The 113,053-nt window shown below is 62.6% G+C and carries 106 protein-coding genes and 1 tRNA gene (2 of these 107 running past the window's edge); 55 read left to right on the plus strand and 52 right to left on the minus strand.

What is annotated here, in order from left to right; all coding sequences use genetic code 11:
- The 5 genes from ACGYK2_RS00280 to lpxB all read left to right on the plus strand — a co-directional run.
- Positions 1-383: the 3' portion of an OmpH family outer membrane protein gene (locus ACGYK2_RS00280; RefSeq protein WP_271687456.1), read on the plus strand. It extends 202 nt beyond the left edge of the window; the window shows 383 of its 585 coding nt (coding positions 203-585); its start codon lies off the left edge, out of view; it ends in the stop codon at positions 381-383.
- Positions 384-464: 81 nt separating this feature from the next.
- A complete protein-coding gene (gene fabZ, locus ACGYK2_RS00285) occupies positions 465-935 on the plus strand; it encodes a 3-hydroxyacyl-ACP dehydratase FabZ (protein WP_271687454.1) in 471 nt (156 codons plus the stop codon).
- Positions 932-1,714, plus strand: coding sequence for an acyl-ACP--UDP-N-acetylglucosamine O-acyltransferase (gene lpxA, locus ACGYK2_RS00290; protein WP_271687453.1), 783 nt, complete (start codon positions 932-934; stop codon positions 1,712-1,714). Before fabZ ends, lpxA begins: the two co-directional genes overlap by 4 nt.
- Entirely contained in the window at positions 1,711-2,511 is an 801-nt protein-coding gene (locus ACGYK2_RS00295; protein ID WP_271687452.1) for an LpxI family protein, read from the plus strand. The genes lpxA and ACGYK2_RS00295 overlap by 4 nt, the downstream gene beginning before the upstream one ends.
- Positions 2,508-3,659 (plus strand): lipid-A-disaccharide synthase, encoded by a 1,152-nt coding sequence (lpxB, locus tag ACGYK2_RS00300; protein WP_271687451.1) that lies wholly within the window; start codon positions 2,508-2,510, stop codon positions 3,657-3,659. The genes ACGYK2_RS00295 and lpxB overlap by 4 nt, the downstream gene beginning before the upstream one ends.
- Positions 3,660-3,665: 6 nt before the next feature.
- On the opposite strand, the gene mnmA is transcribed toward lpxB, so the two are convergent.
- On the minus strand, positions 3,666-4,808 hold the full coding sequence (gene mnmA, locus ACGYK2_RS00305) for a tRNA 2-thiouridine(34) synthase MnmA (protein ID WP_067266051.1): 1,143 nt from the start codon (positions 4,806-4,808) through the stop codon (positions 3,666-3,668).
- A 120-nt stretch (positions 4,809-4,928) separates the two neighbouring features.
- Between mnmA and ACGYK2_RS00310 the strand changes: the two genes are divergently transcribed.
- The 5 genes from ACGYK2_RS00310 (at position 4,929) to ACGYK2_RS00330 (ending at position 10,546) form a co-directional block, all read left to right on the plus strand.
- Positions 4,929-5,207 carry a DUF1153 domain-containing protein gene (locus ACGYK2_RS00310; RefSeq protein WP_067266163.1) on the plus strand — a complete coding sequence of 93 codons (279 nt, stop codon included), beginning with the start codon at positions 4,929-4,931 and terminating at the stop codon, positions 5,205-5,207.
- A 94-nt stretch (positions 5,208-5,301) separates the two neighbouring features.
- Positions 5,302-6,009: a response regulator transcription factor CtrA gene (gene ctrA, locus ACGYK2_RS00315; protein WP_271687449.1), complete on the plus strand. Its 708-nt coding sequence runs from the start codon at positions 5,302-5,304 to the stop codon at positions 6,007-6,009.
- Between the two features lie 101 nt (positions 6,010-6,110).
- The gene (gene ligA / locus ACGYK2_RS00320; RefSeq protein ID WP_271687448.1) at positions 6,111-8,231 is read left to right on the plus strand and encodes an NAD-dependent DNA ligase LigA; all 2,121 of its coding nucleotides are present in this window, start codon (positions 6,111-6,113) and stop codon (positions 8,229-8,231) included.
- Positions 8,228-10,318, plus strand: coding sequence for an ATP-dependent DNA helicase RecG (recG, locus tag ACGYK2_RS00325; RefSeq protein ID WP_271687446.1), 2,091 nt, complete (start codon positions 8,228-8,230; stop codon positions 10,316-10,318). The genes ligA and recG overlap by 4 nt, the downstream gene beginning before the upstream one ends.
- A 99-nt stretch (positions 10,319-10,417) precedes the next feature.
- On the plus strand, positions 10,418-10,546 hold the full coding sequence (locus ACGYK2_RS00330; protein WP_269451604.1) for a hypothetical protein: 129 nt from the start codon (positions 10,418-10,420) through the stop codon (positions 10,544-10,546).
- 192 nt (positions 10,547-10,738) lie between these two features.
- Here ACGYK2_RS00330 and ACGYK2_RS00335 read toward each other — a convergent pair whose 3' ends face one another.
- Positions 10,739-11,200: an iron-sulfur cluster assembly scaffold protein gene (locus tag ACGYK2_RS00335; RefSeq protein WP_271687444.1), complete on the minus strand. Its 462-nt coding sequence runs from the start codon at positions 11,198-11,200 to the stop codon at positions 10,739-10,741.
- A 75-nt stretch (positions 11,201-11,275) separates the two neighbouring features.
- On the opposite strand from ACGYK2_RS00335, the gene hisI reads away from it, so the two are divergent.
- Positions 11,276-11,635, plus strand: a complete 360-nt coding sequence (gene hisI / locus ACGYK2_RS00340; RefSeq protein WP_271687442.1) for a phosphoribosyl-AMP cyclohydrolase — start codon at positions 11,276-11,278, stop codon at positions 11,633-11,635.
- A 9-nt stretch (positions 11,636-11,644) separates the two neighbouring features.
- Here the strand turns inward: hisI and gluQRS are convergent, their stop codons facing one another.
- The 4 genes from gluQRS to ACGYK2_RS00360 form a co-directional block, all read right to left on the minus strand.
- On the minus strand, positions 11,645-12,502 hold the full coding sequence (gene gluQRS / locus ACGYK2_RS00345) for a tRNA glutamyl-Q(34) synthetase GluQRS (RefSeq protein WP_271687440.1): 858 nt from the start codon (positions 12,500-12,502) through the stop codon (positions 11,645-11,647).
- Positions 12,499-13,113, minus strand: coding sequence for a class I SAM-dependent methyltransferase (locus tag ACGYK2_RS00350; RefSeq protein WP_271687438.1), 615 nt, complete (start codon positions 13,111-13,113; stop codon positions 12,499-12,501). Before ACGYK2_RS00350 ends, gluQRS begins: the two co-directional genes overlap by 4 nt.
- Before the next feature lie 53 nt (positions 13,114-13,166).
- Positions 13,167-14,507: a methylenetetrahydrofolate--tRNA-(uracil(54)-C(5))-methyltransferase (FADH(2)-oxidizing) TrmFO gene (gene trmFO / locus ACGYK2_RS00355; RefSeq protein ID WP_271687437.1), complete on the minus strand. Its 1,341-nt coding sequence runs from the start codon at positions 14,505-14,507 to the stop codon at positions 13,167-13,169.
- Positions 14,508-14,756: 249 nt separating this feature from the next.
- Entirely contained in the window at positions 14,757-15,542 is a 786-nt protein-coding gene (locus tag ACGYK2_RS00360; protein ID WP_271687436.1) for an enoyl-CoA hydratase, read from the minus strand.
- 58 nt (positions 15,543-15,600) lie between these two features.
- On the opposite strand from ACGYK2_RS00360, the gene ACGYK2_RS00365 reads away from it, so the two are divergent.
- Positions 15,601-16,029: a PaaI family thioesterase gene (locus ACGYK2_RS00365; RefSeq protein ID WP_271687434.1), complete on the plus strand. Its 429-nt coding sequence runs from the start codon at positions 15,601-15,603 to the stop codon at positions 16,027-16,029.
- Positions 16,030-16,282: 253 nt separating this feature from the next.
- Here the strand turns inward: ACGYK2_RS00365 and ACGYK2_RS00370 are convergent, their stop codons facing one another.
- Positions 16,283-16,513, minus strand: a complete 231-nt coding sequence (locus ACGYK2_RS00370; protein ID WP_271687433.1) for a DUF1127 domain-containing protein — start codon at positions 16,511-16,513, stop codon at positions 16,283-16,285.
- Between the two features lie 110 nt (positions 16,514-16,623).
- Between ACGYK2_RS00370 and ACGYK2_RS00375 the strand changes: the two genes are divergently transcribed.
- The 3 genes from ACGYK2_RS00375 to rpsI all read left to right on the plus strand — a co-directional run bounded on the left by ACGYK2_RS00375 (position 16,624) and on the right by rpsI (position 19,164).
- Positions 16,624-18,039, plus strand: a complete 1,416-nt coding sequence (locus tag ACGYK2_RS00375) for a PLP-dependent aminotransferase family protein (protein ID WP_271687431.1) — start codon at positions 16,624-16,626, stop codon at positions 18,037-18,039.
- A gap of 160 nt (positions 18,040-18,199) precedes the next feature.
- Complete coding sequence (gene rplM, locus ACGYK2_RS00380) at positions 18,200-18,661, plus strand: 50S ribosomal protein L13 (protein ID WP_067266879.1); 462 nt, start codon at positions 18,200-18,202, stop codon at positions 18,659-18,661.
- A gap of 2 nt (positions 18,662-18,663) precedes the next feature.
- Positions 18,664-19,164 carry a 30S ribosomal protein S9 gene (gene rpsI, locus ACGYK2_RS00385; protein WP_271687429.1) on the plus strand — a complete coding sequence of 167 codons (501 nt, stop codon included), beginning with the start codon at positions 18,664-18,666 and terminating at the stop codon, positions 19,162-19,164.
- A 147-nt stretch (positions 19,165-19,311) separates the two neighbouring features.
- Here the strand turns inward: rpsI and ACGYK2_RS00390 are convergent, their stop codons facing one another.
- Complete coding sequence (locus ACGYK2_RS00390; RefSeq protein ID WP_271687428.1) at positions 19,312-20,001, minus strand: hypothetical protein; 690 nt, start codon at positions 19,999-20,001, stop codon at positions 19,312-19,314.
- A 238-nt stretch (positions 20,002-20,239) separates the two neighbouring features.
- On the opposite strand from ACGYK2_RS00390, the gene ACGYK2_RS00395 reads away from it, so the two are divergent.
- On the plus strand, positions 20,240-21,235 hold the full coding sequence (locus tag ACGYK2_RS00395; protein WP_271687425.1) for an LLM class flavin-dependent oxidoreductase: 996 nt from the start codon (positions 20,240-20,242) through the stop codon (positions 21,233-21,235).
- Positions 21,236-21,247: 12 nt separating this feature from the next.
- On the opposite strand, the gene ACGYK2_RS00400 is transcribed toward ACGYK2_RS00395, so the two are convergent.
- From ACGYK2_RS00400 to guaA, 10 genes are all read right to left on the minus strand, one after another.
- Positions 21,248-21,865: a TetR/AcrR family transcriptional regulator gene (locus ACGYK2_RS00400; RefSeq protein WP_067266873.1), complete on the minus strand. Its 618-nt coding sequence runs from the start codon at positions 21,863-21,865 to the stop codon at positions 21,248-21,250.
- The gene (gene ppk2 / locus ACGYK2_RS00405; RefSeq protein WP_271687423.1) at positions 21,858-22,727 is read right to left on the minus strand and encodes a polyphosphate kinase 2; all 870 of its coding nucleotides are present in this window, start codon (positions 22,725-22,727) and stop codon (positions 21,858-21,860) included. The genes ACGYK2_RS00400 and ppk2 overlap by 8 nt, the downstream gene beginning before the upstream one ends.
- 40 nt (positions 22,728-22,767) lie before the next feature.
- Positions 22,768-23,757 carry an alpha/beta fold hydrolase gene (locus tag ACGYK2_RS00410; RefSeq protein ID WP_271687421.1) on the minus strand — a complete coding sequence of 330 codons (990 nt, stop codon included), beginning with the start codon at positions 23,755-23,757 and terminating at the stop codon, positions 22,768-22,770.
- Positions 23,741-24,658 (minus strand): homoserine O-succinyltransferase, encoded by a 918-nt coding sequence (metA, locus tag ACGYK2_RS00415; protein ID WP_271687420.1) that lies wholly within the window; start codon positions 24,656-24,658, stop codon positions 23,741-23,743. Before metA ends, ACGYK2_RS00410 begins: the two co-directional genes overlap by 17 nt.
- Before the next feature lie 56 nt (positions 24,659-24,714).
- Positions 24,715-25,575, minus strand: a complete 861-nt coding sequence (locus tag ACGYK2_RS00420) for an ATPase (RefSeq protein WP_271687418.1) — start codon at positions 25,573-25,575, stop codon at positions 24,715-24,717.
- A gap of 12 nt (positions 25,576-25,587) precedes the next feature.
- Positions 25,588-26,520, minus strand: coding sequence for a DMT family transporter (locus ACGYK2_RS00425; RefSeq protein ID WP_271687417.1), 933 nt, complete (start codon positions 26,518-26,520; stop codon positions 25,588-25,590).
- 110 nt (positions 26,521-26,630) lie between these two features.
- Positions 26,631-27,773, minus strand: a complete 1,143-nt coding sequence (locus ACGYK2_RS00430) for an OmpP1/FadL family transporter (RefSeq protein ID WP_271687415.1) — start codon at positions 27,771-27,773, stop codon at positions 26,631-26,633.
- Positions 27,774-27,894: 121 nt separating this feature from the next.
- Positions 27,895-28,764, minus strand: coding sequence for a DMT family transporter (locus ACGYK2_RS00435; protein WP_271687414.1), 870 nt, complete (start codon positions 28,762-28,764; stop codon positions 27,895-27,897).
- Positions 28,761-29,039: a putative quinol monooxygenase gene (locus ACGYK2_RS00440; RefSeq protein ID WP_271687413.1), complete on the minus strand. Its 279-nt coding sequence runs from the start codon at positions 29,037-29,039 to the stop codon at positions 28,761-28,763. Before ACGYK2_RS00440 ends, ACGYK2_RS00435 begins: the two co-directional genes overlap by 4 nt.
- A gap of 1 nt (position 29,040) precedes the next feature.
- Positions 29,041-30,603, minus strand: coding sequence for a glutamine-hydrolyzing GMP synthase (guaA, locus tag ACGYK2_RS00445; protein WP_168612961.1), 1,563 nt, complete (start codon positions 30,601-30,603; stop codon positions 29,041-29,043).
- A gap of 199 nt (positions 30,604-30,802) precedes the next feature.
- Between guaA and ACGYK2_RS00450 the strand changes: the two genes are divergently transcribed.
- Positions 30,803-32,341 carry a trimethylamine methyltransferase family protein gene (locus ACGYK2_RS00450; RefSeq protein WP_271687412.1) on the plus strand — a complete coding sequence of 513 codons (1,539 nt, stop codon included), beginning with the start codon at positions 30,803-30,805 and terminating at the stop codon, positions 32,339-32,341.
- 35 nt (positions 32,342-32,376) lie between these two features.
- On the opposite strand, the gene ACGYK2_RS00455 is transcribed toward ACGYK2_RS00450, so the two are convergent.
- Positions 32,377-32,673 (minus strand): DUF6477 family protein, encoded by a 297-nt coding sequence (locus tag ACGYK2_RS00455; RefSeq protein WP_271687411.1) that lies wholly within the window; start codon positions 32,671-32,673, stop codon positions 32,377-32,379.
- Between the two features lie 279 nt (positions 32,674-32,952).
- Here ACGYK2_RS00455 and ACGYK2_RS00460 point away from each other — a divergent pair, with 279 nt between their 5' ends.
- Complete coding sequence (locus ACGYK2_RS00460; protein ID WP_271689978.1) at positions 32,953-34,041, plus strand: DUF6456 domain-containing protein; 1,089 nt, start codon at positions 32,953-32,955, stop codon at positions 34,039-34,041.
- Positions 34,042-34,097: 56 nt separating this feature from the next.
- Here the strand turns inward: ACGYK2_RS00460 and ACGYK2_RS00465 are convergent, their stop codons facing one another.
- Positions 34,098-35,594, minus strand: a complete 1,497-nt coding sequence (locus tag ACGYK2_RS00465) for a catalase (RefSeq protein ID WP_168612958.1) — start codon at positions 35,592-35,594, stop codon at positions 34,098-34,100.
- A gap of 95 nt (positions 35,595-35,689) precedes the next feature.
- Here ACGYK2_RS00465 and ACGYK2_RS00470 point away from each other — a divergent pair, with 95 nt between their 5' ends.
- Positions 35,690-36,607, plus strand: a complete 918-nt coding sequence (locus ACGYK2_RS00470; protein WP_168612957.1) for a hydrogen peroxide-inducible genes activator — start codon at positions 35,690-35,692, stop codon at positions 36,605-36,607.
- 67 nt (positions 36,608-36,674) lie between these two features.
- On the opposite strand, the gene ACGYK2_RS00475 is transcribed toward ACGYK2_RS00470, so the two are convergent.
- Positions 36,675-37,223 (minus strand): peroxiredoxin, encoded by a 549-nt coding sequence (locus ACGYK2_RS00475; protein WP_168612956.1) that lies wholly within the window; start codon positions 37,221-37,223, stop codon positions 36,675-36,677.
- 242 nt (positions 37,224-37,465) lie between these two features.
- Between ACGYK2_RS00475 and lipA the strand changes: the two genes are divergently transcribed.
- Entirely contained in the window at positions 37,466-38,419 is a 954-nt protein-coding gene (lipA, locus tag ACGYK2_RS00480) for a lipoyl synthase (RefSeq protein ID WP_271687409.1), read from the plus strand.
- Positions 38,420-38,439: 20 nt separating this feature from the next.
- On the opposite strand, the gene ACGYK2_RS00485 is transcribed toward lipA, so the two are convergent.
- The 4 genes from ACGYK2_RS00485 to hpt form a co-directional block, all read right to left on the minus strand.
- Positions 38,440-39,327, minus strand: coding sequence for a cytochrome c (locus tag ACGYK2_RS00485; RefSeq protein WP_271687407.1), 888 nt, complete (start codon positions 39,325-39,327; stop codon positions 38,440-38,442).
- 3 nt (positions 39,328-39,330) lie between these two features.
- Entirely contained in the window at positions 39,331-39,810 is a 480-nt protein-coding gene (locus ACGYK2_RS00490; RefSeq protein WP_394374177.1) for a c-type cytochrome, read from the minus strand.
- A gap of 92 nt (positions 39,811-39,902) precedes the next feature.
- Complete coding sequence (locus ACGYK2_RS00495) at positions 39,903-40,079, minus strand: hypothetical protein (RefSeq protein WP_271687404.1); 177 nt, start codon at positions 40,077-40,079, stop codon at positions 39,903-39,905.
- A complete protein-coding gene (gene hpt / locus ACGYK2_RS00500) occupies positions 40,076-40,612 on the minus strand; it encodes a hypoxanthine phosphoribosyltransferase (RefSeq protein ID WP_067264049.1) in 537 nt (178 codons plus the stop codon). The genes ACGYK2_RS00495 and hpt overlap by 4 nt, the downstream gene beginning before the upstream one ends.
- Positions 40,613-40,681: 69 nt before the next feature.
- Between hpt and ACGYK2_RS00505 the strand changes: the two genes are divergently transcribed.
- Entirely contained in the window at positions 40,682-41,134 is a 453-nt protein-coding gene (locus ACGYK2_RS00505) for a type II toxin-antitoxin system RatA family toxin (RefSeq protein WP_168613460.1), read from the plus strand.
- On the opposite strand, the gene ACGYK2_RS00510 is transcribed toward ACGYK2_RS00505, so the two are convergent.
- Genes ACGYK2_RS00510 through ACGYK2_RS00520 form a run of 3 tightly spaced genes read right to left on the minus strand, consistent with a single transcriptional unit; the run spans position 41,131 to position 43,223 of the window.
- Positions 41,131-41,604: a CinA family protein gene (locus ACGYK2_RS00510; protein WP_271687403.1), complete on the minus strand. Its 474-nt coding sequence runs from the start codon at positions 41,602-41,604 to the stop codon at positions 41,131-41,133. The two genes, ACGYK2_RS00505 and ACGYK2_RS00510, sit on opposite strands and share 4 nt — an antisense overlap.
- Entirely contained in the window at positions 41,605-42,096 is a 492-nt protein-coding gene (locus tag ACGYK2_RS00515) for a phosphatidylglycerophosphatase A (RefSeq protein WP_067264054.1), read from the minus strand. It lies immediately after the preceding gene.
- On the minus strand, positions 42,093-43,223 hold the full coding sequence (locus tag ACGYK2_RS00520) for a bifunctional 2-C-methyl-D-erythritol 4-phosphate cytidylyltransferase/2-C-methyl-D-erythritol 2,4-cyclodiphosphate synthase (protein ID WP_271687401.1): 1,131 nt from the start codon (positions 43,221-43,223) through the stop codon (positions 42,093-42,095). The genes ACGYK2_RS00515 and ACGYK2_RS00520 overlap by 4 nt, the downstream gene beginning before the upstream one ends.
- A 184-nt stretch (positions 43,224-43,407) precedes the next feature.
- Between ACGYK2_RS00520 and dusB the strand changes: the two genes are divergently transcribed.
- The 5 genes from dusB (at position 43,408) to ACGYK2_RS00545 (ending at position 50,619) form a co-directional block, all read left to right on the plus strand.
- Positions 43,408-44,400: a tRNA dihydrouridine synthase DusB gene (dusB, locus tag ACGYK2_RS00525; protein ID WP_276154320.1), complete on the plus strand. Its 993-nt coding sequence runs from the start codon at positions 43,408-43,410 to the stop codon at positions 44,398-44,400.
- Positions 44,397-45,482, plus strand: coding sequence for a nitrogen regulation protein NR(II) (locus ACGYK2_RS00530; RefSeq protein ID WP_271687400.1), 1,086 nt, complete (start codon positions 44,397-44,399; stop codon positions 45,480-45,482). The genes dusB and ACGYK2_RS00530 overlap by 4 nt, the downstream gene beginning before the upstream one ends.
- Before the next feature lies 1 nt (position 45,483).
- A complete protein-coding gene (locus tag ACGYK2_RS00535; RefSeq protein ID WP_067264060.1) occupies positions 45,484-46,863 on the plus strand; it encodes a response regulator in 1,380 nt (459 codons plus the stop codon).
- Between the two features lie 95 nt (positions 46,864-46,958).
- A complete protein-coding gene (locus ACGYK2_RS00540; RefSeq protein ID WP_271687397.1) occupies positions 46,959-49,214 on the plus strand; it encodes a PAS domain-containing sensor histidine kinase in 2,256 nt (751 codons plus the stop codon).
- Complete coding sequence (locus tag ACGYK2_RS00545; protein WP_209218858.1) at positions 49,207-50,619, plus strand: sigma-54 dependent transcriptional regulator; 1,413 nt, start codon at positions 49,207-49,209, stop codon at positions 50,617-50,619. The genes ACGYK2_RS00540 and ACGYK2_RS00545 overlap by 8 nt, the downstream gene beginning before the upstream one ends.
- Positions 50,620-50,662: 43 nt before the next feature.
- On the opposite strand, the gene ACGYK2_RS00550 is transcribed toward ACGYK2_RS00545, so the two are convergent.
- On the minus strand, positions 50,663-51,157 hold the full coding sequence (locus tag ACGYK2_RS00550) for a hypothetical protein (RefSeq protein WP_271687394.1): 495 nt from the start codon (positions 51,155-51,157) through the stop codon (positions 50,663-50,665).
- 126 nt (positions 51,158-51,283) lie between these two features.
- On the opposite strand from ACGYK2_RS00550, the gene trkA reads away from it, so the two are divergent.
- From trkA to ACGYK2_RS00575, 5 genes are all read left to right on the plus strand, one after another.
- A complete protein-coding gene (trkA, locus tag ACGYK2_RS00555; RefSeq protein WP_271687392.1) occupies positions 51,284-52,660 on the plus strand; it encodes a Trk system potassium transporter TrkA in 1,377 nt (458 codons plus the stop codon).
- A 16-nt stretch (positions 52,661-52,676) separates the two neighbouring features.
- Positions 52,677-54,227, plus strand: coding sequence for a TrkH family potassium uptake protein (locus ACGYK2_RS00560; RefSeq protein ID WP_394374178.1), 1,551 nt, complete (start codon positions 52,677-52,679; stop codon positions 54,225-54,227).
- Between the two features lie 130 nt (positions 54,228-54,357).
- Positions 54,358-54,597, plus strand: coding sequence for an RNA chaperone Hfq (gene hfq / locus ACGYK2_RS00565; protein ID WP_007119530.1), 240 nt, complete (start codon positions 54,358-54,360; stop codon positions 54,595-54,597).
- A complete protein-coding gene (gene hflX / locus ACGYK2_RS00570) occupies positions 54,594-55,892 on the plus strand; it encodes a GTPase HflX (protein WP_271687378.1) in 1,299 nt (432 codons plus the stop codon). Before hfq ends, hflX begins: the two co-directional genes overlap by 4 nt.
- Before the next feature lie 97 nt (positions 55,893-55,989).
- Entirely contained in the window at positions 55,990-56,391 is a 402-nt protein-coding gene (locus tag ACGYK2_RS00575) for a DUF2177 family protein (protein WP_271687377.1), read from the plus strand.
- Here ACGYK2_RS00575 and ACGYK2_RS00580 read toward each other — a convergent pair.
- Together ACGYK2_RS00580 and ACGYK2_RS00585 are read right to left on the minus strand one after the other, a co-directional pair.
- Positions 56,388-56,954, minus strand: coding sequence for a pseudouridine synthase (locus ACGYK2_RS00580; protein WP_271687376.1), 567 nt, complete (start codon positions 56,952-56,954; stop codon positions 56,388-56,390). The genes ACGYK2_RS00575 and ACGYK2_RS00580 overlap by 4 nt on opposite strands.
- On the minus strand, positions 56,951-59,419 hold the full coding sequence (locus tag ACGYK2_RS00585) for a penicillin acylase family protein (RefSeq protein WP_271687374.1): 2,469 nt from the start codon (positions 59,417-59,419) through the stop codon (positions 56,951-56,953). Before ACGYK2_RS00585 ends, ACGYK2_RS00580 begins: the two co-directional genes overlap by 4 nt.
- A 96-nt stretch (positions 59,420-59,515) precedes the next feature.
- Here ACGYK2_RS00585 and ACGYK2_RS00590 point away from each other — a divergent pair, with 96 nt between their 5' ends.
- Positions 59,516-60,388, plus strand: a complete 873-nt coding sequence (locus tag ACGYK2_RS00590) for an NAD(P)-dependent oxidoreductase (RefSeq protein ID WP_271687373.1) — start codon at positions 59,516-59,518, stop codon at positions 60,386-60,388.
- Positions 60,389-60,475: 87 nt separating this feature from the next.
- Here ACGYK2_RS00590 and ACGYK2_RS00595 read toward each other — a convergent pair whose 3' ends face one another.
- Positions 60,476-61,042 (minus strand): YSC84-related protein, encoded by a 567-nt coding sequence (locus ACGYK2_RS00595; RefSeq protein ID WP_209218849.1) that lies wholly within the window; start codon positions 61,040-61,042, stop codon positions 60,476-60,478.
- Positions 61,043-61,168: 126 nt separating this feature from the next.
- Positions 61,169-62,173 carry a porphobilinogen synthase gene (gene hemB / locus ACGYK2_RS00600; RefSeq protein ID WP_271687372.1) on the minus strand — a complete coding sequence of 335 codons (1,005 nt, stop codon included), beginning with the start codon at positions 62,171-62,173 and terminating at the stop codon, positions 61,169-61,171.
- Positions 62,174-62,292: 119 nt separating this feature from the next.
- On the opposite strand from hemB, the gene ACGYK2_RS00605 reads away from it, so the two are divergent.
- Positions 62,293-62,820: a component of SufBCD complex gene (locus tag ACGYK2_RS00605; RefSeq protein WP_136720314.1), complete on the plus strand. Its 528-nt coding sequence runs from the start codon at positions 62,293-62,295 to the stop codon at positions 62,818-62,820.
- A 31-nt stretch (positions 62,821-62,851) separates the two neighbouring features.
- A complete protein-coding gene (gene mfd / locus ACGYK2_RS00610) occupies positions 62,852-66,322 on the plus strand; it encodes a transcription-repair coupling factor (RefSeq protein WP_271687371.1) in 3,471 nt (1,156 codons plus the stop codon).
- A 19-nt stretch (positions 66,323-66,341) separates the two neighbouring features.
- Here the strand turns inward: mfd and ACGYK2_RS00615 are convergent, their stop codons facing one another.
- Together ACGYK2_RS00615 and ACGYK2_RS00620 are read right to left on the minus strand one after the other, a co-directional pair.
- Positions 66,342-67,547: a multidrug effflux MFS transporter gene (locus tag ACGYK2_RS00615; protein WP_271689975.1), complete on the minus strand. Its 1,206-nt coding sequence runs from the start codon at positions 67,545-67,547 to the stop codon at positions 66,342-66,344.
- Positions 67,548-67,695: 148 nt separating this feature from the next.
- Positions 67,696-68,340 (minus strand): DsbA family oxidoreductase, encoded by a 645-nt coding sequence (locus ACGYK2_RS00620; RefSeq protein ID WP_271687370.1) that lies wholly within the window; start codon positions 68,338-68,340, stop codon positions 67,696-67,698.
- A 102-nt stretch (positions 68,341-68,442) separates the two neighbouring features.
- Between ACGYK2_RS00620 and ACGYK2_RS00625 the strand changes: the two genes are divergently transcribed.
- A complete protein-coding gene (locus ACGYK2_RS00625) occupies positions 68,443-69,066 on the plus strand; it encodes a helix-turn-helix domain-containing protein (protein ID WP_067262060.1) in 624 nt (207 codons plus the stop codon).
- On the opposite strand, the gene ACGYK2_RS00630 is transcribed toward ACGYK2_RS00625, so the two are convergent.
- Positions 69,055-70,785: an extracellular solute-binding protein gene (locus ACGYK2_RS00630; protein WP_271687369.1), complete on the minus strand. Its 1,731-nt coding sequence runs from the start codon at positions 70,783-70,785 to the stop codon at positions 69,055-69,057. The genes ACGYK2_RS00625 and ACGYK2_RS00630 overlap by 12 nt on opposite strands.
- A 394-nt stretch (positions 70,786-71,179) precedes the next feature.
- On the opposite strand from ACGYK2_RS00630, the gene ACGYK2_RS00635 reads away from it, so the two are divergent.
- Complete coding sequence (locus tag ACGYK2_RS00635; RefSeq protein ID WP_271687368.1) at positions 71,180-71,965, plus strand: 3-hydroxybutyrate dehydrogenase; 786 nt, start codon at positions 71,180-71,182, stop codon at positions 71,963-71,965.
- 8 nt (positions 71,966-71,973) lie between these two features.
- Positions 71,974-73,005 (plus strand): patatin-like phospholipase family protein, encoded by a 1,032-nt coding sequence (locus ACGYK2_RS00640; RefSeq protein ID WP_394374179.1) that lies wholly within the window; start codon positions 71,974-71,976, stop codon positions 73,003-73,005.
- Here ACGYK2_RS00640 and ACGYK2_RS00645 read toward each other — a convergent pair.
- From ACGYK2_RS00645 to ACGYK2_RS00660, 4 genes are all read right to left on the minus strand, one after another.
- A complete protein-coding gene (locus ACGYK2_RS00645) occupies positions 72,985-73,737 on the minus strand; it encodes a DUF502 domain-containing protein (RefSeq protein ID WP_067262054.1) in 753 nt (250 codons plus the stop codon). The two genes, ACGYK2_RS00640 and ACGYK2_RS00645, sit on opposite strands and share 21 nt — an antisense overlap.
- A gap of 84 nt (positions 73,738-73,821) precedes the next feature.
- Positions 73,822-74,754: a pseudouridine-5'-phosphate glycosidase gene (locus ACGYK2_RS00650; RefSeq protein WP_271687366.1), complete on the minus strand. Its 933-nt coding sequence runs from the start codon at positions 74,752-74,754 to the stop codon at positions 73,822-73,824.
- On the minus strand, positions 74,751-75,635 hold the full coding sequence (locus ACGYK2_RS00655; protein ID WP_271687365.1) for a PfkB family carbohydrate kinase: 885 nt from the start codon (positions 75,633-75,635) through the stop codon (positions 74,751-74,753). Before ACGYK2_RS00655 ends, ACGYK2_RS00650 begins: the two co-directional genes overlap by 4 nt.
- Positions 75,636-75,677: 42 nt before the next feature.
- On the minus strand, positions 75,678-76,520 hold the full coding sequence (locus tag ACGYK2_RS00660) for a DUF4198 domain-containing protein (protein WP_276154321.1): 843 nt from the start codon (positions 76,518-76,520) through the stop codon (positions 75,678-75,680).
- Here ACGYK2_RS00660 and ACGYK2_RS00665 point away from each other — a divergent pair.
- Entirely contained in the window at positions 76,504-77,649 is a 1,146-nt protein-coding gene (locus tag ACGYK2_RS00665) for a HupE/UreJ family protein (RefSeq protein ID WP_271687362.1), read from the plus strand. The two genes, ACGYK2_RS00660 and ACGYK2_RS00665, sit on opposite strands and share 17 nt — an antisense overlap.
- 40 nt (positions 77,650-77,689) lie before the next feature.
- Here the strand turns inward: ACGYK2_RS00665 and ACGYK2_RS00670 are convergent, their stop codons facing one another.
- Positions 77,690-78,313, minus strand: a complete 624-nt coding sequence (locus tag ACGYK2_RS00670; protein ID WP_067262045.1) for a thiamine phosphate synthase — start codon at positions 78,311-78,313, stop codon at positions 77,690-77,692.
- 122 nt (positions 78,314-78,435) lie between these two features.
- On the opposite strand from ACGYK2_RS00670, the gene ACGYK2_RS00675 reads away from it, so the two are divergent.
- The 4 genes from ACGYK2_RS00675 (at position 78,436) to ACGYK2_RS00690 (ending at position 82,589) form a co-directional block, all read left to right on the plus strand.
- Positions 78,436-79,200 (plus strand): RNA methyltransferase, encoded by a 765-nt coding sequence (locus ACGYK2_RS00675; RefSeq protein WP_271687361.1) that lies wholly within the window; start codon positions 78,436-78,438, stop codon positions 79,198-79,200.
- 263 nt (positions 79,201-79,463) lie between these two features.
- On the plus strand, positions 79,464-80,609 hold the full coding sequence (gene ctaA, locus ACGYK2_RS00680; protein WP_271687360.1) for a heme A synthase: 1,146 nt from the start codon (positions 79,464-79,466) through the stop codon (positions 80,607-80,609).
- A gap of 3 nt (positions 80,610-80,612) precedes the next feature.
- Complete coding sequence (locus tag ACGYK2_RS00685; RefSeq protein ID WP_276154838.1) at positions 80,613-82,094, plus strand: carboxypeptidase M32; 1,482 nt, start codon at positions 80,613-80,615, stop codon at positions 82,092-82,094.
- A gap of 162 nt (positions 82,095-82,256) precedes the next feature.
- Positions 82,257-82,589 (plus strand): hypothetical protein, encoded by a 333-nt coding sequence (locus ACGYK2_RS00690; RefSeq protein ID WP_394374180.1) that lies wholly within the window; start codon positions 82,257-82,259, stop codon positions 82,587-82,589.
- 126 nt (positions 82,590-82,715) lie between these two features.
- Here the strand turns inward: ACGYK2_RS00690 and gyrA are convergent, their stop codons facing one another.
- Complete coding sequence (gyrA, locus tag ACGYK2_RS00695) at positions 82,716-85,463, minus strand: DNA gyrase subunit A (protein ID WP_271687357.1); 2,748 nt, start codon at positions 85,461-85,463, stop codon at positions 82,716-82,718.
- A gap of 190 nt (positions 85,464-85,653) precedes the next feature.
- Here gyrA and ACGYK2_RS00700 point away from each other — a divergent pair, with 190 nt between their 5' ends.
- Positions 85,654-85,923: an usg protein gene (locus ACGYK2_RS00700; protein WP_271687355.1), complete on the plus strand. Its 270-nt coding sequence runs from the start codon at positions 85,654-85,656 to the stop codon at positions 85,921-85,923.
- A gap of 25 nt (positions 85,924-85,948) precedes the next feature.
- Here the strand turns inward: ACGYK2_RS00700 and ACGYK2_RS00705 are convergent, their stop codons facing one another.
- On the minus strand, positions 85,949-86,896 hold the full coding sequence (locus ACGYK2_RS00705; protein WP_271687354.1) for a radical SAM protein: 948 nt from the start codon (positions 86,894-86,896) through the stop codon (positions 85,949-85,951).
- A 155-nt stretch (positions 86,897-87,051) separates the two neighbouring features.
- Between ACGYK2_RS00705 and zwf the strand changes: the two genes are divergently transcribed.
- The 4 genes from zwf to ACGYK2_RS00725 all read left to right on the plus strand — a co-directional run bounded on the left by zwf (position 87,052) and on the right by ACGYK2_RS00725 (position 92,560).
- On the plus strand, positions 87,052-88,515 hold the full coding sequence (gene zwf, locus ACGYK2_RS00710; protein WP_271687353.1) for a glucose-6-phosphate dehydrogenase: 1,464 nt from the start codon (positions 87,052-87,054) through the stop codon (positions 88,513-88,515).
- The gene (gene pgl, locus ACGYK2_RS00715; RefSeq protein ID WP_271687352.1) at positions 88,512-89,183 is read left to right on the plus strand and encodes a 6-phosphogluconolactonase; all 672 of its coding nucleotides are present in this window, start codon (positions 88,512-88,514) and stop codon (positions 89,181-89,183) included. The genes zwf and pgl overlap by 4 nt, the downstream gene beginning before the upstream one ends.
- Positions 89,180-90,772 carry a glucose-6-phosphate isomerase gene (gene pgi, locus ACGYK2_RS00720; protein WP_394374181.1) on the plus strand — a complete coding sequence of 531 codons (1,593 nt, stop codon included), beginning with the start codon at positions 89,180-89,182 and terminating at the stop codon, positions 90,770-90,772. Before pgl ends, pgi begins: the two co-directional genes overlap by 4 nt.
- Positions 90,773-90,931: 159 nt before the next feature.
- Positions 90,932-92,560, plus strand: coding sequence for a long-chain fatty acid--CoA ligase (locus tag ACGYK2_RS00725; RefSeq protein WP_271687351.1), 1,629 nt, complete (start codon positions 90,932-90,934; stop codon positions 92,558-92,560).
- Positions 92,561-92,602: 42 nt separating this feature from the next.
- Here ACGYK2_RS00725 and ACGYK2_RS00730 read toward each other — a convergent pair whose 3' ends face one another.
- From ACGYK2_RS00730 to ACGYK2_RS00745, 4 genes are all read right to left on the minus strand, one after another.
- Positions 92,603-94,654, minus strand: a complete 2,052-nt coding sequence (locus ACGYK2_RS00730) for an ATP-binding protein (RefSeq protein ID WP_276154322.1) — start codon at positions 94,652-94,654, stop codon at positions 92,603-92,605.
- 200 nt (positions 94,655-94,854) lie between these two features.
- Positions 94,855-94,928 (minus strand) — tRNA-Gly (locus tag ACGYK2_RS00735).
- A 41-nt stretch (positions 94,929-94,969) separates the two neighbouring features.
- Positions 94,970-95,815: a trans-aconitate 2-methyltransferase gene (locus ACGYK2_RS00740; protein WP_276154839.1), complete on the minus strand. Its 846-nt coding sequence runs from the start codon at positions 95,813-95,815 to the stop codon at positions 94,970-94,972.
- A complete protein-coding gene (locus ACGYK2_RS00745; RefSeq protein ID WP_271687348.1) occupies positions 95,815-97,863 on the minus strand; it encodes an ASKHA domain-containing protein in 2,049 nt (682 codons plus the stop codon). Before ACGYK2_RS00745 ends, ACGYK2_RS00740 begins: the two co-directional genes overlap by 1 nt.
- 191 nt (positions 97,864-98,054) lie before the next feature.
- Here ACGYK2_RS00745 and guaB point away from each other — a divergent pair, with 191 nt between their 5' ends.
- The 3 genes from guaB to ACGYK2_RS00760 all read left to right on the plus strand — a co-directional run bounded on the left by guaB (position 98,055) and on the right by ACGYK2_RS00760 (position 103,122).
- Positions 98,055-99,503 carry an IMP dehydrogenase gene (gene guaB / locus ACGYK2_RS00750; protein ID WP_271687347.1) on the plus strand — a complete coding sequence of 483 codons (1,449 nt, stop codon included), beginning with the start codon at positions 98,055-98,057 and terminating at the stop codon, positions 99,501-99,503.
- 48 nt (positions 99,504-99,551) lie between these two features.
- Entirely contained in the window at positions 99,552-100,712 is a 1,161-nt protein-coding gene (locus tag ACGYK2_RS00755; RefSeq protein WP_271687345.1) for an RsmB/NOP family class I SAM-dependent RNA methyltransferase, read from the plus strand.
- A gap of 202 nt (positions 100,713-100,914) precedes the next feature.
- Complete coding sequence (locus ACGYK2_RS00760; RefSeq protein ID WP_271689973.1) at positions 100,915-103,122, plus strand: ATP-binding protein; 2,208 nt, start codon at positions 100,915-100,917, stop codon at positions 103,120-103,122.
- 18 nt (positions 103,123-103,140) lie between these two features.
- Here ACGYK2_RS00760 and ACGYK2_RS00765 read toward each other — a convergent pair whose 3' ends face one another.
- A complete protein-coding gene (locus ACGYK2_RS00765; protein WP_271687344.1) occupies positions 103,141-103,734 on the minus strand; it encodes a gamma-glutamyl kinase in 594 nt (197 codons plus the stop codon).
- Positions 103,735-103,937: 203 nt separating this feature from the next.
- On the opposite strand from ACGYK2_RS00765, the gene recA reads away from it, so the two are divergent.
- The 4 genes from recA (at position 103,938) to ACGYK2_RS00785 (ending at position 108,905) form a co-directional block, all read left to right on the plus strand.
- A complete protein-coding gene (gene recA, locus ACGYK2_RS00770; protein ID WP_067261794.1) occupies positions 103,938-105,008 on the plus strand; it encodes a recombinase RecA in 1,071 nt (356 codons plus the stop codon).
- 135 nt (positions 105,009-105,143) lie between these two features.
- Positions 105,144-107,801, plus strand: coding sequence for an alanine--tRNA ligase (gene alaS, locus ACGYK2_RS00775; protein WP_271687343.1), 2,658 nt, complete (start codon positions 105,144-105,146; stop codon positions 107,799-107,801).
- A 5-nt stretch (positions 107,802-107,806) separates the two neighbouring features.
- A complete protein-coding gene (locus tag ACGYK2_RS00780; RefSeq protein ID WP_093741992.1) occupies positions 107,807-108,094 on the plus strand; it encodes a DUF1330 domain-containing protein in 288 nt (95 codons plus the stop codon).
- A gap of 85 nt (positions 108,095-108,179) precedes the next feature.
- Positions 108,180-108,905, plus strand: coding sequence for a phosphatase PAP2 family protein (locus tag ACGYK2_RS00785; protein ID WP_067261800.1), 726 nt, complete (start codon positions 108,180-108,182; stop codon positions 108,903-108,905).
- An 85-nt stretch (positions 108,906-108,990) separates the two neighbouring features.
- Here ACGYK2_RS00785 and typA read toward each other — a convergent pair whose 3' ends face one another.
- The 3 genes from typA to ACGYK2_RS00800 form a co-directional block, all read right to left on the minus strand.
- A complete protein-coding gene (typA, locus tag ACGYK2_RS00790) occupies positions 108,991-110,808 on the minus strand; it encodes a translational GTPase TypA (RefSeq protein ID WP_209218798.1) in 1,818 nt (605 codons plus the stop codon).
- Positions 110,809-110,954: 146 nt separating this feature from the next.
- Positions 110,955-111,284 (minus strand): multidrug efflux SMR transporter, encoded by a 330-nt coding sequence (locus ACGYK2_RS00795; protein ID WP_067262978.1) that lies wholly within the window; start codon positions 111,282-111,284, stop codon positions 110,955-110,957.
- Between the two features lie 11 nt (positions 111,285-111,295).
- Positions 111,296-111,754 (minus strand): Lrp/AsnC family transcriptional regulator, encoded by a 459-nt coding sequence (locus ACGYK2_RS00800; protein WP_271687341.1) that lies wholly within the window; start codon positions 111,752-111,754, stop codon positions 111,296-111,298.
- Positions 111,755-111,868: 114 nt separating this feature from the next.
- Between ACGYK2_RS00800 and ACGYK2_RS00805 the strand changes: the two genes are divergently transcribed.
- Complete coding sequence (locus ACGYK2_RS00805; protein WP_067262973.1) at positions 111,869-112,075, plus strand: DUF6356 family protein; 207 nt, start codon at positions 111,869-111,871, stop codon at positions 112,073-112,075.
- Positions 112,076-112,387: 312 nt separating this feature from the next.
- On the opposite strand, the gene ACGYK2_RS00810 is transcribed toward ACGYK2_RS00805, so the two are convergent.
- On the minus strand, positions 112,388-113,053 hold the 3' portion of the coding sequence (locus ACGYK2_RS00810) for an NADP-dependent isocitrate dehydrogenase (protein ID WP_271687340.1). Its footprint extends 549 nt past the window's final position; 666 of the gene's 1,215 nt are visible here — the last part of the coding sequence; its start codon lies off the right edge, out of view — the gene reads right to left on this strand; the stop codon is at positions 112,388-112,390.

Below are 113,053 nucleotides of genomic sequence, written 5' to 3' on the forward strand. Positions count from 1 at the left end.
CCCAGAGCGAGGAGCTTGCCGCCGAGAACCGCGAGATCGAAGCGGCGCTTGAGGCGGAGGAACGCGAACTCACCGAAAAACGCTCTCAGCTGAAACCGGCGCAGTTCCGGCTTTTGGCCGATGCCTTTGACGAAAAGGTGCAGCGTACAAGGGCAGAGCAGGCGGCAAAGAACCGGGCGTTGAGCGAGGCGCTGGACCTTGAGCGCGAGCGGTTTCTGGCCGCTGCGGCCCCGGTGCTTGAGCAGTTGATGCGCAATTCCGACGCGGCGGTCATTCTGGAGCGGCGTCGGGTCTTTGTCTCGTCCTCCGCGATTGAGGTCACGGATGAGGCGATTGCGCTTTTGGACGAGACGATCGGCAGCGGGCTGACGGACGCCGAGTAAGCGCCGCAGCTGCCGGGATGCTTGCCCCCAGCCGCCCGAATTGGTAGCCCTTCAGCAACCTTCTGAGACAAAGGACAGTCCATGACCGAAGAGCTGCTGCGCGCCGATATCCAAATGATCCAGCGCATCCTGCCGCACCGCTATCCCTTCTTGCTGGTCGACAAGGTCGAAGAGATCGCGGGCACCCAGAGTGCTGTCGGCTACAAGAACGTCACCATGAACGAGCCGCATTTTCAGGGCCATTTCCCCGGCACGCCAATCATGCCGGGCGTCACCATCGTCGAGGCGATGGCCCAGACCGCGGGCGTGATGGTGGGCACGGCCCTTGGCATGCAGGACCGCGACATGCTGATCTATTTCATGTCCATCGACAAATGTAAGTTCCGCCGGAAGGTTGGCCCCGGTGATGTGCTGCGGATGGACCTCAAGACCCTGCGCGGCAAGCCGGGTGCGAAGATCTGGAAGTTCGGCGGCGTGGCCACTGTTGAGGGCGAAATGGCCGCCGAGGCCGAGTTCATGGCGATGTTGGATCTCCCGCAGGACGCGGCATGAGCAATATCCACCCGAGTGCCGTGATCGAAGAGGGCGCGCAGATTGACCCTTCGGCGCGCGTCGGGCCTTTCTGCGTGGTCGGGCCCGAAGTCGTGCTGAAGGCGGATGTGGAATTGAAATCCCATGTCGTCGTCACCGGCCGGACCGAGGTCGGCGCGGGCACGGTGATCTTCTCTTTCGCGGTGATCGGTGAGATTCCGCAGGATCTGAAGTTCAAGGGCGAAGCCAGCCGTCTGGTCATCGGGGAGCGGAACCGTATCCGCGAACATGTCACCATGAACTGCGGCACCGAAGGTGGCGGCGGGGTGACCCGCGTGGGGGATGACGGGCTCTTCATGGCCGGCTGTCACATCGCCCATGACGCTGTTGTTGGCAATCGCGTGATCGTGGTGAACAACGCCGCCGTCGCCGGGCATTGCGTGCTTGAAGATGACGTCATCATCGGCGGGCTGTCGGGCATTCACCAATGGGTACGGATCGGGCAAGGCGCGATCGTCGGCGCGGTGACCATGGTGACGAATGACGTGATCCCCTACGGCCTTGTACAAGCGCCGCGCGGTGATCTCGACGGGCTGAACCTCGTTGGCCTGAAACGCGCGGGCGTGGCGCGCAGCGACATCACGGCGCTCAGGGCCGCGTTCCAGATGCTGGCGCAGGGCGAGGGGACATTCTCGGACCGGGCGCGGCGTTTGGGGGACGAGACGCAAAGCGATTACGTCCGCCAGATCGTCGATTTCGTCATGGCCGACACGGGCCGCCATTTCCTGACGCCGAAATGAGCCTTGCGCTGATCGCCGGGCGCGGCGGCCTGCCCGCGCGGGTGGCGGCGGCGCAGGACGTGCCGCCTTTGGTCTGCGCCTATGAGGGCTGCGCGCCCGATGGGCTGAAGGCCGATTTGACCTTCCGGTTGGAGACTTTGGGCAGCCTGCTTGCGCATCTTCTGGGTCTTGGCATCCGCGAGGTTTGCCTCTGCGGTGCGATTGACCGGCCTACGCTCGATCCTGCCAAGCTCGACATGCGCACGGCGCCCTTGGTGCCGCAGTTCAAAGCCGCCCTTGCGGCGGGCGACAATGGCGCGCTTGAGGTGATCAAGACGATTTTCGAAGATCACGGCCTGCGGGTGGTTGGGGCCGATGAACTGGTCCCGGACCTGCTGGCCGACAGCGGTGTGCTGTCCCGCGAGCGGCCCGATGATCAGATACGCCGGGATGCGGCGCGCGGCACGGCGGTGCTGGACGGGTTGGCCAGCTTGGACATCGGGCAGGCCTGTGTGATCGGGCGCGAACAGGTCTATGGGGTCGAGACCATTGGGGGCACGGATCACCTGCTCGCGACCCTGCCAGAAGCGGTACAGGGCGCGCGCGCAGTGCTCTGCAAAGGCCCGAAAACTGGCCAAATCCGTGAGATCGACCTGCCCACCATCGGCCCCGACACGCTGCGCGCCGCCCATGCGGCGGGGCTGGCGGGCGTGGTGGTCAAGGCGGGCGGCGTGATGTTGCTGGAGCGTGACGCCTGCGTGGCGCTGGCCGATGAACTAGGATTGGTGCTTTGGGTCCGAGAGGGGGACGCGGGATGAAGGTGTTCATTCTGGCAGGCGAGCCTTCGGGCGACCGGTTGGGCGGCGCGCTCATGGCCGGGTTGAAAGAACTCTGCCCCGAGGTGACATTCGACGGCATCGGCGGGCCGCAGATGATGGCTGAGGGGCTGGAAAGCCGGTTCAATATGGACGAGCTCAGCGTTATGGGGCTGGCCGAGATCCTGCCCAAATACCGCGCCCTGATGGCCCGGATCAACGAGACGGCGCAGGCGGTGGTCGAGTTGAGGCCGGATGTGCTCATAACCATCGACAGTCCCGATTTTTCGCTTCGCGTGGCGCGCAAGGTGAAAGAGAAATCCGACATCAGAACAGTGCATTACGTGGCCCCGACCGTCTGGGCATGGCGCCCCGGCAGGGCCGAGAAAATGGCCCGTTCCGTCGATCACGTCCTCGCCCTGTTCCCCTTCGAGCCTCCCTATATGGAAGCGGCGGGCATGGCTTGTGATTTCGTCGGCCACCCGGTGGTGGCCGAGCCCGTGGCCGATGACGCCGCCGCCGCGTCGTTCCGCGCCGAACACCGTCTCGCCGATGCGCCCTTGTTGCTTGCCTTGCCCGGTTCGCGCCGGGGGGAGGTCTCGCGGCTGGCCCCGGTGTTCCAGCAGGTCGTCGCGCGCTTGGTCGAGGCCGAGCCGTCCTTGCGCGTCGTCGTCCCTGCGGCGGCCCCCGTGGCGGCCTTGGTCAAACAGGTCACGCGCAACTGGGCGGGCAGCCCGCTGGTGCTGGACCCGCGCGACCAAAGTGCCGAGGCTTTCACCGCCAGCAAACGCGCCGCCTTCCGCGCGGCGGATGTGGCGCTTGCGGCCTCGGGCACCGTGTCGCTGGAGCTTGCCGCGGTGAACACGCCGATGGTCATCGCTTATGACATGAATTGGATCAGCCGCCAGATCATCGGGCGGATGCTGCGGGTGGATACGGTGACGCTGGTTAACCTTGTCTCGGAAACCCGCGTGGTGCCCGAATTCATCGGCGCGAACTGCCGCCCCGGTCCGATCGCCGAAGGCGTCTTGCAAGTGCTGCGCGCGCCCGGCGCCCAGAAGGACGCCATGGCGCTGACGATGCAGCGTCTGGGGCAGGGGGGTGAGGCACCCGGCCTGCGAGCCGCGCGGGCGGTGCTGGCGCGACTTTAAGGGCTGTCAGCCGCGGTGAATCCAGCCGCCGCCGAAAATGCGCGTGCTTTCAGGATCATAGAAAACACAGGCCTGCCCGGGAGAGACGCCTTCCTCGGCGGTGAGTAGCTCGACCTCGGCCTCCGTCTCGCTGATCGGGCGCAGGATTGCATCGCGCGGTGGACGGGTAGAGCGCACCCGCACGGCGATGTTCCATTCCGCCTGCGAGGTCAGGGGCGCATCGCCCAGCCAGTTGATCTCGCGCACCGGGATCTTGCGAGTGGCGAGCATGGATTTCGGGCCGACGACCACCTCTTTGCGCTCAGGGTCGAGCTTCACGACATAAAGCGGATCGGCCAGACCGCCGATGCCGAGGCCCCGGCGCTGGCCGATGGTGTAATGGATCACGCCCTCGTGGCTGCCGAGCACATTGCCCTCGGTGTCGACGATATTGCCCGGATCAGCGGCCTCGGGGCGCAGCTTGCGGATCACCGCGGCGTAGTCGCCGTTCGGGACAAAGCAGATGTCTTGGCTGTCAGGCTTATCGGCGACCTCCAACCCGTATTTCGCGGCGAGCTTGCGGGTGTCGTCCTTGCTCGGCAGATGGCCCAGCGGGAAGCGCAGGTAGGACAGCTGCTCTTCGGTGGTGGAGAAGAGGAAATAGCTCTGGTCGCGGTTGCCATCGGCGGCGGCATGCAGCTCCGGCCCGTTCTCGCCCATCTTGCGCTGGATATAGTGACCGGTGGCCATGCAGTCCGCCTCGAGGTCCTTGGCGGTTTCCAGCAGGTCCTTGAACTTCACCCGCTCGTTGCAGCGGATGCAGGGCACCGGCGTCGCACCGCCGAGGTAGCTGTCGGCAAACTCGTCGATCACGGCGTCCTTGAAGACGTTCTCATAGTCCAGCACGTAATGCGGGAAGCCCATCTCCTCGGCCACGCGGCGGGCATCCTGAATGTCGACCCCTGCGCAGCAAGCGCCTTTCTTGGCCAGCGCCGCGCCGTGATCGTAAAGCTGCAGGGTCACGCCCACAACATCATAGCCCTCGTCCTTGAGCATGGCCGCGACGACAGAACTGTCCACGCCGCCCGACATCGCCACGACGACGCGCGTATCGGCAGGCGCTTTGGCAAAGCCAAGCGAATTGAGCGGCGGGGTCTGATCAAGGGCCATGGGTCTCTCCGGAGTTTGTGCGCGAATATAGGAAAATCCTACCTAGTCACAAGGGCGGGCTTCACGCCGCGTTAAGGCAGGTGGGGGTTATTGGACGCCAAAACAATGGCGGATGATGCGATGTACCTGAAAAAAGTCGATGGGCCACGGTCTGTTACCCTCGCTGACGGGAGCGTGATGTCCCGCGCCGATTTGCCAAGCGCCGATACCCGCCGATGGGTTGCCTCGCGCAAGGCGGCGGTGGTGCGGGGGGTGGTCTATGGGCTGATCACCCAATCCGAAGCGCTGGAGCGTTATGGTATCAGTGATGAGGAATTTATGGAGTGGTTACATGCGGTTACCGAACATGGGGAGGCGGCGCTGAAAGCCACGGCCTTGAAAAAATATAGACAACTTTAAGTTGTTAATCTATCCTGTCGAGTATCGGTAACGGGTAGTTAACCTTTTTTGCTCAGGGTGAGCCCATCGTCCAAGATGAGCCGGAGTAACCGAAATGCGTGTATTGTTAGTTGAAGACGACCCAACGACCTCTCGCAGTATCGAACTGATGCTGACCCATGCGAATCTCAACGTCTACGCCACCGACCTGGGCGAAGAGGGAATCGATCTGGCCAAGCTTTACGATTATGATTTGATCCTGCTCGACCTCGATCTGCCGGATATGAACGGTCATGACGTGCTGCGCCAGTTGCGGCTCGCCCGGATTGAGACGCCGATCCTGATCCTGTCGGGATCCGACGATACGGAGAATAAGCTGCGGGGATTCGGTTTCGGCGCCGACGATTATTTGACGAAACCCTTTCATCGGGAGGAATTGGTCGCCCGGATTCATGCCATCATTCGGCGGTCCAAGGGGCATTCGCAATCCATCATCAAGACGGGCCAAGTGGCGGTGAACCTTGATGCCAAGACCGTCAGCGTGAACGATGCCCCCGTGCATCTGACCGGCAAGGAATATCAGATGCTCGAACTCCTGAGTCTGCGGAAGGGCACGACCCTGACCAAGGAAATGTTTCTCAACCACCTCTATGGCGGCATGGATGAGCCTGAGTTGAAGATCATCGATGTATTCATTTGCAAACTTCGCAAAAAGCTGAGCCAAGCCACCGGCGGGGAGAGCTATATCGAGACGGTCTGGGGCCGCGGCTATGTGCTGCGCGATCCTGACCCGGTCGAGATGGATTTGGCCGCCAGCGCCTGATCCCCCTCGGCTCGGGCTCGAAATCATTCGCCCTGAAATCGCTAGACCTGCCCCTGATCGCCACCTATCTAAGCGACAGATGACAATATCGGGGGCAGATCGTGACATCCCAGATCGAGGTTGAAGCGCTGACCAAAGCGCAGGCAGAGACGGAATTGGCCCGGCTGGCCGAGGTGTTGAGCGCGGCGAACAGCGCCTATCATACGGAAGATGCGCCGGAAATTTCCGATGCGGAATATGACGCGCTCAAACGCCGCAATGCCGAGATCGAAGCGCGTTTCCCTGACCTAAAGCGCGCCGATAGCCCCTCCGAACAGGTCGGCGCGCCGGTCGCCGAAGGTTTTGGGAAGATACGCCATGCGGTGCCGATGCTCTCGCTCGCCAATGCTTTCGATGCCGAGGAAGTCACCGAATTCGACACGCGGATTCGCAAATACCTCGGCCTCGGCGCCGATGCGCCGCTGGCCTATACGGCCGAGCCCAAGATCGACGGGCTGTCGCTTTCTCTGCGCTACGAAAACGGCGTGCTGGTCCAGGCCGCCACCCGCGGCGATGGCGCTGTGGGCGAGAATGTCACCGCGAACGCCCGCACGATCCAAGACATCCCGCAAGAGCTCAAGAACGCGCCCGATCTGCTGGAGGTGCGCGGCGAGGTCTATATGAGCCACGCCGATTTCGCGGCCCTGAACGCGCGGCAGGCGGAAAGGGGCGGCAAGACTTTCGCCAACCCGCGCAATGCCGCCGCCGGATCGCTGCGCCAATTAGACCCCGAAATCACCCGCGCGCGGCCCCTGCGGTTCTTCGCCTATGCTTGGGGCGCGCTTTCGGCGCCCTTGGCCGACACCCAAAAAGGCGCCATTGACCGTTTGGCGGAACTGGGGTTCTCGACCAACCCTTTGACCGCGCTTTGCGAGGGGCCGGGCGATATGGTCGCCCATTATGAGACGATCGAGGCGCAGCGCGCCACGCTTGGCTATGATATCGACGGCGTGGTCTACAAGGTCGATGACCTTGCCCTGCAGGACCGGCTCGGCTTTCGCTCGACCACCCCGCGTTGGGCCGTGGCCCATAAATTTGCCGCCGAACTGGCATGGACCCGGCTTGAAAGCATCGACATTCAGGTCGGGCGCACCGGCGCATTGTCCCCCGTGGCGCGGTTGCAGCCGGTGACGGTGGGCGGTGTCGTCGTCTCCAACGCCACGCTGCACAATGAGGATTACATCAAAGGGCTCGACAGCAAGGGCGCCGAAATCCGCGGTGGCAAGGATGTGCGCGTCGGTGACTGGGTGCAGATTTACCGCGCGGGCGATGTGATCCCCAAAGTGGCCGATGTTGACCTGTCGAAACGCCCCGAGGATGCGGCGCCTTTCGTCTTTCCGACCGCCTGCCCGGAATGCGGATCGGATGCGATCCGCGAGCCGGGCGATGCGGTGCGGCGCTGCACGGGCGGGCTGATCTGCCCGGCCCAAGCCGTTGAAAAGCTGATCCATTTTGTGAGCCGCAAAGCCTTTGACATTGATGGCTTGGGGGCCAAACAGGTCGAACAGTTCTACCACGACGGCTGGATTGCAGAGCCTGCGGATATCTTCACCCTGAAAGAGCGTTACGGCAGCGGCGTGCAGCAGTTGAAGAACCGCGAAGGCTGGGGGCCGAAATCGGCCGAAAATCTGTTCCAAGCCATTGAAGATCGGCGTGAAATTCCCATGGCGCGGCTGATCTTTGCCCTCGGCATTCGCCATGTGGGCGAGGCGGCGTCGAACCTGATCGCGCTCCACTACGGCGATTGGCAGAGTTTCGAGGCCGCCATGGCCGAGGCCCGCGGGCTGGACGGCCCGGCGTGGGACGATCTGATCGGCGTCGATGGGGTGGGCAGCGTCATGGCAGGCTCGCTCGTGTCGGCCTTCGCGCAGGAGGCGGAGCGCGCCTCCATCGTCCGGTTGGTGGCCCATCTGACCGTGATTCCTGCCGAGCGGCCCGACACCGAAGGCAGCCCCGTGGCGGGCAAAACGGTCGTCTTCACCGGCACCTTGGAGAAGATGAGCCGTGCCGAGGCCAAGGCCCGGGCGGAGCGTTTGGGGGCCAAGGTTTCGGGCTCGGTCAGCGGCAAGACCGACATTCTGGTCGCGGGGCCGGGGGCGGGGTCCAAGGCCAAAAAGGCCGCCGAACTGGGGATCGAGACCTTGGATGAAGACGGCTGGCTGGCCCTGATCGACGGCCAATGAGCGGCAGACCGGAACAGCTTTTCCCGCTTTTCGCCGGGCTGGAAACGCTCGAAGGGGTGGGGCCTAAGACCGCGCAGGTGCTGGGGCAATTGGGCATCCAAGCGCCGCGCGATCTGATTTTTACCCTGCCGCATTCCGGCATCGACCGCCGTCTGCGCGACAGTGTGAAGGACGCGCATCTGCCCGCGACATTGACCGTCGCGGTCACCATCGGTGCGCATCGCCCGGCCCGCAACAAGGGCGGCGCCTATCGCATCATGGTCGAGGACGCGCAGACCAGTTTTCAACTGGTCTATTTCCACGCGCGGGGCGATTACTGGCAGCGCCAATTGCCCGAAGGCAGCCGCCGCAACGTCTCGGGCCGGGTGGAATTTTTCGACGGGATGGCGCAGATGGTCCACCCCGATTTCGCGGTGCCGGAGGATCAGGCCAGCAGCATTCCCGATTTTGAGCCAGTTTATCCGCTGACCTCCGGGTTGACGCAAAAGCTGATGTACAAGGCCACCCGCGGCGCGTTGAAACGGCTGCCCGTGGTCGCCGAATGGGCCGATCCGGGGCAGGTGGCGCAGGCCGGCTGGCCCGATTTCGCTGCCGCCGCAGAGGCCGCCCATGATCCGCGGAAGGCCGAGGATCTGACCGCCACCGCGCCCGCGCGCGAGCGGTTGGCCTATGACGAGCTTTTCGCCCATCAGGTGACCTTGGCGCTGGCGCGACAGAATGAACGGCGCAAGATGGGGCGGGCAAATCGGGGCGACGGGCGGCTGCAACAAAGGGTCCTGTCCTCCTTGCCCTATCGCCCCACAGGCGCGCAGCAGCGCGCGATCGAAGAGATCACCGCCGACATGGGCCGCGAGACCCGGATGAACCGGCTGTTGCAGGGCGATGTGGGGGCGGGCAAGACGCTGGTGGCTTTCATGGCGCTCTTGCGCGCGGTTGAGGCGGGGGGACAAGCGGTGCTGATGGCGCCGACGGAAATCCTTGCCCGTCAGCACCTTATGGGGCTTCAACCGCTGGCGGAGCAGGCGGGCGTTGTGCTGGAACTGCTCACCGGGCGCGACAAGGGGGGCGAGCGTCGGGCCAAGCTCGCGGCGCTGGAACGCGGCGATATCCAGATCCTCGTCGGCACCCACGCGGTCTTTCAGGCGGATGTCAGCTTTGCCGATCTGCGCCTCGCCGTGGTTGACGAACAGCACCGTTTCGGCGTGCGGCAGCGACTGGAACTGGGCCGTAAGGGGAAGCTTGCCGATGTGCTCGTGATGACCGCCACGCCGATCCCGCGCAGTCTGGCGCTGGCGCAATACGGCGATATGGATGTTTCGATTTTGGATGAAAAGCCCCCAGGGCGACAGCCCATTCGCACCGCGCTCGTCTCGACCGCACGGATGGATGAGGTCATCGACCGGATGCGCCATGCAATCAGCGAGGGGCGGCAATGCTACTGGGTGTGTCCGCTGGTCGAGGAAAGCGAAGTCAGTGATCTCACGGCGGCGGAGGACCGGTTTAAACGTCTGCGCGCCGCTCTGGGCGAGGGCGTCGTCGGGCTGGTCCACGGCCAGATGCCGCCCGCCGAGAAGGACGCCGCCATGCGCGCCTTCCAATCGGGGGAGACCAAGGTGCTGGTGGCCACGACAGTGATCGAAGTGGGTGTCGACGTGCCCAATGCAACAATCATGGTGGTGGAACGGGCAGAAATTTTCGGCCTCGCGCAGCTGCACCAGTTGCGGGGTCGCGTCGGGCGGGGCTCAGGCGCCTCGACCTGCCTTTTGATGTATCAAGCGCCGCTGAGTGAGACGGGCCGCCAGCGGCTTGAGGTGCTGCGCGAATCCGAGGACGGGTTTGTCATCGCCGAAACCGACCTGAAGATGCGCGGCACGGGGGATCTGATTGGCACGGCGCAGTCCGGCGTGCCGCGTTTCCGCGTGGCGGATTTGGAGCGGCAGGCGGGCCTGATGGCGGTGGCGCAATCGGATGCCCGCAAGCTTTTGGCCGATGACCCCAGCCTCGAAGGGCCACGCGGCAAGGCTGTGAGACTGCTTTTGTGGCTCATGCGGCAGGATGAGGCGATCCGTTTAATAACAGTGGGTTAGAGATCAGAACATCATTATGTTCGCGAATGTTCTCAAAAAGTTCTTTACTTGCGGGTGGAGAGATGAGAACAAAGGAGCAACACAGATAAGGAGGTACTGATGATGACTTACACTGCCCTAAAATCTATCGCCGTCAGATCACAGGCCACATTGCTGCAAGATGCAGCAGGGGCCGCCGCTTTGATCGTGATGCTGGTGGTGGGTCTGCATCTGCCCGCCTTTATCTGAGTTCTGCCAAGGCTCTCATGCCGTTTTGCCGCTGCATCCGTCCCAATTTGATGCTCCGACTTGCCTGTCCGCGTCGGGTTTCGGCAAAGTGGGTCCCACATGAGGCACGCCGACTGACGCCGCCATCCTTCGCAGGATGTGCGGCGTTTTTTTAGTTTTTCAGTGGGGAAAGCGGGCTGAGGTTGGCCGCGTTCAGCGTTCGCCCGCTTCGGCAGGTGCTTCGGCCTCTTGCATCGCTTCCGTCAATGCTTCGATGCTGAGCATGATGGAGGCATGGCGGTTTTTATAGGCCGTGGCGGGGGTCAGCACTTCGAAACCGTCGAAAGGGGCATCCGGCACCGGGCCTTCGCCTTTAAGCATGGCACGCAGTTGATCGCGTGCAGTTGTGATCTGCGCGAGCGATCTGCCGGGGGCGGCATCGCCCACCACGGCGGCGGCGGCTTGCCCCAGAGCGCAGGCTTTCACGTCCTGCTTCATCTCGGCCAGATGCCCATCCTCAACCCGCACATCGACCGTCACGGTGGAGCCGCAGAGCGGTGAGCGGCGTTTCACACTTGCCTGCGGGGCCTCCATGCGGCCCAAGTGGGGGATCTCGGCCGCGAGCGCGAGAATGCGCGCGGAGTAGAGCTTGATGAGGTCCGTCTCATCCGACATGGGCTGTTCCTTTTCGTGCTGAAACCCTACATAAGCGCCGCAGAGACAGATGCAAATATTTCCACGAGGTGCCCGATGACATTTGATCCTGCAAACCTTCAGTTTAACGAAGCGGGGTTGATCCCGGCCATCGCGCAGGACGCCGAGACCCATGAGGTGCTCATGCTGGCGTGGATGAATGCTGAGAGCATCGCGCGCAGCCTCGAGACCGGCAAGGTCACCTATTGGAGCCGTTCGCGGCAGGCGTTCTGGGTGAAGGGCGAAACCAGCGGCAATGTGCAAAAGCTGGTCGAGATGCGCGTCGATTGTGACCGGGACTGCCTGTTGGTGATGGTGGATCAGACCGGGCCGGCCTGTCATACCGGGCGGCGGAGCTGCTTTTACACGGGCATTCAGGACGGTGAAGAGGTCGAACTGATGAAGCCGATGGATTAAGACCGTGCGCTAAAGCCCGACGGTTTCACGAATTTCGTCGGGCGTGGCGCCGTTCTCGCGATAGAGCGCGATGGCGCGGGCGTCATCACGTTTGGCCAGTCGTTTGCCGCTGTCATCGCGGATCAGGCGGTGGTGGTGATAGAGCGGCGTCGGCAGATCGAGCAATGCCTGTAGCACCACATGAATGTAGGTCGCCTCAAACAGATCGGCCCCGCGCGGGACCAGCGTCACCCCCTGCGCGGCGTCGTCGAGCACGACCGAAAGGTGATAGGACGTGCCCATGTCGCGGCGGGCCAAGACCACATCCCCGACCGTGTCGATCAACTGATCGGGGGAAAGGGTGATCTTTCCGGTTTCGGCATTCGGGCCCTGGCCGTTTTCGGTGAAGCTTAGCTTGGTATTGCCAAGGGTTTCCAGTGCCTTACGCATATCAAGGCGCAGCGCGCCGGAGCTCTTGGGGTGGCCTGCCGTGCGGCAGGTGCCGGGGTAGATGAGGCCATCGGGGCCGTAGACGGGTTCTGCTCCCTCTTGCGGCGCGCTGGTGGCAGCGGCAATGTCGCGGCGGTTGCAGGTGCAGGCATAGAGCAGACCGCGCGACCAGAGGGCATCTAGGGCGGCTTGATAGGCCGCCATTCGATCCGATTGCCGCATGACGGGTTGCGGCCAGTCGATGCCCAGCCATGCGAGGTCTTCGTAGATCTGCGCCTCCCAATGCGCACGCGCGCGGGATTGGTCTATGTCTTCGATCCGCAGCAGAAAATCGCCCCCTGCCGCCGTTGCCAGATCATGGGCCAAGAGTGCGGAATAGGCGTGGCCGAGGTGCAGTGGACCGGTCGGGGATGGCGCGAATCTGGTGGTGAGAGTCAATTCTTTTCAATCAGATATACGGTAGACTTCATGTCGATCCCGGGCAGGTGCGGCCCTTCCTCGGCAAAGAGAAGGATCGCCGCGCCGCAATCGGTCCATTCGTGGATCATGCCCAAAGCACCGCGATCTTCCAGCGCCTTTTCATTTAGTGAAAATAGGAGCTTACCGCCCTTTTCTAACCCATGCATGAGCGTATCGAAGAGGGTGATCGGAGCCGCACCGGGGCCGATCACACCGATGGCGCTGATCGCTGCATAAGTTCCGGGCGCAAAGGGAAGCGGCGCGTCAACTTCGAGTTCTAATAGGTTGCGGTAAATGCCTTTTTTGCGCGCTTGCTCCAGCATGGCAGCGGATACATCACCGCCGTCGATGGTGCTGAAACCCGCCTGTTTCAGCGCCGCGCCGGACAGCCCGGTGCCGCAGCCGATGTCGAAGATCGGCTGCTCTTTGTCGTCGAGGAATTCTGCGAGCGTGGCAGCGGCGCGGTCGGGCGTGGCATAGCCTTGCGCCTTGATGTCCTCGTCATAGCTGCTTGCCCATTCGTCATAGAGGCTGCGGATCACATTGGTGTCCCGCGCCGCATAGGCCTTGTCGAAAAAATGCTGTGTCATGCCCCTAGGATATGGGGGATGGGCGGGAGGATCCAGTGTTAACCCCTGTGGCGTTAACCTTGATTAAGCCATGTTTGCCAATCGGCCTTCGCGCGGTCGGTATAGGCTTTGTAGCGGTCCTTGCGGCCACGGCGGCCCGATTTCAGCCCTTCGACCGGGGGGAAGAGGCCGAAGTTCACGTTCATCGGTTGGAAGGTTTTTGCCTCGGCCCCGCCGGTGATATGGGTGATCAGCGCGCCCATGGCGGTGCTGTCGGGCGGGGTGGGCAGGCTGCCGCCCTTGATTTCAGCGGCGGCCATGCGGCCCGCCAGCAGGCCCATGGCGGCGCTTTCCACATAGCCTTCGACACCGGTGATCTGACCCGCAAAGCGAATATTGTCGCGGCTGCGCAGGCGCATCTGGTCGTCGAGCAGTGTCGGCGAGTTGATGAAGGAGTTCCGGTGGATGCCGCCCAAACGGGCGAAGCGCGCGTTTTCCAGCCCCGGAATGCGTTTGAAAACATCTGTTTGCGCGCCGTACTTCATCTTGGTCTGGAAGCCGACGATATTGTACAGCGTGCCCAGTTTATTGTCGCGGCGCAATTGCACCACGGCATGGGCCTTGACCTTGGGCTGGTGCGGATTGGTCAGCCCCACGGGTTTCATCGGGCCGTGGCGCAGGGTTTCGCGGCCCCGTTCGGCCATCACTTCGATGGGCAGGCAGCCGTCAAAATAGCCTGCGGTTTCGCCCTCGCGGAACTCGGTCTTTTCGGCGGCCAAAAGCGCGTCGATGAAATCCTCGTATTGCTCCTTGTCCATCGGGCAGTTGAGGTAGGCGGTGCGCTCTTCCTCGGTCTCGCCCTTGTCATAGCGCGACTGCATCCAAGCTTTGGACATGTCGATGCTGTCGAAATAGACGATCGGCGCGATGGCGTCGAAAAAGGCCAGCGCCTCGGCGCCGGTTTCAGCCGCGATGGCTTCGGCGAGCTTGCCCGAGGTCAGCGGACCGGTCGCGATGATCCATTTGCCGTCGCGCGGCAGTTCGGTGATCTCGCCATATTCGACGGTGATGTTGGGGTGGGCGAGCAGCGTGTCTGTCACGCTCTGCGCGAAGGGGTCGCGGTCCACCGCCAATGCGCCGCCTGCGGGCAGGCGGTTTTTGTCGGCGCAGGCCATGATCAGCCCGTTGGCGGCACGCATTTCCCAATGCAGCAGGCCGACGGCGTTCTGTTCGTCATCATCCGAGCGGAAGGAGTTGGAGCACACCATCTCGCCCAGAAGCCCGGTTTGGTGGGCGAAGGTTTCGACCTTGGGCCGCATCTCGTGGATCACGACCTTCACGCCCGCGTTCGCCGCTTGCCAAGCCGCCTCTGATCCGGCCATGCCGCCGCCGATGATGTGCAATGTATCTGTCATGGGGGCGATGTAGGGCAGGGCAGCGCCGCACGCAACAGGCAAGAAGGGGCGATGAGGCTGCGGGAGAGGAATGGTTTTGGGGTCGCCGCGGCGGGAATGGTCGGTCAGTGAGAGGCTGACCCGGAGGGACCTTCCGCCTGTGGCGACCCAAAATCATCAGGGTTTCTATGCCCTAACATAACTATGCCGTGATTTCGCCAGATTTGCCAGCCCCAGCGTGGCAACAAAGGCTGGCGGTTTTGGAAACAATCATTGGGGCCAATCGGGTCGGCGTTTTTCCAAGAAGGCGTCGATGCCCTCGCGTGTTTCTGCCTCGAGCATGTTGCGGACCATGACCTCGCCCGTGAAGGCGTAGGCTTGTTCGCTGGCCATCTGCATTTGTTGGTAGAAGGCGCCTTTGCCATGGGCGACGGCGGTGCCGAGTTTGGCGGCGATCTTCTCGGCCAGTGCCTCGGTTTCTTGGGTCAGTTGGTCCCCCGGCACGGCGCGGTTGATCAGGCCCAGTTCAGCAGCGCGAGGGGCAGAGATGAACTCACCGGTGGTGAGCATCTCAAACGCCTGTTTGCGCGGGATGTTGCGGGTCAGGGCGACCATGGGGGTCGAACAGAAAAGGCCGATGTTCACGCCGTTGACGCCAAAGCGGCAGTCATCCGCGGCGATGGCCAGATCGCAGGTGGCGACCAATTGGCAGCCCGCTGCGGTGGCGATGCCATGCACTTGGGCGATGACGGGCTGCGGCAGGCTTTGGATGCGGGCCATCAGGGCGGCGCAGCGGTCGAAAAGGTCTTTGAAGCCCGCCGCTCCCCCGTCTTCGGCTTGGCGCATGGCGGTCATTTGGCGCAGGTCGTGGCCCGCGCAGAAGGCTTTGCCGGCGCCGGAAAGGACGATGACCCGCGTGGCGCGGTCTTGGGCCAATTGGTCGAAGCGCGCGTGCAGGGCGGCCAGCATTTCGTCCGACAGGGCGTTCAGCCGTTCGGGGGCGTTCATGCGCAGGTGGGTCACCGGCCCGCGTGCCGTAACGTCAAGAATTGCCACCTTGCCCTCCCCGGTTGATCACGCCAACGTTACGCCGAGGACAGCAGGGAGGACAAGTATGGCCGTGGTGATGGATGCGGAGGCGTTGGAGGCCTTCATGCGGGAGGTGTTCGATCAGGTGGCGGATGATTTCGCCGTGGATCATGTGGCCGAGAACGAGATCACCATGCGCCTGTTGACCAGCCGTCGCCATCTGCGGCCCGGAGGGACTGTTTCCGGCCCGTCGATGTTCGCGCTGGCGGATGTCTCGGCCTATCTGGTGACGCTGGCGATGATCGGGCCCAAGGCGCTGGCGGTGACGACGAATTGCTCGATTGATTTCATGCGCAAACCGCTGGCGGATGTGCCGCTGGTGGCCCATGCCAAGCTGCTGAAGCTGGGGCGGCAGCTGTCGGTGACGGATGTGTTGATCTATTCCGAAGGGTCGGACAGGCCGGTCGCGCGGGCCGGGCTGACCTATGCGATTCCGCCAGCGTCGATGGGGTGAGGGGCAGAGTTTAGGGCCAGCGCCTGACCGTGGGGTGGCGATTGCGACGCCGGTCCATGCCACTTTATGGCGCAGCCGTGATGCGCCTTCTCGCAAATGCGCCCAGCCTCACCAAATCGCCAGCCCGCCGGGGCGGGCAGGCGATGGCCCGGCGCCTGCGGCTTGAGACCGGGCCGAGGAATTCTCAAAGGCCACAAAAAAGGGCCGGGAAAACCCGGCCCGAGGAAGAGGTCTGGCAGTCGCCACAGGGAAGCTACGCCTGCCAGAACACGCGGGAAGCCTCGGCCGAGGCTTGTTCCGGTGTAAGTCCCGCATCTTCAAGCTCCCACGGTTCAAGCGCGGCAAGCGCGATCCGGGTGCGTCGGCGGGCCGCCCATGTGGTCACGACCGCCGCAAAGCGCAGCGCAATCACCGCAGGGACCGGCAGGGCGCGGTATGTCGTCAATGTCATTGCATCAGCGGTAAGGGGGCGTGCCTGTGTCATGGGGGAACTCCTTGAAATTGTATCGGCAAAATTGTATTGACACAAAGTGTAGAATGTCTACAGATACAACGGTACAAAGCGCGATACAATTTGACCACAGGAATATTGTAATGGGTACAATTTGGCAGCCGACACTGGCCGAGGGGCAGGGGCCGAAGTACAAGCTCGTCGCGCTGACCATCCGGCAGGGGATCAACTCCGGCGCTCTGGCGGTGGGGGATAAGCTGCCGCCGGTGCGGGAACTGGCGTGGCAATTGGGGATTACCCCCGGCACCGTGGCGCGGGCCTATACCATCCTCACCGATGAGGGTCTGCTAGAGGCCGAGGTGGGCCGTGGCACCTTTGTCGCCCCGCCGCAGGCGGCCATCCGCGAAGATGTCTGGAATCGCGAACAAGATAGTTGGATCAAGGAGTTGGAGGTTGCCGATACGGATGCGGTCAGCCTCTTCAGCCCGCGCCTGCCGGACATGGGGCAGGTGGCGCTGATCCGCAGCGCCCTGCGGCAGGTGGCGGATGTGCCAGGCGAGGACCTGATGAACTATCCCACCCGCGACGCCTATGCCCCGGTGCGGCAAGCGGTGGTCGACTGGCTGTCGCATCTCGCCCTCGGGCCGCTGAGCGAGCGTGACGTCGTGCTGTCGCATGGCGGGCAGAGCGGGATTGTATTGGTACTGCAAGCGATCCTCTCGGGGCCGAAGCCGGTGATGCTGGTCGAAGACCTCTCCTACGCCGGGTTTCGCCGCGCGGCAGAGGTGTTGCGCGCCGAGGTGGTTGGGGTGGCGATGGACGCAGAGGGCGTGCTGCCAGAGGCGCTGGACAAGGCCGCGCGCGACAGCGGGGCGCAGGTCTTTTGCACGACGCCGGAGGTGCATAACCCCACGGGCAGCCACACCAGCCTTGAACGGCGGCGTGCGCTGTTGGAAGTCGCCAAACGGCATGGGTTGGAGATTTTGGAGGATGATTGCTACCGCATGGGCCTCGCCCGCGCGCCGAGCTATCGCTCGCTCTGGCCCGAGCATGTCTGGCATGTCTCTTCGATTTCAAAGGAATTGACGCCTGCCTTGCGGGTGGGGTTTGCACTGGCGCCCGCAGGCCGCGCGGCGGACCTGCGGCGGGTTGCGGAATATGGCTATTTCGGCCTCGCGCGTCCCTTGGCCGAAGCCACGCGGATTCTCCTGACGGACCCACGGCTCAAGACGATCTGCGCGGATATTCGCGAAAGACTGGCGGAATATGTCGAAGTGGCGGTGAATCATCTGGGCGGCCACGATTTGGAATGGTCGCGCGATGTGCCCTTCCTCTGGTTGCAACTGCCGCCGGGGTGGCGGGCCGCCGGGTTCTGCCGCGCGGCAGAGGCGCAGGGCGTGCAGATCCGCTCGGCCGATGAATTCGCCCTGCGCGATGGCCGCGCACCCCATGCGGTGCGCATTGCGGTGAACGCCCATGTCTCCCTGCGCTCTTTCGAGGCAGCGATGCAGCGGCTGCGCTGCCTTCTGGACAATCCACCGGAGCAGATCAGCGTGTAGAAATATGGGGTATTATTATACCTAAATCATAACACATTGTTTTCGAAAATAAAATCAGGTATTGATGCGCTTGACCCGGCGATGCAGGTGTTTATAACGCCACCATCAGACACCGGGCGGGGATTCCTCGTTCCGACCAACCTCAAACGGGAATTCATCCATGAAAACCTTTTCTGCGACACCGGCAGATATCGACAAGAAATGGATCATCATCGACGCCGAAGGCGTCGTGCTGGGCCGTCTCGCCTCGATCGTTGCCATGCGCCTGCGCGGCAAGCACAAGCCGTCCTTCACGCCGCATATGGATTGCGGCGACAACGTGATCGTCATCAACGCCGACAAGGTGCAGATGACCGGCAAGAAGCGCGAAGAGCACTTCTACTGGCACACCGGCCACCCCGGTGGCATCAAATCGCGCACCAAGGCACAGATCCTCGAAGGCGCGCATCCTGAGCGTGTTGTGACCCAAGCGGTCAAGCGCATGCTGCCCGGCAACCGCCTGAGCCGCCAGATCATGACCAACCTGCGCGTCTATGCAGGTAGCGAACACCCCCATGAGGCGCAGAGCCCCGAAGTTCTGGATGTCAAATCCCTGAACAAGAAAAACACGCGGAGTGCATGAGCATGGCTGACGAAATCAAATCCCTCGACGGTCTGGAAGCAGCCGTGACCGACAACATCGGCGGCGCGCAGGGCACCGAGACCGAAGTGACCCCCCGTGAGCCGGTTCGTGACGAACTGGGCCGCGCCTATGCCACCGGCAAGCGTAAAGACGCGGTCGCCCGCGTTTGGATTAAGCCCGGTTCCGGCAAGGTCATCGTGAACGGCAAGCCGCAGAACGAATACTTCGCGCGCCCCGTGCAGCAGCTGATCCTCGCGCAGCCGTTCGGCATCACCAACACCGAAGGCCAGTTCGACGTGATCGCGACTGTCAAAGGTGGCGGTCTGTCCGGTCAAGCGGGCGCGGTCAAGCACGGCATCTCCAAAGCGCTGCAGCTCTACGATCCCTCCCTGCGCGGTGCGCTGAAAGCGGCAGGCTTCCTGACCCGCGACAGCCGTGTCGTCGAGCGTAAGAAATACGGTAAGGCCAAAGCGCGCCGGAGCTTCCAGTTCTCCAAGCGTTAAGCTTACCGATCAAGTTTGCGAAAGGGCTGCCCTCCGGGGTGGCCCTTTTTCGTTGCGGTAAGCAGGGTTGGCCGCGGGATACGAAAAAGGCCGCCGCGGTCTCCCGCAGCGGCCTTAGGGTCGGATCGCTTCTGATCCCGAGACGGCTTAGCCGCCGATTTCGTAGCTCACGGTGAAGCCCAGCACGCCGTCGCCATCGTTGGTGTCTTCGTAAAGCGCTTCGAAGGTGACGCCGTCACCGAAGTCATAAACGGCACCGGCTTCGGCATAGATGTTGTCGTCGCGGTCGCTGTTGCCGATGAGGCCAACGGCGGTCCAACGCTCGGACAGGGGCGCTTCAAACGCGACTTCCTGATCGCTTTCGCCATTGTCGGGGTCGATGATCACGGCGAATGCGCCCGAGGCGTCACGCCCGATGGGGAAGCCCAGCGTCGCGGTAATCTCTTCGCTGTGGTCTTTGGAATCGTTCAGCCAGATGTAGCCATAGGTCAGATCCCAGCTGAGATCCTGACCGAAGTCCGCGCCGTAGCCGAGGTTTGCTTCGAATTCGACGTCATCGCTGGGGTCTTGGTAAAGCGAAGTCGCGCTCAGCCCGGTGTGGAAGCCGCCGTAGGTCAGTTCGACAAAACCTTCGACTTCGTTTTCGAGGTGATCGAAATCATCCGACGTGTTGAACCGTGTCGCGGCAGAGACGCCGGCGGTCCAGCCAACCATGGAAGTCATGCTGCGGTCTTCGATGACCGGGTCGAAACCGGTAGTGACGTTTTCCTGCGCATAGGCAGCAGAGGAGAGCAGCCCGGCGGTGAGGCCGAACCCGATAAGATGTTTGATATTCATGGCATTTGCCTAGTTTTGGACCATAGCTTGTCTGCGACTGGCGAGGTCAGGTTGTGAAGGCCCATCGGATAGGGCGCTCACCGGGGGGCGGCAAGGCCCGATTGCGCATATCTGGCATGCGTTAGAACATAACATTGTGATCGACGGAAATTTCGCCCAAGTCGTTGGTTTTTCTGGGGCGACGTGGTTCCGGGCGGGGCTGTGCCTGCCTATATCAGCCCCAACACAGGAGACAGTCATGCAGTATTCAGTTCTTGATCTTGCGCCAGTGCCCGAAGGGTCGGACACCACCACCGCCATCGCCAATTCCGTCGCTCTGGCACAACTGGCCGAGGCCAAGGGCTATCACCGGTTTTGGATGGCGGAGCATCATAATATGCCCGGCATCGCCTCGGCGGCGACCTCGGTTCTGCTGGGGCATGTGGCGGATCACACGAAAGAGATCCGCGTCGGCGCGGGTGGGGTGATGCTGCCCAACCATGCGCCCTTGGCCATTGCCGAACAGTTCGGCACGCTTGCGGCGATTCATGGCGACCGGATCGATCTGGGGCTGGGCCGCGCGCCGGGCGGGGATCAGGCGGTGATGCGCGCCATGCGCCGGGGCATGAGCGCGGGCGATCAATTCCCCGATGACGTGGCCGAGTTGATGGCCTATCTGGGTGCGCCCGATCCCAGCGCACCGGTCCGCGCCCATCCGGGGGAGGGGACGTATGTGCCGATCTGGATCCTCGGCTCCTCGCTCTATGGTGCGCAATTGGCGGCCCATTTCGGGTTGCCCTATGCCTTTGCCTCGCATTTCGCGCCGGACGCCTTGGAAGAGGCCACGGCGATCTATCGCCGGGATTTCAAACCATCCGAAGCCTGCCCCGAACCGCGTTTCATGCTGGCGGTGAACGTCTTTGCCGCCGAAACGGATGAGGAGGGCGCCTATCTGCGGACCACCATGCAGCAGGCTTTCGCCCGTCTGCGTACTGGCCGCCCCGGCAAGCTTCCGGCCCCGGTGCGCGACATCGATGCCGAGATCGGCGCGGGCCTGCGCCAAGGGGTCGACCACGCATTGCGCATCTCTGCCGTGGGCAGTCCTGAGACGGTGAAACGCCAGTTGGAAACGCTGATCGCGCAGCATCGCCCCGATGAGTTGATCCTGACCGGGCAGATTCACGACCACGCCGCGCGCCTGCGCTCGTTCGAGATTGCGGCGAATGTCTTGCAGGAGATGACAGTGGCGGCCTAAGGGCCGCCGCCCTCATTCGTCGGGGCTGACCAGCCCCAAGCCCCGCAGATAAATCCCGATCCCGGTTTCCAGTAGGTCATCGGGCGGGAAGGGTGAGGCGCGCCCGGGCGAGTTGCGGGCGAAAAGCTCAACTACGCCATGGCTCATCGCCCAGATATGGGCTGAGAACATTGAGGCAGGCGGGCGTTTGTCCGCCGGGATATGTTGGCTGAGGTCTGTGGCCGCGCGTTCCAGCACCGCATTTGCGCGGTTGGCGGCATGGGCCAGTTCCGGCGTACGGTTGACCGAGATGCCGGATTCGAACATCGCGATGTAATGGCCGGGATGTTTGCGGGCGAAAGCGAGATAGGCGCGGCCCGTCGCCTCAAAGGCTTTGAGCGCCGAGGGCTGGCCGGATTGATAGGCGAATTCCATCAAATCGGCAAAGATATCATAGCCTTGATGCGCGGCCTCGGCGATGAGGTCTTCGCGGCCCTCAAAATGGCGATAGACCGCCGCCGGGGTGACGCCCGCGCGTTTGGCGGCCTCGGAAAGGGTGAAACCCGTGGGGCCGCGCTGCTCGATCAACTCAAGCGCCGCGTCGATCAGCGCTTGGCGCAGGTTGCCATGATGGTAGCCGCGCTTAGGCATCCCAGATGTCCGGGCTGCCACAGATTTCATCGTCGATCTTGCCGATCGCCTTGGCGTCTTTCTGAGGATAGTCGAAACGGTGCAGCAGATGGCGCATGGCCGCCAGACGGGCGCGACGTTTGTCGTCAGAGCGGATCACCGTCCACGGGGTTTCATCCGTGTGGCTGCGCAGCAGTGTCTCGGCGATGGCGGCGGAATACTCCTCCCATTTCGCGAGACCTTGGACGTCGATGGGGCTGAGTTTCCACTGTTTCAACGGATCGGACTCGCGCGACAACATGCGGCGCAACTGCTCGGCCCGGCCCACGTTGAGCCAGAACTTGATCAGGTGAATGCCGTCTTCGACGAGCATCTGCTCGAACGGGGTGACCTGTTCAAAGAAATGCGCGCGCTGTTCGGGGGTGCAGAAGTCAAAGACCTTTTCCACCACCCCGCGATTGTACCAAGAGCGGTCATAGAAAACCATCTCGCCCGCCGTGGGCAAGTGTTTGATATAGCGCTGAAAATACCACTCGCCCTGTTCGGTTTCAGTGGGTTTCGACAAGGCCACCACCCGCGCAGACCGCGGGCTCAGGTTTTCGCGCATACGGCGGATCGTGCCGCCTTTGCCAGCGGCGTCGCGGCCCTCAAAAACCATGACCACCCGCTGCCCGGTTTCGCGCACCCATGATTGCAGTTTGACCATCTCGATCTGCAAACGGTCATAGTCGCGCTCATAGGTCTTGCGTGACAGACGTTCGTCATGCGGATAGCTGGGCGAAAGGATATCGTCCTTGTCGGCTCGCTGGATCGCTTGGCGGATGTCCTCGGGGGCGTCGTTTTCGTAAAAGGCGCTGATTGCGCCGTCAAAGGGCAGGTCCATGGGCGCTCCTTGCGGGTTGTTCTTGTTTCAATATGGGATGTTAAGGCGCTTTACGCAAACCGGCACGGGCGGCGGCGCGGTCGATGGCATCGACCACCGCCTGCGGGTCGGCGTGATGGGGCATATGGCCCATGCCGGGCAGGCGGGTCAGGGCGCCGTCGGGGATGTCTTTGATCAGTTCCTCGGCGTGGATATGCATCGGCACAATGGTATCGGCATCGCCGTGGATGATCTCGACCGGCATGGTCAGGCGGTCATATTGCGCTGCCATTTCAACCACATGGGGGCGAAGCTGGTGGACCTGTTGCGCATTGGCGCGGCTGGCGCTGCGGCGCAGGGTGAGGCCCGTGCCGATGTGATCGGCATAGCCTTCGGGCGGCTGTTGTGGGGCAAAGATCGCCGCGATGCTGCTTTGCACCACTCTGTCTGGCACAAAGGCGGTGACGGCTGGGATAAAGAGCGCACCGCCAAGCCGTGAGGCGCTGACGTTATAGAGCCAGCCCAGACCGCCGGGCCAAGGCTCCGACACGGCAGAGACCAGCACCAGCGCTGCGGTCTCATCAGGGCGTTGCAGCCCCCAAGCCAGCGCCACGGCCCCGCCAAAGGAATGGCCCAGCACGATGGGGTTTTCGACGCCCAGTTGATCCGCCGCTTTCAGCAAAAGGGCGGCCTGTTCCTGTGGCGACTCGCCCAGCGGGTTCCACGCGCCGCGCGCGCCGGGGAGGCGGGCGGTATAGCCCATGCCGGGACGGTCGAACATGATGACGCGGTAGCGGTCGCTCAGCCGCTCAGCGAAGCTTAGAGTGAAATCGCGCAGGTTGCCGCTGGCCCCGTGGATCAACACCAGATCCGGCCCGCTGCCGATGATCTTGGCATGGACTGGCAGGCCGTCGACCGTGATGATTTCCCCCTCAGGCGGATGGCTTGCCTCGGCCCGCGCCTCATGCCGCGCGGCGCGCCATTGGACGAGCGCGGTAAGCAGCGCCAGCCCGAGGAGGAGGGCAAGCAGCAGTTTAATGGCCGATCTCATTCATATCAAAGGGGGTGGTTTGGTATATCTCGTTGATCCAATTGCCATAAAGCAGATGCGCATGGCTGCGCCAGCGGTTCACCGGCGTGCGCGCGGGGTCATCCTCGGGGTAGTAGTTGCAGGGCACGTTGATCGGCACGCCATTCTCGACATCGCGGTCATACTCTTGCTTGAGCGTGTCGCGGTCGTATTCAAAATGGTTGAAGACATAGAGCGCGCGGTGCGCGGGGTCTTCGATCAGACAGGGGCCAACCTCATCACTGCCCAAAAGCGTGGTCAGGCCGGGATGGGCGTCAACCTCGTCTTGCCGCATCTCGGTCCAGCGCGAGACGGGCACGGTGCAATCATCCGAAAAGCCGCGCAGATAGGGTGAGGCGGGCGCGAGGTTGCGGTGCCGGAAACAGCCGAAAGCCTTTTCGCTCAGCATGTGTTTCTTGACGCCGTGGAAGTGGTTGATCATCGCCATGCCGCCCCAGCAGACGCCAAAGGTGGAGTGGATGTTGGTCTGGGTCCATTCCATCACCTCGCGCAGCTCGTCCCAATAGGTCACCTCGTCAAAGTCGAGATGTTCGATCGGTGCGCCGGTGATGATCAGCCCGTCGAACTTCTCGGCCTTCATCTCCTCAAAGGGGCGGTAGAAGCTTTCCATATGTTCGGCGGCGGTGTTGCGGGTCCGGTGGTCGGACATGCGGATGAGGCTCAGTTCAATCTGCAAGGGTGTCGCACCGATCAGCCGGGCAAACTGGTTCTCGGTCTGGATTTTCTTGGGCATCAGGTTCAGCAGAGCGATGCGCAGGGGGCGGATGTCTTGCCGCGAGGCCAGTTCCTCGTCCAGCACCATGACCCCTTCGTTGCGCAGAACGTCGAAGGCGGGCAGGCGGGAGGGGATCTTGATGGGCATGAGACAGGTCTTTCAGGGGTAGCCAGTGCAGTCAGATAATCTTGGGCGGGGCGGGTTCAACCGCCCGCGGGCAGGTGGCGGGCAATGAGGTCGGTAAAGTCTTCGGGAGCTTTCAGCGCGTCGATGTCGGCAGGGGTGATCGTGACGCCCCATTTCGACATGGCGGCGTAGCGCGGTTGGCGGTGCGACAGGGCGGCGGCATAGGTCCAGCGGATGAAATCGTCGGGGTTCACCGCATCCTCGGTGATGTTTTTCTCGGCCAGATAATCAGCCCATGCCCGGGCGAGGAATTCGGGCTGATAGGCCATCGGCTTGGGCGCTTTGTCAAAGCGGCGGATAAGTTCCTCGGTATGGGCCTCGTCGCCCTTGATCCAGACCAGCAGACATTCCTCGGCCAATTGCCGCAGGAGCGGGTCGTTCGGGTCTTCGGGGTCGACCCATTCGCAGATCGAGCCACCGGTGTCGCAGATGAAATGCGGATAGCCATAGAGCGCCTCGGCGCGGTTGGCGAAATAGGCGGTGTCTTGCAGGGCGTTGATCTCGGCCCGGCGGAAGGCCTGTTGCCGTTTGGCGTATTCTTCCATCGGCAGCCCGCCGCGCGAAGGGTCGCCCGGTTTGCCCAGCCATGTCGCCACGGGCGACAGATTGTCGAAGGTGATGTTCGATCCGATGTAGATGCTATCGCTCAGCAGCAGGTCGCGCAGGAAGGGCACTTTCATCGCCTCGGCCTTGGCATTGTCGGCGATGAGCTCGCCCAAGTAGCGGGTGCCGATGCGGTAGTCGATGGAGTAGTGAAACCAATCCCCGCTGGCGCGCAGCAGGCTGGAGAGATGGGTCTTGCCCAAGCCCGACATGCCGAAGATCAGAACTTTGCGCCGCGGCGCCGCGCGCCAATCGTCAGCCGTGGGGTAGAGCATGTATCACCAAGGTTAAGTGCTTCGTTTCCCCTGACTACCCCAGTGTTTCACCAGACGCCAGATGCGGCCATCGAGCACCAGAAGCCCAAGTGCGAGAAGGGCGAAACCGCCATAGGCAGCGGGGCGCAGGGTCTCATCACGCAGCCAAGCGCCCAAGAGGATCGCGACTGGTGCGACCAGCAGCGTGACCAGCATCAGGTTGCTGCTGCCCGCCATGCCGAGCACACGGTAGTAGAGCAGATAGGCCAGCGCGGTGGCAGCTAGCGCGTAATAGGCAATGGCCATGAGCGTGGCGGGGGCGAGGTTGAGCGTCAGCGGTCCCTCCGCCACCCATGCCAGCGGCAGCATGATCAGCGTGGCTCCGGTGAGCATCCCGGCGGCGGCCAGTTGCGGCGGCTGGCCCGGCAGCAGTTTGCGTGCGCAGACACCGGCCATGGCATAGGACATCGCCCCGCCCAGCACGGCCAGTTGTGCAAGGCTGCCGAGGTCGAAATTCGTGAGATTTTCCAATCCGATAGCGGTGCTGACGCCGGCGAAGCCAAGGCAGACGCCAATCGCCTTGCGCGGGGTGATCCGCTCATCCGCCAGAAAGATGGCGGCGGCCAGCACGCCAAAGATCGCGGTGGCGGCATTGAGGATCGAGGTCAGCCCCGAGGGGATGTGCAGCTGCCCCCATGCCATCAGCGAAAAGGGGATCACATTGTTCAAAAGCCCCATCAGCAGGAAGGCCGCCCAGATGCGCGGGTCGCGCGGCAGTGGCAGGCGCATGGTGGCGACGGCGGCCCAAAGCACCAACATCGCCCAGAACACCCGATGAGCGACCGAGGTCAGCGGCCCGATCTCATCCAAGGCCACCCGCACGGCGACAAAGGACGCGCCCCAGAGCAGGGCGAGACAGCCCATTTCGATCCAAGCGCGCGGGGGGATGGTTTTCTGTGTGATCATGGCTTGGGTTTAGGCTGTTCCATTGATCGGCACGACCCGAAAGATGCGCATGCATAAAAAACGCCGCCCGAGAGGCTCAGGCGGCGTAATCTCAACAGTTCTGGTGTGGATCAGAAGGTGAAGCCTACTTTCACACCAAAGGCCAGAGCATCGTTGTCTTCGAACTCGCCCGATGCATTCACACCGTTCAAAGTTGTCTCTGCATCACCGATGTTGACGTAGCGCACGCCGGTGGTGATCTTCATGTTGTCGCGAGTATAGACGGCAGCCAGAGCGAGGCTTTTGTTGCCATCGGTCGGCCCGAGGTTGGAGGCGAACCCGCCGTTGGACTTCTCATAGCCGACGGAGGCCGAGACCGACCAGTTGTCGTTCAGACGGCGGCCGACGCCGAGCGAGTAGGTGAAAACGTCGTCATCGTAGCTGACGAGCGAGCCACCGCGGGTCAGCGTGCCATAGTTCGCGGGCGAAATGTCGAAGTCTGACCAGTCGACCCAGCGAACTCCGCCAAAGAGCAGTGTGTCCTCCGCGATGCCGGTCTGGAATTCAAGGTTCACCGACTGCGGCGTCTCGATCTCTGTGGTCGATTGATTAGGGCCGCCGAGTACAGAGTTCTCGGTCGTATCCACGTCGTGCTTGATCTTGGAATTGTAGGTCAGCGAGACCCGCATCGCGATTTCGGGCTTTTCGTAAGCGAAGCCCACGGCATAGCCGACCCCGATATCGCGGTCACCGTCAACACGATACGGCGCTCCAGCAAACGGACCTCTGGTGTCTGTGACGAATGGAACGGTCGCAGTAGCCTCAATGCTCTGGACGCGAACGCCACCATGAACGCTAAAGTTGTCGTTCATCCGGTAGCGCAGCAGCCCGGTCAGCGCGTGGCTGTCAAGATCGGCCTGCGAGCCCTGAGCATAATAGCCCGTACCAGCGGGGTAATCGACATCCGCGCCAAAGGGCTGGTCATAGATGATGGCATAGGACAAACGTTCGTTGATGTCGGCCTTATAGGCCGCGCCGAACTGGAGGTAGCTCGACGTCATGTCACCAGAATTGGCACCAGCACCGAACGGCGGTGGCACTGCCGCTGTAGATGTGCCGCTTGTATCGGGCGAAATTGCACCAAAGCTGAACTCCGCATAGCGCCCGCTTTCAAACAGGGCATTGATGGATTGGCCCGACCGATCGATGCCGCCAGCTTGAACGATTGCCGTAGATGCCAACAGTGCCGGAATTGCCAAGAAATAGGTTTTCATTTGCTTTCCTCCCAAGACTTCTGTGCGGTTCCTCCCCGGCACAGGTTAGAAACGATCTAAGCGGATTGCTGCCGTTTGCGTCAATCACTGACCTTGGGTCAGGTTGAAATCTGCGCAAACATTACCTTGGGTGTGCTTTGCGGGTCTCAAACCAGATGTTGAGGTAGTTACCAGCAAAGATGATCGCGGCCCCGACGAAGACCCAGATATCCAGCGCTTCGGCATAGAGAAGCATGCCCACAACCGCGATGGCCGGAAGGCGCACGAAATCAATCGGCACCACCACGGTCGCGGGGGCGAGGCTGAGTGCGTTGGTCAGGCAGTAATGCGCAAGCAGGCCGCAGGCGCCGACCAGCAACAGGAAGGGCATCGTCTCAGCCGTGGGGCTGGCGATATCGCCATCGTAGCCCGCCGCGATCAAGCCGAACAGCAGTTGCAACGTGGTGAGATAGAAGAGGATCGTGGTGATCCCTTGGGTTCGCGTTAGCCGTTTGGTCAGCACATTGGTCAGGGCAAAGAAGACGGCACAGCCCGCCGCCGCCAGAATGCCGGTGTTGAGGTTGCCGATATCGGGCCGCGCCACGATCAGGATGCCGATGAACCCCATGATGGCGGCCAGCGCCCGTGTCGCGGTCAGCCGTTCGCCCAGCAGGAAGATTGACAGGACGATGACCCATAGCGGCGACGTGAACTCCAACGCGAAGACCTGTGCCAGCGGGATCAGCGACACGGCCAGGAACCACAGGTTCTGCCCGGTGAAATGCGCAAGGTTGCGCAGCAGTTGCAGGCCGAAGTTGCGGGTGTTGATCTGCCGCCACGCGCCCGTGGCACCGGCAAGCGACAGCACGATGATTACGCCGATCACGCTGCGGTAAAGCATCACCTCGAAAGTATCGAACCGCGCCGAGAGTTCGCGCCCCGCCACGGCCATGGTTGAGAATGACCCGATGGAGCCGATCATCCAGAGTGCAGCGCGAAAGGTGGGGCTCATGTGGTTTCTGTGATCTGATAGTCGCGGGCGATCCCGGCGGTGAGCCGCGCCCAGTCCGATGCTGCGGCACGGGCCTGATGCGCCTCAAAGGCCGCCCGGTCGGTAAAGAGCTCCGATACCTGCCAGACAAGGGGATCGTCGGTCGGGGTCACGTCGAAGCGCAGGCAGCCCGGCTCGGCCCGGGTGAGACGCAGATGCGCGTCGAGCCCTGCGCGCACCCGATCCGCCTCGGCCCGGGTGGCGCAGCGTAGGTGGCCGGTCAGGGCCACCCGCATTTTATTCCCACTCGATGGTGCCCGGAGGTTTCGAGGTGATGTCATAGGTCACGCGGTTGATGCCCGGCACCTCATTGATGATCCGTGTGGCGGTTTCACCAAGGAAATCATGCGAGAAGGGGTAGTAATCCGCCGTCATCCCATCGACCGAGGTCACCGCACGCAGGGCGCAGGCGAAGTCATAGGTCCGGCCATCGCCCATCACGCCCACGGTGCGCACCGGCAGGATCGCCACGAAGGCCTGCCAGATATCGTCATAAAGCCCATGGCGGCGGATCTGGTCGATATAGACCGCATCGGCTTCGCGCAGGATGTCGAGTTTCTCGCGGGTGATCTCACCGGGGCAGCGGATCGCAAGACCCGGCCCGGGGAAGGGGTGGCGACCGATGAAGGAGGGCGGCAGGCCCAACTCGCGGCCCAGTTCGCGCACCTCGTCTTTGAAGAGTTCACGCAGCGGTTCGACCAGTTTCAGGCCCATCTTCTCGGGCAGGCCGCCGACATTGTGGTGGCTCTTGATGGTGACCGAGGGACCGCCGGAGAAGGAGACGCTTTCGATCACGTCGGGGTAGAGCGTGCCTTGGGCAAGGAAGGTCGCATCGCCCACTTCCTTGGCATGTTTCTGGAACACGTCGATGAAGAGCTTGCCGATAATCTTGCGCTTGGTCTCGGGGTCGCTGACGCCTTCCAGCTCGCCCAAGAACAGCTCCTGCTCGTCGGCGTGGATCAGCGGCATGTTGTAGTGGTCGCGGAACATGGTGACGACCTCTTCGGCCTCACCTTTACGCAGCAGACCGTGGTCGACGAAGACGCAGGTGAGCTGGTCGCCGATGGCCTCATGGATCAGCACCGCGGCAACGGAACTGTCGACGCCACCTGAAAGGCCGCAGATCACCTTTTGGTCGCCGACCTGCTCGCGGATCGCGGCAATGGCTTCTTCACGGTAGGCGCTCATGGTCCAGTCGCCCTTGAAGCCCGCCAGACGCACGAAGTTCTCGTACAGGCGCGGACCGTTGGGGGTGTGATGCACCTCGGGGTGGAACTGCACCGCGTAGAAGTGACGCTCAACATCGGCGGTAATGGCGAAAGGCGCGTTGGGGGAGGTGCCATAGACCTCGAACCCCGGGGCGATCTTGCTGACGTGGTCACCATGGCTCATCCAGACCTGTTCGCGGTCGGTGGCGAACCAGCCTTCGAGCAGATCAAGCTGTTGGCCCGTGGGGGTGACAAAGGCCCGACCGAATTCAGCGGTGCCATGGCCGCGCTCCACATGGCCGCCAAGGCAGTGCATCATGACTTGCTGGCCATAGCAGATGCCAAGGATCGGCACGCCCAGTTCGAAAACGGCCTGCGGCGGACGCGGCGCGCCTTCGGCAAACACCGAGGACGGGCCACCCGACAGGATCACCGCCTTAGGCGCGAATTCCTTGAGGAAGGCTTCGTCCACCGTGTTGAACGGGTGGATTTCGCAAAAGACATTCAGCTCCCGCAGGCGACGCGCGATAAGCTGCGTGACCTGGCTGCCGAAGTCGATGATGAGAAGGCGGTCATGGGTGATATCTGTCATGGGGCTGTGATTAGGCCCGTGCGCGCGCTCTGGCAAGTCTCTAGCAGGCCGAAGACCGGTGCCGCCCGCGTTTAATTCGCGCAAGTGGCGCGGGGACGGCACGCGATGTCGCTTTTTGCCGCTAGGGGGCGTTATCCGCGCGAAGCGCCTGCCGGGAATGGGGTAGTGACGGGCCAAGACTTGCGGGAAGGATAGAGCAATGGCGGAATCAGCACGACGGGTACGCGGCGGTGGTGGTGCAGCAAGACGCGCGTCACGCACAGCCGTCTCTTTCGAGACAGCGCGCTATATCGAACGGAATATCCCGAACTTCGAAGTGCTGACTGAAGAGGCGCTGGAGATCATCGAGCAGAACGCCGATGCGGTGCTGGAAGAGATCGGCGTGAACTTTCCCGACAACCCCGAGGCATTGGCGCTCTGGCGTGAGGCCGGGGCCGATGTTCAGGGGGAGCGGGTGCGTATCCCACGGGGGCTGGCACGCAAGCTCTGTTCCACCGCGCCTTCGACGATCACCCAAGTGGCCCGCAACCGAGATCGGGATGTGGTGATCGGGGGGAGGAACCTTGTGCTCGCCCCCGTCTATGGCCCGCCCTTTGTGCGCGATGCCGCAGGGGGGCGGCGCTATGCCACGATGGCGGATTTCGAGAAGTTCGTGAAGCTGGGCTATATGTCCAAATGGCTGCACCACTCGGGGGGGACGGTATGCGAGCCGACAGATATCCCGGTGAACAAACGTCACCTTGATATGCTGCATGCCCATATGACGCTGAGCGACAAACCCTTCATGGGATCGGTGACCGAACCCAGCCGGGCGCAGGATTCCGTCGACATGTGCGGTATCCTGTTCGGTAAGGACTTCGTGCAGGAAAACACGGTGATGACCTCGCTCATCAACATCAACTCGCCGATGACGTTCGACGATGTGATGATGGGCGCGCTCAAGGTCTATGCCGAGAACAATCAGGCCTGTATCATTTCGCCCTTTATCGTCGGGGGGGCCATGGCGCCGGTGAGTGTAGCAGGCACGCTGACACAGGTCTTGGCCGAGACGCTGGCGGGCATCGCCTATAGCCAACTGGTCCGCCCCGGGGCGCCGGTGATCATGGGGGCTTTCGTCACCTCCATCGACATGAACAGCGGCGCGCCCACGTTCGGCACGCCCGAGGCTGCGCATATCACCTATGGCGCTGGGCAACTGGCCCGCAGGCTCAACCTTCCGTACCGCAGCGCCGGGTCTTTCACCGGCTCGAAACTGCCCGATGCGCAGGCGGCCTATGAGACATCGAACAGCTTGAACATGGGATTGCTCTCAGGGGTGAACTTCATGCTGCACGCCTGTGGCTGGCTGGAAGGGGGCCTTGTTTCCTCTTTCGAGAAGTTCGTCATGGATGCGGATCAACTGGGCACGTTGCATCACCTTGCCCGTGGGGTGGAGATCGACGCAAACGCACAGGCCATGGACGCGATCCGCGAAGTGGGGCCGGGGGGGCATTACCTCGGCTGCGCCCATACGCAGAGCAATTTCCGAGATGCCTTTTGGAAGTCGGATCTGTTGGACTACAAACCCTTCGAGACTTGGTCGGACGAGGGCGCGCGCGACACGCAGAGCCTTGCCACCGCGCGGGTCGAAAAGATGCTGGCCGACTATCAGCAGCCCGCGCTGGATCCAGCCATTCGCGAAGCGCTCGATGCCTTTGTCGCGACCCGTAAGGCGGCGGAACCCGATAGTTTTAGCTAAGGCTTTGCGGCGGGGGCGATCCCCCGCATCGCAATTCAGGCGCTGGGCATCATCGCGGCCTTCAGGAACCGTGCCTCGCCAACCATGGCAATAAGAACATCTACATGGCGGATCAGACTATAGCTTGCATCCGCCGTCTTGCGCTGGGTGTCCAACGCGGCCTCGATCTCGATCAGTTTGATCAGCGCGGTGCCGTGGCGTGGCAATATGCCAAAGCCCAGTATCCGTGGCAAATGGGTGCCGCGGCGGTAGTCCTCGGCCCCGATGCGGGCGGCCCGCATCAAGAGCCGCGGGCGGTGAAGTTTTTGCAACATGGTCAGTAGATCTTGCATCACACTCTCCGATTTCTGAGGGGTGAATCACCCCGGATCGGTGAAGTGTTGCACAACCTTTCCGGGTGTTGCGTGTTGCGGGTTCCCGGCGAACGGCGCCTTTCGATGGCGTTTACCTTTTGGAAACAATCATTGCCAAATGCGACAATTTTAACGAACGGGTAACCAAAACATCCATAGGTTGTGAATAACTCTGGGGATAACTCACCCAGCTTGGGGACCCGCCAAAATGGAAGTGGCAGTCAATTGAAGGCGCATCACCAAATTCAACAGTCCGTCCTGCCGGGATGGGTGCCGCACGGAGCCCTGCATTACCTCGCACATACGGAGACCGGCGCCCCGATCCGGGCCTTGGCACGCCAAGCTGGCTGTCATGCCTCGACCATCATGCGCCAAATCCGCCGTATCGAGACACGGCGCGACGATCCGCTGGTGGATGCCGCCCTGCGCAGGCTCGGGGCGGTGCGGCGCGCCTTGGATTGTACTGCTGGCCCCCCAGCAGGAAAGACAGCGACAATGATGAAACCCGCCGCCCCCCTTCTTGACGAAGACACTTTCGCCGCCGAGGCGCTGCGCGTCCTGCGGCGCCTGCATGAGGCAGGCGCGATCCTTGCCGTGGCCGAAGGGATGGAAAAGGCCGTCGTCCTGCGCGAGACGGACACCGGCCCGGGCGCACGCACCGCCGTGGTCGACAGCGCCGTGGCGCAGGCGATGGCGCTGAAAGATTGGATCGCGCCGGGCAGCACAGGCCGGGTGACACGCTATCATATCACCAGCGCGGGGCGCGCGGCGCTGCGGCGCATGCTTGAAGAGCAGGGTGCAGCCGCAGACGGCTTTGCCGAAGATCAGACCGCGTTTCTGGGCGGGCCCGACGCGCCCGCCGCAGACTTGGGCGCAGATGCGGATACGGCCCCGCGCCGTGGCCGCTATTGCCTGTCCGAAAGCCCGCTTTCGACCCTCGCCCGGCGGCGCGACAAATCCGGCGCGCCCTTCTTGAACGAGGGGCTGGTCCATGCGGGCGAAAGGCTGCGCGAAGATTTCGAACTGGCGCAGATGGGCGGTGAGATTACGCAGAACTGGGACCATTTCCTGACCCTCGGCGCCAAACCCAGCGGCGGGCGAGATGGGGCAGGCGCCATGGCCGCGGCGGAGGCGCGCAAGAGGGTGGCCGATGCCATGGCCGACCTCGGCCCCGGCCTGTCGGACGTGGTGCTGCGCTGTTGCTGCTATCTGGAGGGGTTGGAGACCACCGAGAAGCGGCTCGGCTGGTCCGCGCGTTCGGGCAAGATCGTGCTTCGGATCGCACTCATGCGGCTGAAACGGCATTACGATGAAACCGTGGGGCCGGGTGGCCCGATGATCGGGTAAATGCGGGTCGGGTAAAGAAGGGGCGGCAGGATGATAACCCTGCCGCCCCCGTTGTTTTAGTCTGCGACCTTTGTCGGCGTCTCATCTGTGACCGAGATCGCGACTTCGTCTTTCTCGCAAGCGGCACGCACACCGGCGGCATAGTCGGGGTGCACTTTCTCGAGCACCGCATACCAGCGTTCTTTCACCGATTGCGAACAGGGCGCCATGGCACCGGCCATGTTCTCGTGCAGACGGTCACGCTGCGCCTGATCGAACACTTCGGTATAGAGCTTGCGCGGCTGGACGTAATCGGCATCCGCCTCTTCCTGCACATAGCGGTCCGCATCGCCCGAGATGCGCAGCGGTGGTTCTTGCACCGATGGATCGGGACGGGCCGAGCCTTCGTATTGGTTCGGCTCGTAATAGGCGTCCGGGTGGCCGGTCTGCTGCGGGAAGAACCGCATCGCGCCGTCCTTGTGGTAGTGATGCATCGGCGCGGCCTTGGGCGCGTTCACGGGCAGGGCCTCGTAATGCGTGCCAAGACGGTAGCGGTGCGCATCCGCATAGGAGAACACCCGCGCCTGCAACATCTTATCGGGCGAGAAGCCGATGCCGGGGATTTTGTTCGACGGCGAATAGGCGGCGTTCTCGATGCTCTGGAAGTAGTTGTCAGGGTTGCGGTTGAACTCCAACATGCCGACGGGGATCAGCGGGTAATCCGCATGCGGCCAAACCTTGGTCAGGTCAAAGGGGTTGAAGCCGCAGGTCTCGGCCTCTTCCTCGGGCATGACTTGGATGTTCAGCTCCCATTTCGGGTAGTCGCCGCCTTCGATCGCGTTAAAGAGATCCTCTTGGAAGTTCTCACGGGTGGACCCGATCAGCTTTTCCGCATCCTCATTGGTGCGGTTGCGGATTTCCTGCTGGCAGCGGAAGTGGAACTTCACCCAGTGACGCTCGCCCTTGGCGTTCCACATCGAATAGGTGTGGCTGCCGTAGCCGTGCATATGCATCGGGTTCACCGGGATGCCGCGGTCGGACATCAGGATGGTGACCTGGTGCACACATTCGGGCTGCGCCGCCCAGAAGTCGAACATCGCCTCGGGCGAGCGCAGGTTGGTGCGCGGGTGGCGTTTCTGGGTGCGGATGAAGTCCGGGAATTTATAGGCATCGCGGACAAAGAAGATCGGGGTGTTGTTGCCCACAACGTCCCAGTTGCCCTCTTCGGTGTAGAATTTTACCGAGAAGCCGCGCACATCACGCTCACTGTCGGCGGCGCCAAGCTCGCCCGCCACGGTGGACCAGCGCGAGATGATTTCGCAGGTCTTGCCCACTTCGGAGAAGATCGCCGCACAGCTATATTGGCTGATGTCATGGGTCACGGTGAAGGTGCCCTCGGCGCCCCAGCCCTTGGCGTGAACGGCACGCTCGGGGATACGCTCGCGGTTCTGATGGGCGAGCTTCTCGATCAGTTGGTAGTCGTCCAGCAGCACCGGGCCACGGGCGCCCGCGGTCTTGCTGGTGTCGTTTGTCGGCATCGGTGCGCCGGCGGTGGTGGTGAGACGCTTGCTCATCTTGGGTTCCCCTCGGTTGGTGTCTGACAGGAACATGATCCATTCTGCCCATAATTTCCAATTGCAGTTTTATAAAATTTCGATAGTTAAAAGTTATGAACTTTACCCTGAAACAACTCGAATACTTTCGGGCGCTGGCGACCTTGGGCAACTTCGGACGGGCGGCGGAGGCGAGCAATATCTCCCAGCCTGCGCTGTCGGTGCAGATTCGGACTTTGGAGGAAACGCTTGGCGGGCGGCTGATCGAGCGGCAGAGCCGCGCTTCGGTGCTGACGCCCTTGGGCCGCGAGGTGCTGACCCGTGCCGAGGATATCCTGCGCCGCGCCAAGCTGTTGGAGGCCACGGCGCGGGAGCAGGTGGGGCTGGCGGGCACGTTGAATCTCGGACTAATCCCGACCGTAGCGCCCTATCTTTTGCCCGGCGTGTTGGCCGCGTTGCGGGCGCAGGATATCTCGCTTCGCGTGGAGGTGCGCGAGGCGCAGACGGATCAATTGCTGGCCGATCTGCGCGCCGGGGCGCTGGATGCGGCGGTGATGGCGGTGCCCTCGGGCGAAACGGGTCTCGCCGAGGTGCCGCTTTTCGAGGATCGCTTTCTGCTGGCGGGATCCGCCGACCGGATGGCGGGGGCGGATGTCGCCCGCCCGACCGATCTGGCCCGCACACCGCTGATGTTGCTGGAGGACGGCCACTGCCTCACCGATCAGGCGCTGGAGGTTTGCCAGCGCGACCGCACGCAGGCGGGCATTCACACCGGGGCGTCCTCCCTCGCCACGCTGTCGCGGCTGGTGGAGGCGGGGTTTGGCATGACCCTGATGCCCGAAATCGCCGCCAAGACCGAGCTTGATGCCGCACCGGGGCTGCGCCTGCACCGTTTCGGCGCGCCGGAACCTGCGCGGCAAATCGGGCTGGTCCGCCGGGCTGGCACGCCGGGCAGCGGTTGGGCGGCGCAACTGGCCGAGACGCTGAAGGAAGTGGGGGAGGGGCTGACCGGAGAATTGCGCGCGAGATACTAGGTGCGGTGAGGCCTGTCGGGTCAAAAGGACCGGGCCAGATAGCCCGATCCGGTCATGCAAAGGGCGCTTAGGCCGCTTCGGTTTGCTTTTGGTTTTCGAGGTATTCCAGCAGGGTCTCGGGGCTGGAAACGCCGTAGGGGTCTTCGTCGTGGTTGTCACGGATGCCGGGCTCTTCGAACCATGCTTCGATCTGACCATCGTTGATGATGGCCGCATAGCGCCAGCTGCGCGGGCCGAAGCCAAGGTTGTCTTTGGCGACCAACATGCCCATGCGGCGGGTGAATTCGCCCGAACCGTCAGGGATCACGTCGATGTTCTGGACGCCCTGCATCTCTTTCCACTTGTTCATGACAAAGCTGTCGTTGACCGACAGGCAATAGATCGCGTCGATGCCATGTTCTTGGAAAGCGGTGAAATTGTTTTCGAACCCGGGCAGCTGGTAGGTGCTGCAGGTCGGGGTGAAGGCACCGGGGAGGGAGAAGAGCACAACGCGCTTGCCTTTGAAGAAATCATCGCTGGTTTTGTCTTCCCAGCGGAAGGGGTTGGACCCTTCGATGCTATCGTCGCGCACGCGCGTTTTGAAGGTGACGTTGGGGACATTGATACCGGGTTTCATCGCGTCTCTCTTTCTCGGATTGGAATCTTTGTGGCTTGGTAGCTCATATAGGAAGCCTGAGCAACTCTCGCAATGCTGCAACTGCATTGTAATTTTACGTTTACATTTCAACGTTCTAAATCAACGATCTAGGGCGATGCCGCCTGTGCATGGCAGCCTTGTCGCGGGGGCGTATGCAGTAGGTGGCCATCGGGTTAAGGACTGTGATAAACAGGGCGCGACACAATGATCAGAGGCCCCCGATGCGCGATCTGAAGATACCCGAACAGCGCCACCCCGAAAAGGCGCGCAAGCCCGACAACGCCCAGCCGAAAAAACCGAGTTGGATCAGGGTCAAAGCGCCCGGCGGCAAAGGCTATGCCGAAACCGCGCGGATCATGCGCGACAACAAGCTGACCACGGTCTGCGAAGAGGCGGGCTGCCCCAATGTCGGTGAATGCTGGTCTCAGGGCCACGCCACGATGATGATCATGGGCGAGGTCTGTACCCGCGCCTGTACTTTCTGCAACATCGCCACCGGCAAGCCGCCCGAGGCGCTGGATGTGTTCGAGCCGGGCCGCGTGGCCGATGCGGTCGCCAAACTGGGGCTGAACCATGTGGTCATCACGAGCGTTGACCGCGACGATATCGAAGACGGCGGGGCAGAGCATTTCGCCCAGACGATCCGCGCCGTGCGCCACCGCAGCCCCGACACGACAATCGAAATCCTGACACCGGATTTCATCCGCTGCGGGCCCGAAGCCCTTGAAAAGGTTGTCGAAGCGCGCCCGGATGTGTTCAACCACAACCTTGAAACCGTGCCGGGCCTTTACCCCGAGGTACGCCCCGGCGCGCGTTACTTCCACTCCCTCCGCCTGCTTCAGCGGGTCAAGGAGTTGGACCCCTCGATGTTTACCAAATCGGGCATCATGGTGGGCTTGGGCGAAGACCGCCAAGCGGTCATTCAGGTCATGGAAGACATGCGCGCTGCCGACATCGATTTCCTCACCATCGGTCAATATCTACAGCCGACACCCAAGCACCATGCGCTGGACCGGTTCGTCACCCCGGAAGAGTTCACCTCTTACGAAAAGGCGGCGTACGGTAAGGGCTTTCTCATGGTCTCGGCCACGCCGCTGACCCGGTCGAGCTATCACGCGGGCGACGATTTCGCGCGTCTGCGCGAGGCGCGGAACCGCAAACTCGGTATCGCCTGATCGAAAAGACGCGCCCGGCGTTAACCGCCGGGCAGGGCTTTGAGGTAGGCCGCAATCGCTTCGCGGTCGCTTTCGGGGAGCTGCGCGAGGTTGCTGACCACTTCGGCCATCTCACCGCCCGCGCTGTCATATTCCGGTGTGAAGCCGGAGGTGAAATAGGCCACGAGATCGGCCTTTGACCAATCAAGCTGATCCGGTGTGATGCCGGGAATACGCCCCTTGCCCGAAGGGTTCGGCGCGCCGGTCAGCCAAGCGCCCCGGTCAAGCGCGCCCAAGGCATTGCGCGGGGTGTGGCATTCGCCGCAATGGGCAAGCCCTTCGACCAGATAGCGCCCGCGTTCGACCTCAGCATCGGGCGCGTCGGCCATCACGAAATCATCATGTGAAAACAGCGCCTTCCATGCGCCAAGCCCGCGGCGGATATTGAAGGGGAATCCCACCTCATGCGGCAGGCTCGGCGTATCCGAGGCGGGCAGGGTCTGCATATAGGCGAAGAGGTCCACCACATCCTGCGGGGCGAGGTGTTGGTAGGCCGTGTATGGAAAGGCAGGGTAATAATGCTGCCCCTCGGGCGAGACGCCCCGCGTCACGGCACGGGCGAATTCTGGCAGGGTCCAGTCGCCGATGCCATGATCCGGGTCGGGGGAGATATTGGGCGCGTGGAAGGTGCCGAAATCACTGGCGAAGGGCAGCCCCCCGGCCAGCACCAGCCTCTCATCCTCTTCACTTTCGGGTGCGGCGTGGCAGGAAACGCAGCCGCCGGCGGCAAAGACCAGCGCACCCGCCTCCGGGTCCGGTGTCAGCCCGGCACCATAGGAAGGCTCAAGCGGATCGGGCCGGGTGAGCGCCCAGCCAAGGGCCGCGCCGAGAGCGGCACAGCCCAGCAGTATAGGAATGACCCGTCGCAAGGATCAGTTCTTGGGGCCGCGGTAATCGTCATGGCAAGCGCCGCAAGCCTTGCCGATTGCGCCCATGCCCGCCCTCAGCGCATCCAGATCGGTGCCCGCGGCCTCGATCATATCCGCGCTGGCGGTTTCCAGCGCCATCAGCGCTTCGTTGAACCCTTCGGGATCGCTCCAGATTTCGGCCTTGGCGCGGGAACCTTCGACAGCGCCTTGCTCGGTCCCTTTGAACCAGAGGGTGCCCGGCGCGAAACCGGCGGCGGCGTTCAGATTGGTCGCGGCAGCGGTGGCCATCTCGGCGTTATACTCCGTCTCGCCCTTGGCCATGCCGCCCAGAATGCCGGTATGATAGGCAATCAGTTGCATCTGCGCATGGCGCGCGTTCACCGCCGCACTGGCGGCTTTCTCACTATGGCTGGCGGCGAAGCCTGCGGTGGCAATCAAGGCGGCGCTGATACCAATGGCGGTAATGCTTTTGGTCAAATGCATGGTCATCTCCCTTTTCTTGCCGCAGCGTAACATGGCAAGGGCAGGTCGCAAAAAACAAAAATGTGATCAGCGGGATAAGACTGCGGGCGGGGTCAGAACCGGCGGGGGATACGCTCTGCTGCGGCCCAGTCAGGCCAATAGCCCAGCCATTCGACAAGCCCCACGGCAAGGGCGGCGGCGATGATCGCAAGGACCAAGATCACGCGTTTGCCCGAAGGTGGATTGCGCGCCCATTGGGACATGCGCAGCAGCCACCGCGGGTCCATCACGTAAAGCGGACTTTCCCGATGAAGGGGAGGTTGCGGTCGCGTTGGGCAAAGTCGATGCCATAGCCCACAACGAATTCATCGGGGATTTCAAAGCCGGTCCAATCCGCCTTGAGGTCGACCTCACGCCGGGTGGGTTTGTCGAGCAGGGCGATGGATTTCAACCGCGCAGGCTCACGCGAGCGCAGCAGGTTGGTGACATGATGCAGCGTGTGGCCAGTGTCGACGATATCTTCGACAACCAACACGTCGCGCCCTTCGATGGCACCGCGCAAGTCTTTAAGAATGCGCACCTCTCGGCTGCTCTCCATGCCGTCGCCATAGCTGGAGGCTTCGAGGAAATCGACTTCGATCGGCAGGTCCAACTCGCGCACCAGATCGGCAATGAAGACGAAAGAGCCGCGCAGCAGGCCGACCACGACCAATTTATCGGTGCCGTTGAATTCACCGTGAATCTCACGGCAAAGATCTTCGATCCGCGCCGCGATGGCCTTGGCCGAAATCATTTCGTCGATGACATAAGGCCCGTGTGCCATGGTTTTGCCCTTGAATCTGCGGGGTTGAGACGTGAAATAGGGGGTTAACCCGCAACGCTACGGAACGCAATGCCTACGCACTCAGAGACCCGCCAACTGCCCTATAGCGCGCAACAGATGTATGATCTTGTCGCCGATGTGGGCCGCTACCCTGAATTCCTGCCTTGGACCGCCGCCGCGCGCATCCGCAGCGACGAGGACCGCGGCGATCATCGGGTGATGGACGCCGATCTGGTGATCTCGTTCAAGGTCTTTCGGGAGCGGTTTACAAGCCGCGTCGTGCTGTGGCCCGAGGCCAAGAAGATCGATACGGAATACCTCGACGGACCCTTCAAGTATATGAAGTCAAACTGGCATTTCGAGGATAATCTCGAAGGCTGTCAGGTGCATTTTTTTGTCGATTTCGAATTTCGCAACGCGATCCTGCAAAAGGTGATCGGGGTGGTTTTCAACGAGGCGATGCAACGCATCGTGCGCGCCTTTGAGAACCGCGCGAAAGAGCTTTACGGCCCCAAGGGTTAAAGCGCCGCGAAGCCTCGCAGCAAAAGGCCGAGCGCATGGTCGCGGGCGGCCAAGCGCACGGCATCACGGCCCTGCGCGCCGAATTCCACCGTTTCTGTCTGAACCCCGGCTGCCGTGGCAAGGCCGAAACAGACGCGGCCCTCGGGCTTGTGCTCTGATCCGCCCGGGCCTGCGATGCCGGTGACGGAGACGGCGATCCGCGCTTCGGACCGCGCCAGTGCGCCTGCTGCCATTTCTGCGGCGACCTGTTCCGACACCGCACCCCAATCCGCCAGCGTCTCCTCCGACACGCCCAGCATCGCCATCTTCGCCGCATTGGTGTAGGTGACGAAACCCCGGTCCAGCAGCGCTGAGGAGCCCGGCAGATCGGTCAGCGCGGCGGCGAGCATGCCGCCGGTGCAGCTTTCCGCACAGGCGACCATCGCACCGGTTTCGCGGGCCTTTTCCAACAGTTGCGTGGCAAGGCTCATTTACAGCACCCCGTGATAAAGCGCGGCCAGCGCCATGACGCCGAGCGCCGCGAAAACCCCGGCAAAAATATCGTCCAGCATCACGCCCCAAGGCCCGCCCAGACGGTCGGCCCAGCCGATGATCAGCGGTTTGGTGATGTCGAACAGCCGGAACAGCGCGAAGGCGGCGATCCAACCGGGCCACATGGCAAGGATCGGGATTTGCATTGACCATGCGGCATAGGAGAGCGGCAAAAGCGCGATCCACTGGCCAACCAATTCATCGACCACCACCTCTCCGGGGTCATGATCCGGCCCGCCCGCGGTGTAGCGCCCGGTGGCCCACCAGCCCAAGGGAATGGCCACCAGAAGCCCGATCACCAGCAGCGGAAAGCCCCCCAACACATGCAAAAGCCAAGCATAGGGCAGGGCGATGAGCGACCCCCAAGTGCCCGGCGCGGGGCGGATGTGGCCAACGCCCAGAAGCGTCGCGATCAGATGTGCTGCGGTCATGATTTCACCAATGTTGCCGTTGCCATACAGGCGATGCCTTCGCCCCGCCCGGTAAAGCCGAGGCGCTCGCTCGTGGTGGCTTTGACCGAAACGCGGTCGATCTCAATCCCCAGCATCTCGGCCATCGCGGCGCGCATCGGCTGCACATGCGGGCCGATCTTGGGCGTCTCGCAAATGAGCGTGCAATCGACGTGGGTTAGGGTGAAGCCCATGTCGCGCGCCAGTTCTGCGGCGTGACGCAGGAAGATATCGCTGCGCGCGCCTTTCCACTGCGGATCACTCGGCGGGAAATGCTGGCCGATGTCGCCGCGTGCAAGCGCGCCGTAAATGGCGTCGGTTACCGTGTGCAGCGCCACATCGGCGTCGGAATGGCCGACCAGCCCGTTGGTATGTGGGATGTCGATGCCGCAGAGGGTCACGTGATCTCCGGGGCCGAAAGCGTGCACGTCAAATCCGTTGCCGGTGCGAATGTCCATGCGGGTCTCCAATATGCGGGCGGCGCGGGCGAAATCCTCGGGCCGGGTGATTTTCAGGTTATCAGCGCTGCCTTGGGTGATGGCAACGGTCAGGCCAGCAGCGCGGGCGACCTCAACGTCATCCGCCGCTTGGCCATTATAAGCAGTATGCGCCGCACGGATCGCGGCGAGGTCAAAGCCCTGCGGTGTTTGCGCGGCGAAAAGGGCGCTTCGGTCTTGGGTGCCGGTGACGCGGCCTTCGTGCCCCTGCCAAAGCGCGTCACTCACGGGCAGCCCCGGCGCGGCGGCTTGATGTTGGTTAAGCGCGTCGATCACACCTAAGATGATCTGAGCCGAAACACAGGGCCGCGCGGCGTCATGGATCAGCACCTTCGTCGCCTGCTGGATCGCCGCAAGCCCGCGTTGGACCGAGGCCGCGCGGTCCGCCCCGCCGGTGGTGACGGTGATGCCATCCGCCGTAAATGCCGCCGCCTGATCCATGTCGTCCGCGTTCAGCACCAGCACGATTTCAGTGATCTGGGGCAGGGCGCGAAAGGCGGCGATCGTGTGGTCGATCACCCGCGCCCCCGCCAGCGCCTGCCATTGCTTCGGCTGCGGACCGCCGGCGCGACTGCCGCGACCTGCGGCAACGATCAGAGCTGCGATACTCATTTGGGCAATCCGGAAAAGCTGGCGAACATGGCCCTGTCTAGGCAATGCGGCGGCGGGGTGCAATCTGGGGTGACTGCCTAAAAAATGGGCAGTGCCTTGGCGCATAGCTGCTTTTCAGGGTAGTTTTATTGAGGTCACCCCGTGGCAGAGCTACACAGCAAGGGACCGCACAAGGATTAAGCACGTGACCGCCGACCCCCTGACATTCGACCCGCCGGTATTCCTCGCCCCGATGGCCGGGATCACCGATCTGCCCTATCGCAGCCTTGTCGCACGATTCGGGGCCGGATTGGTCGTGTCCGAGATGGTCGCCAGCCAAGAGTTGCTCAGCCGCCGCCCCGGCACGCGTGAGAAAGCGGAGCTGGGGCTGGATGTTGTCGGCACCTCCGTTCAGCTTGCCGGGCGCGAGGCCGAACCGATGGCCGAAGCCGCCCGCATGGTTGAGGCGATGGGCGCGCGGATCATCGACATTAACATGGGCTGCCCGGCCAAGAAGGTGACGCAGGGCGCCTCCGGCTCGGCACTGATGAAGACCCCCGATCACGCGCTGCGGCTGATCGAGGCGGTGGTCGGCGCGGTCAAGGTGCCGGTGACGCTGAAAACCCGGCTGGGCTGGGACGACAACATGCTCAACGCCGCCCCGATCGCCAAACGGGCCGAAGAGGTGGGCGTGCAGATGATCACAATTCACGGGCGCACGCGCTGTCAGTTCTACAAGGGCCGCGCCGATTGGGCCGCGATCCGGGCGGTGAAAGAGGCCGTGAATGTTCCCGTCATCGCCAATGGCGACATCATCGACAGTGACACGGCGCGCACGGCGCTGCGGCTGTCGGGGGCGGACGGTGTGATGGTGGGCCGCGGTGCGCAAGGTCGGCCGTGGCTGCTGGCGCAGATCGCCCATGATCTGCACGGACGGCCCAAGCCGATGATCCCGCAAGGGCAGGCGATGGCCGAGATGGTGGCCGAACATTACGACGAGATGCTGCGTTTCTACGGGGCCGAACTGGGTGCCAAGGTCGCGCGCAAACATCTGGGCTGGTATATGGATCACTGCGCCACCCCTGCCGATCTGCGCCGCGCGCTGCTCACGGCGCGCGAGGTGAAAACCACTTTCGATCTCATCGCGGAGGCCATGCAATATGACGCCGCCACCGCCCAACCCCGGGCCGCAGCATGAGAAGCGAGACCCCGGAGCGGCAGGTTTGGACCTCTCTGCCGGTGCCTGCTTTCATCGTCGGTGCCGATGACCAGGTCGTCGATCTGAACCCCTCAGCCGAAGGCTTCCTTAATGCCTCCGCCCGGGCCACGATCGGGCAGTCGATCTGGCAGTTGATCGCAGTGGATCACCCGCTTGAGGCCGCATTCGCCCGTGCGCGGCTGCAAGGCACGCCGCTTTTCGTCAATGACGTGGATGTGGGCGCGATGCAGCGCGCGCCCTTGCAGTGCGGCTTGCAGATCGCCCCGCTGGTGGGCGGCGCAGGTGAGATGGTCTTGATGATCACGCCGCGCGAATTGGCCGGGCGCATCACCCAAGATCACAGCGTGAAATCCGCCGCCAAATCCGCCATCGGCATGGCCGAGATGCTGGCCCATGAGATCAAGAACCCGCTGGCCGGGATCACCGGCGCGGCGCAGCTTTTGTCGATGAACCTGTCCAAGAATGATCTGGAACTGACCGATCTGATCGTCGCCGAAAGCCGCCGTATCGTGAAACTGCTGGAGCAGGTCGAGCAATTCGGAAATTTGACGGCGCCTGAGCGCAAGCCCGTGAATCTGCATGACGTGTTGGACCGCGCGCGCCGGTCGGCTCTGCTCGGCTTCGGCTCGCACATGAAAATCACCGAGGATTATGACCCCTCGCTGCCGCCCGCGCTTGGCGACAAGGACCAGCTTTTGCAGGTCTTGCTCAACCTTATTCGCAACGCGGCTGAGGCGGCGGGCGAGGCGGGGGGAACCATCCGGCTGCGCAGTTTCTATGAGCATGGCTTCCAACTGCGCCGCGCCGATGGGGATGGCCAGCCGCTGCCCCTCCAGATCGAAGTGATCGACGATGGCCCCGGCCTGCCGGATCATATCCGCGCCGATGTTTTCGATCCCTTCGTCTCGGGCCGGGAGAATGGCACTGGGCTGGGCCTCGCCTTGGTGAGCAAAATCATTTCAGACCACGGAGGCTGGATTTCTGTCAGTTCCGCCCCGGGTCGAACCGCATTCCGCATTTCGCTGCCGCGCGCAGGCGCCGCTGCCCTTAAGGAGAATTGACATGGATGGCACCATCCTCGTCGCCGATGACGACCGCACGATCCGCACCGTTCTGACCCAAGCGCTGACCCGCGCGGGCTGCAAGGTGCACGCCACTTCAAGCCTGACCACCCTGATGCGATGGGTCAGCGAGGGCAAGGGCGATGCGGTGATCTCTGACGTGGTCATGCCCGATGGCAACGGATTGGAAATGCTGCCGAAAATCGCGCAGGACCGGCCCGGCCTGCCGGTGATCGTGATCTCGGCGCAGAACACGATCATGACGGCGATCAAGGCGGCAGAGGCCGAAGCCTTTGACTATCTGCCCAAACCCTTCGACCTGCCGGACCTGATGAAACGCACGGCGCGCGCCTTGGAGCAGCGCACCACGCTGAGCCGTAAAGCCGCCGCCGATGACAGTGCTGAGATCGACGCAGAGCGTGATGATCTGCCGATGATTGGCCGCACCCCGGTGATGCAAGCGCTCTACCGCACCGTGGCGCGGGTGATGAACACCGACTTGCCGGTGCTGATCTGGGGCGAGAGCGGTTCGGGCAAGTCACTGATCGCGCGGGCTATTCACGACTTCTCTGATCGCCGCAGCCTGCCGTTCGTGACCGTGACGGATGCCGATCTTGCGGATATCGAAGGCCCCTCGCGGGTGCTGGCGCGGGTCGGCGGCGGCACCCTGATGATCGACGAGATCGCGGATTTCCCGCAGGATATTCAAGCCCGTCTGGTGCGGATGATGGACGCGCCGGGCGATGACGCGCCGCGTTTCATGGCCACCAGCCAAAGCGATCTGGATGCCGCGATGCAAGAGGGCAAGCTGCGCCGCGATCTCTATTACCGTCTGTCGGGGGCGACCCTCGAAGTGCCCGCCCTACGGGATCGGGTCGAGGATATCCCGCTTTTGGCCGACCACTTCTTGGCCCGCGCCAATCCCGGCCCTGCCTCGCCGCGCAAGCTGTCGGACAAGGCCGCGCAGATTCTGTTGAAATTCCCATGGCCCGGCAATGTGCGCCAGTTGGAACATGCGATGCGGCAACTCGCGCTGGCCAGTCAAGCGGCCGAGATCACGGCGAGCGAGGCTGAGCAGTTGCTGGGCGCGCAAAGCGGTCCGGCACCGATGCAGACCGAGGCGGATACCGAACGGCTGGGCGCCTCGGTCGAGCGGCATTTGCAACGCTACTTTGATCTGCACGGCTCCATGCTGCCGCCGCCGGGTCTCTACGCGCGGATTCTGCGTGAGGTTGAACTGCCGATGATCGAAATCGCCCTTGCCGCGACGGCAGGGAACCAGGCGAAATGTGCCGCTTTGCTGGGTATTAACCGAAATACTTTGCGCAAGAAGATCACCGACCTCGATATTGAGGTGACACGGGGCCGCAAGATGATGTAAAAGAGCCACATAACAGTGGCCATCGGGGAACTCCCCCGTTCAGGATCACATAATATGGCGGTTGATGCAGCGATGCATCACAACATCGGTGAGGTATGCGGGTGGCAACCCGGTCACGCAGGTTCAAGCTCGAGCGGTTGGGGCGTCTCAGGCGGGTCAAGCGGCTGCGCAATTGGTCCACCTTCGGGCTGGTGGTGCTGGGGCCGGTCTTGGCGCTGGCGACCTATTTGGCACTCGGGCCTCTGGGGCAGGGGGCGGATACGCTCAACCTGCGGCTCATTCTCTTGTCCGACCTCGTCTATGTGCTGCTGGTGGCGGCGCTGGTGCTGATCCAAGTCGGGCGGTTGATCTCGGCACGGCGCGCCAAATCGGCGGGGTCGCGGTTGCACCTGCGGTTGACGGGGGTCTTTGCGCTGATGGCGCTGATCCCGACGGTTACCGTGGCGATTTTCGCGGGGCTTACGGTGAATGTCGGGCTTGAAGGCTGGTTTTCCGACCGGGTCAGTGGCGTGGTCGGCTCGTCTTTGGCAGCGGCAGAGGCTTACGAGGCCGAGCAGCGCGAGGCGCTGATCTTGGACGCGCAGACCCTTGCCCGCAGCATCGACAGCGCCCGGGCACAGGGCATTAACCTCAGCGACAGTGAGCTTTTGGGCGAGGGCCAGCGGCAAATCCAACGGGGCCTGCGCGAAGCTTTTCTGATCGACAGCACCGCGCAGATCCGGGCACGGGGGGATCGGTCCTATCTCTTTGATTTCGAGGCCCCCACCGAGGCGCAGCTGGAAACCGCCAGCGAAGAGGGGCTTTTGGTCATCGAGGACTGGCCCAACAATGAATTCCGCGCGCTGGTGCCGATGGACGCCTATGTCGATCGTTTTCTCTATGTCTCCCGTGCGGTGGATGGTGAAATTCTCGCCCTGCTGGATGAAACCAAGGAGACGGTGCGCCTCTACCAACAGCTTGAATCCGAACGCGGGCGGCTGCTGTTCGAATTCGCCCTTGTCTATCTAGGCTTTGCGGTGATCCTCATTCTGGCCGCCGTTTGGCTGGGCCTGTGGTTTGCCGAACGGCTTTCCGGCCCGGTTGGGCGGCTCACGGGGGCCGCGCAGCAGGTGGGCGCGGGCGATTTGAACGTGCAGGTCCGCGAAGAAGAAGGCGATGACGAGATCGCCATGCTGGGCCGCTACTTCAACCAGATGACCCGGCAGTTGAAGGGCCAGCGGGAGACGCTGTTAGAGAATACTGACCAGATCGAACGCCGCCGCCGCCTGTTCGATTCCGTGCTAAGCTCGGTGACCTCGGGCGTGGTGGGGCTGGACCCCGAGGGGCGCGTGACGTTCGTCAACCGCTCGGCCATGCGGCTGCTGGATTGGTCCGAAGATCAGCAAAGCCTGCCGCTGACCCTTGCGGTGCCGGAGTTCGGCCCGCTGTTCGAGACGGTAAAGGCCGCCTCGGATGAGGTGGCGCAGGCCGAGGTTAAGGTCTCGCGCCAAGGGGCGATGGAGAACCTCTTGGTCCGCATGGCGACCCGCCGGTCCAAGGATGGCGATCTTGAGGGCTATGTGGTGGCCTTTGACGATGTGACCGATCTGGTCTCGGCGCAGCGCATGGCCGCATGGGGCGATGTGGCCCGCCGTATCGCGCATGAGATCAAGAACCCGCTGACGCCCATCCAGTTGAGTGCCGAGCGCATCCGCCGCAAGTTCGGCCCCAAGATGGCCGAGGGGGATGACGACGCGCTGGAGCAGATGACAGGCGTGATCATCCGCCAGACGGGCGACCTGCGGCGCATCGTGGATGAATTCTCGAAATTCGCGCGGATGCCGGAGCCGGAAACCAGCCGTCAGGACATCCGGCAGTTGCTGCGCGACGCGGTGCTGCTTCAGCAGAGCAGACAGGAAGACGTGGCGATCAAACTCGACCTGCCCGCAGAGCCGATCATGGCCAATATCGACGGCACGATGATTTCGCAGGCGCTGACCAATCTGATCAAGAACGCAGGCGAAGCCATTGAAAGCCTGAAGAAAGAGGGTGCGCCTGAAGGGCATGCACCGCAGATCCGCGTGACGCTCACGCCCGAGAACCGGCTCTTGCGGCTGACCATTGCCGACAATGGCATTGGCTTGCCCGAAGACCGCGCCCGGCTGTTTGAGCCCTATGTGACCACGCGCAGCGAGGGCACCGGTCTGGGCCTGCCCATCGTCAAAAAGATTATCGAGGAACACGGCGGCAGCCTGACGCTCGAAACCGCGCCCGCATTCGACGGGCAAGACCATAACGGTGCCATGGCAGTCATTTCGCTGCCCTTGGCCATCGACGCAACGACAGACCAAGGGGATAAGGCAGATGAGTGACATTCTGATTGTAGACGACGAACGCGACATCCGTGAGCTGATCTCGGACATCCTTGAGGATGAAGGTTTCGCCACGCGCTTGGCCAGCAATTCGGATGAGACGATGGCCGAGATCAACACCGAGGCACCGGCCCTGATCATCCTCGACATCTGGTTGAAAGACAGCCGCATGGACGGGATCGACATCCTCAAAACCGTTAAACGCGACAACCCGGATGTGCCGGTGGTGATCATCTCGGGCCATGGCAATATTGAGATTGCCGTGGCAGCGATCAAACAGGGCGCTTACGATTTTATTGAAAAGCCGTTCAACATCGATCAGTTGCTGGTGGTGATCCGCCGCGCGATGGAAACCTCGCGTCTGCGCCGGGAGAACCAGAACCTCAAGCGCCGTGATGTGGCAACCTCCGAGATGATCGGCACCTCCGCGCCCTATCGTGCTCTGCTGGGCCAGCTTGATAAGGTGACCAAATCCAATGGCCGCGTGATGCTGACCGGCCCCGCCGGATCGGGCAAGGAAGTGGCCGCGCGCTATATCCACGCCCATTCCGCCCGCGCCTCGGCGCCCTTTGTCACCGTCAACTGCGCCGGGGTGGCGCCCGACCGGATGGAAGAGGTGCTTTTTGGCCGCGAAACGCCGGACCGCGGAGTCGAGCCGGGGTTGCTGGAACAGGCCCACGGCGGGGTGATCTATTTCGATGAGGTCGCCGACATGCCGCTTGGCACCCAGTCCAAGATCCTGCGGGTGCTGGTCGATCAACAATTCACCCGCGTTGGCGGGACGGATAAGGTCCGGGTCGATCTGCGGGTGATCTCTTCGACGAACCGCGACCTTGATCAGGCGATCAAGGCTGATACCTTCCGGCAGGAACTCTATCACCGTCTGAACGTCGTGCCGATCGCCGTGCCCTCGCTTGAAGAGCGCCGGGAGGATATCCCGCTGCTGGCCGAACATTTCATCGCGGAATTCAACGCCTCGCAAGGTTTGCCGCAGCGCGCGCTGACCGAAGACGCCGTGGCGCTGATGCAGACGATGGTTTGGCCGGGCAACGTGCGCCAGCTCAAGAACCTTGTCGAACGGGTGCTGATCCTTGGCGATGGCACCGGCCCGATCGAAGCGCGGGAACTGCCGGGCGAAGAAGAGAATGGCAGCGATGAGGGGCGCGTGGTGCTTTCAGGCGCCTTGGCGACGCTGCCGCTGCGCGAAGCGCGCGAGGCGTTTGAGCGGGAATATCTGCTGACCCAGATAAACCGTTTCGGCGGCAACATCAGCCGCACCGCGAATTTCGTGGGGATGGAGCGCAGCGCCCTACACCGCAAGCTGAAATCGCTCGGCGTCGTGACCTCGGCCAAAGCGGGCGTGCGCGTGGCCCATGTGGACGAGGAAGTCGAAGCGGCGGGTTAAACCCCGCCGGTTGCGCGCGGGGGCTGCCCCGCGCGCGCTTGCGTCACCCTTGGGTGACGATCTGGAACGACCCATCGCTGTTGCGGATCACGCAGGACTTGGGGTTGAGCGCGGGCAGCGTGGTCGTCGCGCGCGTCGGTGCGGCGCGGGCCACATTGCGTGGGCAGGCGGGGATCGACACGGGCGCGAAACCTTTGTCGGCCATACATTGCGCCTCGACCCGGTTGCGTAGGTCTTCGTTCGGGTCAAAGGTCACCAATTCCCCCGGTACATAAAAACCGCCCCGTGTGGTGCAATTGTTGTCGGCATCGCAGTGGCGCCGCGCGGGCACATAGCGTGGCGGTTCGCGGCGGATTTGCGTCGAGATCGGCACGTCGCGCAGGGCCTGAACCTCGCAAGCGGTGGTGGTGCGATTGACCTGCGCGATACTCGCGCCCGGTTTGTAATAGGTGTTGAGCGGCGCACAGGCCGCCGCCGCCAAGCCGACAAAGGTCAGGGCGAAAGCGGAGCGGGAGGGGCGGGGAGATATCGGTTTCATGGCCCCATCATGCCGCCGTTGCGGGGCAAAGACAATTGATTTGACCCTTGCCAACCCATCTGTCATGCCCTCTAACCGACCTAAGACAACCCTCACACGATCTTTGCTCAGGGTAAGGAAGCCTTCATGAAAATCATCATTTGCGGCGCAGGGCAGGTGGGGTGGCAGATCGCCCGTCACCTCAGCGGAGAGCGCAACGATGTGACCGTGGTCGACAGCAATGCAGAATTGATCCGCCGCGCCACCGATACGTTGGATGTGCAGGGCATCGCCGGCTTCGCCAGCTACCCCGATGTGCTGGACCGTGCAGGCGCGCGCGACGCCGAGATGATCATCGCGGCGACCCATTCGGACGAGGTCAATATGGTGACCTGTCAGGTCGCGCATTCGGTCTTTGGCATCAACCGCAAGATCGCGCGGCTGCGCAGCCAGTCCTATCTCGACGCGATTTACTCTGATCTCTACCGCCGCGATCACATGCCGATCGACGTGGTGATTTCCCCCGAGAAGGAGGTCGCGACCGCCGCGCTTCAACGGCTCAGCGCGCCCGCCGCTTTCGATACCGAGATTTTCATGGAGGGGCAGGCGCAGCTTTTGGGCATTTCGATCGACAGCGATTGCCCGGTGGTGAACACGCCGTTGCGGCAGCTCACCGATCTCTTCTCAACCCTCCGTGCAGTCGTCGTGGGCGTGCGCCGCGATGGCACGCTATTCGCGCCCGAGGCGAAGGACCAGCTTTTCGTCGGCGATGATTGCTATGTCTTCTCGCATCACGACGACATCGCCCGCACGATGGAGATTTTCGGCAAGCAAACCACCAAGCAAGAGCGTGTCGTGCTCGTGGGCGGCGGCAATGTCGGCCTGACCGTGGCGCAGCACCTTGAGGCCGGGCCGCTGCGCGTGCGCACCAAGATGATTGAGAAGAACCGCAAATGCGCCGAGCGCGCTGCCGAAGGGTTGGAACGAACAATCGTGCTCAATGGCGACGGGCTGGATGCGGCGCTGCTGGCCGAGGCGGGCATCAGCCGCGCCGATGCGATGCTGGCGGTGACCGACGACGATAAGACCAACATGCTGTCTTGCGTCCGCGCCAAGGCCGAGGGCTGCCCCTATGTCATCGCGCTGATCAACGACCCGACGCTGGTGCCGCTGATGACCCACCTTGGAATCGACGCCTATATCAACCCGCGCGCCACGACAGTGAGTTCGATCCTGCGTCACATCCGCCATGGCCGGGTGCGGGCGGTCTATTCCATCGGTGACGCCGAGGCCGAGGTGATTGAGGCCGAAGTGCTGTCAACCTCGCCCCTTGCGGGCAAGAAAGTCTCGGAAATCGACTTCCCCGAAGGGGTTTTGATCGGCATGCTGCGCAAAGAAGGCAAGGTCATTCGCCCCTTGGGCAGCACGCGGATCGACGAAGGCGATGTGGTCGCCCTCTTTGCTCTGGCCGAGGATGTGCCGCGGGTCGAACAGCTTTTGCAGGTCTCGATCGACTTTTTCTAAGCGCAGGAGCGCCTTTGTGACGCAACCGACCCGCATAGGCCCGGCCGGCATCCGCCGGGAGATTGTGCAGCTGCCACTGTTCTTGCAGCTGTTCGGCGTCTCCGCCCTGTCGATGATCTTGCCGTCGATCCACGGGCTGGTGATGAACGATCATTTGGCCAGCCGCGCCTTTCTTTATGCGGGGCTTTTGGGGCTTGTGGCCTTCACGCTGATCGCCATCGCCCATGCCGGGCGCAAACCTTTGGACGGGGCGCTCGGGCCGCTTTTGTCGTTGCTCTCGGCCTTTGTGTTGCTGCCGGTGTTCTTTGCGGTGCCTTTTCTTGAGGCGCTGCCGACGACGCGTTTCGTGAATGTTTATTTCGAGATGGTCAGCGCCCTGACCACCACTGGGGCCACCATGTTCAACCCCGAACGGTTGAGCGACACGCTGCATCTGTGGCGCGCGCAGGTTGGCTGGATGGGCGGGCTGCTAATGTGGGTCACGGCCTCGGCCATTCTGGCCCCGCTGCATTTGGGGGGCTTTGAGGTCACGGCGCAGGCCGAGCCGGGGCGGCCTGATGACCGGATCAACACGCGGATGGGCCGGATCACCCCGCGCCAACGGCTGCTGCGCACCACGCAGGCGCTGCTGCCGATCTACTTCGGGCTGACACTTCTGCTGTGGCTCTTGCTCGTCATCGGGGGAGAGACGGCCTTGGTGGCGCTTTGCCATGCCATGTCGGTCATGGCGACCTCGGGCATCTCGCCCATCGGCGGTGTGGCTGAGGCGCAGGTCGGCGTGACGGGCGAGGCGGTGATGATGCTCTTCATGCTTTTCGCCCTGTCGCGGCTGACCTTTTCCAAGGATACCGTCACCGCAACCCAAGGCGGGCTGATGACCGATCCTGAGTTTCGCATCGGGCTTTTGGTGGTGATCGGTGTGCCGCTGCTGCTGTTCGCGCGCCATTGGATTGGCGCTTTTGAGGTGGAGGTCGAGGTCGACGGCACCCGCGCCTTGCACGCGCTTTGGGGCGGGCTGTTCACGGTGCTGTCCTTCCTGTCGACCACCGGTTTCGTCTCTGAGCATTGGGCCGATGCGCAGAATTGGTCGGGGCTGCGCACGCCGGGGCTGGTGCTCATGGGGCTTGCGCTGATCGGCGGCGGGGTGGCCACCACGGCGGGCGGGGTGAAACTGCTGCGGGTCTTTGCGCTTTACCAAAACGGCGTGCGCGAGATGGACCGGCTGGTCTATCCCAACTCCGTCAGCGGGGCGGGGGCGGCCGGGCGGCGTTTGCAAAGCAACGGGGCTTTCATCGCTTGGATCTTCTTCATGCTCTTCGCCATGTCACTGGCCGGGGTGACCCTGCTGCTGACCCTGACCGGCGCCTCCTTCGATGCGGCAGTCGTCATGTCGGTGGCTACGCTCTCCACCACGGGGCCGCTGATCGAACATGCCGCCGACAAACCCATTCACCTGATCGAGCTGGGATTGGCGGCCAAAGTCATCCTCAGCGGTGCCATGGTGCTGGGGCGGCTCGAAACCTTGGCGATTATTGCGCTGATGACCCCGAATTTGTGGCGCGCTTGACACGTTTGCCCCATGATCCGCCCTAGTCCACTGATATTGGGGCTGGAAACTCACGCTTTCGCACTCCATACTTGAGGCAATGGGGGGGTCCGGTACGCGGACGCCAGCAAGAACAAAAGGCGAGACTACGATGGCGTCAGACAGACAGAACCTTCAGGATGCGTTCCTAAACCACGTTCGCAAGACCAAAGTACCGGTGACAATTTTCCTGATCAATGGCGTCAAATTGCAGGGCGTCATTACTTGGTTTGACAACTTCTGCGTTCTGCTGCGCCGCGACGGTCAATCGCAACTTGTGTACAAACACGCGATTTCGACCATCATGCCGAGCCAGCCGATCAGCCTATATGAGGGCGAAGACGCTTCTTGAGCCGTCCAGCATTTCAGATCGACAACAGCGACGGGCCCCGCGTAACGCGCGCTTGGGTGCTGCATCCTGATATCAAATCCGACAACGACCGGCGCGCGCCCGAGCCCGCGCTGGCCGAAGCCGTGGCACTGGCCGAGGCGCTGCCTGAGCTTGAGGTGGTGGGATCCGAAGTTGTGCCCCTGCGCACCGTTCATGCCGGGATGCTCTTCGGGAAGGGCAAGATCGAGGAGCTCGATCAGCGCATGAAGGGGGCAGAGGTCGAGCTCGTGCTGGTCGATGGCCCCGTGACCCCGGTACAGCAGCGCAATCTTGAGAAGGCTTGGGGCGTCAAACTGCTCGACCGGACCGGGCTGATTCTCGAAATCTTCAGCGACCGTGCGGCGACCCGCGAAGGGGTGCTTCAGGTTGAGATGGCCGCGCTGAACTATCAGCGCACGCGGCTTGTCCGCGCATGGACCCACCTTGAGCGGCAGCGCGGCGGTTTGGGCTTTGTCGGCGGTCCGGGTGAGACCCAGATCGAGGCCGACCGCCGTGCCATCGACGACCAATTGGTGCGCCTGCGGCGCCAGTTGGAGAAAGTCGTTAAAACCCGCGCCCTGCACCGCGCCGCACGGGCCAAGGTGCCGTTCCCGATCGTGGCCCTAGTGGGCTATACCAACGCCGGGAAATCCACGCTTTTCAACCGCTTGACCGGGGCCGAGGTCATGGCCAAAGACATGCTCTTTGCCACGCTCGACCCGACCATGCGCAGCCTCGTGTTGCCCGATGGGCCTGAGATCATCCTCAGCGACACGGTGGGTTTCATCAGCGATCTGCCCACGGAACTCGTCGCCGCCTTCCGCGCCACGCTGGAAGAGGTTTTGGCCGCCGATATCATCTGCCATGTGCGCGATGTCTCCCACGCCGAGACCGAGGAGCAGGCGCAGAACGTGCGCGATATTCTCGCCTCTCTCGGCGTCCCGAAAGAGACCCGCAGTTTCGAGGTATGGAACAAGCTGGACCTGCTGCCCGAAGACCGGGCCGAGGCCATGCGCGCCCGTGCTGCGCGCAACGATGATGTGCTGGCGATCTCGGCCATCACCGGCGAGGGGCTGGAGACGCTGCAAGAAACCATCGCCGAGGCGCTGCAAGGTGCAGTGCGCGAGGCTGTGCTGACCCTCGGTTTCGCCGACGGCAAGAAACGCGCTTGGCTGTTCGCGCAGGACGTGGTCGAGGGCGAGCGCCAGACCGACGACGGGTTCGAGATCACCGTGCGCTGGTCCGCGCGGCAAGAGGCGGAATTCCAGCAAATTTGACGGGTTTGCCATGGGCGGTGAAATTTTGCCGCCCCCGGCATCGAATTCCGCGCGTCGCGCCGCATATGGTCCTATGACCAGAAACGGAGCGCGCCACATGACCCTCGTTATCCTCTACCTCTCAACCGTCGTCATCTTTCTCGGGCTGGACTATCTCGGGCTGACCTATCTCATCAAACCTGCGTTCGAGCGTGATATCGGCAACTGGCTGTTGGATGAATTCCGCATCGCCCCGGCGCTGATCTTCTATGCCTTCTTCGTGGCCGTGGTGTTGTGGTTCGTCTCTTGGCCCGCGATGGTGCAGGATCATTCGCTGCTCTGGGTCTTTGGCAATGCGTTGCTGATCGGGGCGATGGGCTATGGCACCTATGAGTTCACCAATTTGGCGACGCTCAAGGATTGGACATGGGCCATGGTCGCGCGCGACTTCACTTGGGGCTCGGTCCTGACCGGGACGGCGGCGACGGCGGGTGTGGCGATCACCCGCGCCTTTACCTAACGGCCCGTTTCGGTCGACCAGCGCCATGCGCCGGGTTGCAGCCCGGCCAGCGTCCAGTCGCCCACGCTTTCACGGATCAGCCGCAGCGTGGGCAAGCCAACATGGGCCGTCATGCGCCGCACTTGCCGGTTGCGCCCCTCGCGGATGGTGATGCGCAGCCAAGCGTCGGGCACCGTTTTGCGAAAGCGCACCGGTGGGTCGCGGGGCCAAAGCGGATCGGGCGCGTCGATCTGGTCCACTTGGGCGGGCTTCGTAAGGCCGTCCTTCAGTTCGACACCTTTGCGCAGCGCGTCGAGCGCCGCGGCATCCGGCGTGCCTTCGACCTGCACCAGATAGCTCTTGGGCCGTTTGTATTTGGGATGCGCGATGCGGGCCTGCAGCGGGCCGTGGTCGGTCAGCACCAAAAGCCCTTCGCTGTCGCGGTCGAGCCGCCCTGCGGGATAGAACCCCTTTTCATCGACATAGGCGGAGAGGGTGGGCCGGGTGCTGCCTTCGGTGCCTTTGTCGGTGAATTGCGACAGCACGCCATAGGGTTTGTTCAGCAAGATTACGCGGGCGGTCATTGGGCAGGCTCCAATCGGGTCACGCCCACGGCGGCGGCGCGGGCCAGTTCGGCGTCCAGCGACATCGGGATATATTCGCCCCGCCGCCAGAGTTGCGCCATATCATCGTAATGCCGCGACAGGAAATGCCCCGATTGCCCGGTTGAGGTGACAAAGACCGAACTGTCGGGATCGGCGAAATCGTAAACCCCGCGATAGCCCGCGCCGTGAACGTTAAAGAAGGGGTCTTTGCCCGTGCCGCGTGTCAGCCCGCGTTGCAGGGTGTTGTCCCCGCCCGAGGTCGACTGCCGGATGTTGACGAAATAGCGCAGCAGCGGCACGTCGCCCAGCACCGGGTGGTCATGGGTGGCCTGATGCGCGTCACCCCAGCGGAGGGATTCAAGCTGCGTGCCCCATGTCTCGTTGATCCACAACAGCGCGTCGTCGAGCGCCAGCCGCGCCATGTCGTGGCAGGTCTCCACCGGGGCGGATTGGCGCACGTCGCACCATTTCGCGGCGCCCTGCACATCGCGAAAGGCGCGTTCGATGAAGAGCGGCTGGATATGGGTGAACTTCTCGGCCAGCGGTCCCAACTCATCGCGGATCAGCCGGTCCTGCAGGGCGCGGATCCACGCGGCATAGATCAGCGGCTCGGGCAGGTGTTCGTTCATCTCACCCGACCAACCGGCGAGCAGGTCGAGCGCGCGCTGGCGCTGGCGCTCCGGCGTGCCGTCGGGGGCGGCCTCTCCGGTGAACCACAGCTCGGCGCCGATGAGCGGTAGCAGCGACCGGGCTGTGGGGCTGACGGTATCAAGCTGCGCTTCGATGAAACTATCGCGGGTATGCACCTCGCGGTTCTGCATCAGCCGTTGCCAACGCTGCACCCGCTGCGTGTCGCCCCAGACAAAGGAGACGTGGTTGGGGAAGGGGCGGTCGACCGTCTTGTTGTTGGTATTGCCAAGGATGCCGCCTGCGGGGGCGATGAATTCGGGGTTCGCGGTATAGGGCAGCATCCCGTCCCAGCGGTTGGCGGCGATCCAACCGGGGCTGGGCATGCGCCCTTCGCTTTGGTGATTGGCATCGCGGCGCGGCATGGCGCCAATGGTCTTCATCGCGATGGTATCGCGGTCGACCAGCGTGAGGTTCTGCGCGGGCGCCACATAGTCGGTCACGGCATTGATCGCCTGCTGCACCGATTTCGCGCGCATCACCTTCATCGCGGCGGCGAGCGAGGTGTCCTCTTCGGTAAAGAGGGTTGAGGCGACAGAGGCCACATGCCCCGGCGGGGTGATGCTGCCAAGGTTGTAGTGGCTCCCGGGCAGCACCGGGCCATTGTCGGTCCAACGCAGGGTGACAGTGATCGGATCGGCATCGGCGATATTGATGATCGACGCGCGTTTGCGGAACTTCTTGAACCCGTTGGGCGTGCGGTATTCCTCGGCGTTGTCGGGGTTCAGCTCTTCGATATAGACGTCTTGATCGTCGACATAGGCGGTGGTCAGCCCCCAGCCCAGATCGGCGCTGCGGCCCGTGAGCACCACCGGCATGCCCGGGATGGTGCCACCGATCACGCCGCCGGTCTCAAGCTCCAACCGGGCGAGATACCAGATCGCGGGCGCGGTGAAGCCCAAATGCGGGTCATTGGCCAAAAGCGTGCCCCCCGCAGCAGAGCGCGAGGGCGCGGCGGCCCAAGCGTTGGAAGCCCCGGCGAAGGCCTGCCGTTTGAAGGGCGACAGCGGGTGGCGCGCCATCGGCGCTGCGGCGGCGTGGCGGCGGCTGACCTCGGGGAAGAGGGCGGCATATTCGGGCAGGGCGGCGACCCCGCTGCCCGGCGCTTCGGGCAGGATGTCGCGCAGACGGTCCGGGTCGCTCAACTCTAGCGAGACACGCGCGCGCAGCACTTCGGCCTCCAGATGGCCCGACATTTGCAGGCCCATGAGCTTGGTGATCGCCAGTGAATCCGCAGGCCGCCACGGGGCCATGGGCGCATTGAAAAGCCACATCTCGGGCGCACCGCGGCCCAAGGCTTCGGTGTTGATCTGGTCGAGGCGCGCGTTGATCCCGGCGGAATAGGCCTCAAGCGCCGCTTCGGTTTCGGGGTCGAGCTTATCCGCCGCCGCCACGGCAAGCCGGTAGATGTCATAGCGCCGCATCAGCTTGTCGGTGGTGATCGTGGCGGTGCCGAAGACCTCGGACAGACGCCCCTGCGCGGTGCGGCGCAGGGTGATCAATTGCCACAGCCGGTCTTGGGCATGGGCGAAACCGAGGCCGAAAAAGACATCCTCATCGCTCTGCCCGAAGATATGCGGCACATTGGCATTGTCGCGCACGATCTCGACCGGGGCGCTGACGCCCGCGACCTCGACCGTATCATCATAGTCGGGCAGGGACCGCGCGGCGAACCAATAGACCAGCACCAAAACCAAGACGCTCAGCGCGACGAGAAACACCGCCAATCGGATAAGCCAGCGAAACATCAATGCCATCGGGGGATCCTCGACTGGCGCGCAGATTGACCGGAGCGCGCAGGGTGGTAGGTGTAATGACAGGGAATAACGCAACTGAATGACAAGGAAAAGCACATGGCAAAGCTCGCGTTTTTGGGACTGGGGGTCATGGGGGCTCCGATGGCGGGGCATCTGCAAAAGGCGGGCCACGATGTGACCGTCTACAACCGCACCGAAGCCAAGGCAGACGACTGGGTGAAAACCTATGGCGGCGCCATGGCCAAGACCCCGCGTGCGGCCGCAAAGGATGCGGATTTCGTGATCGCCTGCGTGGGCAATGACGACGATCTGCGCTCAGTCTGTTTGGGGGAAGACGGGGCCTTTGGCGGCATGACGGCAGGGGCGATCTTTGTTGATCACACCACCGTTTCGGCGGCCGTGACGCGTGAGCTTTATGCCGCCGCCGATGAGGCGCAGGTGAGCTTTGTCGACGCGCCGATCTCAGGCGGTCAGGCGGGCGCGGAAAACGGTCAATTGTCGATCATGTGTGGCGGCGACGAAGGCGCTTTTGACCGGGCGCTGCCGATCATGGAAGTCTACGCGAAAATTTGCCGCCGCATTGGCGACAGCGGCGCGGGCCAGATGACCAAGATGTGCAACCAGATCGCCATCGCCGGTCTGGTGCAGGGCCTGTCTGAGGCGCTGCATTTCGCCAAGAAGGCGGGGCTTGATGGCCGCGCGGTGGTCGAGGTGATTAGCCAAGGCGCGGCAGGCTCATGGCAGATGGAAAACCGCTATGAGACCATGCTCGACGACAAGTTCGATCACGGCTTTGCAGTGGATTGGATGCGCAAGGATTTGGGCATCTGTCTCGATGCGGCGGATGAGACGGGGGCGAGCCTGCCGGTGACCGCGCTGGTCGATCAGTTCTACAAAGACGTGCAGAAGATGGGCGGCGGGCGTTGGGATACGTCGAGCCTGTTCAAGCGGTTGCAGAACCTCGGGTAACGCGCGACCGGCCGTTTAGCCCATTGCCCCAAACAAAAACGCCCGGCTTAAAGCCGGGCGTTTGCTTTCCGCAGGCGCGGGTAGCCCTTAGGGAATGATCCGCGTGTATTTCGTGCCTTCCAGCGTCGCGCCGATGCGCAGGCCCGCGCGGCCAAAGACGGCGGCCAGCACAGGGGCCATCACGGTCGTGGTATCGGCGTTCACGCTGTCGCCCTTGTCGGAGATCACATATTCCAGCCCGGCACCCGCGGCCCAGCCGGGCGAGCGGCGGAATTCGCGCAAGGCAGGTTCGGTCATGAAGAACAGCACATGCGCATATTGCTGCGCGCCGATCTGCAAGCCGCCCGAGGCTTTGGTCACCGAATAATAGTCCACCGTCACGTCGTTCACGCGCAGCGCGCCGCGCCCGTAGGCACCGCCAAAGCCGAGGCCCGCTTCGGTCACCAGCGGCATGACCAACATGCCATTGGCCTTTTCGGCCAATTGCCGGGTGTTGGGATAGCCGCGGTACATCTCGGCCAAGGTCGCGTCCACGCGCGCGTCGATCATCGCGCTGCCGCGTCCGCCCACGCCATTGCCGCAGGCCGCGGTCGCGCCGAGCGCCGAAAGGGCGCCCAATGTCACGAAGCGCCGGTTATATGTCTGATTGGTCATCTTTTCTGCCTGTATATTCAAGATCGGTTGCCTGCTGCCGGTTTTCCCGACTTATGCGCGAGATTACGCATAATCACGCGGCTTGTCATGTTGATTGGCCCCTTTGCGCAGATTTACGCCCTTAGGTCACGCGCTTTTGAGCAAAAGCCGGGCGACATCGGGGGCGAAATAGGTCAGCACGCCGTCGCAGCCCGCGCGTTTGAAGGCCAGAAGGCTCTCCATCATCGCGCGTTCGCCGTCGATCCAACCTTGGTCTGCCGCGCCCTTAATCATGCTGTATTCGCCCGAGACCTGATAGGCGAAGGTCGGCGCGCCGAAGGCGTCTTTCACCCGGCGGCAAATATCAAGGTAGGGCATCCCCGGTTTCACCATGACCATATCCGCCCCCTCCGAGAGGTCGCGCGCCACCAGCCGCAGAGCCTCATCGCTGTTGGCGGGATCCATCTGATAGGTCTTCTTGTCGCCGGTCAGGGCCGAGGAGGCGCCGACCGCGTCGCGGAAGGGGCCGTAGAAGGCACTGGCGTATTTCGCGGCATAGCTCAGGATCAATACATCCTGATGGCCGGCTTCTTCGAGACCTGCGCGGATCGCGCCGATGCGCCCGTCCATCATATCCGAAGGGCCGATGATATCCGCCCCTGCTTCGGCCTGTGCCAGCGCCATCTTGACCAGCGCCTCGACCGTGCGGTCGTTCACGATGATGCCGTCTTCGACGAAACCGTCATGGCCGTTGATGTTATAGGTATCGAGCGCCACATCCGTCATCACCACCATCTCCGGCACCGCGTCTTTGATCGCGGCGATGGCGCGGTTGGTGGCGTTCTGCGGATCCCATGCGCGGGCGCAATCCTCGGTCCGGTCTTCAGGCCCGGTATAGGGGAAGACGCAGACCGTGCCGATGCCCAGATCCGCCGCCGCACGCACCGCCGGGACCAGCGTGTCGACCGAGCGGCGCATGACACCGGGCATGGAGGGGATCGGCTCTTCCACGCCTTCGCCTTCGCGCACGAAAACCGGCCAGATCAGATCGCCCAATTGCAGGTCATTCTCGCGCACCAGCGCGCGGATACCGGCATTGGCACGGGTGCGGCGCAGGCGTGTGGCGGGGAAGGGGGCGTGGACGGGTTGCATCAATTATACCTCAGAATGGCTTGGCAAGGGCTTGCCATGTATTTTTGAACGCCTCAACCCTATGAATTGTCGCGCCGGACCGCTAAGAGATCCGAACTCAATATTCGGACGAGCACGCCTTGGACTGGTATCAAACCCTTTTCGAAATGATCGACATGCGCTCTTTCTCGAACCTTTGGTTCTGGATCGCGCTGGCTGTGATGTGGTCAACGGCAAGCCACTGGGTGCTGGGCGTGCCCTTCGACATGGTCCTGCGCGCCCGGCGCTATGGCGGAGAGGCCGAGGCCGATCTGGAAGACATCGTGCGGATCAACGTGAACCGGATGCTCTATATCTCGCAGGTCTCTGGGCTGTGGCTCTTGGGGCTGGGGTTCTTCGCGCTGACCTCTCTGGTGCTTTTGGGGTTCGTCTATGGCATCGAATTCGCCCAAGCCTTGCTGCTCTTGGGCTTTCCCATGTCGCTGGTGGGGCTTTTGAGCCTGTCGACCGCGCGGCTCATTCGCATCGAAGGGTCGACCGGTGAGGTGCTGCGGCGGCGATTGATGCGGCACCGGCTTTACACCCAGATCATCGGCATGGTCTCGATCTTCGTGACCGCGCTTTGGGGAATGTATCAAAATCTAAGCATCGGCCCGCTGGCGGGTTGACAGCCCCCCTCCGAGGGCCAATTGAGACCCGATGAACGATCCGCGCAATATCACCCTCTCCGGCGTTCCCGAAGGCTATGATGCCCGCGCCATCCTCGATGAAATCGCCAAGGGCGGCCAGCCGGTGGTCCATGTGGCGCGCGATGACAAGCGCATGGCGGCGATGCAGGCTGCCTTGCGGTTCTACGCCCCCGACATGCCGGTCGTCACTTTCCCGGGGTGGGATTGCCTGCCCTATGACCGGGTGTCACCCAATGCCGATATCTCGGCCCGGCGGATGGCAACGCTGGCGGCGCTGGTGCATGGGATGCCCGATCAGTTCGTCCTGCTGACGACCTTGAACGCGGCCAGCCAACGCATTCCCGCCCGCGACACCCTGCGCGACGCGGCCTTTGCCGCCCGCGTGGGCAGCCGGATCGACGAAAAGGCGCTGCGCGCGTTTCTGGTGCGCATGGGCTTTGTGCAAAGCCCCACGGTGATGGAGCCGGGCGACTACGCGGTGCGCGGCGGGATCATCGACATTTACCCGCCCGGCGATCTTGGTCCGGTGCGGCTTGATCTCTTCGGCGACGTGCTGGATGGCGCGCGGCGGTTTGATCCGGCGACGCAGCGGACCACAGAAAAGCTCGATCTGGTCGAGCTTGCCCCGGTGAGCGAGGTCATCCTCGACGAGGCCGCGATCACCCGGTTCCGCCAGAACTACCGCATCGAATTTGGTGCAGCGGGCACCGACGATCCGCTTTACGAGGCGATCAGTGCGGGCCGCAAACATCAGGGTGCGGAGCATTGGCTCGCGTTTTTCCACGATGATCTGGAAACGCTTTTCGACTATCTGCCCAAGGCGACGGTCACTCTGGACGATCAACTGACCCCGATGCGGATTGCCCGGTGGGAAACCATCGAAGACCAGTATGAGACCCGCAAACTGGCGATGAAGACGCGCTCGAAGATGGACAGCGTGTACAAACCGGCCCCACCTGAGGGGCTGTACCTGACCGATGAGGCCTGGACCCAAGCGTTGCTGGATCACCGCGTCATCCAGTTCAACCCGCTACCGCAGCCCACGGGCCCGGGAGTGCTGGATGCAGGCGCGCGGCTCGGGCGCAACTTCGCCCCTGAGCGTCAGCAGGAATCCGTTAGTCTTTTCGGTGCTTTGGCCGCGCATATTAAAGCAAAGCTTGAAGCTGGGCCGGTGCTGATCGCCAGCTACTCCGAAGGCGCGCGGGAGCGCCTGACTGGGCTGATCGAAGACGAAGGTCTGGCCGAGGCGATCCCGGTGATGGATGCCACCCGCATCGGCAAGCGCGGGCTGCATCTGGCGGTTTGGGCGTTGGAGCATGGGTTCGAGGCGCCGGGGATGACGGTGATCTCCGAACAGGACGTGCTGGGCGACCGTCTGATCCGTGCGCCAAAACGCAAACGCCGGGCCGAGAACTTCCTGACCGAGGCGCAAAGCCTCAGCCCCGGCGATCTGGTGGTTCATGTCGACCACGGCATCGGGCGCTATCACGGGATGGAGGTGGTTACCGCCGCCGGGGCCGCGCATGAGTGCCTTGTGCTGGAATATGCCGAACAGTCAAAGCTTTACCTGCCGGTGGAGAATATCGAACTGCTGTCGCGCTACGGCCATGAGGAAGGGCTTCTCGACAAGCTCGGCGGCGGGGCATGGCAGTCGAAAAAGGCCAAGCTCAAAGAACGCATTCGCGAGATGGCGGACAAGCTCATCCGCATCGCCGCCGAACGCAGCCTGCGTAAAGCGCCCGTGCTCGACCCGCCGCCGGGCATGTGGGACGCCTTCTCGGCCCGTTTCCCTTACACGGAAACCGACGACCAGCTCCGCGCCATCGGTGATGTGATCGACGATCTGACCTCCGGCAACCCGATGGACCGTCTGGTCTGCGGCGATGTGGGTTTCGGCAAGACCGAGGTGGCGATGCGCGCGGCTTTCGTCGCGGCCATGTCGGGCGTGCAGGTCGCGGTGATCGCGCCGACGACCCTGTTGGCGCGGCAGCACTACAAGAGCTTCGCGGAACGCTTCCGCGGCTTCCCGATCAACGTGCGGCAACTCAGCCGTTTCGTCTCGGCCAAAGAGGCGGCGGCGACGCGTGAGGGGATGGCCAAGGGCACGGTCGATATCGTGATCGGCACCCATGCGCTGCTGGCAAAGGGGATTCGTTTCAACGACCTCGGCCTGTTGATTATTGATGAAGAACAACACTTTGGCGTCACCCATAAGGAGCGGTTGAAGGCGCTGCGCACGGACATCCACGTGTTGACCCTCACCGCCACGCCGATCCCGCGCACTTTGCAACTGTCGCTGACCGGCGTGCGCGATCTGTCGATCATCGGCACGCCGCCCGTGGACCGCCTGTCGATCCGTACCTATGTCAGCGAGTTCGACGCGGTGACTATCCGCGAGGCGCTCTTGCGCGAGCATTACCGCGGCGGGCAGAGCTTCTACGTGGTGCCGCGCGTGAGTGACCTGCGCGAGATCGAGGAGTTTTTGAAGGCACAACTGCCCGAGCTTTCTTACGTCGTGGCCCACGGCCAGATGGCGCCGGGGGAGCTCGACGACCGGATGAACGCTTTCTACGACGGTAAGTTCGACATTCTGTTGGCCACGACCATCGTGGAATCCGGCCTCGACATCCCTACCGCCAACACGATGATCGTGCACCGCGCGGATATGTTCGGGCTGGCGCAGCTCTATCAGATCCGGGGCCGGGTGGGGCGCTCAAAAACGCGCGCCTATGCCTATCTCACGACCAAGCCACGCGCCAAGCTGACCGACACGGCCCAGAAACGCCTGCGGGTGCTGGGCAGCCTCGACACGCTCGGCGCGGGCTTCACGCTGGCCTCCCAAGACCTCGACATTCGCGGCGCGGGCAACCTGCTGGGCGAAGAACAGTCCGGCCAGATGCGCGACGTGGGTTTCGAGCTTTATCAGTCTATGCTGGAAGAGGCGATCGCCAAGATCAAGGCAGGCGAGCTTGAGGGGTTGTCCGAGGCCGACGAGCAATGGGCGCCGCAGATCAACCTTGGCGTTCCGGTGCTGATCCCCGAGGACTATGTGCCCGATCTCGACGTGCGGCTTGGCCTCTACCGCCGCCTGAGCGAGCTATCGACCAAGGTCGAGCTGGAAGGCTTCGCCGCCGAGCTGATCGACCGTTTCGGCAAGCTGCCGAAGGAGGTCAACACGCTGATGCTGGTGGTGCGGATCAAGGCGATGTGCAAACGCGCCGGGATTGCCAAGCTCGACGGCGGGCCAAAGGGCGCGACGATCCAGTTCCACAACGACAAGTTCGCCTCGCCCGAGGGGCTGGTGAAGTTCATTCAGGACCAGCGCGGGCTGGCCAAGGTCAAGGACAACAAGATCGTCGTGCGCCGGGATTGGAGGACGGATGCCGATAAGATCAAAGGCGCCTTCGCCATCGCGCGCGATTTGGCCGAACATGTGATCGCCAAGGAAAAGACCGCGAAAAAGGCCAAGGCGAAGGGCTAAACCTTTCGAACGGCGGCGGTTATTCCGCCGCCGCCGGCTGCCGGTTCTCCACCCGCCCCATGTAGAGCATCAGCGCATAGGCTGCGATTGCCATCAGCAGCATGGCCAGCGCCAGCGGCTTGGTCGTGCCGTCGAACATCAACCCCACGGGGGAGGCGATCAGCGCCGCCAGCACGGTGGAGATCGCCCCCACGACCGAAGCCGCCATGCCTGCGATATGGCCCATCGGCTCCATCGCGATGGCGTTGAGGTTGCCCAATGTCAGCCCCGCTTGGAAGAACAGGCAGGTCTGGAAGAACACGAATGCGGCGAAGCCGTAAGGGTCGGGCAGGGCGCCGAGGTTTAGGAAATACATGGCTCCCGACAGCAGGATTTGCACGCCCAAGGCGATGGTCACCAGCCGCCGCATGCCGTAGCGCACGACCAGCAGCGCGTTGATCAGGCTGGCGCTGGCCGCCACCACGGCGATGCCGCCGAACCACAGTGGGAAACTTTCGGCCCGGCCATAGACGGTGTCATAGATCGGCTGGACCAGCATCAGCATCGAAAAGAGCATCGCCATGGCAAGCGACTGCACGAGGATCGACAGGCGCACCGTGGGGTGGCCCACCAACTCGCGCACCGCGCCAATGATCAGCCGCGCCCGCAACGGGCGGCGGTCTTCGGGGGCGAGGGTTTCGGGCAGACGCAGGGCCATCCAGATGACCGAGATGAGCGAGAAGGCCATGAAGGCGATGAAAATCGCGCGCCAGCCCGCCGTCAGGATGATGCCCGCGCCCAGCATCGGGGCCAAGGCGGGCACCAGCGCGAAGACCATCATCACCACCGACATGATCCGCGCCATCTCGCGCCCCGCATAGAGGTCACGAATGATCGCCACGGCGACCACACGCGGGCCAGAAGCGCCAAGCCCCTGGAAGATGCGTGCTACGAGCATGACTTCGAGAGAGTTGCTCATCCAAGCGACAAAGGCCGAAAGACAATAGAGCGCCGCCCCGCCGAAGACCACATTGCGGCGGCCGAATGCATCCGACAGCGCGCCGCTAAAGAATGTGCCCAGCCCCATGCCCAGCACGAAGGCTGTCAGGATCAGCGGGGCGCGGTGGGCCATCTCGGGCGAGAGTTCCGCCGCGATCTCGGGCAGGGCGGGCAGCATCGCGTCGATGGAAAAGGCGATGGTGGCGATCATCATCGCGATAAGGCCGACGAATTCGATCCGCCCCATGGAGAATTCTGGTTTTTCGGTGGTCACGAAGGCGCACTCCGGCGATTGTCCCGAACGACGGATCCGTTTGGGCAGGATTCAGGGAATAACTTGTGGTTGCGCTCTCGATAGTCGAGAACGCTTAACTTGGCAATGATTGCCGCCCTGTTTAGCCCTGCTGATTGGTCAGATCGGCAATGACCTGCGCCCATAGCTCGGGCGGCTGCGCCCCGGGGACGGCATGGGTGTTGGCAACGATGAAGGTCGGCACCGAGTTCACGCCCATCTTGCGGCTATGGGCATCGCGGTCGCGGATGTCCTGCGCGTCGACATCGGATTTCAGCAGGCGGGTGACCACGGCGGCGTCCATCTCGATACTGTCGGCGATATCGGCCAGCACTTCGTCGTCACCAATGTCGCGGGCATCGACGAAATAGGCTTTGAAAAGGGCAGAGACGGCGGCGGTCTGGCGGCCTTCGATCCCGGCCCAATGGATCAGACGGTGCGCGTCCAGCGTGTTAGGCGTGCGCTGCATGGCCTCGAAGTTGATATTCAGCCCGGCCTTCTCGGCATGTTCCACAACCGGTGCATAGGCGCGCACGGCGCCTTCCTTGCCGCCGAACTTACGTTCAAGATAGCTGCGCCGGTCCATGCCTTCGCGCGGCATGTCGGGGTTGAGCTGGAACGGGTGCCATTCGATGGCAAAGGGGTGGTCGGGATGGTCTTGCAAAGCGCGGTCCAGATGCGCCTTGCCGATATAGCACCACGGGCAGATCGGGTCTGACATGATATCGAGTTTGATCGCTTCGGCCATGATGCGCCCCATCTATTGCTGCGCAATGGGCATAGCGGGCCGGGGCCGGTATCACAAGCGGGCAGCGTTGCAAGCGCCCCGGGGCGCGGCTATAGCAAGTCCATGACAGATACGCCGCCCCGTTCCCTGATCCAGATCGCCCGCGAAAGCGGCGCGAGCGAGACCGCCCCGCCGGTCGACCTTGGCGCAAGGGTGCGCGAGCTGCGCAAGGCGCGTAATTGGACGCTGGAACAGGCCGCGCGGCAGGCGGGGCTGGCGCGCTCGACCTTGAGCAAGATCGAGAACGGGCTGATGTCGCCCACCTATGACGCGCTGAAGAAGCTCGCCGTGGGGCTAGAGATCACCGTGCCGCAGCTTTTCACCCCGCCCGCGGGGGAGAAGATCACCGGTCGCATGGCCGTGACCCGCGCCGAGGAAGGCGCGCCCAAGGCCACCGGCACCTATGAGCATGTCCTACTGGCCGACGCGTTGCGCAAGAAGCAGATGCTGCCCTACCGCGCCCGCATCCGCGCCCGCCGGATGGAGGAGTTCGACGGCTGGGTGCGCCACGACGGGGAGGAGTTCCTCTATGTGCTGACCGGCATGGTGCGGCTTTTCACCGAGTTTTACGAACCCGTCGACATGCGCCGCGGCGATAGCGCCTATTACGACGCCACCATGGGACATAACGTTGTCTCGCTCAGCGATGAGGATGCGACGATCCTCTGGGTGACCTCACTGGTCTGACCCCTCCGCCGGTTGCCACCACCAGACCTCGGGCATGAAGTTCGGCCCATCGCCGTAAAGCGGGATCGTATCAGGGTAGGCCATGCGCGCGTCATGGGCGATCAGCCCTTCGTCGAATTGCCAAAAGGGGATGACATAGCGCCCTGCGGTGAGGATACGGTCGAGCGCACGGGTGGCGGCGACGAAATCCGCCGTTTCGCGGGCCTGCAACATCCTGTCGATCATCGCATCCACCGCCGGAGAGCGCACGCCCATGAGGTTGCGTGTGCCGGGCAAATCGGCGGCCTCCGACCCCCAGTAGAAACGCTGCTCCGTGCCGGGGCTGAGCGATAGGGCGCGGCGGAAGGTCGTCATGTCGAAATCATAGCTGTTCTGCCGTGCAACGAATTGCGCATCATCCACGGTTTCGATCTCGGCGGTGATGCCAAGCCGCTTGAGGGCCTGCGTGTAAAGCTCTGCAATCGCTAGGTTTTCACGGCTCCCCTTGGACAGCAGAATGGTAAAGGTCAGCGGCGTGCCGTCGCCCCGGCGCATGACGCCGCCTTCGGCCTCATAGCCTGCGGCATTCAGCTGCTGCATCGCGGCGCGGATGCCCGCGCGGTTGCGGGCAGAGCCGTCACCCACCGGCAGCCGATAGCCATCCACCGTGCCGGGCGGCAGCGTGTCGGCGTAATCGGCCAGCAGATCGAAAACCCGCCCTGACGCCGGACCGTCGCGCATGGCAAGGTCGGAGTTCGAGAAATAAGAGGTGATCCGGGGCAGGGTGCCGCCGGTAAGCGTCTCGTTAATATACTCGAAATTGAAGGCCGAGATCAGCGCGTCGCGCACCCGCCAATCGTCGAAAGGCGCGCGGCGGGCGTTCATGACAAAACCGGTCATGCCCGAAGGTTTGCTATGCGGGAAGGTCGATTTCATTACCTCGCCGCGGGTGATCGCGGGGAAGTCGTATTGCGTGGCCCAAGTCTCGGCGTTGAATTCGCGCACGGCTGAGATCTGACCGGCCTTGAAGGCTTCGAAGAGCACATTGGCATCGCCGTAAAAGTCGATCTTTACCTCATCGTAGTTATGCGTGCCTTGGCGAAAGGGTACGTCCGCACCCCAGTAATCGGGGTTGCGCGTCAGTGTGACATGACGGCCCGCCTGATAGTCGGTGATGGTGTAGGGCCCGCTGCCCAATGGGATTTCGGACAAAGGCGCATTGGCGAAGTCCTGCCCCTCCCATTGCGCCTTGCTGAGGATGGGGCGCATTCCGGCGAGCAGGGCAAGCTCGCGATTGACGCTGTTGAAAGTCATGCGCAGGCTGCGCGGGCCGGTCTGTTCGATACTGTCGATCTGTTGGCGCAGCCCGTGGTAGCGGGGGTGGCCTTCGGTGCCGAGCAGATCGAAGGAAAAGATCACATCCTCGACCGTGACCGGCGTGCCGTCGGAAAACCGCGCTTCCTCGCGCAGGGTGAATTCCACCCACGCGCGGTCTTCGGGCACTTCGATCGTCTCGGCCAGCAGGCCGTAAAGCGCGAAGGGTTCATCCCAGGACCTCCCCATCAAGGTCTCATGGGTGAAATGCGGCAACTGCCAAGGCGCGGTGCCCTTGCGGACGAAGGGGTTGAGGCTGTCGAATCCCCCGGTATTGCCCAGAACGATTTCACCCCCCTTGGGGGCTTCGGGGTTCACATATGGAAGGGCGTCAAAATCGGTCGGCAGAGCAGGTTCGCCATACATGGCGATTCCATGTTGCGGGGCAGCCCATGACGCCCCCGAGAGCAGAATCAGTGAAGAAAGGGCCGCAACGCCCCGTGCTTTCGAGAAAAATTCCCAGCTCATTTTTGAAACAATCACGATCTGCCCTTATTTTGTTGGAGTTATTCCATACCCGCGGATTCTCGCCTTATCAAACTTTTAGCTTGGATTGTGAGCGTGAAAGGCGTATACAGAGGTCACTGCTCGATAGGTTTCTTGCCTGTATGAAACCTGCCTCAATAACTTACGCCCGCCTCGCGCGGGCGTTTTTTTTTGGCCAATTTTCACCGACCCTTAAGCTCCTTCGCGCAAACCCTTTCCCTTTGGCGCGCGCGCAGTACATGATGCAGGCGCAGCATGAACAAGGAGACGCGCCATGGCTTTCACCATCGACCTGTCCGGCAAGACAGCCGTCATCACGGGATCGAACTCTGGAATCGGACTGGGCATCGCCTGGGAATTGGCGCGGGCCGGGGCCGATATCGTGTTGAACTCTTTTACCGATGACGAGGCGGATCATGCGCTGGCGCAGGAGATTGCGCAGACATGCAACGTAACGGCCCGCTACATCAAGGCTGACATGTCCAAGGGGGCGGAGTGTCGGCGTTTGATTGCCGAAGCCGGGGTCTGTGACATTCTGGTGAACAACGCTGGCATCCAGCATGTCGCGCCAATCCCTGAGTTTCCGGCCGAGAAATGGGACGCGATCATCGCGATCAACCTGTCGTCGGCCTTTCACACCACCGCCGAGGCTTTGCCGATGATGCGCAAAGCGGGCTGGGGTCGTGTGATCAACATCGCCTCGGCCCATGGTCTGACCGCATCGCCCTATAAATCCGCCTATATCGCCGCGAAACATGGGATCGTCGGCCTCAGCAAGACCACAGCGCTAGAGACGGCGAAAGACCCGATCACCTGCAACGCGATTTGCCCCGGCTATGTGCTGACCCCGATCGTTGAGAAGCAGATCCCCGACACGATGAAGGAATACGACATGAGCCGCGAAGAGGTGATCGAACAGGTCATGCTCACCCGGCAGCCGTCGCGCGAATTCGCCACTGTTGAGCAGATGGGCGGCACGGCTACTTTCCTATGCTCGGATGCAGCGGCGCAGATCACCGGCACGACGATTAGTGTCGATGGCGGCTGGACGGCGTTGTAAGCGCCTTGGTGGTCAAGAAACGCATCAACCTCGCCCTCCAAGGTGGCGGCGCCCATGGCGCTTTCACTTGGGGGGTGCTCGACCGGCTGTTGCAGCGGGACGATCTGGATATCTGCGGGATCTCGGGCACCTCGGCGGGGGCGCTGAACGGGGCGGCGCTGAAATCGGGGATGATCTCGGGCGGTCGCGAGGCCGCGCGGGAAAATCTCGATTGGCTTTGGGCGCAGGTCTCTGGCATTTCGGACCTGCGGCTGTCCCATTGGCTGGCGCCTTTCGGTTTGGACAAGCTCAGTCAGGCGATGGAATATTCGCTACCCATGGCAATCTCGGATTCCCTCACGCGGGTCGTGTCGCCCTATGCTTACGGCCCGTTCTATCGCAATCCGCTTGAAGATGTCGTGGCGCGGTTCGACTATGGCAAAGTGGGCGCGCATAAGCCGCCGTTCTTTTTCGTCTGCGCCACACGGGTCCGCAACGGTAAGATCCGGGTGTTTGAGGGGGATGAGATCGGGCCTGATGCATTGCTCGCCTCGGCCTGCCTGCCGACGATCTTTAAGGCGGTTGAGATTGACGATGCCCAGACCGGCCAGCGCGAGGCGTTTTGGGACGGGGGTTATACCGGCAACCCGGCGCTGTTTCCGCTGTTCCGCGATGACCTGCCCGAAGATATCGTGGTGGTGAACATCAACCCGCTCGACCGCGAAGACCTGCCGGTCACGCCGCAGCAAATCCAGAACCGCATCAATGAGATCAGCTTTAATTCCAGCCTCTTGCGCGAGATGCGGGCGATTGACTTCGTTCAGCGGCTGATTGCGGATGGCACCCTGCCGGAAGGGCGGATGAAGCGGGTGCACATGCATATGATCGCCGATGACGCGCTGATGGCTCAGCTGTCGGTGGCAACGAAACTGATGCCCAACCCGGCGGTGATCCGGGCGCTGCATGAGGCAGGCGTGGCGGCGGCGGATTGGTTTCTAGAGGAGCACTTCGACGATCTGAATCAGCGCAGCAGCGTTGATCTACCCGCGATGTTCGGCTGAGTTTTCAGGGTCCGACAGCGCCAGCGCCTCGGGCAGATCAGCACCGGGGCGCGGCGGATAGACCAGCCCGGCAGAGATCACCAGCTTCGCCGCGTCTTCGACGCTCATGTCGAGTTCGATCACATCCTCCCGCGGCAGGAACAGCAAGAAGCCCGAGGTTGGGTTCGGCGTGGTCGGCAGAAAGACCGAGAGCATCTCGCCGCCCGCGTTGGTGCGGGCCAAGACCTCTCCCTTCGCCTCTGTCGAGATGAAGCCAAGCGCCCAGATCCCGCGCCGGGGGTATTCGATCAGGCAGGCGGTCTCAAAGCTCCGCTCGGACTGGGCGAAGATCGTCTCGGAAATCTGTTTGATGCCGGAATAGATCGTCCGCACGACGGGGGTGCGTTCCACCAGACTTTCGGCGAAGCGGATCATCGAACGGCCGATCAGCCCTTTCGCGGCCCAGCCTACCATGACGGTGAAGATCAGAAAGATCACCACCCCAAGGCCGCGCACGTTGAACTGCATCGACGGGTCGAGCCCCAAGAAATCTTGGAGCAGCCGGTCGGGATGGTAGGCTTTGGGCACCAGCGGCAGCACGAAACCGTCGATCCAGCCGACCACGCTCCAGATCAGCCAGATGGTCAGCCCGACAGGCGCAATCACGACCAGACCGGTCAGGAAAGACGCGCGCAGCCTTGCGACAAGGCTGCGCCGAACCTGCGTTGGGTCGGGATCAAAAGGTGTGTTCATCTGCGCCGTTTTCCGAAGAGTTAATCGCAATATAGCTAAGGCGTATGCCCCGGCCCGGCAATGGCTCCGCGGTGTTTTTCGCCTTTAACGCGGCAGGTTGACGAGGTTTGCGGCGATCTTGGCCCCCAGCCGGGCATTGTTGCGCACCAGTGCGATATTGGCGGTGAGCGAACGGCCCTCGGTCAGCTCAAAGATGCGTTGCAGCAAGAAGGGGGTCACGCCCTTGCCGTGGACGCCTTGGGCATCGGCCTCAGACTGGGCCTGCGCGATGATCGGGGCCAGTTCGGCGGCGGGGATTTCCTCCGCCGTGGGGATCGGATTGGCCACCAATTGGCCGCCGGGCAGGCCCATGGCGGCGCGGGTGCGGTGGGCTTTGGCAAGGGCAGCGGCATCATCGAGGCGCAGCGGCGATTGCAGGTCCGAGCCTGCGCTCCAGAAGGCGGGGAAGCTGTCTTGGCCCACGGTGATGACCGGCACGCCTTGGGTTTCCAGCACTTCCAGCGTCTTCGGCACGTCGAGGATCGCCTTGGCGCCCGCCGCGATGACGGTGACGGGGGTTTGGGCCAGTTCCATGAGGTCGGCGGAGATGTCAAAGCTGTCTTCCGCGCCCTTATGCACGCCGCCGATGCCGCCGGTGGCGAAGACTTCGATGCCCGCTAGATTGGCGGCGATCATGGTGGCGGCGACGGTGGTTGCACCTGTCCCGCCCGAGGCGATGCAGACGGCCATATCGGCGCGCGACAGTTTGGCCACGTCCTTGGCTTGGGCCAAATCGCTCAGTTGGTCATCGTCCAGACCGATGTGCAGCGCGCCGCGGATCACGGCGATGGTGGCGGGAACGGCCCCTGCGTCGCGGATGTCCTGTTCGACCTGCCGCGCCACTTCGAGGTTTTGCGGATAGGGCATGCCATGGGTGATGATGGTGCTTTCCAAGGCCACGATTGGCGCGGCGTTTTCGCGGGCCTTGGCCACCTCGGCGCTGAAGGTCAGGGGCAGGGCGGATGTGGCGGTGGTCATATCTTGGTCTCTCCGGAAACGTAAAGGGCGGCGGCATCAAGTGCTGCTTTGAGAGCGGTTTGCGCAACGGCACCGCCAAGTTCAGCGGCCACATGGGCCGCCATGAATGTATCGCCTGCACCCGTGACCCGGGCGACATGCACCTGCGGCGGGGTGAGGGTGATGATCTCGTCGCCTTGGCCCACGGTGGCGGGGTTGCCGCCGTCGGTCACCACGGCGCGGCGTGCGCCACGGGCCAGTAGGGCGCGGGCGGCGGTGGGGGAATCGTCAAAACTCGACTGGCAAAGTAGCCCGGCCTCTTCGAGGTTCACATAAAGCGTGCCGCGTCCCGCTTTGAGGAAGGGCGTCAGCCGCAGCGCCTTGCCGGGAGAGGCGGGCGCGACGCGCAGGTCGGCCTTTGCCAACAGCGGGCTTTGCGCCATGCGGGCCAGCAGTTCGACGGTCAGGTTGCCATCAAGCGCCACGGCCCCTTCGTAGGGGCTGGGCAGGCTGCCATCCTCCAGCGGGCGCAGGATCTTGTCGCCCGCAGCCTCCAGCGAATGGGCATCGGCAATCGCGGCGATCAACCCGTTGGACCCTTCGACGGCCATGTAACGGTCGGTCGGCAGATCGTCCGAGCGGTAGACGTGATCGGTGATCAGCCCGCGCAGGGCGCAGGCGGCGATCAACTCATCTCCTTCGGCATCGCGCCCCACGGCGGAAAGCAGCGCCGGCGTTAGCCCAAAGCGCGCCAGCGCCATGCCGATGTTCAGGGCCACGCCGCCGGGCAGGCGGGTGATCCGCCCCGGCATGTCAGAGCCTTGGCGCATGGCGTTTTCAGAACGGCCGATCACGTCCCAAAGGACGGAGCCGATGCAAAGGATGTCAGCTGTCTTGGTCATGCGGCGCTTCTAGCCGCCAAATCTCCCCACGCGCAAGCGGCGTTATTGTGGCACCGCGAATGTCAGCGTCGCCCAGAGCGTTTCCCAGACCGGTTGATCGGGGTCGTAGCCCGCGCTCGCTTGCGCCTCTGCTGCCGCGCGCAGCACCACCGCGTCAAAGAGGTATTCATGCCCCGCCGTGACCGGAACTAGTGCTTCGCCTGCCGCATCGGTGCGGTGAAGGGTGATGGTCACGCTGTCATCTGGAGCGCGGTCGAACACTTCGATTTGCGCGTTGGCGCGAGGGGTGCCCTGATAGAGGAGGGCCACCTTCATCTTACCTGCGAAATCTGCGGCATAGGGATTCGTCAGCGCCACGAACTCCGTCGCCATGCCGTTGGGCGCATCCTGCCCTGCGCCCGCGCCGAGGGCGATCAGGGTTTTGACGTGGCGGGTGTAGCTCTCGACGACCTTCTCGGTCGACCAGCCGTTCGCGCGGTGATCGCTTTCGGCCTTGGGGAAATCCTTATGCTTGGCGAAACGGAGGAATTTGTCAAAGTCCTCATAGGTGACTTTGGAGGGCGTCGTTTCGGCCACCGCCACGACCAGCGCGTCACCCTCGGGCGCGGGGAGGCTCAGGGCAGGGCTGTCGCCCGCGCGCGGCGATAGCGGGACCTCTTTCCCGCCGATTTTGACCTCGAAACGCGTGAGCCGGTTGGGCAGATAGGGAAAGGCCGCGCCGGTAAATTCCTCACCATTGCGAAAATGCGCCGCGATCTTTTCACCGCTTTCCACTTGATAGTTCACCGGCGACAGCCAGTATTCATGTGCAAAGGCAGGCGCTGCCGATAAGATACTGAAAATAATAGCGGACAACTGGGATAGTTTCATGAAGCGAACTTTCATTTTGTTAAGATCCAAGCTGGCGTTGCTGTGGCTGTTGTCAAGCGCGGTACTGCTTTCGGCAGGCGCTGGTGCACAGGCGCATGAGGTCAAACCCACCATCGCGGATCTGACCGTCGCCGAAGGGCGCGCGGTGTTGGCACTTGAGATCAACCTCGAAGCGCTCTTGGCGGGTATCGACCTCGACACCGTCGAAGACACCGACAATGCCGAGAATGCGGGTGATTACGATGCGCTGCGCAGCCTGCCCGCCGCGCGCATCGTCGCCCGCGCGCCCGAGCTTTTGCCCAACTGGAACAGCCTGCCGCTACTCAGCGTCGATGGCGCCGCCGTGCCGTTGGAGAGTGTGACACTCGAGGTGCCCGAAGGGATCGACGCCGAACTGCCGCGCGACAGTCAATGGCGACTGGAGGGCGCAGTGCCTGCAGGCGCCGAAGAGGTACAGGTGACATGGCCGGATGGCGCGGGCGCACTGGTGCTGCGCCAGCAAGGGGTGGAGGCGCCCTATACCGGCTATCTGTCGGGCGGTGAGACCAGCCCCGAAATCGCACTTGGGGGCGGTGATGCCGAAAGCGGCTGGCAGGCTTTCGTCAGCTACATCCCGGTTGGGTTCGACCACATCCTGCCCAAAGGGTTGGATCACATTCTATTCGTCTTGGGCCTGTTCTTTCTGTCGACCCGACTGCGGCCTTTGATCTGGCAGGTCACCGCCTTCACGCTGGCCCATACGGTCACGCTGGCGCTTGGCGCTTTGGGCTGGGTTAACGTGCCGGGGGCCATCGTCGAGCCGCTGATCGCCGCTTCGATCACCTATGTCGCGGTCGAGAATATCTTTCACTCCGCCCTGAACCGCTGGCGGCCTTTGGTGATCTTTGGCTTTGGGCTGTTGCACGGGCTTGGCTTCGCCTCGGTGCTGGGGGATTTCGGCCTGCCTGCGGGGCAATTCGTGCCGGCGCTTATCGGCTTCAATATCGGGGTGGAACTGGGGCAGCTGGCAGTAATCGCCATCGCCTTCGTACTGGTCGGCTGGGCGATGAATCGCGACTGGTACCGCCGGGCCATCGCTGTCCCCGCCTCCTGCGTCATCGCGGCGGTCGGGGCCTATTGGTTCATCGAACGGGTGTTTTTGTAAGCGAGCGGGCAGCCCTTAACCGGGCTGCCCCAAGGGCCGCTTAGCCCTGCATGGCAGCGATCAAGGTGGCGAGTTCGGCCACCGGATCGTCCTTGTCCCAAATCTCGGTCCCGATGCCGAAAAAATCGGTCCGGGGGGCGAGGTCGCGGATCATGTTGATGTCAAGCGCGCCTTCGGCGACGACGGGCACTTCGATGACTTCGGACCACCACTGAAACAGATCGGCCTCGGCAAAGCTTCCATCGCCAAGCGCGCTGGCTTGGGTCGGGCCAAAGCTGATGTAGTCTGCCCCGGCTTCGCCTGCCGCCATCCCCTCATGCCGCGATGTGCCGCAAAAGGCGCCGACTATGGCATCTTCGCCCAGTTCTTTGCGGGCATGGCGCACGGTGCGGGCCGCATCGCTAAGGTGCACCCCGTCAAGGCCGAGCTTTTCGACCAGCAGCAGATGATCCGAGATCACCAAGGCCACGTCGCGCGCATGGGTCACTTCGCGCAGCGCGTCACCGGCGCGGGCAAGGCGGTCTTCATCCCGGGTCGAAAGCGCCATGCGCACACAGGCGACCGGATGGGCGTCGAGCACGGCGGCGAGTTGCGCGGGGAATTGGCTCAGCTCAACTTCGGGCGGGGTGATAAGGTAAATCTGCGGCTGTTCTGGCGCGTCCATGGTCACTGTCCTTAATCGGGTCTGGGAGCCTGACTAGCGCAGGGCGTTGCAAAAGAAAACGGATATGCGTGTGTCGCGCGGGCTTTCTTGCGGTGCGCAGGCGCAGGGGCTATGAGGCGCGCATGACAGAGACATCCTCCTCCCCCGTTCAGCCCGCGCCGATCCCGGCCATCGTGCTTGTCCGCCCCCAGATGGGCGAGAACATCGGCGCCGCGGCGCGCGCGATGTGGAATTTTGGCCTCGATCACATGCGGGTCGTGGCCCCGCGCGACGGCTGGCCGAGCCAATCCGCCGTGGCCATGGCCTCGGGGGCGGGGCGGCTGTTGGACGAGGCACAGCATTGCGCCGATCTGCCCGAAGCGCTTGGCGATTGCGATTTCACCTTTGCCACCACGGCACGCAGCCGAGACCTGACCAAACCGGTCTACAGCCCCGAAGCCGCGATGCGGTTAGCGGCGGAAAAGATCGCTTCGGGTCAACGGGTTGCGGTGCTGTTCGGGCCCGAGCGGGCAGGGCTTGAGAATGATGATATCGCGCAGGCCAATGCCATCGTCTCGGTCCCGGTGAACCCAAAGTTCGCCTCTCTCAATCTCGCGCAATGCGTGCTGTTGATGTCTTACGAATGGATGCGGGCGCAGGGCGAGGTGACCCATGAGGTCGTCGAGATGGCGGGCACCGATTGGGCCAAGGGCGCCGAGGTTGACCATTTGGCGCGGCATTATGAGGAGCAGTTGACCGAGGCCGGGTTCTTCTTCCCCGAGCATAAGGTCGCCTCGATGAAGCTCAACCTTCGCAACATGTGGTCGCGGATGCCGCTGACGCGGGCGGATGTGCAGATGTTGCATGGCATCCTGCGGCAAATGGTCCGCTGGAAGGAGAAGGGCTGAGGGACTGAGGGCCATCGGCTGCCCGTGGGGTGGCGATCCTGAAGGTTTTTCTGCCACTTTATGGTGCAGCATCAATACTTTGCCGCAGTGTCGCGCTTGTCCTTGCTAAATCGCCTCCCCGTGGGGCGGGCAGGCGATGGCCCGGCGCCTTCGGCTTGATTCCGGGCCGGGGTTGGCGGCGCATGCGGCAACATAACCCACCCCGCTAGACCTTTCTCTGCCCATGTCATACCACTCTATCCAAACGGAAAAAGAGGCGCGCCATGGCGGAGAAACGCAAACTGTTCGAAGAGGTCGGGACTGACCAACCCAGCCGTGCCCCGGTGCAGACCGGCACGATCGACAAGGGCCGGGGCGGCGCGCGCGGGCCGATCCGGGTCTGGCTGATGATCCTCTTTGCGCTGGTCTTTGTCATGATCGCCGTGGGCGGGCTCACGCGGCTCACTGACTCCGGCCTCAGCATCACGGAATGGCGCCCGGTGACCGGTGCCTTGCCGCCGATGAACGAGGCCGACTGGCAGTCTGAATTCGAGAAATACAAGCAGATCGACGAGTTTCAGGTCCAGAACTCTTGGATGGAACTCTCTGATTTCAAAAGCATTTACTGGTGGGAATGGGGGCATCGGCAGCTTGGCCGGGTGATCGGCCTCGTCTGGGTTTTGGGGTTTCTCTACTTCCTCCTGCGCCGGCAAATCCCTGTGGGCTGGACCAAACGGCTGCTCTTTATCGGCGCATTGGGCGGCGCGCAGGGGGCGATTGGCTGGTGGATGGTCGCTTCGGGCGTGACCAGCGGGCAGGGGGTGACGGATGTGGCCTCCTACCGTTTGGCGACGCATCTGGGGCTGGCCTTTGTCATCCTTGGTTTCATCACTTGGTATGTGCTCTTGCTCGGCCGCAGCGAACGCGACCTGATTCAGGCCCGTCGCGCCAAGGAGGCCAAGCAATTTGGCATGGCAACAGGTCTGTTGCACTTCGCCGCACTGCAGATCCTGCTGGGCGCCTTGGTCGCAGGGATTGACGCGGGTCGCTATTTTGTCGACTGGCCGCTGATGCAGGGGCAGTTCTTCCCGCCCGAGGCATTCGACATCACGCCGACATGGCGGAATTTCTTTGAGAACCCGGGGTTGGTGCAGTTCATGCACCGGATGGCGGGCTATCTGCTTTTCGCTTTCGGGGTGGTCGTCTGGCTGCGCGGTCGCCGCTCGGCCCATGCCCGCACGCGCTTTGCTTTCAACGCCGTGATGGCGGCGCTGTCTTTGCAAGTGGTTCTGGGCATCACCACCGTGCTCTATGCCGCGCCTGTGCATCTGGCGCTCGCGCATCAGGCGCTGGCCGTGCTGCTTTGGGTGCTGATCCTGCGCGCGCGCTTCCTCGCGGCCTATCCCGTCGCCACATCGCTGAGAGGCTGAGACATGACTGCATATGATGATTTGATGGCTTTTCAGCGCGACACCGAGGCGCTGGCGCAGGTCGCAGGCCGTTTGGGCTGGGATCAGGAAACGGTCATGCCCCGAGGCGCGGCCCCGCAGCGGGCCGAGGAGATGGCGGCGATGGAAAGCGTTCTGCACGCCCGCCGCATCGACCCGCGCATCGCAGATTGGCTGGCCCAGATCGAGCCCGCTGCGTTGGACGCGGTCGGGCAGGCGAACCTGCGCCACATCAAGCGCGATTTTGACCGCGCCACCCGCGTGCCCGCCGATCTGGCGGCGCGTATCGCCCGCGTCACCTCCGCCGCCCAAGGCACTTGGGCCGAGGCCCGCGCCGCCGATGACTTCGCGGCCTTCGCTCCTACTTTGAAAGAAGTGATCGCGCTCAAACGCGAAGAGGGGGCCGCGCTGGCCGAAGGGCGCGGGATCGGGATTTACGACGCGATGCTAGAGGATTACGAGCCCGGCACCACGGCGGCGGACCTCGAAGCCTTGTTTGGCGCGCTGCGGCCAAAACTCTCCGAACTGCGCGCCGCCGTCCGCGAGGCCGAAGCGCCGCCGGTGTTGGAAGGTGTCTTTGACGAAGCGGCGCAGATGACCCTCACCGCCAAACTGGCGCGGCGTTTTGGCTATGATTTGGCCACCGGGCGCATCGACAAGGCGGTGCATCCCTTCTCCTCCGGATCGGGGCTGGACGTGCGGATCACCACGCGAACCAATGCCCTCGACCCGTTCAACTGCTTTTATTCCACGGTGCATGAGGTGGGCCATGCGGCCTATGAGCAGGGGATCGACGGCGCCTATCTGCTGACGCCTTTGGGCCGGGGCGTGTCGATGGGGGTGCATGAAAGCCAAAGCCGCATCTACGAAAACCAAATCGGCCGCAGCCGCGCCTTCACCGGGTGGCTCTTTGGTGAGATGACGGCGGTCTATGGCGATTTCGGCGTGCCGGATGCCGAGACTTTCTACCGGATCGTCAACCGCGTGTCCGATGGTTTCATACGGACCGAGGCGGATGAGCTTCAGTACAATCTCCATGTTCTGTTACGTTTCGATCTTGAACGGGCGCTGATGTCGGGCGACCTGCAGGTCGACGGCTTGGAAGCGGCGTGGAACGATCGCTTCGAGGCTGATTTCGGCTATCCGGTCGACCGCCCGTCAAACGGCGTCTTGCAGGACGTGCATTGGTCCGTCGGGCTTCTGGGCTATTTCCCGACCTATAGCCTCGGCAATGTCTATGCGGGATGCCTTCACGAGGCATTGCGAGAGGCTGTACCCGATCTCGACGAAGCCTTGGCAAGGGGGGATACGAGTGCTGCTACCGGTTGGCTGCGTGAGAACGTACAAAAGCATGGGGGCCTTTACGAGCCGCGTGAGGTAATCACCCGCACTTGCGGAAAGCCGCCGACGGAGGCACCGTTGCTGACCTACCTAGAAAACAAGTTCACGGAACTGTATGGAATTTAGGCATCTAAGATGGGGAACAAATCGCCATTTTGGATGTTGCTTAAACAACGGGCATCGCTATAATTCTTAACTATAGCTTAACATTTCGCCTTTGCGCTGGCTAAGATTATATGCGATGGTGCGGTGAGTTTAATTTTTGACGAGATACAGGAGTACCTAGATATGAAAATTCTTGCAACCGTGGCGGCGACAATCGCTCTTTCGGGTGCTGCTTTCGCTCAGACAACTTCTCAAGCAGCTGTGCTTGGTGCGTCTGACGATGCGGTCTATTCGCTTCAGGTTCAAGGTGCCAATGGTGTGGTTTATAACTGTAAGCCTGATCCGGTCACCGTAGACGGCAACACTGCGCGCGTTTGCGTGCCTACCGCTGCAGCTGGTGCAGGGCTCTTTGCTGCTGGTGCCGGTCTTGGTGGCGGCGCGGCGGCAGCTGGTGCTGCTCTGGTTCTGGTTGCAGTCGCGGCGGGCTCCTCTTCCTCCACTGGGTCTACCGATTAATTCTTTGACAAAAGTATAAAATCTAGAGATTCTCCGCGCTAATTGCGCGGGGAATTTTTTGTTGTTTGAACTTTTGTTTAGAAATCCCCCGCCCCAAAGCATATGCATGGGGCGGGGGGCCACCGATCACTCAGCGGCGCTGTCACCCTCGACTTCATCTTCTTCGTTGCCCTGATCGGCGATCCAAGCCACGCTGACAACTTCCTCGTTCTTGCCGGTGCTGAACACTTTCACACCACCAGCGCTGCGCGAGCGGAATGAGATGCCTTCGACCGGCACGCGGATCGACTGGCCCTTGGAGGTCGCCAGCATCACCTGATCGGACATTTCTACCGGGAAGCAGGCGACGATGGGGCCGTGGGCCATGGCCTTAGTCCAAGCCGTCACGCCCATGCCGCCGCGGCCCCGTACAGGGTAGTCATGGGCCGAGGAGACCTTGCCCGCGCCCTTGGCGGTGATCGTCAGGATCAGATCCTCGGCGGCGGACATTTCGGCATAGCGCTCGGTGCTGAGCTGGCCAGCTTGAACCTGCTCTTCCTCGTCATCGCTGCTGTCCTCATCGGTCAGCCCCGCCATCAAGCGGCGCTGTTTGAGATAGGCGACACGCTCTTCCGAACTCGCTTCGAAGTGGCGGATCACGGACATGGAGACGAGGTTGTCGCCTTCGCCCAGACGGATGCCGCGCACGCCAACGGAGTTGCGCGAGTTGAACACCCGCACGTCGGTCGCCGGGAAGCGGATCGCACGGCCCGCGTCGGTCACCAGCATCACGTCATCGTCGTTCGAGGCGATGCGCGCGTTGATCAGCGTGGTGCCTTCATGCTCGCCTTCGAACTTCATCGCAATCTTGCCGTTGGCCTTCACATTGGTGAAATCCGACAGCTTGTTGCGCCGCACGGTTCCGGCAGAGGTGGCGAAAATCACCTGCAGGTCGTCCCATTCCTTCTCATCCCGGTCCACGGGCATGATCGCGGCGATTGAAACGCCAGTGGGGATGGGCAGGATGTTGACGATGGCCTTGCCCTTGGCGGTGCGCGCGCCCTGCGGCAGGCGCCATGTCTTTAGCTTGTAGACCATGCCATCGGTCGTGAAGAAGAGAAGCTGCGTATGGGTGTTGGCGACGAAGAGGTTGGTGACGACATCCTCTTCCTTGGTCTGCATGCCCGAGACACCCTTGCCGCCGCGGCGCTGCGCGCGGAAGTCGGCCAGAGGCGTGCGCTTGATGTAGCCGCCGGAGGTCACGGTCACGACCATTTCCTCGCGGGCGATTAGGTCTTCGTCGTCCATATCGCCAGACCAGTCGACGATCTCGGTCCGACGTGGCACGGCGAATTGCTCGCGCACCTCGCGCAACTCGTCCGAGATGATGCCGAGGATGCGCTCGCGGCTGCCCAGAATCTCAAGGTATTCCTTGATTTTGCCTGCCAGCTCTTCCAGCTCGTCGGTCACTTCCTTGACCCCGATCTGCGTGAGGCGCTGTAGGCGCAGCTCCAAAATGGCGCGGGCCTGCGCTTCCGACAGGTTGTAGGTGCCGTCTTCATTCGCCGTATGGGTCGGGTCGTCGATGAGCGCGATATAGGGCAGGATGTCCTCGGCGGGCCAGCGGCGGGTCATCAGCTTCTCGCGCGCTTCGGCGGCGTCGGCCGAGGAGCGGATGGTGGCCACGACCTCGTCGATATTGGTGACGGCCACGGCCAGACCACAAAGGATATGGCTCCGCTCACGCGCCTTGCGCAGGAGGTAGGCGGTGCGGCGCGCCACGACATCTTCGCGGAAGTCGATGAAGTAGCTGAGGAATTTGCGCAAAGTGAGCTGCTCAGGCCGGCCGCCATTCAGCGCCAGCATGTTGCAGCCAAAATATGTCTGCATCGGGGTGAAGCGGTAAAGCTGGTTCATCACCACTTCGGCGGTGGCGTCGCGTTTGAGTTCGATTACCACGCGCACGCCGTTGCGGTCGCTCTCATCCTGAACGTGGGCGATGCCCTCAATCTTCTTCTCGCGAACCTGTTCGGCGATCTTTTCGATCATCGTGGCTTTGTTGACCTGATAGGGAATCTCGTCGATGACGATGGCCCAGCGGTCTTTGCGGATTTCCTCGACCCGGGTCTTGGCGCGGATCACCACGCTGCCGCGGCCCTCAAGGTAGGCTTTGCGCGCGCCGGAGCGGCCCAGCATGATGCCGCCCGTGGGAAAGTCGGGGCCGGGGACGTATTCGATGAGCTGTTCGGAGGTCAGGTCCGGATCGTCGATCAGCGCGAGACAGGCATCCACCACCTCGCCAAGGTTATGCGGCGGGATGTTCGTCGCCATGCCAACGGCAATGCCGCCCGCGCCGTTGACCAGCATGTTCGGAAAGCGCGCGGGCAGGACGGTCGGTTCCTGCTGCTTGCCGTCGTAGTTGTCCTGAAAATCGACGGTTTCTTTGTCGATATCGGCCAGAAGATAGGCGGCGGGCTTGTCCATGCGCACTTCGGTATAGCGCATGGCCGCCGGGTTATCGCCGTCCATCGAGCCGAAGTTGCCTTGCCCGTCCAAAAGCGGCAGCGACATGGAGAAATCCTGCGCCATCCGCACAAGCGCGTCATAGATCGCGCTGTCGCCATGGGGGTGGTACTGGCCCATCACGTCGCCCACGGGACGGGCGGATTTGCGGTAGGGTTTGTCATGGGTGTTGCCGGTCTCATGCATCGCGTAGAGGATGCGGCGGTGCACCGGTTTCAGACCGTCGCGCAGATCGGGAATCGCGCGGCTGACGATCACGCTCATCGCGTAGTCCAGATAGGACGTGCGCATCTCATGCTCGATGGTCACCGACGGCCCGTGAAAGATGGGCTTTTCGTCTGCGTTTTCAGGGGTATCCGGCGTATCGGTCACGTATCTTGCCCACCATTTTTATGGTTCTATATCTTGGGGTTTTCTATAGCAGACGGGGCATATCAGGTGCAATGGCTGTGGCCGAAACGCACTGGCAGCACTTGGGGCGAAGTGCCAACATACTGTTTTCATTGAAAAGTAATTCTGACCGCGCAAACTTGTCCTACAGAGGCAGCAAGGGAGGCGCAACATGCCCCGCAGTGAAACCGAATTGATGCTGAAAGGTTACGGGCTGACCACGGCAGAGTTCTTTTACCACATGCCCGATTATAGCCATGTGCTGAACAGCTACATTTGGCAGGATTACGACATTGCACCGGACCATCCGCGCCTGTTCGAATTCGTCGAATTCTGGCGCACGGAGTTGGACGGTCCGCTGCATTCGGTCCGTTTCACCCATCGCAAGTTGATTGGCCCCGGCGAATGGCAAAACCAAGTGGGTGAGTTCACGCTACATTGAGCCCGCAGGGCAAAGGGCAGGGGCGTCAGGCCGAACAGCTCGCCCCGCCCAAAACGCAGAACTTCGCGCAATGCGGGTGGTTCAGGGCCACGTCGCGCTCTGCCTCGGCCAATGTGGTGCCGAGTTCAAACTCAGGGTCGTAGGGCAAGAGCGTGCAGGCCAGCACGGCGGGCTTCTCGGCCCCCTTGCGTTTGACCACCATCCGGGAGGAGGCGCACATCACCGCGTCAGGGGACTTGTCCAAGATGCCCCAGCAGGCGGTGGTGATTTCGGGCACCTCGACGGCCTCGTCCATCTCGGGGAAGAGGACGGTCATGGCGGGGTCTTGTGCGTCGATGTCAAAGCCGTGTTCGGCATAGAAGGCGGCATAGCCCGCGCGGCTGTCGGCATCGCTGTCGGCAAAGATCGACCGCCCCGCCACAGCCATGCGAAAGCCGTTGTCGCGGAGCCATTCCATGCCAGTCAGGGTCTTGTCGAAGGCACCCTCGCCACGTTCCGCGTCGTGCAGATCGCGGCGATAATGGTCGACGGAGATGCGGAAGGTCATCTTGCCGGGATAGGCATCCCGCAGCCGCAACAGCCCCTTTTGCACCGATTTACGCATCATCGGGCGCATCGCGTTGGTTAGGATCAACACCTCGTATCCGCGCTCTAGCGAGGCTTCGGTGATCTCGATCATCTGAGGGTTCATGAAGGGCTCACCGCCGGTGAAGGCGATCTCGCGCACCGGCCAGCTACGCTCCTCGATCTGGTCGAGGTAGTCGCGCACCTCATCCGCGGTGATATAGACGAGCGCGTCGTTCTTGGGGCTGGAGGCGATGTAGCAGTTCACGCATTCGATGTTGCACAGGGTGCCTGTGTTGAACCAAAGCGTTTCCGCCCCGCGCAGGGCCACGGTGGCGCGGGGTTCCCCCTTGGCGGTGACCGCCGGGTTCTGGAACTTGCCCTCGTTTGCTTGCGCAATATCTTTCATGATTGTTCCTTGCGTGATCCCGTGTGTTCCTGTTGTGGTAAGCTATTGCGGCGCACCCTAAAAGTCCAAGCACCGGGGCGCACAGTCTTGTGATGTAGGGAGAAATAAGTATGTTTGCGCTAACTCTGCCATTCTGCCCGGACAAGGATTAATCAATGGTTTCGCGTGTTATCCCTGTCGACCCCTTCGATCTTGTCATCTTTGGCGGCACCGGCGATCTGGCCCGGCGCAAGATTTTGCCGGGTCTTTATCGCCGTTACTGTGCGGGACAAATGCCCGAAGAGGCGCGGATCATCGGCGCTGCGCGCACCGAGATGGACGCCGCAGGCTACCGCGAGATGGTGGCCGAAGCGATTGAAGAGTTTGGCGGGAAAGACGCCTGCGACAACCTTGACGCCTTTCTGGCCAAGCTCGACTATGTCGCCATCGACGCACGCGGAGAGACCGGCTGGGCCGAGCTGCAAGAACTGATGTCCGGCAAGGACCGGATTGAGGTCTATTACTTCTCCGTCGCGCCGGGGCTTTTCGGTGATTTGGCGGAACGGTTGCAGCAATGGGGCATGGCGGGCGAAGAATGTCGCATTGTCGTGGAAAAACCCTTTGGCCGCGATCTGGAGAGTGCGCGCGCCCTCAACGCGACGCTGGCCACCTATTTCAAAGAACAACAGATCTACCGGATCGATCACTACCTCGGCAAAGAGACGGTGCAGAACCTCATGGCGGTGCGCTTTGGCAATATGCTGTTCGAGCCGTTGTGGAACCGCCAATACGTCGATCACATCCAGATCACCGTGGCCGAGACGGTGGGCGTCGGCGGCCGTGGGGAGTATTACGACAAATCCGGCGCGATGCGGGACATGGTGCAGAACCACTTGATGCAACTCTTGTGCCTGATCGCGATGGAGCCGCCCGCGCGTTTTGATCCCGATGCGGTGCGCGACGAAAAGCTGAAAGTGATCCGCGCGATTGATCCGGTGCTGCCGCATCACCTCGTGCGCGGACAGTATGAGGCTGAAGAGGGCAATGAGGAAGAAGCCCCCAGCTATCGCGATGCCGTCGGCAACCCACGGTCGCGCACCGAAAGCTTCGTGGCGCTGAAGGCCCATATCAGCAACTGGCGTTGGCATGGCACGCCGTTTTATCTGCGCACCGGCAAGCGCATGGTGGCGCGGTCGAGCGAGATCACGGTGGTTTTCAAAGACACGCCGCATTCCATTTTTGCCGAAGACGCGGGCCGTCATCGCAACGTGCTGTCGATCCGCTTGCAGCCGAACGAGGGCATCACTCTTGGCGTGACGATCAAGGAACCGGGGCCGGGGGGCATGCGTCTGGTCGATGTGCCGCTCGACATGACCTTTGCCGAAGCGCTTGGCCCCGATGGGGGCGATCAGGTCGATGCCTATGAGCGGCTTATCATGGACGTGATCCGGGGCAACCAGACATTGTTCATGCGCGACGACGAGGTTGAGGCCGCCTGGGCCTGGACCGATCCGATCATCCAAGGCTGGGAGGCGCGTCACGACGTGCCCAAACCCTATGACAGCGGCTCGGCGGGGCCGACGGATGCGACAGAAATGATGCGGCGCGATGGCCGTGAATGGCGAAAGGTATCCCCATGAACATCATCGAATATGCGGACCGCGAAATGCTGGTGATGAATGTCGCCAACAAACTGGCGGGCAAGTTGAAATCGGCGCTTTCGGGCAATGACCGCGTGTCTTTCGCGGTGCCGGGCGGCTCTACCCCCGGGCCGATCTTTGAGATGCTCAGCGCGACCGATCTGGATTGGAGCCGGGTGGATGTGATGCTAACCGATGAGCGTTGGGTGGACGTGGATGACCCGCTGTCGAACGCGCGTCTGGTACGCGAGCATTTGCTGAACGACCGTGCCGCGGCGGCGCAGTTCATCCCCTTTTTCCGTCCCGGGCTTTCTCCGGGCGAGGGGGCAGAGGTGGTGGCGCCCAGTCTGACGGATCATGTGCCGATCTCTGTCCTGCTGCTTGGCATGGGCGACGACATGCACACCGCCTCGCTTTTCCCCGGCGACCCGAGTCTGCCTGACGCTTTGGCCGCCGATGCGCCGCTGCTGTGCCCGGTCTATCCCGAAGGCCAGCCGACCGCGCGGGTCACACTACCGGCGCATGTGCTCGACGGGGCGCTGAACAAACATCTCGTAATTTTCGGGGATGAGAAACGCGCGGCCCTTGAGCGCGCGCAGGGGCTTTCCCCCGAAGAGGCGCCGATTGCAGCGGTGCTGGATGAAATCGAGGTTTACTGGGCGGCATGATGAACATTTGGCAAGACCTTCAAGAGCGGCAAAGTGCCGTGGCAGACCGCAAGATCACGGCACTGTTCGATGACCCGAACCGGGCCGAGAACTTCTCGCTGCGTACGCAGCATATGCTGTTCGACTACGCCAAGACGAATATCGACGCCGAGACCCGCGCGGCACTGCTGCAAATGGTCGAAAACGCCAAAGTCACCGAGCGGCGCGATGCGATGTTCGCGGGCGCGCCGATCAATGAGACCGAGGGCCGCGCGGTGTTGCACACTGCGCTGCGCAATCTCGATGGCGGGCCGGTAGAAGTCGCGGGCGAAGATGTCATGCCGCAGGTGCGTGACACGCTGGCGCGGATGCGCAGCTTTGCCGATCAGGTGCGAGGTGGTGACATCACCGATGTAGTCAACATCGGCATCGGCGGCTCCGACCTTGGGCCTGCCATGGCGACCCGCGCGCTGACACCCTATCACGATGGGCCACGCTGCCACTTCGTCTCAAACGTCGATGGGGCGCATATCGCGGATACGCTGCGTGGGCTGGATGCCAAGAAAACGCTGGTGATCGTGGCCTCCAAGACTTTCACCACCATTGAGACCATGACCAACGCGCGCACGGCGCGGGCATGGATGCAGGACCATGGCGGCGATCCGGCGACGCAATTCGCCGCGCTCAGCACCGCAGATGACAAGACCGCCGAATTCGGGATCGACCCGGCTCGCGTCTTCGGTTTCGAGGATTGGGTCGGCGGACGCTATTCCGTCTGGGGGCCGATTGGGCTGTCGCTGATGATCGCCATTGGCCCTAAGGCTTTCGACAGCTTCCTGCGCGGCGCGCAGGAGATGGACCGCCATTTCTGCGCCGCTGATCCGGCTGAGAATATGCCGATCCTTCTGGCGCTGGTGGGCATCTGGCACAATCAAATCTGCGGCCATGCCACCCGCGCGGTGCTGCCCTATGATCAACGGCTTGAGATGCTGCCCGATTACCTGCAACAGCTTGAGATGGAATCGAACGGCAAAGGCGTGCAGATGGACGGCACCGACAGCCCGCGCCACACCGGCCCGGTGGTCTGGGGCGCGGCGGGCACCAATGGCCAGCACGCTTTCTATCAGTTGATCCACCAAGGCACGCGGGTGATCCCTTGCGAGTTTCTGGTGGCGGCGAAGGGGCATGAGCCGGAGTTGCAGCACCACCACGATCTGCTGATTGCCAATTGCCTTGCTCAATCCGAAGCGCTGATGCGCGGGCGGTCTTTGGACGAAGCGCGCGCCATCATGCGCGACGCGGGGCTTTCGGGCGACGCGCTTGAACGCCAAGCCCGCCACCGTGTCTTCCCCGGCAACCGGCCCTCGACCACACTCGCCTATGAAACGCTTGATCCCTTCACGCTGGGCCAGATCATCGCGCTTTATGAGCATCGCGTTTTCGTCGAAGGGGTGATCCTCGGCATTAACTCTTTCGATCAATGGGGCGTGGAACTGGGCAAGGAATTGGCCAAATCGCTTCAGCCGTTGGTCGAAGGCGAGGTCTCTGCCGAGGGAAAAGACGGCTCTACCGCCGGGCTGATCGGCTATATCCACCAGCATCGTGGCTAGGGGCTGCCCTTAGACCGGAACGAGGCACCGCGCGGGCGATAGCCGCCTGCGCGGTGCCGTCGTCCTGTCCGTCAGCGCTCTTACGACTTGCCGGAGGGGAAGGCTTGCAACTGCCCTGACCTTTGGACAGTCTCAAAGCAAATGATTGGAGGACCCCCTATGCTTGGCCAGATGATGACGCAGCCGCTGCTGATCTCAAGCCTGATTTCTCATGCCGAACGCTATCACCCCGAGGGCGAGATCATCTCGGTCTCGACCACCGGCGGGGTTGAGGAGACGAACTGGGGGCAGGTGGCCGAGAACGCGCGGCGTTTGGGTGCGGCTTTGACCGATCTGGGGCTGTCGCCGCAAGCGCGTTGCGGGACCATCGCATGGAACAATCGGCGGCATCTGGAAATCTACTTCGGCACCTCCGGCGCGGGCTTTGTCTGCCATACGATCAACCCGCGGCTCTTTGCCGATCAACTTGTCTATATCCTCAACCATGCTGCGGATGAGGTGCTGTTCATCGACAAGACCTTCGTCCCGCTCGTCGCCGCGATCCGCGACAAGCTGGAGCATCTCAAGCACGTCGTCCTGATGTCCGGCCCCGATGCCGAGGCTGCCGAGACACTACCGGGGCTGATTTTCTACGACGAATTGGTGGCTTCGGGCGATGCCGGGTTCGACTGGCCCGATCTGGATGAGAACACGGCGTCGAGCCTTTGCTACACCTCTGGCACCACGGGCAATCCCAAGGGCGTGCTCTATTCTCACCGCTCGACCGTGTTGCATTCCTTTGGCATCAACATGGCCGACAGCATCGCGATCTCCGCGCGGGACATCGTGATGGCCGTGGTGCCGATGTTCCATGTCAACGCTTGGGGCTGCCCCTATGCCAGCGCCATGACCGGCGCGCGAATGGTGCTGCCGGGGCCGAACCTTGATGGGGCGTCTTTGGTGGGGCTGATCGACAGCTACCGCGTCTCTCTGGCGCTCGGCGTGCCGACGATCTGGCAGGGGCTCTTGGTGGCGGCCAAGAAATCCGGCAGCGAACTGCCCAGCCTAGAGCGTACCGTGGTCGGTGGTTCCGCCTGTCCGCCGTCGATGATCAAGGCGTTCCGCGAAGACTATGGGGTTGAGACGATCCACGCCTGGGGCATGACTGAGATGTCGCCAGTGGGCAGCGTCAACAAACCCTTGGCGAAACACGGTGAATTGCCCGAGGATGCCCAGCACAAGCTGCGCGAGAACCAAGGCCGCCCGGTCTTTGGCGTCGAACTTGAGATCTGGGACGACGCAGGCAAGCCGCTGCCCCACGACGGCGAAACCCAAGGTGCACTGGTCACCCGCGGGCATTGGATTTTGGATGCCTACTACCAATCCGACCGCGACAGCACCCTGCGCGATGGCTGGTTCGACACAGGCGATATCGCGACGATGGACGCCGACGGCTATATCACCATCCGTGACCGCGCCAAGGATATCATCAAGTCGGGCGGCGAATGGATCAGTTCGGTCGAGTTAGAGAATATCGCCATCGCCCACCCCGATCTGGCCGACGCCGCCGTCATCGGGGCCACCCATCCCAAATGGGACGAGCGCCCGGTTCTAGTCGCGGTGAAGGCCGAAGGGGCCGATCCGTCAGAGGCGGATATCCTCAAGGTTTTCGAGGATCAGATCGCCAAATGGCAGGCGCCCGACAGGGTGGTCTTCGCCGAAGCACTGCCGCGCAACGCGACGGGCAAAGTGCTGAAGCGCGACCTGCGGGACCGTTTTGGCGATGTGCTGATGCAGGGCGAGAGCTAAGATAATCCGCCCCGGTCCGCTTTGGGCCGGGGCGTTTTGCCGTCAGGCCGAACGGCGCATCTCACTATCAGCCACGGGTCGGGGCAGGGTCAGCCGGAAGGTGCTGCCCACGTCGACTTTGCTTTCAAGCGACAGGCTGCCGCCATGCAGGCTGGCCAATTGCTCGGCAATCGCAAGGCCCAATCCCAAGCCGCCGTTCTCACGCGACATGGAGCCGTCAACCTGCTGAAACCGCAGGAAAACCCGTTCGAGATTGTCCTCGGAAATACCGCAGCCCGTGTCGGAGACCGAGAAGGTGATCTCTTCGGCATCCTGCTGCATCTGCAGATGAATATTGCCGCTGCGGGTGAATTTGATCGCGTTTGAAATCAGGTTGTAAAGGATCTGTCTCAGGCGCACCGGATCGGCATTGGCGAGGGCCGTGCCATTGTCCTCATAGGTCAGGGTCAGCCCCTTGGCCTCGGCATCCGGGCGCAGGTCATCGGCGACGGAGCGGGCGATCTCGCTGGTCTCGATCTCTTGAAGATCAAGCTCCATCTTGCCGCGCGCGACCTTGGTCCAATCCAACAGGTCTTCGACAAGGCGCAGCATATGTTTGGACGACCCCGCGATGCCGCCCGCTTGGTCAGAGACGAAGTTTTGGAATTCATCGACACTGTGGCGAATGTCGGGCGTGGCATTGGCGCTGTTGTTCAACGCGGTCTGCAAGCGCCTGGCTTGGGGGAGCTTCTCGGCATGTTGCAAGAAGGTCGCCCGGCCCGAGATCACGGTCAGCGGCGTGCGCAGCTCATGGCTGACGTTGTTCAAGAACTCGGTCTTTTCGCGGTCCGCCGCCTTGGCCGCGTCGAGCGCGCGTTTCTCGGCCGTCACATCGGTCCAGATGCCCACGGTATAGCCATGCGGCGTGCGGGATTCCGTGACTTTGAGCCAGAAGTTATCTGAGACTTCCAGAATGAAGGCGCCGGTCGGGTTGCGGAACCGGGCGAGGCGTTTGGCAATCCATGCCTCACGCTCCTCGACCTGCTCAGGGTGCTGATGGCGGGCGACCCAATGGCGCAACAGCTCTTCGATGGTTTTGCCGGGGATCAGAAGGTCAGCGATTTCAGGGTGATACTCCAGAAACTTGCTGTTGACGGTGACAAGGCGTTCTTTCTCGTCAAAGGCGATGAACCCCTCTTGGATCGATCCAATCCCCTCAGCCAAAAGCGCATGGGCTTCCTGCTTTTTCAGCGTGACCCGGCGGAAGGCCCAGAGGCCTGCCATCAGCGCGATGGTCGCGATCAGGGCGAAGGCTACGAGGTAGGGGCTTTGCGGGGCATAGGGGGGCAGACCGTTGGCGGGGCTGGCCGTCGCCTCCCATGTCTTGCCTAAAAGCTCGAACCGGGTGCGCACGGGGGCTGTGGGGTCGACCGCCGCAGGCTCAATCTCAGGCGGCATGACGCCCGTGGGGAAGGCGCGGAGGCTATAGATGTAGTCGGCGGCCTGATGCGGGTTTTGATGCGGCTCGAACAGCCGGTCGGGCTGGAAGACGATGGACATCACCCCCCAAAAACGCGGCGCGCCAAGACCGATGGGGCGCTCGAACACCGGGTAATGCATGATGTAGCCCTTGCCGCCTTGAACGAGGTTCAGCGGCCCTTCGATGGTCGGGCTTTGGCGGCGGTAGGCATTGGCGACGCCGGAAAGCTGCGTCGGGATGTTCTTGTATTCCAGGCCAATCGTCTCGCCATTCTGGGTCTTGGGATAGCTATGGGTGATCTTGAGGTCCGGGGCGAGGGCGAAGGCCTGAATGCCGGGGTTCCGGTCGCGCAACTCCTTGACCAGCAGTTCGATCTTTTTGTCTTTGAAGGCCTCGCCGGAGAGCAGGATATTCTCGATGTTCTTGGTGACCAGAATGGTCTCTTGGAACTGGTGCTGCACTTGATTGCTGACTTCATGCAGCGTTTGCCGGGCGTCCTGACGGATGCTGCCGATATGCTGCTCGTAATCCAGTTTGACGATCGAATAGCTGATGCCGGCGACACAGCACAGCACGATGAAATTGACGATGATGTACGCCTTGGATGTCGCGTAGTCCCGAAACGCGTTTGCCACGCTTTTTTCCTTTGCCTCAATGCGCATCCGACATCGTTGGGCCATCTGCGCGTAAGTTACTTCCCTGTTGATTGCTACTTTTGCGGGCAATCATGGCGAAATTCGGACCAGATTAGGCTTTTCATGGGGGTGACCTTGGGGAACCCTGCGGGGCCTATGTGGGGCCATGTGGCGGGATCACAAAGGCGGAGGGGGGAGCGTGGAGCGGGTAACGAGAATCGAACTCGTAACTAAAGCTTGGGAAGCTGCCGTGATACCTTTTCACCATACCCGCGCGCTGAGGGTGAGATAATCGGCGCGCGGGGGAAGGTCAAGTCAGGGTTTCGTCGCGGTGACGAAATTGATCTCGGCAGGCAGGCGCAGGGGGCCGTCTTTCGCATAGGGGCGCAGAGCTTCGGCGATGGTTTGCCGAAGTTCCGCGACCTGTGCCGGGCCCGCCTCGAAATGATTGATCGCGCCGCTGGCCGGGCCGATGTCGCACATCTGCTGGGCAAGGTCATCGACCGTGCCCGCGGGGGTGAGGTCAAGCCGTGTTACCTTGCAGGCGATATCGACAAATCCCGCCTCGGCGAGGATCGATACCACGCGTTCGGGGTCGCGAAAGGCGAAGGGGCCGGGGCCGTCGGGATCGCTTTTCGGCATGGCGCCAATGGTGGCCCGGGCCGCGCGGGCGGGCAGGGTAAAGAAAGGGTTCTCGGGGATTTGGCCCCAAGCGGCAAAGCTGAGCTTCGCGCCGGGGCTGAGTTGCGCGGCCATGCGCGTGAAGCTGAGCACCGGATCGGCAAAGAACATCACGCCAAAGCGCGAGATCAGCCGATCATAGGGAGGGGAAAGCGCTAGCGTCGTTGCATCACCGTGGTGAAAGGCGACACGGGGCAGGGCGGCGGCCCGTTGCCGCGCGAGGTCGAGCAGCGGGGCAGAGACATCGACCCCCAGCACCGCGCCTGCATCGCCCACCGCCTCGGCGGCGGCGAGACAGCCCGCCCCCGCGCCGCAGCCGATGTCGAGCACCCTCAGCCCCGGCGCCAGTTCGGCGCGCGCCAGCACGCCATCCAGCACAGGCTGCATCAGAATGTCCAACTCAGCCTGCCGCGCGGCCCATCTCTGCCCCGCAGAGGCGCTCCAGAATTCGACCTGATCGCTGTTGTCTGAGGCAGTCATCACGTCGCCTTTCTTCTGCGCCGACGCCCGCCGCGTTCGCTTTCGCCGCTGCCGCCGGTGTTGAAGTTCACCTCCGGGAGGGCGACGAGGCCGTTGAGGATGGGAAAAGGCTCCACCGCATTGGGAATGGCCGAGGCATTGACGAAATGCTCCTGAAAACGCGGCTCGACGGCGGTTTCGATCTTGTGAATCGCGCCTACGGTCGCCTCGATCTCGGCCCGGGCCTCGGTATTGAGCAGGGCGATCCGGGCGCCGGTGCCAGCGGCATTGCCCGCGCTGGTGACTTTGTCGAGCGGCGCGTCGGGGATCATGCCTAGCACCATCGCGTGTTTGGGGCTGATATGTGCGCCAAAGGCCCCCGCCAGTACAACGCGGTCAACTTTGTCGACGCCGAATTTGTCCATCAGCAGCCGCGCGCCGGAATAGAGCGCGGCCTTGGCCATCTGGATTTCGCGGATGTCGCGGTTGGTCACCGTGATCTTGGGCCCGCCCTTTTCGGTGCCGTCGTAGACCAGATAGCTGTTGGTGCGCCCATCGGCAAAGACCGAGGCCGAGCCCGTCTGCGCGGCGCTGCCAATCAGCCCCGGCGCGTCGACGATGCCGTGAATGCGCATCTCGGCGACCATTTCGATAATGCCGGAGCCGCAGATGCCCGTGACGCCGGTGCTCGCCACCGCCTCTTCAAAGCCGTCCTCATCGGACCAGAGATCACATCCGATCACCTTGAACCGCGCAACCTTGGTTTCCGGGTCGATCTCTACCCGTTCGATCGCCCCCGGTGCCGCCCGTTGGCCCGAGCTGATCTGCGCCCCCTCAAACGCGGGCCCGGTGGGAGAGGAACAGGCCAGCACCTTTTCCTTATTGCCCAACAGGATCTCCGCATTGGTGCCCACATCGACCACCAGCATCAACTCGTCGGACTTCTCCGGCGCCTCGGATAGGGCGACGGCGGCGGCATCCGCGCCGACATGGCCCGCGATGCAAGGCAGCAGGTAGACGCGGGCGGAGGGGTGGATGTTCAGGTCCAAATCCTCAGCCCGCAGACGCAGCGCGCCGGAGGTTGCAAGCGCGAAGGGCGCTTGGCCGAGCTCGAAGGGGTCGATGCCCAACAGCAGGTGGTGCATCACCGGGTTGCAGACGAAGACCGCGTCGACGATCAGATCGGGCGAGACATTCCCTTCGGCGGCGATCTGGGTGAAAAGCGTCGCCATCCCTTCGCGCACCGCGCGGGTCATCTCCTGCGCGCCGTCGGGGTTCATCATGGAATAGCTGACGCGGCTCATCAGGTCTTCGCCGAAACGGATCTGCGGGTTCATCACACCGGAAGAGGCCATGACCTCACCGGTTTGCAGATCGCACAGATGCGCCGCGATGGTGGTGGAGCCGAGATCGACCGCCAGACCATAGACCGTGCCCTCGTAATACCCGGGCCAGATGTTCATGATCCGCGCGGCATTTTCTTGATCGCCCAGATGGACGGCGACGGTGACTTTCCAATCGCCCTTGCGCAGGACCGGCTGCATCATTTGCAGGATGTGCAGATCGGCGGTGACTTTCTCCAGCTCCCACTGCTCGGCGAGCGCAGCCCTGAGACGTTCCAGATCGCCCGAGGGTTCGTGCATGTCGGGCTCCGTCACCTCGACGTAGAAGAGTTTGACGGACGGGTTCAGCACGATCTCCCGCGCCTCGGCGCGTTTGCGCACGACTTGTTTGTGCACTTGGCTCTCTGGCGGCACGTCGATCACCACATCGCCCTGCACCGTGGCCTGACAGCCCAGACGGCGGCCCTCTTTCAGGCCGCGCTTTTCGTCATAGCGTTCCTCGACCGCGTTCCATTCGCTCAGCGCGTCAGGCGCGACGGTCACCCCATGTTTCGAGAACTGCCCATAGCCCGGCGAGACCTGACATTTCGAACAGATGCCGCGCCCGCCGCAGACCGAGTCCAGATCGACACCCAACTGCCGCGCGGCGGTCAGCACCGGGGTGCCTTTGGGAAAGCGCCCTCTCTTGCCGGAGGGCGTGAAAATCACGAGGGGGTCACTGCTCATCGGGGCCGTCCTTTGTTTCTTTGCGACAGCATAGCGTGCCGCGCGGCGGGGGAAAGATGCGGGGCGGCAATTCGTGCCGCGCCCGCGTCATTCCCCGTCTGTGGCTTACGCGGGGGAATAGGCCTTTCCAATCCCGACCATCCGTGAAATAGGAAACCGCCAAATGAACCCATCCAGACCCGAGGTGTTAAATGGAGATTCGTGAGGCCCTGACCTTTGATGACGTCCTGCTGGTTCCCGCAGCGTCTTCTGTGTTGCCGTCCACCGCAGATACGCGAACCCGCGTCACGCAGAGCATCGCGCTCAATATCCCGCTGCTCAGCTCGGCCATGGATACGGTGACCGAAAGCCGCATGGCCATTGCACTGGCGCAGGCCGGGGGCATGGGGGTGGTGCACCGCAACCTCACGATCGAAGAACAGGCCCGCGAAGTGCGCCGGGTGAAACGCTTTGAATCCGGCATCGTTTACAACCCGATCACCCTGCGCCCCGACCAGACGCTGGCGGATGCCAAGGCTTTGCAAGAACGCTACCGCGTGACCGGCTTCCCGGTCGTAGACGAAAATGGCCGCGTGCTGGGCATCGTCACCAACCGTGACATGCGTTTCGCCTCTGACGACCGCACGCCGGTCTCGGTGATGATGACTTCTGATCGGCTGGCGATCCTGCAAGAGCCTGCGGACCGGGAGGAGGCGATCAGCCTGATGAAATCGCGCCGGATCGAGAAACTGTTGGTGACGGATGCCGAAGGCAAGCTCACCGGGCTGCTGACCCTGCGTGACACCGAACAGGCCGTGCTGAACCCCACCGCCTGCAAAGATGATCTGGGCCGCTTGCGTGTCGCCGCGGCGACGACAGTGGGCGACGCGGGCTTCGAGCGCTCGGAAGCGCTGGTCGATGCAGGCGTCGATATGATCGTGATCGATACCGCCCATGGCCATTCCGAAGGCGTGGCCCATGCGGTGACCCGGGCCAAGAAACAGTTCGGCGATGTGCAGGTCGTCGCGGGCAATGTGGCCACCGGTGACGCCACCCGCGCGCTGATCGACGCGGGCGCCGATGCGGTCAAGGTCGGCATCGGCCCCGGCTCCATCTGCACCACGCGGATGGTGGCGGGCGTGGGCGTGCCGCAACTGACCGCGATCATGGACTGCGTGGCCGCTGCGGGCGACGTGCCGATCATCGCCGATGGCGGCATCAAGTTCTCCGGCGATTTCGCCAAGGCGATTGCCGCAGGTGCCTCCTGCGCCATGGTCGGCAGCATGATCGCCGGCACCGACGAAAGCCCCGGCGAAGTCGTTCTTTATCAAGGCCGTAGCTTCAAAAGCTACCGCGGCATGGGCAGCATGGGCGCCATGGCGCGCGGCTCGGCGGATCGGTATTTCCAGAAAGACGCCGCCTCTGACAAATTGGTGCCCGAGGGGATCGAAGGTCAGGTGCCTTACAAGGGCAGCGCGGGCAATGTGTTGCACCAATTGGTCGGCGGTCTGCGCGCGGCCATGGGCTATACCGGTTGCGCCACGGTCGATGAGATGCGCCGCAATTGCAACTTCGTGAAGATCACCGGCGCAGGGTTGAAGGAAAGCCATGTGCATGACGTGCAAATCACCCGGGAAAGCCCGAACTACCGTATCGGTTAACCCGTAAAGCAGCGGCCCGCGGGCCGTTCTTTCCAAAAGGAAGATGCCATGACCCCCGGCGCGCGCGTATCCGCTGCGATAGAAGTTCTGGACGCAATTGCCGGGGGGCTGGCCGCCGAACAAGCGCTGACCCGATGGGCGCGTCAGAGCCGCTTCGCGGGCTCCAAAGACCGTGCCGCCGTGCGCGATCATGTGTTCGACGTGCTGCGCCAGAAACGCAGCGCGGCACATTACGGCAGGGGGGAGACGGGCCGCGCGCTGATGATCGGTGTGCTGCACGGGCAGGGGGCCGACCTTGACGCGCTCTTTTCAGGGGTGGGCCATGCGCCCGCGCCGCTGTCCGAGGCCGAACGGGCTTTCCCGCCAGCGCCCGAGGATCGCGCAACGCGGCTGAACCTGCCCGACTGGCTGCTCCCCCTGTTCGACACGGCGCTTGGGGAGAATGCGGATGCTGCGGCCCTCGCGCTTCAAGAGCGCGGGCCGATCTGCCTGCGGGTCAACACCGCGCGGATCGCCGTGCCCGCCGCGCAAGAACTGCTGGCTGAAGAGGGCGTCCAAACCCGCGCAAACCCGCTTGCCGAAGCCGCGCTGACCGTGACCGAAGGTGCGCGCCGCATCCGAAATTCCGCCGCCTTCACCGACGGTTACGTCGAATTGCAAGACGCAGCGAGCCAAGCTGTCGTCGCCGCTCTGCCTTCGGGGGGCCGGGTGCTCGACTACTGCGCCGGCGGCGGCGGCAAAGCGCTTGCTCTGGCCATGGACCCCGCGCGCGAGATCACGGCACACGACATAGACCCCCGCAGAATGAGCGACCTGTCCCCCCGCGCCGATCGCGCGGGCGTCGCGATTTCCCTAGCCGATACCGAAGAGGCCAAAGCGGGCGCCCCCTATGATCTCGTCCTCTGCGATGCGCCCTGTTCCGGCTCGGGCGCATGGCGCCGCGCGGCGGAGGGGAAATGGACCCTGACCCCCGAGCGCTTGACCGAACTGACCACCATTCAGGACCAGATTCTCGATACCGCAGCAGGACTTACAGCACGCGACGGAGTCTTGGCCTATGCCACTTGCTCCCTGTTGCGGGAGGAGAACGAAGCGCGGGTCGAGGCTTTTCTGGCCCGCCACCCCGAGTGGCGAGTCGCCCGCATGGACCGCTATGACGTAACCCCCGATGGCGACGGATTCTTTTCAGCACAGTTGACGCGCGAGTAAATTTACCCATAATCAACCCATGCGTGCAAACCGATTTCGGTTAAAGCCTGCTTAACCTCTGTCGCACGTAATAGTCGTATGATTCGGTTGTTAGGGGATGTGCGTGCAGCAGGGCGTTGGGCATTCAGGGATTGGGGGGCAGGCGGGGCTCAGGCGGCTTTGGCTGCTTGTGGTGATGGCTCTTGCCGCTGGCGCGCTTGCGATGCGCAGCACTGATGCGACGTTGCAGCTTGCCCTTGCCGCGTCGGCGGCCACATTGGTTTTTATTTCAACTGGTTACATCGTCTTTCTTCTATGGGATAGGGGGCGGAATCGGGTCAGCGCGGATGGAGTCGCGGACTTCATCGCAAAAGACGCCGCACCGAGTTTCATCGCCACCTCCGATCGGCAAGTCATTTACCGCAACGAGGTGGCTCTGAAGCAGTTCGGCAAGGTCGGCGAAGAATCCCTCGCGCAGGCCTTACGAGCGCATTTCGCCAATCCCGTGGGCCTTCTCTACCGTCTGCAATCACGCGCCACCGCCAGCGGCAACGCACGGGAAGAGGTGATCACCCGGTCCGGCCCCATGCGCCTATCGGTGCACCAGTTATCAGCCGACCGCCTGCTTTGGCGGATTGAAAGCGTTGCCACCCGCGAGGGCCCCCGCAGTACGCACGAAAGCATGGCCTTGCCAATGGCCATGCTGGGCCGCGGTGGGGCGATCCTTTTCATGAATGAAGCGGCGCGCATACTGGTCGGGCAACGGGTGAAGTCACTCGACCGATTGTTTAATTCCCTACCACTAACCCCCGGAACCGTGACCGAAATCGCCACCGCGGAAGGAAACCGGCAGGTACTGGTGGCCGAGGTTGAAGCCGGCGCGAACCGCCGCGCACTCTATCTTCTGCCGCCGCCCGAAGGGGCTCCCTCTCCCAATGAATTAGGCTGGGAAACGTTTCAAGACCTCCCCGTGCCGATGATCAAACTGCGCCCCGATGGAACGGTATTGGCCTTCAACCGTATGGCGGGGAAGCTGCTCGGCGTATCGCTGCGGCGCGGCACCCATCTTTCGCATCTGATGGAGGGGCTCGGCCGCTCGATCTCGGACTGGCTGCAAGACAGTCTTGCAGGGCGGTTGGTTCAAAAGTCCGAATTTCTCAGGCTCACCCGAACGGATCAGGAGGTCTTCGTTCAGGTCTCACTCAACCGCATATCCGAAGCAGGCGAGGCGGCCCTCATCGCGGTGCTGCAGGACGCGACCGAACTCAAATCGCTTGAGGCGCAATTCGTGCAGAGCCAGAAAATGCAAGCCATCGGGCAGTTGGCCGGGGGCGTCGCGCATGACTTCAACAACCTTTTGACGGCGATTTCCGGGCATTGTGACCTCCTCTTGCTGCGGCATGATCAGGGTGACCCGGATTTCAGCGATCTGGTCCAGATCAACCAAAACGCCAACCGTGCGGCCGCGCTTGTGGGGCAACTCCTCGCCTTTTCGCGCAAACAAACCCTCCGGCCAGAGACGCTCGACATGCGCGATACCCTCGCCGATCTCACGCATTTGCTGAACCGACTGGTGGGCGAAAAAGTAACGCTGACCCTCAGCCATGACCCCGTTCTCGCCCCGATCCGCGCGGATAAGCGCCAGTTGGAGCAGGTGTTGATGAACCTCGTCGTCAACGCTCGCGATGCCATGCCCGCCGGAGGCGAGATCCGTATCGTGACCGAGGTGACGAGCCTCGACCAACCGCTTGAAAGAGATCGGGTCAGCGTGCCCGCAGGCCGCTACGTCACGGTGCAGGTGCATGACGATGGCACGGGCATTCCGAAGGATAAGCTGCAAAAGGTGTTCGAGCCGTTTTTCACCACTAAGCGAACCGGCGAGGGCACCGGCCTTGGCCTCTCCACTGCCTATGGCATCGTCAAACAAACGGGCGGTTTCATCTTTCTCGACAGTGAGTTGGGCAGGGGCACATGTTTTACCCTCTACTTCCCCGTGCTGGAGGGCCAGCCCACTGCGGTCGCGAAAAAGCCCCCCGCATCGCCGGCTCAAAGCCCGCTTCAGCGGTCCGACGGGGTGATCCTTCTGGTGGAAGATGAAGCACCCGTGCGGGCCTTCGCAAGCCGCGCATTACGGCTTCGCGGCTACACGGTCCTAGAAGCCGAATCTGCCGAAGCCGCGTTAATGATGCTCGAAGATAAGGAGTTGGATATCGATGTATTCGTAACAGACGTCGTTATGCCCGGTATGGATGGGCCAAGCTGGGTGCGCCAAGCGCTAAAACAACGCCCGGATGTGCGGGTTGTTTTTGTCTCGGGCTATGCGGAGGATAACTTCGGTCAAGAACAGTCGAAAATTCCGAATTCTGTCTTCCTACCGAAACCCTTCTCTCTCACTGACCTGACCACAACGGTCCACAATCAGCTGCACTGAGCATCACGCGGGGCAGGGCTATGTAATCGACTCGTAAAGCTCAAACTCCGCCGCGAACTTACGACGAAAGCGTTTTTCCACATTCGGGGAAAGCGCTAGCTCCATCTTGGGAGAGACATTCTCCTGCCCCAAGGTCAGCGTCACGTCGAGCCGCTTTTCCAAAAAGCGACGGAGCCGCGTCTGATCTTCATAGCGGAAATGGTGAGTGATCCCGGTGCCGTTCGGTTGGGCCTCCATGAACTTCAGCTGGCTCCCCACATCGGCGAAGCCCGGCTTGTCGCCCTTCATATAGGCGAGGACGAATTCGTCGAAAGTGATCCCGAAAGTGTTGTTCGGCTTGCCCTTCATGAAGGGGCGCTGCCGATAGCGATACCAACTGCCCAGCCAAGAGATCGGTTCGCGCATTACCGCCATCAGCTCAAGCTCGGCATCGCAAACTTTTAGAAACATTGGTCGAATAAAACGATTATAGCGATAAACCGGCGCATGCTTCAGCATGGGCGGATCGGAAATCACCATATCCGCCCGCGGCGCCAGTGCTTTCTCATAGGCGGTGGTTCCGGTCTTTGGGACCGACAAAAAAGCCAAACGTTCTTTAAAAAAAACAATCAATTGCGTCTTACCTTGGGCTGCAGGCGGCCCTTTCTAGTTTGGGTAAACCATTTCTTTACCATTCTCGCCAAAACATAAAGGACAAACAAAGTCGTTGAAATGTTCCGCATTTACCCTCATATGGAACATTAGAGGAACATAAGCGACGCAGCGCGCAGGCGATTGCCGCCGGGGCGCCACTGTGACACTAAGGAATGAACCTAATGGCAACGGCAGATCTTTTGACGATGGACAGTAAGAAAACCGCAGAAAAGCAAAAGGCGCTCGACAGCGCGCTGGCCCAGATCGAACGTCAGTTCGGCAAAGGGTCGATTATGAAACTGGGGGCCGAAGGGGCGATCCAGGATATCAAAGCCAGCTCCACAGGCTCGCTTGGCCTTGATATCGCGCTTGGTATCGGTGGCTTGCCGATGGGGCGCATCATTGAGATTTATGGCCCGGAATCCTCGGGTAAGACAACGCTGACGCTGCATTGCGTGGCAGAGCAGCAGAAAGCGGGGGGCGTTTGCGCCTTTGTCGACGCGGAACATGCCCTTGATCCGCAATATGCGAAAAAGCTTGGCGTGGACATTGACGAGCTGTTGATTTCCCAGCCCGACACGGGTGAACAGGCGCTTGAGATCACCGATACGCTGGTACGCTCTGGCGCGGTCAATATGGTGATCGTCGACTCCGTCGCGGCCCTGACGCCGAAATCCGAGCTTGAAGGTGAGATGGGTGACAGCAATGTCGGTGTTCAGGCCCGTTTGATGAGCCAAGCGATGCGCAAGCTCACCGGGTCGATCAGCCGGTCCAATTGTATGGTTATCTTCATCAACCAAATCCGGATGAAGATCGGCGTGATGTTCGGCTCTCCTGAGACCACCACCGGCGGCAACGCGCTGAAATTCTACTCCTCCGTCCGTCTCGACATCCGCCGGATCGGCGCCCTGAAGGACCGAGACGAGGTTGTTGGCAACGCAACGAAGGTCAAGATCGTCAAGAACAAAGTGGCGCCACCCTTCAAACAGGTCGAATTCGATATCATGTATGGCGAAGGCATTTCCAAAATGGGGGAGTTGCTGGACCTTGGGGTGAAGGCCGGTGTGGTCGATAAATCCGGCTCGTGGTTCAGCTACGGGGATGAACGGATCGGGCAGGGGCGTGAGAACGCAAAGAACTTCCTGAAACAGAACACTGCTATGGCGTCGGAGATCGAAGATAAGATCCGCGCGGCCCACGGGTTGGACTTTGAGGGCTCCGGCGGTGACGACGCGGATATTCTTGAAGCTTGAACCTGATTTGACAATTTGAATTTACGAAGGGGCGTGGCCAAAGGCTGCGCCCCTTTTTCATGGGCAGGAACGGTGGACAGCGCCGGGACTGAGGGGTATTTGGGACCGATCAAATCTGCCCCGGAAGGCCTCGCCATGAAGACGCTGAATGAAATTCGCTCAACTTTTCTGAATTATTTCGATGCGCAGGGGCATCAGATCGTGCCCTCCAGCCCGCTGGTGCCGCGCAACGACCCGACATTGATGTTCACTGCGGCCGGTATGGTCCAGTTCAAGAACCTCTTCACCGGGGTCGAGACGCGCGATTACAGCCGTGCCACCTCGGCGCAGAAATGCGTGCGGGCTGGCGGCAAGCACAATGACCTCGACAATGTCGGCTATACCGCGCGGCATCACACGTTTTTCGAGATGCTCGGCAACTTCAGCTTTGGGGATTACTTCAAGGCCGAAGCGATCCCCTTTGCTTGGGACCTGCTGACCAAGGAGTTCGGCATCGACCCGAACCGCCTTTTGGTCACAGTGTACCATACCGATGAAGAAGCGGTTAAAATCTGGAAGGCCCATACCGGCCTGCCGGATGAGCGCATCATTCGCATCGCGACGGATGATAACTTCTGGTCCGCCGGCCCCACCGGTCCCTGCGGGCCTTGTACCGAGATTTTCTACGATCACGGCGATCACATTTGGGGCGGCCCTCCGGGATCGCCCGAGGAAGACGGTGACCGTTTCGTCGAGATCTGGAACCTCGTTTTCATGCAATACGAGCAGTTCGAAGACGGCACGCGCCAGCCGCTGCCCAACCAGTCAATCGATACCGGGATGGGGATCGAACGGGTGGCGGCGCTGTTGCAGGGAACGAATGACAACTATGCCACCGACCTCATGCGCAACCTGATCGAGGCCAGCGCCCATGCCTCTTCGACCGATCCAGACGGGCCGGGCAAGACCCATCACCGGGTGATCGCGGATCACCTGCGGTCGACCTCCTTTCTGATTGCCGATGGGGTGATGCCCTCCAACGAAGGCCGCGGATATGTGCTGCGCCGGATCATGCGGCGCGCCATGCGCCATGCGCATCTGCTCGGCGTTAAGGATCCTTTAATGCATCAGCTGGTACCATCCTTGGTGCAGCAGATGGGCGCGGCTTACCCTGAGTTGGGGCAGGCGCAATCGCTTATCCGTGAGACTTTGCTGTTGGAGGAAACCCGTTTCCGCCAAACGCTGGATCGCGGTCTGAAGCTGCTGGATGATGAGTTGAGCGGTTTGCCCGAGGGGGCGACCCTGCCGGGGGAGGCGGCATTTAAACTTTATGATACATATGGCTTCCCACTTGATCTGACGCAGGATGCGCTGCGCGAGAAGGGCCGTGCGGTCGATACCGAGGGGTTCGACACGGCGATGGCGGCGCAGAAGGCCAAGGCCCGTGCGGCTTGGGCCGGATCGGGCGAAGCTGCGGATGCTACCGTTTGGTTCGATGTGGCCGACAAAAGCGGCGTGACCGAGTTTTTGGGCTATGACACTGAAAGCGCCGAGGGGCAGATCGTCGCTTTGGTGCAGGGCAGTGATCAGGTCGAAGCCGCCGCAGTAGGCAGCGATGTGCAGGTCGCGCTGAACCAGACTCCGTTTTATGCCGAAAGCGGCGGGCAAGTCGGCGACACCGGCGTGATCCGGACGCAGACCGGTATTGTGAACGTGACCGATACGCGAAAGTCGGCGGGCGTTTTCGTGCATTTCGGCCATGTGATCGAAGGCGAGGTGAAGCCGGGGCAGACCGCTGTTCTTGAGGTGGATCGTTTGCGGCGCAGTGCCATCCGCGCCAACCACTCGGCCACGCACTTGCTGCACGAGGCCCTGCGCAACGCGCTTGGGGATCATGTCTCGCAGCGCGGTTCGCTGAATGCGCATGATCGTCTGCGGTTTGACTTCTCCCATGCCAAGGGGCTGACACAGGAAGAGTTGAGCCAAGTCGAGCGTGAGGTGAATGATTACATTCGCCAGAACACGCCGGTTGAGACGCGGATCATGACGCCGGACGATGCGCGCGCCATGGGCGCGCAGGCGCTCTTTGGTGAGAAATATGGCGACGAGGTGCGGGTCGTCTCGATGGGGCAGTTGGAAGGGTCCGGCAAGGGCAGCGACAAGTCAACCTATTCGCTGGAGCTTTGCGGCGGCACTCATGTGCGGCAGACAGGCGATATTGGCGCCTTCGTGCTTTTGGGAGATAGCGCGAGCAGCGCGGGCGTCCGCCGGATCGAAGCGCTGACCGGGACCGAGGCTTTGGCATGGCTGCGCGAACAGGAAGCAGCGCTGAGCCGGGTCGCGTCGGAGTTGAAAACCTCGGCCAGTGACGTACCGGAACGGGTGCGTGCATTGTTGGACGAACGTCGCAGCTTGACCAACGAAGTGGCGCAGCTGCGTCGTGAATTGGCGATGTCGGGCGGCGGCGCGGCGGCATCCGAAGCGCGCGAGGTGAACGGCGTTAAATTCGTAGGCCAAGTGCTGAGCGGTATCACGGGCAAAGACCTGCCGGGTCTGGTGGATGAGCATAAGGCCAAGCTCGGCTCGGGCGCGGTATTGTTGATCGCCGACACCGGCGGCAAGGCCGCGGTCGCAGGCGGTGTGACGAAGGATTTGACAGATCGCCTCTCGGCGGTCGACATGGTGAAAGCGGCGGTGGCCGAACTGGGCGGTAAGGGCGGCGGTGGCCGTCCCGACATGGCGCAGGGCGGCGGCGCTTCGGCGGAGAATGCCGAGGCGGCGATTGCCGCGGCTGAGAACATCTTGAAAGGATAAGGCCCATGGGCGCACTTTGGATTGCACATGTTACCGTCACCGATGAGGAGGCGTATAAGAAATACGCCGCCGGCGCCACCGAGGCCATTGCGGCACATGGCGGTAAGTTTATCGCCCGCGGTGGGCGGTTCGTTCAGCTTGAGGGTAAAGAGCGACCGCGCAACGTGGTGGCGCGTTTCCCCGATGTCGAAACAGCCGAAAAATGTTACCATTCCGATGCTTATCAAGCGGCGTTGAGCCATGCGCGCGGAGCCTCCGAGCGTGAACTAATGATCGTCGAAACCGACGAATAATCCTGAAACGCCCCGCCTGAATGACAGGCGGGGCGTCTTGCATTGCCGGGGCGGAACCTTCCAAGGGGAGGGTGGTTGATCCCTCATGAACTTCGACCGACTATCCGCTTTCGCCCAATGGTGCCGCCGCCATGTGGAGGTGACGACATTGGCCTTGATGGGGCTTTCGATCACGGCCGTTTGGACATTGGCCGAACTGACCGAAGAGGTCGTCGAAGGTAGCACCAGCAGCCTTGACCGTGACATCCTGTTGTTCCTGCGCACGCCCGGCGACCTTTCCGATCCCATCGGCCCGTGGTGGGTGGAGGAAATCGGCCGCGATTTGACGGCCCTCGGCGGGGTCGCGGTGCTGGTACTGACGACCGTCGTCGTCTCGCTCTTTTTCCTGTTACAACGGCGGTGGTCGACCGCGCTTTACATCCTTGCCACCGTTGGCGGGGGGATCGTGCTGAGCAGCATCGCCAAGGAGTTTTTCGACCGTCCGCGCCCCGACCTCGTCCCGCATGGCTCGCTCGTGCATACGGCAAGCTTCCCCTCGGGTCATTCGATGATGGCGGCGGTGGCCTATCTTACCCTTGGCGCGATGGTGGCACGGGCGCAGAAACGCTGGGCGCTCAAGGTCTATACGCTGGCGGTTGCCGTCCTGCTCACGCTGCTCGTCGGGATCAGCCGGGTCTATATGGGGGTGCATTGGCCGACGGATGTGGCGGCGGGCTGGCTTGGCGGCGGGGCTTGGGCCATCCTTTGCCTGATTGCGGCGCTGAGTTTGGCGAGGCGTGGGCATATCGATCGCGAGGAAAGCGATACTTAGGGCGGCTGGAACTCTTGAGCGCCGGATATGAAAACGGCAGCGCATCGTAAAATGCGCTGCCGTTTTACTTTGCGTTTACCGTAGCTTAGCTGGCTTTTGCCATCCGCTTGCGCTCATGCGGGTCGAGGTAGCGCTTGCGCAGGCGCACGGCGTTCGGGGTCACTTCGACCAGCTCGTCGTCGTCGATATAGGCAATCGCCTCTTCAAGGCTCAGCGTCATCGGCGGGGTCAGGCGCACTGCGTCATCGGTGCCCGAAGCGCGCACGTTGGTCAGCTTCTTGCCCTTCAGCGGGTTCACTTCCAGATCGTTGTCGCGGCTGTGCTCGCCGATGATCATGCCGGTGTAGACGTCCGCCTGCGCGCCGATCATCATCTTGCCGCGCTCTTCGAGGTTCCACAGCGCGTAGGCGACCGAGGTGCCATTCTCCATCGAGATCAGCACGCCCGCGCGGCGGCCCGGGATCGGACCCTTGTGCGGTGCCCAGCCGTGGAAGACGCGGTTCAACACGCCGGTGCCGCGGGTGTCGGTCAGGAACTCGCCGTGATAGCCGATGAGCCCGCGCGAGGGGACATGGGCGATGATCCGGGTCTTGCCGGCGCCCGCGGGTTTCATCTCGACCAGCTCGCCCTTGCGGGTGCCGGTGATCTTTTCGATCACCGCGCCGGAGTATTCGTCATCCACGTCGATGGTGGCTTCTTCGATTGGCTCATGGCGCACGCCGTCGATCTCTTGGAACAGCACCTGCGGGCGGGAGATCGACAGCTCGAACCCTTCGCGGCGCATGTTCTCGATCAACACGCCCATCTGCAATTCGCCGCGGCCGGCGACTTCGAAAGCCTCGCCGCCCGGTGTGTCGGAGATTTTGATCGCCACGTTGCTCTCCGCTTCTTTCAGCAGACGCTCGCGGATCACGCGGGATTGCACCTTTTTGCCGTCGCGGCCCGCGAGCGGGCTGTCGTTGATGCCAAAGGTCACGGTGATGGTGGGCGGGTCGATCGGCTGCGCCGGGATCGCTTCGTTCACCGAAGGATCGGCCAGCGTATCGGCCACGGTGGCCTTGGCCATGCCCGCGATGGAGACGATGTCCCCCGCTTCGGCCACGTCGATGGCAGTCTGCTCCAGCCCGCGGAAGGCGAGGATTTTGGTGGCGCGGAAGGTCTCGATCTGGGTGCCGTCGCGCGACATCGCTTTGACGGTCTGGCCCGCTTTCAGGGTGCCGGTTTCGACGCGACCGGTCAGGAGGCGGCCTAGAAACGGGTCACCGCCGAGCGTGGTGGCCAGCATGGTGAAGGGCTTGTCGGCGTTTTCGATTTGCTTCGGCGCGGGGACGTGATCAAGGATCAGATCGAACAGTGCAGAGAGGTCTTTGCGCGGCCCGTCAAGTTCGGCATCCGCCCAGCCGGAGCGGCCCGAGGCATACATATGCGGGAATTCAAGCTGTTCGTCGGTGGCGTCGAGGCTGGCGAAAAGGTCGAAACACTCATCCAGCGCGCGGTCAGGCTCGGCATCCGGCTTGTCGACCTTGTTCAGCACGACGATCGGGCGCAGGCCCAGTTTCAGCGCCTTGGAGGTCACGAATTTGGTCTGGGGCATCGGGCCTTCGGCGGCGTCCACCAAAAGCACCACACCATCGACCATCGACAGGATGCGCTCGACCTCGCCGCCGAAGTCGGCGTGGCCCGGCGTGTCGACGATGTTGATGCGGGTGTCGTTCCAGACGACCGAGGTCGGCTTGGCGAAGATGGTGATGCCGCGCTCACGCTCCAGATCGTTGCTGTCCATAGCGCGCTCGGTGGTCGCCTGGTTTTCACGATAGGTGCCGGATTGTTTCAGAAGCTCGTCCACCAGCGTCGTCTTGCCGTGGTCAACGTGGGCGATGATTGCGATGTTGCGCAGGTCCATTAAGTCAGCCTTTGGATAGGGGAGGGACGCGCCAACCTAAAGCTGCGCGTATAATTGCGCCGCCCATACCGCGCCCCGGCCACAATTGCTAGCCCTAATGCCGTGACGCCCCCCTTACTGCGCGAAGCTGTGCCACTGGTGCAGCCTTAGTGGGTGGCGCTGTTCGAAAAGAGGTGGATGACCAGAATGCCGCTGATGATCAGCACAAGTCCCAGAACCGCGGGCAGGTCGAGCCGCTGACCGAAGAGGACGAAGCCGATAATCGCGATCAGCACGATGCCCAGACCGGCCCAAAAGGCATAGACGATCCCAACTGGCATGACCTTCAGCGCCAGCGACATGCAGTAGAAAGAGATCATGTAAAAGACCACCACCGCCACCGAAGGCCAGAGCCGGGTGAATTGATGCGAAGCCTGCACCGCGGTCGTGCCAAGGGTTTCCGCCACCACGGCGATGATGAGCCACAGGTAATGCATCTCGGTCTTCCTCAGAGCGGGAGTTCGGTGGTTTCCTTGATCTCCTCCATCACGAAACTGGCCGAGACATCCGATAGCGGCACCCGGCGGATCAGGTCCTGATAGAGGCGATCATAGCCCGCCATATCCCGAACACGCGCCCGGATCAAATAGTCCAGATCACCGGTCATCCGGTAGACGCCGAGTATCTCGGGCATGGCTTTCGTGGCGCGGGAGAATTTCTCGAGCCAATCGGGGGCATGGGCGTTGGTGCGGACTTGGATAAAGACGCTGAGGCCGAGGCCGAGTTTCGCCGCGTCCAAGAGCGTCACCCGGTTCTTGATCACGCCGGCCTTTTCCAGCGCCCGGATGCGGCGCCAGCAGGCATTGCGCGACAGGTGGACCGCCGCGCCAAGCGCCTCAAGGGATTGGCTGGCGTCGCGTTGCAGTTCGACCAATATTCGGCGGTCTATGTCATCAAGTGTTATCATGGCGGTATTTTGGTGGGAAATATTCTCACGCACAAGCGGTTGTCGGGAGAGTTTTGAGACAACGTCACAAGCAGGCTCGGCTATGGTGGGGAAAGGCAGAGACAGGAGTTTCCCATGATCGCACGCATCTTCCTCGACCATCCCGCCAAGGTGGATGAGACGTTTCTGGAGCATATGGCCTTCGCGCTGAAGTTTTCGGGGCTGCTGTTTGCGGCAGCTGGCGCGGCGCTGGTGCATGCGCTGATCCCGTGCCTTTTCGAGAAGACGGCGAGTGGGATCATCGCGAAGCTTTACGCGCGGACGCACAACCGGGGGCAGTGAGGACCAGCGCGGCTCCAGTTTCGCAATGAGGGCCAGCGCCTGCCCGCGGGTGGGCGATTTTACGTGGCCTCGTGCCACTTTATGGCTCAGCAATGTTGTGCGTTCCGCGAGTTCACGCCCAGCCTAACCAAATCGCCTACCCGGTCGCACCGAAGGTGCGCCCCCTTTATAGCGGCACGCCTCCGGCGTGACGGGCGGGCAGGCGATGGCCCGGCGCCTACGGCTTGATTCCGGGCCGGGTGGCAAGCGTGACCGAAAAATAGAAAAGGGCCGCATCGTGCGGCCCTCTGTCATTCCAAACATCCGACAGGCTCAGCCCGCCAGCGCCTTGTTCAGGTTCTCGTCCACCTTCTCCAAGAACCCCATCGTCGTTAGCCAACCCTGATCCGGCCCCACTAGCAGGGCAAGGTCCTTGGTCATGATGCCTGATTCCACCGTATCCACCACGACCTTCTCCAGCGTCTCGGCGAAGTTGATCAGCGCGGTGTTCTCGTCCAGCTTGCCCCGGTGCTTCAGCCCGCCGGTCCAAGCGTAGATCGAAGCGATGGAGTTGGTCGAGGTCTCCTCGCCCTTCTGGTGCTGGCGGTAATGGCGCGTCACGGTGCCGTGGGCGGCCTCGGCCTCTACGATCTTGCCGTCCGGCGTCATCAGCTGCGAGGTCATCAACCCCAGTGAGCCAAAGCCCTGCGCCACGGTGTCCGACTGCACGTCGCCGTCGTAGTTCTTGCAGGCCCAGACATAGCCGCCCGACCATTTCATCGCCGAGGCGACCATGTCGTCGATCAGGCGGTGCTCGTACCAGATGTTCTTCTTCTTGAAGTCCTCGGCGAATTCCGCGTCGAAAATCTCTTGGAACAGGTCTTTGAAACGCCCGTCATAGGCCTTCAGGATCGTGTTCTTGGTCGAGAGATAGACCGGCCAGCCGCGGTTCAGACCATAGTTGAAGGACGCGCGCGCAAAATCGCGGATCGAATCGTC

This window comes from Sulfitobacter sp. 1A10359, from assembly GCF_043558145.1.
GTDB lineage: Bacteria > Pseudomonadota > Alphaproteobacteria > Rhodobacterales > Rhodobacteraceae > Sulfitobacter > Sulfitobacter faviae.

Bases quoted from the DNA above. Each gene is read 5' to 3' on its own strand.
- fabZ (WP_271687454.1), top strand. From the start codon at position 465: ATGACCGAAGAGCTGCTGCGCGCCGATATCCAAATGATCCAGCGCATC.
- lpxA (WP_271687453.1), top strand. From the start codon at position 932: ATGAGCAATATCCACCCGAGTGCCGTGATCGAAGAGGGCGCGCAGATT.
- ACGYK2_RS00295 (WP_271687452.1), top strand. From the start codon at position 1,711: ATGAGCCTTGCGCTGATCGCCGGGCGCGGCGGCCTGCCCGCGCGGGTG.
- lpxB (WP_271687451.1), top strand. From the start codon at position 2,508: ATGAAGGTGTTCATTCTGGCAGGCGAGCCTTCGGGCGACCGGTTGGGC.
- mnmA (WP_067266051.1), bottom strand. From the start codon at position 4,808: ATGGCCCTTGATCAGACCCCGCCGCTCAATTCGCTTGGCTTTGCCAAA.
- ACGYK2_RS00310 (WP_067266163.1), top strand. From the start codon at position 4,929: ATGTACCTGAAAAAAGTCGATGGGCCACGGTCTGTTACCCTCGCTGAC.
- ctrA (WP_271687449.1), top strand. From the start codon at position 5,302: ATGCGTGTATTGTTAGTTGAAGACGACCCAACGACCTCTCGCAGTATC.
- recG (WP_271687446.1), top strand. From the start codon at position 8,228: ATGAGCGGCAGACCGGAACAGCTTTTCCCGCTTTTCGCCGGGCTGGAA.
- ACGYK2_RS00330 (WP_269451604.1), top strand. From the start codon at position 10,418: ATGATGACTTACACTGCCCTAAAATCTATCGCCGTCAGATCACAGGCC.
- ACGYK2_RS00335 (WP_271687444.1), bottom strand. From the start codon at position 11,200: ATGTCGGATGAGACGGACCTCATCAAGCTCTACTCCGCGCGCATTCTC.
- hisI (WP_271687442.1), top strand. From the start codon at position 11,276: ATGACATTTGATCCTGCAAACCTTCAGTTTAACGAAGCGGGGTTGATC.
- ACGYK2_RS00350 (WP_271687438.1), bottom strand. From the start codon at position 13,113: ATGACACAGCATTTTTTCGACAAGGCCTATGCGGCGCGGGACACCAAT.
- trmFO (WP_271687437.1), bottom strand. From the start codon at position 14,507: ATGACAGATACATTGCACATCATCGGCGGCGGCATGGCCGGATCAGAG.
- ACGYK2_RS00365 (WP_271687434.1), top strand. From the start codon at position 15,601: ATGGCCGTGGTGATGGATGCGGAGGCGTTGGAGGCCTTCATGCGGGAG.
- ACGYK2_RS00370 (WP_271687433.1), bottom strand. From the start codon at position 16,513: ATGACACAGGCACGCCCCCTTACCGCTGATGCAATGACATTGACGACA.
- ACGYK2_RS00375 (WP_271687431.1), top strand. From the start codon at position 16,624: ATGGGTACAATTTGGCAGCCGACACTGGCCGAGGGGCAGGGGCCGAAG.
- rplM (WP_067266879.1), top strand. From the start codon at position 18,200: ATGAAAACCTTTTCTGCGACACCGGCAGATATCGACAAGAAATGGATC.
- rpsI (WP_271687429.1), top strand. From the start codon at position 18,664: ATGGCTGACGAAATCAAATCCCTCGACGGTCTGGAAGCAGCCGTGACC.
- ACGYK2_RS00390 (WP_271687428.1), bottom strand. From the start codon at position 20,001: ATGAATATCAAACATCTTATCGGGTTCGGCCTCACCGCCGGGCTGCTC.
- ACGYK2_RS00395 (WP_271687425.1), top strand. From the start codon at position 20,240: ATGCAGTATTCAGTTCTTGATCTTGCGCCAGTGCCCGAAGGGTCGGAC.
- ACGYK2_RS00400 (WP_067266873.1), bottom strand. From the start codon at position 21,865: ATGCCTAAGCGCGGCTACCATCATGGCAACCTGCGCCAAGCGCTGATC.
- ppk2 (WP_271687423.1), bottom strand. From the start codon at position 22,727: ATGGACCTGCCCTTTGACGGCGCAATCAGCGCCTTTTACGAAAACGAC.
- ACGYK2_RS00410 (WP_271687421.1), bottom strand. From the start codon at position 23,757: ATGAGATCGGCCATTAAACTGCTGCTTGCCCTCCTCCTCGGGCTGGCG.
- metA (WP_271687420.1), bottom strand. From the start codon at position 24,658: ATGCCCATCAAGATCCCCTCCCGCCTGCCCGCCTTCGACGTTCTGCGC.
- ACGYK2_RS00420 (WP_271687418.1), bottom strand. From the start codon at position 25,575: ATGCTCTACCCCACGGCTGACGATTGGCGCGCGGCGCCGCGGCGCAAA.
- ACGYK2_RS00425 (WP_271687417.1), bottom strand. From the start codon at position 26,520: ATGATCACACAGAAAACCATCCCCCCGCGCGCTTGGATCGAAATGGGC.
- ACGYK2_RS00430 (WP_271687415.1), bottom strand. From the start codon at position 27,773: ATGAAAACCTATTTCTTGGCAATTCCGGCACTGTTGGCATCTACGGCA.
- ACGYK2_RS00435 (WP_271687414.1), bottom strand. From the start codon at position 28,764: ATGAGCCCCACCTTTCGCGCTGCACTCTGGATGATCGGCTCCATCGGG.
- ACGYK2_RS00440 (WP_271687413.1), bottom strand. From the start codon at position 29,039: ATGCGGGTGGCCCTGACCGGCCACCTACGCTGCGCCACCCGGGCCGAG.
- guaA (WP_168612961.1), bottom strand. From the start codon at position 30,603: ATGACAGATATCACCCATGACCGCCTTCTCATCATCGACTTCGGCAGC.
- ACGYK2_RS00450 (WP_271687412.1), top strand. From the start codon at position 30,803: ATGGCGGAATCAGCACGACGGGTACGCGGCGGTGGTGGTGCAGCAAGA.
- ACGYK2_RS00455 (WP_271687411.1), bottom strand. From the start codon at position 32,673: ATGCAAGATCTACTGACCATGTTGCAAAAACTTCACCGCCCGCGGCTC.
- ACGYK2_RS00465 (WP_168612958.1), bottom strand. From the start codon at position 35,594: ATGAGCAAGCGTCTCACCACCACCGCCGGCGCACCGATGCCGACAAAC.
- ACGYK2_RS00470 (WP_168612957.1), top strand. From the start codon at position 35,690: ATGAACTTTACCCTGAAACAACTCGAATACTTTCGGGCGCTGGCGACC.
- ACGYK2_RS00475 (WP_168612956.1), bottom strand. From the start codon at position 37,223: ATGAAACCCGGTATCAATGTCCCCAACGTCACCTTCAAAACGCGCGTG.
- lipA (WP_271687409.1), top strand. From the start codon at position 37,466: ATGCGCGATCTGAAGATACCCGAACAGCGCCACCCCGAAAAGGCGCGC.
- ACGYK2_RS00490 (WP_394374177.1), bottom strand. From the start codon at position 39,810: ATGCATTTGACCAAAAGCATTACCGCCATTGGTATCAGCGCCGCCTTG.
- hpt (WP_067264049.1), bottom strand. From the start codon at position 40,612: ATGGCACACGGGCCTTATGTCATCGACGAAATGATTTCGGCCAAGGCC.
- ACGYK2_RS00505 (WP_168613460.1), top strand. From the start codon at position 40,682: ATGCCTACGCACTCAGAGACCCGCCAACTGCCCTATAGCGCGCAACAG.
- ACGYK2_RS00510 (WP_271687403.1), bottom strand. From the start codon at position 41,604: ATGAGCCTTGCCACGCAACTGTTGGAAAAGGCCCGCGAAACCGGTGCG.
- ACGYK2_RS00515 (WP_067264054.1), bottom strand. From the start codon at position 42,096: ATGACCGCAGCACATCTGATCGCGACGCTTCTGGGCGTTGGCCACATC.
- ACGYK2_RS00520 (WP_271687401.1), bottom strand. From the start codon at position 43,223: ATGAGTATCGCAGCTCTGATCGTTGCCGCAGGTCGCGGCAGTCGCGCC.
- ACGYK2_RS00530 (WP_271687400.1), top strand. From the start codon at position 44,397: ATGAGAAGCGAGACCCCGGAGCGGCAGGTTTGGACCTCTCTGCCGGTG.
- ACGYK2_RS00535 (WP_067264060.1), top strand. From the start codon at position 45,484: ATGGATGGCACCATCCTCGTCGCCGATGACGACCGCACGATCCGCACC.
- ACGYK2_RS00540 (WP_271687397.1), top strand. From the start codon at position 46,959: ATGCGGGTGGCAACCCGGTCACGCAGGTTCAAGCTCGAGCGGTTGGGG.
- ACGYK2_RS00545 (WP_209218858.1), top strand. From the start codon at position 49,207: ATGAGTGACATTCTGATTGTAGACGACGAACGCGACATCCGTGAGCTG.
- ACGYK2_RS00550 (WP_271687394.1), bottom strand. From the start codon at position 51,157: ATGAAACCGATATCTCCCCGCCCCTCCCGCTCCGCTTTCGCCCTGACC.
- trkA (WP_271687392.1), top strand. From the start codon at position 51,284: ATGAAAATCATCATTTGCGGCGCAGGGCAGGTGGGGTGGCAGATCGCC.
- hfq (WP_007119530.1), top strand. From the start codon at position 54,358: ATGGCGTCAGACAGACAGAACCTTCAGGATGCGTTCCTAAACCACGTT.
- ACGYK2_RS00575 (WP_271687377.1), top strand. From the start codon at position 55,990: ATGACCCTCGTTATCCTCTACCTCTCAACCGTCGTCATCTTTCTCGGG.
- ACGYK2_RS00580 (WP_271687376.1), bottom strand. From the start codon at position 56,954: ATGACCGCCCGCGTAATCTTGCTGAACAAACCCTATGGCGTGCTGTCG.
- ACGYK2_RS00585 (WP_271687374.1), bottom strand. From the start codon at position 59,419: ATGGCATTGATGTTTCGCTGGCTTATCCGATTGGCGGTGTTTCTCGTC.
- ACGYK2_RS00590 (WP_271687373.1), top strand. From the start codon at position 59,516: ATGGCAAAGCTCGCGTTTTTGGGACTGGGGGTCATGGGGGCTCCGATG.
- ACGYK2_RS00595 (WP_209218849.1), bottom strand. From the start codon at position 61,042: ATGACCAATCAGACATATAACCGGCGCTTCGTGACATTGGGCGCCCTT.
- hemB (WP_271687372.1), bottom strand. From the start codon at position 62,173: ATGCAACCCGTCCACGCCCCCTTCCCCGCCACACGCCTGCGCCGCACC.
- mfd (WP_271687371.1), top strand. From the start codon at position 62,852: ATGAACGATCCGCGCAATATCACCCTCTCCGGCGTTCCCGAAGGCTAT.
- ACGYK2_RS00615 (WP_271689975.1), bottom strand. From the start codon at position 67,547: ATGGGGCGGATCGAATTCGTCGGCCTTATCGCGATGATGATCGCCACC.
- ACGYK2_RS00620 (WP_271687370.1), bottom strand. From the start codon at position 68,340: ATGGCCGAAGCGATCAAACTCGATATCATGTCAGACCCGATCTGCCCG.
- ACGYK2_RS00625 (WP_067262060.1), top strand. From the start codon at position 68,443: ATGACAGATACGCCGCCCCGTTCCCTGATCCAGATCGCCCGCGAAAGC.
- ACGYK2_RS00630 (WP_271687369.1), bottom strand. From the start codon at position 70,785: ATGTATGGCGAACCTGCTCTGCCGACCGATTTTGACGCCCTTCCATAT.
- ACGYK2_RS00635 (WP_271687368.1), top strand. From the start codon at position 71,180: ATGGCTTTCACCATCGACCTGTCCGGCAAGACAGCCGTCATCACGGGA.
- ACGYK2_RS00645 (WP_067262054.1), bottom strand. From the start codon at position 73,737: ATGAACACACCTTTTGATCCCGACCCAACGCAGGTTCGGCGCAGCCTT.
- ACGYK2_RS00650 (WP_271687366.1), bottom strand. From the start codon at position 74,754: ATGACCACCGCCACATCCGCCCTGCCCCTGACCTTCAGCGCCGAGGTG.
- ACGYK2_RS00655 (WP_271687365.1), bottom strand. From the start codon at position 75,635: ATGACCAAGACAGCTGACATCCTTTGCATCGGCTCCGTCCTTTGGGAC.
- ACGYK2_RS00665 (WP_271687362.1), top strand. From the start codon at position 76,504: ATGAAGCGAACTTTCATTTTGTTAAGATCCAAGCTGGCGTTGCTGTGG.
- ACGYK2_RS00660 (WP_276154321.1), bottom strand. From the start codon at position 76,520: ATGAAAGTTCGCTTCATGAAACTATCCCAGTTGTCCGCTATTATTTTC.
- ACGYK2_RS00670 (WP_067262045.1), bottom strand. From the start codon at position 78,313: ATGGACGCGCCAGAACAGCCGCAGATTTACCTTATCACCCCGCCCGAA.
- ACGYK2_RS00675 (WP_271687361.1), top strand. From the start codon at position 78,436: ATGACAGAGACATCCTCCTCCCCCGTTCAGCCCGCGCCGATCCCGGCC.
- ctaA (WP_271687360.1), top strand. From the start codon at position 79,464: ATGGCGGAGAAACGCAAACTGTTCGAAGAGGTCGGGACTGACCAACCC.
- ACGYK2_RS00685 (WP_276154838.1), top strand. From the start codon at position 80,613: ATGACTGCATATGATGATTTGATGGCTTTTCAGCGCGACACCGAGGCG.
- ACGYK2_RS00690 (WP_394374180.1), top strand. From the start codon at position 82,257: ATGAAAATTCTTGCAACCGTGGCGGCGACAATCGCTCTTTCGGGTGCT.
- ACGYK2_RS00700 (WP_271687355.1), top strand. From the start codon at position 85,654: ATGCCCCGCAGTGAAACCGAATTGATGCTGAAAGGTTACGGGCTGACC.
- ACGYK2_RS00705 (WP_271687354.1), bottom strand. From the start codon at position 86,896: ATGAAAGATATTGCGCAAGCAAACGAGGGCAAGTTCCAGAACCCGGCG.
- zwf (WP_271687353.1), top strand. From the start codon at position 87,052: ATGGTTTCGCGTGTTATCCCTGTCGACCCCTTCGATCTTGTCATCTTT.
- pgl (WP_271687352.1), top strand. From the start codon at position 88,512: ATGAACATCATCGAATATGCGGACCGCGAAATGCTGGTGATGAATGTC.
- pgi (WP_394374181.1), top strand. From the start codon at position 89,180: ATGATGAACATTTGGCAAGACCTTCAAGAGCGGCAAAGTGCCGTGGCA.
- ACGYK2_RS00725 (WP_271687351.1), top strand. From the start codon at position 90,932: ATGCTTGGCCAGATGATGACGCAGCCGCTGCTGATCTCAAGCCTGATT.
- ACGYK2_RS00740 (WP_276154839.1), bottom strand. From the start codon at position 95,815: ATGACTGCCTCAGACAACAGCGATCAGGTCGAATTCTGGAGCGCCTCT.
- ACGYK2_RS00745 (WP_271687348.1), bottom strand. From the start codon at position 97,863: ATGAGCAGTGACCCCCTCGTGATTTTCACGCCCTCCGGCAAGAGAGGG.
- guaB (WP_271687347.1), top strand. From the start codon at position 98,055: ATGGAGATTCGTGAGGCCCTGACCTTTGATGACGTCCTGCTGGTTCCC.
- ACGYK2_RS00755 (WP_271687345.1), top strand. From the start codon at position 99,552: ATGACCCCCGGCGCGCGCGTATCCGCTGCGATAGAAGTTCTGGACGCA.
- ACGYK2_RS00760 (WP_271689973.1), top strand. From the start codon at position 100,915: ATGCGCAGCACTGATGCGACGTTGCAGCTTGCCCTTGCCGCGTCGGCG.
- recA (WP_067261794.1), top strand. From the start codon at position 103,938: ATGGCAACGGCAGATCTTTTGACGATGGACAGTAAGAAAACCGCAGAA.
- alaS (WP_271687343.1), top strand. From the start codon at position 105,144: ATGAAGACGCTGAATGAAATTCGCTCAACTTTTCTGAATTATTTCGAT.
- ACGYK2_RS00780 (WP_093741992.1), top strand. From the start codon at position 107,807: ATGGGCGCACTTTGGATTGCACATGTTACCGTCACCGATGAGGAGGCG.
- ACGYK2_RS00785 (WP_067261800.1), top strand. From the start codon at position 108,180: ATGAACTTCGACCGACTATCCGCTTTCGCCCAATGGTGCCGCCGCCAT.
- typA (WP_209218798.1), bottom strand. From the start codon at position 110,808: ATGGACCTGCGCAACATCGCAATCATCGCCCACGTTGACCACGGCAAG.
- ACGYK2_RS00795 (WP_067262978.1), bottom strand. From the start codon at position 111,284: ATGCATTACCTGTGGCTCATCATCGCCGTGGTGGCGGAAACCCTTGGC.
- ACGYK2_RS00800 (WP_271687341.1), bottom strand. From the start codon at position 111,754: ATGATAACACTTGATGACATAGACCGCCGAATATTGGTCGAACTGCAA.
- ACGYK2_RS00805 (WP_067262973.1), top strand. From the start codon at position 111,869: ATGATCGCACGCATCTTCCTCGACCATCCCGCCAAGGTGGATGAGACG.